The 115,343-nt window shown below is 57.9% G+C and carries 96 protein-coding genes, 5 tRNA genes and 9 pseudogenes (2 of these 110 cut by a window edge); 40 read left to right on the plus strand and 70 right to left on the minus strand.

The genetic code is table 11. From position 1 onward, the window contains the following. Together RHM55_RS03630 and RHM55_RS03635 are read right to left on the minus strand one after the other, a co-directional pair. Positions 1-314: the 5' portion of an electron transfer flavoprotein subunit alpha/FixB family protein gene (locus RHM55_RS03630; RefSeq protein WP_322179556.1), read on the minus strand. The gene continues 616 nt to the left of window position 1, outside the view; the window shows 314 of its 930 coding nt (coding positions 1-314); the start codon lies at positions 312-314; its stop codon lies off the left edge, out of view. After that, positions 315-1,064, minus strand: a complete 750-nt coding sequence (locus tag RHM55_RS03635) for an electron transfer flavoprotein subunit beta/FixA family protein (RefSeq protein WP_219060792.1) — start codon at positions 1,062-1,064, stop codon at positions 315-317. 402 nt (positions 1,065-1,466) lie between these two features. On the opposite strand from RHM55_RS03635, the gene RHM55_RS03640 reads away from it, so the two are divergent. Beyond that, a complete protein-coding gene (locus RHM55_RS03640; protein ID WP_322179557.1) occupies positions 1,467-3,131 on the plus strand; it encodes an electron transfer flavoprotein-ubiquinone oxidoreductase in 1,665 nt (554 codons plus the stop codon). Positions 3,132-3,212: 81 nt separating this feature from the next. Here the strand turns inward: RHM55_RS03640 and RHM55_RS03645 are convergent, their stop codons facing one another. Further along, the gene (locus RHM55_RS03645) at positions 3,213-4,112 is read right to left on the minus strand and encodes an AraC family transcriptional regulator (protein ID WP_322179558.1); all 900 of its coding nucleotides are present in this window, start codon (positions 4,110-4,112) and stop codon (positions 3,213-3,215) included. 182 nt (positions 4,113-4,294) lie between these two features. Between RHM55_RS03645 and RHM55_RS03650 the strand changes: the two genes are divergently transcribed. After that, positions 4,295-5,347, plus strand: a complete 1,053-nt coding sequence (locus RHM55_RS03650) for an NAD(P)-dependent alcohol dehydrogenase (protein WP_322179559.1) — start codon at positions 4,295-4,297, stop codon at positions 5,345-5,347. A 1-nt stretch (position 5,348) separates the two neighbouring features. On the opposite strand, the gene RHM55_RS03655 is transcribed toward RHM55_RS03650, so the two are convergent. The 5 genes from RHM55_RS03655 to RHM55_RS03675 are packed head-to-tail and all read right to left on the minus strand — an operon-like array spanning position 5,349 to position 10,398. After that, entirely contained in the window at positions 5,349-6,167 is an 819-nt protein-coding gene (locus RHM55_RS03655) for an IclR family transcriptional regulator (protein WP_322179560.1), read from the minus strand. 56 nt (positions 6,168-6,223) lie between these two features. Next, positions 6,224-7,534, minus strand: a complete 1,311-nt coding sequence (locus tag RHM55_RS03660) for an MFS transporter (protein ID WP_322179561.1) — start codon at positions 7,532-7,534, stop codon at positions 6,224-6,226. A 55-nt stretch (positions 7,535-7,589) separates the two neighbouring features. After that, a complete protein-coding gene (gene dgoD, locus RHM55_RS03665; RefSeq protein WP_219060786.1) occupies positions 7,590-8,738 on the minus strand; it encodes a galactonate dehydratase in 1,149 nt (382 codons plus the stop codon). A gap of 45 nt (positions 8,739-8,783) precedes the next feature. Next, positions 8,784-9,404, minus strand: coding sequence for a 2-dehydro-3-deoxy-6-phosphogalactonate aldolase (locus RHM55_RS03670; protein ID WP_322179562.1), 621 nt, complete (start codon positions 9,402-9,404; stop codon positions 8,784-8,786). Position 9,405: 1 nt separating this feature from the next. Then, positions 9,406-10,398: a 2-dehydro-3-deoxygalactonokinase gene (locus RHM55_RS03675; RefSeq protein WP_322179563.1), complete on the minus strand. Its 993-nt coding sequence runs from the start codon at positions 10,396-10,398 to the stop codon at positions 9,406-9,408. 430 nt (positions 10,399-10,828) lie between these two features. Between RHM55_RS03675 and RHM55_RS03680 the strand changes: the two genes are divergently transcribed. Further along, positions 10,829-11,986 (plus strand): acyltransferase, encoded by a 1,158-nt coding sequence (locus RHM55_RS03680; RefSeq protein WP_322179564.1) that lies wholly within the window; start codon positions 10,829-10,831, stop codon positions 11,984-11,986. A gap of 81 nt (positions 11,987-12,067) precedes the next feature. Here RHM55_RS03680 and asd read toward each other — a convergent pair whose 3' ends face one another. The 5 genes from asd to leuC all read right to left on the minus strand — a co-directional run bounded on the left by asd (position 12,068) and on the right by leuC (position 17,366). Continuing rightward, on the minus strand, positions 12,068-13,180 hold the full coding sequence (gene asd / locus RHM55_RS03685) for an aspartate-semialdehyde dehydrogenase (RefSeq protein ID WP_219060782.1): 1,113 nt from the start codon (positions 13,178-13,180) through the stop codon (positions 12,068-12,070). A gap of 57 nt (positions 13,181-13,237) precedes the next feature. Beyond that, positions 13,238-14,320, minus strand: a complete 1,083-nt coding sequence (gene leuB, locus RHM55_RS03690; protein WP_322179565.1) for a 3-isopropylmalate dehydrogenase — start codon at positions 14,318-14,320, stop codon at positions 13,238-13,240. Between the two features lie 81 nt (positions 14,321-14,401). Next, positions 14,402-15,166 carry a class I SAM-dependent methyltransferase gene (locus RHM55_RS03695; protein ID WP_322179566.1) on the minus strand — a complete coding sequence of 255 codons (765 nt, stop codon included), beginning with the start codon at positions 15,164-15,166 and terminating at the stop codon, positions 14,402-14,404. 123 nt (positions 15,167-15,289) lie between these two features. Continuing rightward, positions 15,290-15,931 carry a 3-isopropylmalate dehydratase small subunit gene (gene leuD / locus RHM55_RS03700; protein WP_322179567.1) on the minus strand — a complete coding sequence of 214 codons (642 nt, stop codon included), beginning with the start codon at positions 15,929-15,931 and terminating at the stop codon, positions 15,290-15,292. Between the two features lie 10 nt (positions 15,932-15,941). Continuing rightward, the gene (leuC, locus tag RHM55_RS03705) at positions 15,942-17,366 is read right to left on the minus strand and encodes a 3-isopropylmalate dehydratase large subunit (RefSeq protein WP_322179568.1); all 1,425 of its coding nucleotides are present in this window, start codon (positions 17,364-17,366) and stop codon (positions 15,942-15,944) included. 149 nt (positions 17,367-17,515) lie between these two features. Here leuC and RHM55_RS03710 point away from each other — a divergent pair, with 149 nt between their 5' ends. Both RHM55_RS03710 and RHM55_RS03715 read left to right on the plus strand, forming a co-directional pair. Next, positions 17,516-18,388 carry a LysR family transcriptional regulator gene (locus tag RHM55_RS03710; RefSeq protein WP_322179569.1) on the plus strand — a complete coding sequence of 291 codons (873 nt, stop codon included), beginning with the start codon at positions 17,516-17,518 and terminating at the stop codon, positions 18,386-18,388. Positions 18,389-18,517: 129 nt separating this feature from the next. Then, positions 18,518-21,346: pseudogene (locus tag RHM55_RS03715) on the plus strand (EAL domain-containing protein); the annotation flags it as partial. A gap of 69 nt (positions 21,347-21,415) precedes the next feature. Here the strand turns inward: RHM55_RS03715 and RHM55_RS03720 are convergent. From RHM55_RS03720 to gltX, 9 genes are all read right to left on the minus strand, one after another. Then, positions 21,416-22,375: a tRNA dihydrouridine synthase gene (locus RHM55_RS03720; RefSeq protein WP_322179570.1), complete on the minus strand. Its 960-nt coding sequence runs from the start codon at positions 22,373-22,375 to the stop codon at positions 21,416-21,418. A gap of 75 nt (positions 22,376-22,450) precedes the next feature. Next, the gene (locus RHM55_RS03725; protein WP_322179571.1) at positions 22,451-22,891 is read right to left on the minus strand and encodes a thioesterase family protein; all 441 of its coding nucleotides are present in this window, start codon (positions 22,889-22,891) and stop codon (positions 22,451-22,453) included. Between the two features lie 60 nt (positions 22,892-22,951). Beyond that, positions 22,952-23,785 (minus strand): alpha/beta fold hydrolase, encoded by an 834-nt coding sequence (locus RHM55_RS03730; RefSeq protein ID WP_322179572.1) that lies wholly within the window; start codon positions 23,783-23,785, stop codon positions 22,952-22,954. Positions 23,786-23,854: 69 nt separating this feature from the next. Then, positions 23,855-24,394, minus strand: coding sequence for a TetR/AcrR family transcriptional regulator (locus RHM55_RS03735; protein WP_322179573.1), 540 nt, complete (start codon positions 24,392-24,394; stop codon positions 23,855-23,857). A gap of 206 nt (positions 24,395-24,600) precedes the next feature. Then, positions 24,601-24,676: transfer RNA gene (locus tag RHM55_RS03740), tRNA-Glu, on the minus strand. Between the two features lie 80 nt (positions 24,677-24,756). Further along, positions 24,757-24,832: transfer RNA gene (locus RHM55_RS03745), tRNA-Ala, on the minus strand. A 52-nt stretch (positions 24,833-24,884) separates the two neighbouring features. Next, positions 24,885-24,960, minus strand: a tRNA-Glu gene (locus tag RHM55_RS03750). Between the two features lie 80 nt (positions 24,961-25,040). After that, a tRNA-Ala gene (locus tag RHM55_RS03755) sits at positions 25,041-25,116 on the minus strand. Positions 25,117-25,303: 187 nt separating this feature from the next. After that, positions 25,304-26,785 (minus strand): glutamate--tRNA ligase, encoded by a 1,482-nt coding sequence (gene gltX / locus RHM55_RS03760; protein WP_322179574.1) that lies wholly within the window; start codon positions 26,783-26,785, stop codon positions 25,304-25,306. A 242-nt stretch (positions 26,786-27,027) separates the two neighbouring features. Between gltX and RHM55_RS03765 the strand changes: the two genes are divergently transcribed. Continuing rightward, on the plus strand, positions 27,028-28,080 hold the full coding sequence (locus RHM55_RS03765) for an HlyD family secretion protein (protein ID WP_322179575.1): 1,053 nt from the start codon (positions 27,028-27,030) through the stop codon (positions 28,078-28,080). 52 nt (positions 28,081-28,132) lie between these two features. Then, positions 28,133-29,620, plus strand: a complete 1,488-nt coding sequence (locus RHM55_RS03770; RefSeq protein WP_322179576.1) for an MDR family MFS transporter — start codon at positions 28,133-28,135, stop codon at positions 29,618-29,620. A gap of 48 nt (positions 29,621-29,668) precedes the next feature. Here RHM55_RS03770 and uvrB read toward each other — a convergent pair whose 3' ends face one another. After that, a complete protein-coding gene (gene uvrB, locus RHM55_RS03775; protein WP_322179577.1) occupies positions 29,669-31,684 on the minus strand; it encodes an excinuclease ABC subunit UvrB in 2,016 nt (671 codons plus the stop codon). A gap of 341 nt (positions 31,685-32,025) precedes the next feature. On the opposite strand from uvrB, the gene RHM55_RS03780 reads away from it, so the two are divergent. Further along, positions 32,026-33,219 (plus strand): amino acid aminotransferase, encoded by a 1,194-nt coding sequence (locus RHM55_RS03780; RefSeq protein WP_322179578.1) that lies wholly within the window; start codon positions 32,026-32,028, stop codon positions 33,217-33,219. An 86-nt stretch (positions 33,220-33,305) separates the two neighbouring features. Here the strand turns inward: RHM55_RS03780 and RHM55_RS03785 are convergent, their stop codons facing one another. Next, positions 33,306-34,271: an isopenicillin N synthase family dioxygenase gene (locus RHM55_RS03785; protein ID WP_322179579.1), complete on the minus strand. Its 966-nt coding sequence runs from the start codon at positions 34,269-34,271 to the stop codon at positions 33,306-33,308. A 378-nt stretch (positions 34,272-34,649) separates the two neighbouring features. Here RHM55_RS03785 and RHM55_RS03790 point away from each other — a divergent pair, with 378 nt between their 5' ends. The 9 genes from RHM55_RS03790 to RHM55_RS03830 all read left to right on the plus strand — a co-directional run bounded on the left by RHM55_RS03790 (position 34,650) and on the right by RHM55_RS03830 (position 41,825). Then, entirely contained in the window at positions 34,650-34,859 is a 210-nt protein-coding gene (locus tag RHM55_RS03790) for an alpha-hydroxy-acid oxidizing protein (protein ID WP_322179580.1), read from the plus strand. 4 nt (positions 34,860-34,863) lie between these two features. After that, positions 34,864-36,240 (plus strand): FAD-binding oxidoreductase, encoded by a 1,377-nt coding sequence (locus RHM55_RS03795; RefSeq protein WP_322179581.1) that lies wholly within the window; start codon positions 34,864-34,866, stop codon positions 36,238-36,240. 164 nt (positions 36,241-36,404) lie between these two features. Further along, positions 36,405-37,241, plus strand: a complete 837-nt coding sequence (locus RHM55_RS03800) for a transporter substrate-binding domain-containing protein (protein ID WP_322179582.1) — start codon at positions 36,405-36,407, stop codon at positions 37,239-37,241. A 74-nt stretch (positions 37,242-37,315) separates the two neighbouring features. Beyond that, entirely contained in the window at positions 37,316-37,975 is a 660-nt protein-coding gene (locus RHM55_RS03805) for an amino acid ABC transporter permease (protein WP_322179583.1), read from the plus strand. Further along, positions 37,972-38,643, plus strand: a complete 672-nt coding sequence (locus tag RHM55_RS03810; RefSeq protein WP_322179584.1) for an amino acid ABC transporter permease — start codon at positions 37,972-37,974, stop codon at positions 38,641-38,643. Before RHM55_RS03805 ends, RHM55_RS03810 begins: the two co-directional genes overlap by 4 nt. Before the next feature lie 116 nt (positions 38,644-38,759). Continuing rightward, a complete protein-coding gene (locus RHM55_RS03815) occupies positions 38,760-39,560 on the plus strand; it encodes an amino acid ABC transporter ATP-binding protein (RefSeq protein WP_322182723.1) in 801 nt (266 codons plus the stop codon). Beyond that, a complete protein-coding gene (gene hisC / locus RHM55_RS03820) occupies positions 39,557-40,693 on the plus strand; it encodes a histidinol-phosphate transaminase (RefSeq protein WP_322179585.1) in 1,137 nt (378 codons plus the stop codon). Before RHM55_RS03815 ends, hisC begins: the two co-directional genes overlap by 4 nt. Continuing rightward, entirely contained in the window at positions 40,693-41,430 is a 738-nt protein-coding gene (gene hutC / locus RHM55_RS03825) for a histidine utilization repressor (RefSeq protein ID WP_322179586.1), read from the plus strand. The genes hisC and hutC overlap by 1 nt, the downstream gene beginning before the upstream one ends. A gap of 161 nt (positions 41,431-41,591) precedes the next feature. Continuing rightward, positions 41,592-41,825 (plus strand): hypothetical protein, encoded by a 234-nt coding sequence (locus RHM55_RS03830; RefSeq protein WP_322179587.1) that lies wholly within the window; start codon positions 41,592-41,594, stop codon positions 41,823-41,825. 112 nt (positions 41,826-41,937) lie between these two features. Here the strand turns inward: RHM55_RS03830 and RHM55_RS03835 are convergent, their stop codons facing one another. The 6 genes from RHM55_RS03835 to RHM55_RS03860 form a co-directional block, all read right to left on the minus strand. Further along, positions 41,938-42,204, minus strand: coding sequence for a DUF2790 domain-containing protein (locus RHM55_RS03835; RefSeq protein ID WP_322179588.1), 267 nt, complete (start codon positions 42,202-42,204; stop codon positions 41,938-41,940). A 420-nt stretch (positions 42,205-42,624) separates the two neighbouring features. Further along, the gene (locus tag RHM55_RS03840; RefSeq protein WP_322179589.1) at positions 42,625-43,383 is read right to left on the minus strand and encodes a slipin family protein; all 759 of its coding nucleotides are present in this window, start codon (positions 43,381-43,383) and stop codon (positions 42,625-42,627) included. 2 nt (positions 43,384-43,385) lie between these two features. Beyond that, positions 43,386-44,723, minus strand: a complete 1,338-nt coding sequence (locus tag RHM55_RS03845; protein ID WP_322179590.1) for a nodulation protein NfeD — start codon at positions 44,721-44,723, stop codon at positions 43,386-43,388. A 198-nt stretch (positions 44,724-44,921) separates the two neighbouring features. Next, the gene (locus RHM55_RS03850) at positions 44,922-47,813 is read right to left on the minus strand and encodes an EAL domain-containing protein (protein ID WP_322179591.1); all 2,892 of its coding nucleotides are present in this window, start codon (positions 47,811-47,813) and stop codon (positions 44,922-44,924) included. A gap of 144 nt (positions 47,814-47,957) precedes the next feature. Continuing rightward, entirely contained in the window at positions 47,958-48,431 is a 474-nt protein-coding gene (locus RHM55_RS03855; protein ID WP_322179592.1) for a DMT family transporter, read from the minus strand. 2 nt (positions 48,432-48,433) lie between these two features. Beyond that, positions 48,434-48,829 carry a DMT family transporter gene (locus tag RHM55_RS03860; protein ID WP_322182725.1) on the minus strand — a complete coding sequence of 132 codons (396 nt, stop codon included), beginning with the start codon at positions 48,827-48,829 and terminating at the stop codon, positions 48,434-48,436. A 235-nt stretch (positions 48,830-49,064) separates the two neighbouring features. Here RHM55_RS03860 and RHM55_RS03865 point away from each other — a divergent pair, with 235 nt between their 5' ends. Further along, the gene (locus RHM55_RS03865; protein WP_322179593.1) at positions 49,065-49,997 is read left to right on the plus strand and encodes a LysR family transcriptional regulator; all 933 of its coding nucleotides are present in this window, start codon (positions 49,065-49,067) and stop codon (positions 49,995-49,997) included. A 168-nt stretch (positions 49,998-50,165) separates the two neighbouring features. Beyond that, positions 50,166-50,747, plus strand: coding sequence for a hypothetical protein (locus RHM55_RS03870; RefSeq protein ID WP_322179594.1), 582 nt, complete (start codon positions 50,166-50,168; stop codon positions 50,745-50,747). A gap of 42 nt (positions 50,748-50,789) precedes the next feature. Here the strand turns inward: RHM55_RS03870 and RHM55_RS03875 are convergent, their stop codons facing one another. Then, entirely contained in the window at positions 50,790-51,509 is a 720-nt protein-coding gene (locus tag RHM55_RS03875; protein WP_322179595.1) for an alpha/beta hydrolase, read from the minus strand. A gap of 1 nt (position 51,510) precedes the next feature. Then, positions 51,511-53,187 (minus strand): thiamine pyrophosphate-binding protein, encoded by a 1,677-nt coding sequence (locus RHM55_RS03880; RefSeq protein WP_322179596.1) that lies wholly within the window; start codon positions 53,185-53,187, stop codon positions 51,511-51,513. Positions 53,188-53,315: 128 nt separating this feature from the next. Between RHM55_RS03880 and RHM55_RS03885 the strand changes: the two genes are divergently transcribed. The 8 genes from RHM55_RS03885 to RHM55_RS03920 all read left to right on the plus strand — a co-directional run bounded on the left by RHM55_RS03885 (position 53,316) and on the right by RHM55_RS03920 (position 64,221). After that, positions 53,316-54,098, plus strand: coding sequence for an alpha/beta hydrolase (locus tag RHM55_RS03885; protein WP_407074627.1), 783 nt, complete (start codon positions 53,316-53,318; stop codon positions 54,096-54,098). Positions 54,099-54,225: 127 nt separating this feature from the next. Then, positions 54,226-54,996 (plus strand): HpcH/HpaI aldolase family protein, encoded by a 771-nt coding sequence (locus RHM55_RS03890; protein ID WP_322179598.1) that lies wholly within the window; start codon positions 54,226-54,228, stop codon positions 54,994-54,996. A 17-nt stretch (positions 54,997-55,013) separates the two neighbouring features. Next, positions 55,014-57,098: a TonB-dependent siderophore receptor gene (locus RHM55_RS03895; protein ID WP_322179599.1), complete on the plus strand. Its 2,085-nt coding sequence runs from the start codon at positions 55,014-55,016 to the stop codon at positions 57,096-57,098. A 77-nt stretch (positions 57,099-57,175) separates the two neighbouring features. After that, positions 57,176-58,375 carry a siderophore biosynthesis protein PvsA gene (locus RHM55_RS03900; protein ID WP_322179600.1) on the plus strand — a complete coding sequence of 400 codons (1,200 nt, stop codon included), beginning with the start codon at positions 57,176-57,178 and terminating at the stop codon, positions 58,373-58,375. Beyond that, entirely contained in the window at positions 58,372-60,150 is a 1,779-nt protein-coding gene (locus RHM55_RS03905) for an IucA/IucC family protein (protein WP_322179601.1), read from the plus strand. The genes RHM55_RS03900 and RHM55_RS03905 overlap by 4 nt, the downstream gene beginning before the upstream one ends. Next, entirely contained in the window at positions 60,135-61,280 is a 1,146-nt protein-coding gene (locus RHM55_RS03910; RefSeq protein WP_322179602.1) for an MFS transporter, read from the plus strand. The genes RHM55_RS03905 and RHM55_RS03910 overlap by 16 nt, the downstream gene beginning before the upstream one ends. After that, the gene (locus tag RHM55_RS03915; protein ID WP_322179603.1) at positions 61,277-63,040 is read left to right on the plus strand and encodes an IucA/IucC family protein; all 1,764 of its coding nucleotides are present in this window, start codon (positions 61,277-61,279) and stop codon (positions 63,038-63,040) included. Before RHM55_RS03910 ends, RHM55_RS03915 begins: the two co-directional genes overlap by 4 nt. Beyond that, positions 63,037-64,221: a type III PLP-dependent enzyme gene (locus RHM55_RS03920; protein ID WP_322179604.1), complete on the plus strand. Its 1,185-nt coding sequence runs from the start codon at positions 63,037-63,039 to the stop codon at positions 64,219-64,221. Before RHM55_RS03915 ends, RHM55_RS03920 begins: the two co-directional genes overlap by 4 nt. Before the next feature lie 56 nt (positions 64,222-64,277). Here RHM55_RS03920 and RHM55_RS03925 read toward each other — a convergent pair whose 3' ends face one another. Then, a complete protein-coding gene (locus RHM55_RS03925; protein ID WP_322179605.1) occupies positions 64,278-65,654 on the minus strand; it encodes an HD domain-containing phosphohydrolase in 1,377 nt (458 codons plus the stop codon). A 263-nt stretch (positions 65,655-65,917) separates the two neighbouring features. On the opposite strand from RHM55_RS03925, the gene RHM55_RS03930 reads away from it, so the two are divergent. The 8 genes and pseudogenes from RHM55_RS03930 to RHM55_RS03960 form a co-directional block, all read left to right on the plus strand. Next, positions 65,918-67,792: a putative bifunctional diguanylate cyclase/phosphodiesterase gene (locus tag RHM55_RS03930; RefSeq protein WP_322179606.1), complete on the plus strand. Its 1,875-nt coding sequence runs from the start codon at positions 65,918-65,920 to the stop codon at positions 67,790-67,792. A 74-nt stretch (positions 67,793-67,866) separates the two neighbouring features. Further along, positions 67,867-68,826: a cytochrome-c peroxidase gene (locus RHM55_RS03935; RefSeq protein WP_322179607.1), complete on the plus strand. Its 960-nt coding sequence runs from the start codon at positions 67,867-67,869 to the stop codon at positions 68,824-68,826. Next, positions 68,823-70,631: a DAHL domain-containing protein gene (locus tag RHM55_RS03940; protein ID WP_322179608.1), complete on the plus strand. Its 1,809-nt coding sequence runs from the start codon at positions 68,823-68,825 to the stop codon at positions 70,629-70,631. Before RHM55_RS03935 ends, RHM55_RS03940 begins: the two co-directional genes overlap by 4 nt. Next, on the plus strand, positions 70,628-72,034 hold the full coding sequence (locus RHM55_RS03945; RefSeq protein WP_322179609.1) for an ATP-binding protein: 1,407 nt from the start codon (positions 70,628-70,630) through the stop codon (positions 72,032-72,034). The genes RHM55_RS03940 and RHM55_RS03945 overlap by 4 nt, the downstream gene beginning before the upstream one ends. A 249-nt stretch (positions 72,035-72,283) precedes the next feature. Beyond that, positions 72,284-73,657 carry an IS1182 family transposase gene (locus RHM55_RS03950; protein WP_322179610.1) on the plus strand — a complete coding sequence of 458 codons (1,374 nt, stop codon included), beginning with the start codon at positions 72,284-72,286 and terminating at the stop codon, positions 73,655-73,657. Positions 73,658-74,572: 915 nt separating this feature from the next. Next, entirely contained in the window at positions 74,573-75,265 is a 693-nt protein-coding gene (locus RHM55_RS03955) for a hypothetical protein (RefSeq protein ID WP_322179611.1), read from the plus strand. Positions 75,266-75,292: 27 nt separating this feature from the next. Then, positions 75,293-75,622: a DUF2845 domain-containing protein gene (locus RHM55_RS25795; RefSeq protein ID WP_369124884.1), complete on the plus strand. Its 330-nt coding sequence runs from the start codon at positions 75,293-75,295 to the stop codon at positions 75,620-75,622. A gap of 401 nt (positions 75,623-76,023) precedes the next feature. Continuing rightward, positions 76,024-76,438 (plus strand): annotated as a pseudogene (locus RHM55_RS03960) (transposase); the annotation flags it as partial. Here RHM55_RS03960 and RHM55_RS03965 read toward each other — a convergent pair. The 3 genes from RHM55_RS03965 to RHM55_RS03975 form a co-directional block, all read right to left on the minus strand. Then, positions 76,439-79,942 carry an AAA domain-containing protein gene (locus tag RHM55_RS03965; protein ID WP_322179612.1) on the minus strand — a complete coding sequence of 1,168 codons (3,504 nt, stop codon included), beginning with the start codon at positions 79,940-79,942 and terminating at the stop codon, positions 76,439-76,441. 755 nt (positions 79,943-80,697) lie between these two features. Further along, the gene (locus tag RHM55_RS03970) at positions 80,698-81,294 is read right to left on the minus strand and encodes an NADPH-dependent FMN reductase (protein WP_322179613.1); all 597 of its coding nucleotides are present in this window, start codon (positions 81,292-81,294) and stop codon (positions 80,698-80,700) included. Next, positions 81,291-82,145: a sterol desaturase family protein gene (locus RHM55_RS03975; protein ID WP_322179614.1), complete on the minus strand. Its 855-nt coding sequence runs from the start codon at positions 82,143-82,145 to the stop codon at positions 81,291-81,293. Before RHM55_RS03975 ends, RHM55_RS03970 begins: the two co-directional genes overlap by 4 nt. 67 nt (positions 82,146-82,212) lie before the next feature. Here RHM55_RS03975 and RHM55_RS03980 point away from each other — a divergent pair, with 67 nt between their 5' ends. After that, entirely contained in the window at positions 82,213-83,175 is a 963-nt protein-coding gene (locus RHM55_RS03980) for an AraC family transcriptional regulator ligand-binding domain-containing protein (RefSeq protein WP_322179615.1), read from the plus strand. Positions 83,176-83,343: 168 nt separating this feature from the next. Here RHM55_RS03980 and RHM55_RS03985 read toward each other — a convergent pair. Then, positions 83,344-83,466: pseudogene (locus RHM55_RS03985) on the minus strand (IS30 family transposase); the annotation flags it as partial. On the opposite strand from RHM55_RS03985, the pseudogene RHM55_RS25800 reads away from it, so the two are divergent. Beyond that, a pseudogene (locus RHM55_RS25800) lies at positions 83,456-83,659 on the plus strand (SGNH/GDSL hydrolase family protein); the annotation flags it as partial. The pseudogenes RHM55_RS03985 and RHM55_RS25800 overlap by 11 nt on opposite strands. Positions 83,660-83,698: 39 nt before the next feature. Here the strand turns inward: RHM55_RS25800 and RHM55_RS03990 are convergent. Next, positions 83,699-83,931 (minus strand): annotated as a pseudogene (locus RHM55_RS03990) (metal ABC transporter solute-binding protein, Zn/Mn family); the annotation flags it as partial. A 77-nt stretch (positions 83,932-84,008) separates the two neighbouring features. Between RHM55_RS03990 and RHM55_RS03995 the strand changes: the two are divergent. Next, a complete protein-coding gene (locus tag RHM55_RS03995; RefSeq protein WP_322182728.1) occupies positions 84,009-85,157 on the plus strand; it encodes a murein transglycosylase A in 1,149 nt (382 codons plus the stop codon). 134 nt (positions 85,158-85,291) lie between these two features. Here RHM55_RS03995 and RHM55_RS04000 read toward each other — a convergent pair whose 3' ends face one another. After that, positions 85,292-85,573, minus strand: coding sequence for a DUF3303 domain-containing protein (locus RHM55_RS04000; RefSeq protein ID WP_322179616.1), 282 nt, complete (start codon positions 85,571-85,573; stop codon positions 85,292-85,294). A gap of 290 nt (positions 85,574-85,863) precedes the next feature. On the opposite strand from RHM55_RS04000, the pseudogene RHM55_RS04005 reads away from it, so the two are divergent. After that, a pseudogene (locus tag RHM55_RS04005) lies at positions 85,864-86,013 on the plus strand (SAM-dependent methyltransferase); the annotation flags it as partial. A 55-nt stretch (positions 86,014-86,068) separates the two neighbouring features. Here RHM55_RS04005 and RHM55_RS04010 read toward each other — a convergent pair. Then, on the minus strand, positions 86,069-86,404 hold the full coding sequence (locus RHM55_RS04010; protein ID WP_322179617.1) for a hypothetical protein: 336 nt from the start codon (positions 86,402-86,404) through the stop codon (positions 86,069-86,071). Positions 86,405-86,633: 229 nt separating this feature from the next. Further along, positions 86,634-88,361 carry a gamma-glutamyltransferase gene (gene ggt / locus RHM55_RS04015; protein ID WP_322179618.1) on the minus strand — a complete coding sequence of 576 codons (1,728 nt, stop codon included), beginning with the start codon at positions 88,359-88,361 and terminating at the stop codon, positions 86,634-86,636. Positions 88,362-88,572: 211 nt separating this feature from the next. Between ggt and RHM55_RS04025 the strand changes: the two are divergent. Then, positions 88,573-89,366, plus strand: a pseudogene (locus tag RHM55_RS04025) (type VI secretion system contractile sheath domain-containing protein). A 156-nt stretch (positions 89,367-89,522) separates the two neighbouring features. Here the strand turns inward: RHM55_RS04025 and RHM55_RS04030 are convergent. The 29 genes and pseudogenes from RHM55_RS04030 to mrdA all read right to left on the minus strand — a co-directional run. Further along, positions 89,523-90,098: a DUF4174 domain-containing protein gene (locus RHM55_RS04030; RefSeq protein WP_322179619.1), complete on the minus strand. Its 576-nt coding sequence runs from the start codon at positions 90,096-90,098 to the stop codon at positions 89,523-89,525. Between the two features lie 379 nt (positions 90,099-90,477). Beyond that, positions 90,478-91,242, minus strand: a complete 765-nt coding sequence (locus RHM55_RS25805) for a methyl-accepting chemotaxis protein (RefSeq protein ID WP_407074629.1) — start codon at positions 91,240-91,242, stop codon at positions 90,478-90,480. A 141-nt stretch (positions 91,243-91,383) separates the two neighbouring features. After that, positions 91,384-92,367: pseudogene (locus RHM55_RS25810) on the minus strand (cache domain-containing protein); the annotation flags it as partial. A 501-nt stretch (positions 92,368-92,868) separates the two neighbouring features. Further along, a tRNA-Asn gene (locus RHM55_RS04040) sits at positions 92,869-92,944 on the minus strand. Between the two features lie 75 nt (positions 92,945-93,019). Then, positions 93,020-93,541 (minus strand): superoxide dismutase [Cu-Zn] SodC, encoded by a 522-nt coding sequence (gene sodC / locus RHM55_RS04045; RefSeq protein WP_322179621.1) that lies wholly within the window; start codon positions 93,539-93,541, stop codon positions 93,020-93,022. A gap of 89 nt (positions 93,542-93,630) precedes the next feature. After that, positions 93,631-94,047, minus strand: coding sequence for an SRPBCC family protein (locus RHM55_RS04050; protein ID WP_322179622.1), 417 nt, complete (start codon positions 94,045-94,047; stop codon positions 93,631-93,633). 131 nt (positions 94,048-94,178) lie between these two features. Continuing rightward, positions 94,179-94,928, minus strand: coding sequence for a phosphonate metabolism protein PhnP (gene phnP, locus RHM55_RS04055; protein ID WP_322179623.1), 750 nt, complete (start codon positions 94,926-94,928; stop codon positions 94,179-94,181). Then, complete coding sequence (phnN, locus tag RHM55_RS04060; protein ID WP_322179624.1) at positions 94,919-95,488, minus strand: phosphonate metabolism protein/1,5-bisphosphokinase (PRPP-forming) PhnN; 570 nt, start codon at positions 95,486-95,488, stop codon at positions 94,919-94,921. The genes phnP and phnN overlap by 10 nt, the downstream gene beginning before the upstream one ends. Continuing rightward, the gene (locus RHM55_RS04065; protein ID WP_322179625.1) at positions 95,488-96,648 is read right to left on the minus strand and encodes an alpha-D-ribose 1-methylphosphonate 5-triphosphate diphosphatase; all 1,161 of its coding nucleotides are present in this window, start codon (positions 96,646-96,648) and stop codon (positions 95,488-95,490) included. Before RHM55_RS04065 ends, phnN begins: the two co-directional genes overlap by 1 nt. Continuing rightward, positions 96,642-97,358 (minus strand): phosphonate C-P lyase system protein PhnL, encoded by a 717-nt coding sequence (gene phnL / locus RHM55_RS04070; RefSeq protein WP_322179626.1) that lies wholly within the window; start codon positions 97,356-97,358, stop codon positions 96,642-96,644. The genes RHM55_RS04065 and phnL overlap by 7 nt, the downstream gene beginning before the upstream one ends. A gap of 55 nt (positions 97,359-97,413) precedes the next feature. Next, positions 97,414-98,238 carry a phosphonate C-P lyase system protein PhnK gene (gene phnK / locus RHM55_RS04075; RefSeq protein WP_322179627.1) on the minus strand — a complete coding sequence of 275 codons (825 nt, stop codon included), beginning with the start codon at positions 98,236-98,238 and terminating at the stop codon, positions 97,414-97,416. Next, positions 98,235-99,110: an alpha-D-ribose 1-methylphosphonate 5-phosphate C-P-lyase PhnJ gene (locus RHM55_RS04080; protein ID WP_322179628.1), complete on the minus strand. Its 876-nt coding sequence runs from the start codon at positions 99,108-99,110 to the stop codon at positions 98,235-98,237. The genes phnK and RHM55_RS04080 overlap by 4 nt, the downstream gene beginning before the upstream one ends. Continuing rightward, positions 99,107-100,198 carry a carbon-phosphorus lyase complex subunit PhnI gene (locus tag RHM55_RS04085; protein WP_322179629.1) on the minus strand — a complete coding sequence of 364 codons (1,092 nt, stop codon included), beginning with the start codon at positions 100,196-100,198 and terminating at the stop codon, positions 99,107-99,109. Before RHM55_RS04085 ends, RHM55_RS04080 begins: the two co-directional genes overlap by 4 nt. Further along, positions 100,198-100,812, minus strand: coding sequence for a phosphonate C-P lyase system protein PhnH (gene phnH / locus RHM55_RS04090; RefSeq protein ID WP_322179630.1), 615 nt, complete (start codon positions 100,810-100,812; stop codon positions 100,198-100,200). The genes RHM55_RS04085 and phnH overlap by 1 nt, the downstream gene beginning before the upstream one ends. Next, complete coding sequence (gene phnG, locus RHM55_RS04095; protein WP_322179632.1) at positions 100,812-101,267, minus strand: phosphonate C-P lyase system protein PhnG; 456 nt, start codon at positions 101,265-101,267, stop codon at positions 100,812-100,814. Before phnG ends, phnH begins: the two co-directional genes overlap by 1 nt. A gap of 14 nt (positions 101,268-101,281) precedes the next feature. Beyond that, complete coding sequence (gene phnF, locus RHM55_RS04100; RefSeq protein ID WP_219060709.1) at positions 101,282-101,986, minus strand: phosphonate metabolism transcriptional regulator PhnF; 705 nt, start codon at positions 101,984-101,986, stop codon at positions 101,282-101,284. 34 nt (positions 101,987-102,020) lie between these two features. Then, positions 102,021-102,809, minus strand: coding sequence for a phosphonate ABC transporter, permease protein PhnE (gene phnE / locus RHM55_RS04105; protein WP_322179633.1), 789 nt, complete (start codon positions 102,807-102,809; stop codon positions 102,021-102,023). 73 nt (positions 102,810-102,882) lie between these two features. After that, positions 102,883-103,893, minus strand: a complete 1,011-nt coding sequence (phnD, locus tag RHM55_RS04110; protein ID WP_322179634.1) for a phosphonate ABC transporter substrate-binding protein — start codon at positions 103,891-103,893, stop codon at positions 102,883-102,885. Positions 103,894-103,950: 57 nt separating this feature from the next. Further along, complete coding sequence (phnC, locus tag RHM55_RS04115) at positions 103,951-104,784, minus strand: phosphonate ABC transporter ATP-binding protein (RefSeq protein ID WP_322179635.1); 834 nt, start codon at positions 104,782-104,784, stop codon at positions 103,951-103,953. Between the two features lie 173 nt (positions 104,785-104,957). Further along, a complete protein-coding gene (locus RHM55_RS25815; RefSeq protein WP_407074630.1) occupies positions 104,958-105,722 on the minus strand; it encodes a methyl-accepting chemotaxis protein in 765 nt (254 codons plus the stop codon). A gap of 138 nt (positions 105,723-105,860) precedes the next feature. Further along, a pseudogene (locus tag RHM55_RS25820) lies at positions 105,861-106,850 on the minus strand (cache and HAMP domain-containing protein); the annotation flags it as partial. A 171-nt stretch (positions 106,851-107,021) separates the two neighbouring features. Next, positions 107,022-108,014 (minus strand): oligopeptide/dipeptide ABC transporter ATP-binding protein, encoded by a 993-nt coding sequence (locus RHM55_RS04125; RefSeq protein WP_322179637.1) that lies wholly within the window; start codon positions 108,012-108,014, stop codon positions 107,022-107,024. Then, on the minus strand, positions 108,011-109,036 hold the full coding sequence (locus RHM55_RS04130; protein WP_322179638.1) for an ABC transporter ATP-binding protein: 1,026 nt from the start codon (positions 109,034-109,036) through the stop codon (positions 108,011-108,013). Before RHM55_RS04130 ends, RHM55_RS04125 begins: the two co-directional genes overlap by 4 nt. Before the next feature lie 2 nt (positions 109,037-109,038). Then, positions 109,039-109,938 (minus strand): D,D-dipeptide ABC transporter permease, encoded by a 900-nt coding sequence (gene ddpC / locus RHM55_RS04135; RefSeq protein WP_322179639.1) that lies wholly within the window; start codon positions 109,936-109,938, stop codon positions 109,039-109,041. A 1-nt stretch (position 109,939) separates the two neighbouring features. Beyond that, positions 109,940-110,956, minus strand: coding sequence for an ABC transporter permease (locus RHM55_RS04140; protein ID WP_322179640.1), 1,017 nt, complete (start codon positions 110,954-110,956; stop codon positions 109,940-109,942). A 108-nt stretch (positions 110,957-111,064) separates the two neighbouring features. Further along, the gene (locus RHM55_RS04145; RefSeq protein WP_322179641.1) at positions 111,065-112,621 is read right to left on the minus strand and encodes an ABC transporter substrate-binding protein; all 1,557 of its coding nucleotides are present in this window, start codon (positions 112,619-112,621) and stop codon (positions 111,065-111,067) included. Between the two features lie 223 nt (positions 112,622-112,844). Next, entirely contained in the window at positions 112,845-113,405 is a 561-nt protein-coding gene (ddpX, locus tag RHM55_RS04150) for a D-alanyl-D-alanine dipeptidase (RefSeq protein ID WP_322179642.1), read from the minus strand. 66 nt (positions 113,406-113,471) lie between these two features. Then, positions 113,472-114,332, minus strand: coding sequence for a MurR/RpiR family transcriptional regulator (locus RHM55_RS04155; RefSeq protein WP_322179643.1), 861 nt, complete (start codon positions 114,330-114,332; stop codon positions 113,472-113,474). 273 nt (positions 114,333-114,605) lie between these two features. Beyond that, a protein-coding gene (mrdA, locus tag RHM55_RS04160; protein WP_322179644.1) for a penicillin-binding protein 2 crosses the window boundary here: on the minus strand, positions 114,606-115,343 show its 3' end. The gene runs 1,152 nt beyond the window's last position; only the last 738 of its 1,890 coding nucleotides appear in the window; its start codon lies off the right edge, out of view; the stop codon is at positions 114,606-114,608.

The following is a 115,343-nucleotide window of genomic DNA, read 5'->3' on the forward strand; positions in this document are numbered from 1 at the left end:
TGCGCAGCAACACGCGGCAGGATGTTTTTGCCGTTGGACGTAGCAGCAGCCAGGATGTGGCTGTAAGCCTTGCCCAGCTCGGCAACCAGCGGCGCGACGTTTTCCGGCAACTGATGAGCGTAAGCCGCATTATCAGCGACCAGTACCTTCGAAACACCGGCGATTTTCGCTGCTGCTTCGGCGACTGCACCGACGTTGGCACCGGCCACCAGTACGTGAATATCACCACCGATTTTTACAGCGGCAGCCACGGTGTTCAGGGTTGCCGGGGCAACGACACCATTTTCATGTTCAGCAATAACCAAGATAGTCATTTAGATTACCTTCGCTTCGTTTTTCAGTTTCTCGACCAGTTCAGCCACCGACTTGACCTTGATGCCTGCGCTGCGGGTAGCCGGCGCTTCAACTTTCAGGGTTTTGGTCGTGGAGGCGGTAGAAACGCCCAAAGCGTCCGGAGTCAGCACTTCAAGAGGCTTCTTCTTGGCTTTCATGATGTTTGGCAAGGAGGCGTAACGTGGCTCGTTCAGACGCAGGTCTGTGGTCACGATCGCGGGCAGGCTCAGGGACACCGTCTGCAGGCCGGCGTCGACTTCACGCGTGACGCTGACTTTGTCGCCAGACACTTCGACTTTAGAGGCGAAGGTGCCCTGAGCGTAGCCGCTCAGTGCAGCCAGCATCTGGCCGGTCTGGTTGTTGTCGCTGTCGATGGCCTGTTTACCCAGGATCACCAGCTGCGGTTGTTCTTTGTCGACCACAGCCTTGAGCAACTTGGCCACGGCCAGGGAGTTCAGTTCGTCGGCGCACTCAACGAGGATGGCGCGATCAGCACCCAGAGCCAATGCGGTACGCAGTTGCTCCTGAGCGGTGGTCGGACCAATGGAAACGACGACGATCTCGGTCGCAACGCCTTTTTCTTTCAGGCGGACGGCTTCTTCTACAGCGATTTCGCAGAAGGGGTTCATCGACATTTTGACGTTAGCGAGATCGACGCCGGAGTTGTCCGCTTTGACGCGAACCTTGACGTTGTAGTCGACCACTCGTTTGACAGCTACAAGAACCTTCATGGATTCCTCGTTACTCTCCGGTGAAAAGAAAATCGCCCGGGCGGACCTGGCGATTGATACGCGTCGGTAAAAAGGACACCTCTAAAAACAACTGCACCGCGCTCCAACGCTTTTTAGAGGTGCCCTTTGAAACCAGCGGTCAGCCTACGGCGAGCGCAAAACCGCCCGTATCTTGACCGGAACGTCTTTTCTGGTCAATACGCTAAAACGGTCAGATATGAGCAGCGCGTCTTTGATTTATCTGGCCTGCAGCAAATTCAAACAAACGTTTGTATTGGACCTGAGCGATGGTCCAGATATAATGCGTGCCTTTGCGGCGCGCAGGTCGGTCAATGTTACTCGCGACCCGCGCTAGTTGCTTCATATAAAAAAAACTGTTGAGCCCTGAGTAGGAGATAGCCTGTGGAACGCGAATACATGGAATTCGACGTCGTCATCGTCGGCGCAGGCCCCGCGGGTCTTTCCGCCGCTTGCCGACTGAAGCAGAAGGCCGCCGAAGCCGGAAAGGAAATCAGCGTCTGCGTGGTGGAAAAAGGCTCTGAAGTGGGCGCGCACATTTTATCCGGTGCCGTGTTCGAACCTCGCGCCCTGAACGAATTGTTTCCGAACTGGAAAGAGCTCGGCGCGCCTCTGAACACCCCGGTCAAGCGCGACGATATCTTTGTACTCAAAAGTGCCGACAGCGCAACTAAAGTACCCAACCTCTTTGTGCCTAAAACCATGCACAACGAAGGTAACTACATCATTTCCCTGGGCAATCTGTGCCGCTGGCTGGCTCAGCAGGCTGAAAACCTGGGTGTCGAAATCTACCCGGGCTTTGCCGCCCAGGAAGCACTGTTCGACGAGAACGGCGTGGTACGCGGGATCGTTACCGGCGATCTGGGCGTTGACCGTGAAGGCCATCCTAAAGAGGGTTACTTCACCCCTGGCATGGAACTGCGCGGCAAGTACACGCTGTTCGCCGAAGGTTGCCGTGGCCACATCGGTAAACAATTGCTCAAGCGCTTCAACCTCGATACCGAAGCCGATGCGCAGCATTACGGTATTGGCCTCAAAGAAATCTGGGAAGTCGACCCGGCCAAGCACGAGCAAGGCCTGGTGGTCCACACCGCTGGCTGGCCATTGGACGTAATGGGCACCGAGAACACTGGCGGCTCTTTCCTTTATCACCTGGAAAACAATCAGGTGGTGGTCGGCCTGATCGTTGATCTGTCCTACTCCAATGCCTTTCTGTCACCGTTTGATGAATTCCAGCGCCTCAAGCACCACCCGGTGATCAAACAGTACCTCGAAGGCGGCAAGCGCATCAGCTACGGCGCGCGCGCCATCTGCAAGGGCGGCTTGAATTCGCTGCCGAAAATGGTCTTCCCGGGCGGCGCGCTGATCGGCTGCGACCTCGGCACCCTGAACTTCGCCAAGATCAAGGGCAGCCACACCGCCATGAAATCCGGCATGCTCGCGGCTGATTCGGTGGCTGATGCCCTCTTCGCTGGCAAGGAAGGCGGCGACGAACTGAACACCTACGTTGAGGCCTTCAAAGCCAGCTGGCTCTACGATGAACTGTTCGCCAGCCGTAACTTCGGCCCGGCGCTGCACAAGTTCGGTCCGATCCTCGGCGGTGCGTTCAACTTCATCGATCAGAACTTCTTCGGCGGCAAGATCCCGTTCACCCTGCACGACACCAAGCCGGATTATGCGTGCATGAAGCTCGCGGCCGACTCGAAAAAGATCGATTACCCACGCCCCGATGGCAAGCTCAGCTTCGACAAGCTCAGCTCGGTATTTCTCTCCAACACCAACCATGAAGAGGAACAACCCTGCCACCTGAAGCTGGCCGATCCAAGCATCCCGATTGGCACCAACTTGCCGCTGTACGACGAACCGGCGCAGCGCTACTGCCCTGCCGGCGTGTATGAAGTGGTGACGAAGGAAGACGGCGAGAAGCGCTTCCAGATCAACGCGCAGAACTGCGTGCACTGCAAAACCTGCGACATCAAAGACCCTTCCCAGAACATTACCTGGGTAGCGCCTGAAGGCAGTGGCGGTCCGACTTACCCGAACATGTAAGGCTGATCAAACATCAAGGCTCCTTCGGGAGCCTTTTTGTTGAGTCCGAAAAACCACCTGCCTGCACCTGAACGATCAGCATTATGGATGAGCACCCATCGCTTCATCCCCCGGGCTGTGCTCGAAGTAACGCTTATATTCCCGACTGAATTGCGACGTACTTTGATACCCCACGCGCAGGGCAACCTGCGCCACACCGATGCCTTCGGCGATCAACATCCGCTGCGCCTTGAGCAGTCGTAGACGCTTCAGATACTGCACCGGGGACAACAGGGTGCCGCGCTTGAAGTGCTCATGGAAGGTCGAGGCACTCATGTTTGCGCAGCGAGCCAGGGTCTCGACGCTGAGCGGTTCCGCATAATGCGCATGCAAATGGCTTAACGATGCAGCAACACGGGCAAACGGCCCTTGCTGCTCGACCAGCGCCCGCAACACACTCGCCTGAGGGCCACGCAGCGCGGCATACAGTACCTCTCGCAAACGCGTGCGGCCCATGATCTGACACTCCATCGGATCATGCAGGCAGCGCAACAAGCGCTCGACACTTTCGCGCATGCCCGCGTCAAGCGCGGCGGAGCTCATGGACTCCAGGGTCTGGGGTTGAGTGTCACGCCCCGGCATTAGCCCCATGGCCAGCACCAACTCCCCCAGCATGATCCGGTCAATGCCAATCGAGATGCCGAGCAACGGCACTTCGGGTGTGGCAAAGGTTTCGCACTCGAAGGGCATCGACAACGCCTGAACCAGATAGCGCCCCGCGCCATATTCCAGAGTGCGCGGCCCCAGGTAGGCCAGTTTGCTGCCTTGAGCAATGATCATCAGGCTTGGCTCGTAAATCTGCGGGCAACGCGCCACATTGCTGCGAGCCGAAACGATTTGCACCTCAGGCAATAGCGTCGGCAGAAACCCCGGACGAGTGGCGAGCGGCTGGATCAACGAGACCAGTGTTGCATTGGCATCAAGGTGGCGGGTCAACAACATGGGAATCCAGCTTCGCAAGAGGAATAGACAGCGCCATCATCGCAGATCCGCCCAAAAAAATAGCCAATCAGCGCTGATGCCGGAGGAATAGGCAAGATAGCCGGAGGAATGACCATGGCCGGTCATGCCTTGCACGGGGACAATAGCTCGCATCACCCAGTCATTGTTTTGCGAGGTTCACTATGTATAAAGCCATCGGTTACGCCGCCCAGTCGGCCACCGCCCCCCTCGCCCCCATGAACTTCGAACGCCGCAGCCCTCGGGCCGATGACGTGGCCATCGAGATTCTCTACTGCGGCGTCTGCCACTCCGATATCCACCAGGCACGCAACGAATGGGGGATCGCCGTCTATCCCTTGATGCCAGGCCACGAGATCGTTGGCAAGGTGACCGCTGTCGGCGCAGACGTCAGCCGCTACAAAGTCGGCGATAAGGTCGGGGTCGGTTGCATGGTCGATTCCTGCCGCCAATGCGAAGCCTGCAACGCTGACCTGGAGCAGTATTGCCTGGAAGGACCGACCCAGACTTACGCGTCGAAAGACCGCGTCGACGGCAGTATCACCATGGGTGGTTACTCTGACAGTATCGTGGTCAGCGAGCGTTTCGTCGTGCGCATCCCAGAGAAACTGGACTTGGCCAGCGCGGCGCCAATTCTCTGCGCAGGGATCACCACGTACTCGCCACTCAAGCACTACAACGTGAAACCGGGCGACAAGGTCGGCATCCTCGGCATGGGCGGTCTGGGTCACATGGGTATCAAATTCGCCAAAGCCATGGGCGCCGAAGTGACCCTGTTCACCCGCTCCGAGGCCAAGGCAGAGGAAGGCCGTCGTCAGGGCGCCGACCATGTAATCGTGTCAACCGATGCCAAACAGATGGCAGCCGCAGCCGGCCATTTCGACTTCCTGCTGGACACCATTCCGGTGCAACACGACCTCAACCCCTACCTGCAAACCCTGCGTTTCGATGGCGTGCATATTCTGGTGGGGCTGGTCGAGCCGGTGGAACCTCCAGTGCATTCGGCCAACCTGGTCACGAAACGTCGCGTGCTGGCAGGCTCGATGATCGGTGGCATGGCGGAAACCCAGGAAGTCCTGGACTTCTGCGCCGAGCATGGCATCACCTGCGACATCGAGATGCTCGACATCCGCAACATCAACGACGCCTTCACTCGAGTGGTCGCGGGCGACGTGAAGTACCGTTTCGTCATCGACATGGCGAGCTTGAAAGCCTGATTCAGGCTTTGGCCCCTAACTCGGCCGAGAGTCGCGCTGCGGTCTGTTTGATCAGCGGGATCAGCTCGGCCATTTTCTCCAGGGGCATATAAGGCACGGTACTGGCAATACTGATGCCAGCAACGATTCGGTTGCTGGCATCACGTACCGGCGCGGCGACACAGCGAATCGACGGTTCGTTGTCCTCCAGATCAAACGCATAGCCCCCCGCGACATAGTCCTGCATTCGCTGCTGGAACTGTTCCCAGGACTGTTCCTGATGCTGCGGCCACACCATGGATTTTCCGTCGACTGGCAAACTGACCTGATACAGACGCTGCCACTCGTCCTGCGTGCAATCAATCATCAACGCCTTGCCAATCCCGGTGCGCGCCAACGGCATGCGATGACCGACCCGCGAGCGCATTTCGGGACCATTGCGACCTGGATTTTTGTGCAGATACAGCACGTCATCACCCTCACGAATCGCCAAGTGCACGGTATCCCCGGTCAGCGCTGACAACTCGTCGAGGTATGGACGCGCCAAAATTGCCAGCGGCACTTCCTCACGGGCCTGAAAACCCAGCTCGATCAGCTTGGGCCCGAGCAGGTAACCCACCTGTGGCAAAACCCGCAGATAACGCTCCTCCACCAGACAACTGACCAGGCGATGGGTCGTGCTGCGCGTGGTGCCGATAACCCGGGCAATTTCCTTGAGGTCACGGGCACCGCTGGCCACGGCCTGAACCACACCAAGCCCACGCAACAGGGTTTGGGTACCGGTTGGCGAGACGTCCTTGGTGGCGTTGCTTATCGCAGGGTTGAGTGAATCGTGCTGCATATCACGCCTTATTCATTCAGAAAGCTGACGGCATTATTGTCGCCAGCTTGCCTCGGTTACAACTCGATGCGCTCGACCTTCCCCACCAACAGAATGTACGACAGCGCCCCTACCAGCGCCAACACGGCTACGTAGGTGATCGCGGGCGCAAAAGAATCCCCTGTTGCCAGAAAACCGATCACGATGGGTGTGGTGATCGCCGCCAGGTTGCCGATGAAATTAAAGGTGCCGCCGGTCAATCCCAGCAATCGGGCTGGCGCCAGAGTCGACACCAGCGACCAGGTGATCGACGCCAGCCCGTTACCGAAGAACGCTAGCGCGAGAAAGGCGATCACCAGCGGTGTCGACTCGACGTAGTTGGCGCCTATGATTGAGGTCGAAATCAGCAACCCGCCGATAATCGGCAACTTGCGGGCAAAACCCACGCTGCTGCCGCGACGGATCAGCCAATCGGAGAAGAAACCCGAACAGAGCACACCCACGAATGCCGCAAGAAACGGCAGTGAGGCCAGTAAACCGGACTTTATGAAGTCCATGCCACGGTACTTCACCAGGTAAGTCGGGAACCAGGTCAGGAAGAACCACAGCGTCGAGTTCAGACAGAACTGGCCCAAATAGATGCCCCAGAGCTTGCGCTTGCTCAGGACGATCCCCAGATCCGGCCAGCTGAAACCGCGTTTGTTTTTCTCGGTACTGGTCTGGATATCCACCAGCCCGCCCCCGTCGCGAATCAGCTCGATTTCCGCCTGATTGACGCCGTTGAAATCACGCGGCTCGCGATACACCAAAAACCACACCAGTGCCCAGATGACACCCACGGCACCAGTGCTGACGAAAACCATGTGCCAGCCATACTGCGCCTGCAACCAGGCCAGAACCGGCGTCAGAAACGCCAGCCCGACAAACTGCCCGGACGTATAAAACCCAATCGCCGTCGCCCGTTCACGCTCCGGGAACCAAGTGGTCACCACGCGGCTGTTGATTGGATAAGCCGGCGCTTCCAGGGCGCCCACTGCCATACGCAGAACAAACAGCGCGATAAAACTGGCCGCGAAGCCGAGCATGATGGTCGCCAGTGACCACAGCAACAGCGCGACGGCATAGAGAATCCGCGGCGGTACGCGGTCCACCAGCCAGCCGCCGGGGATCTGCATCGCGGCGTAGGTCCAGCCGAAAGCGGAAAAGATCAAACCGACATGAATCGGATCGATCCCCAGCTCCGTGGTCAGGGCCGGTGCAGCAATCGACAGGTTGGCGCGATCCAGGTAGTTGATCACTACCGTAATGAACAACAGCACCATGATGAAAAAACGCTTACGGCTCGGCGTCACTAATGACGTCTTTCCTGCGAAGGTCTGAGGTTGCATGGGGTGCCTCTTATTATGATTATTTGAGGACAACACGGAGCGGGGGATTACTGAATCACCACTCGGCAAAACTGCCATCGGCATGGCGCCAGATCGGGTTACGCCAGCGATGGCCGATGGCGGCGCGCTCCTTGACGTATTCTTCGTTGATTTCGATGCCCAGGCCCGGGCCGTTGGGGATCTTCACGAAGCCTTTGTCGTAGTCGAATACTTCCGGGTTTTTGATGTAATCGAGCAGGTCGTTACTTTCGTTGTAATGGATGCCCAGGCTCTGCTCCTGGATAAACGCGTTGTAGCAAACCGCATCCAGTTGCAAACAGGCAGCCAGGGCAATCGGCCCTAGCGGACAATGCAGCGCGAGGGCGACATCGTAAGCTTCAGCCATGTTGGCAATTTTGCGGGTTTCGGTGATCCCGCCTGCGTGCGAGGCATCGGGCTGAATGATGTCGACGTAGCCTTCGCTCAGGACTCGTTTGAAGTCCCAGCGCGAAAACAATCGCTCACCCAAGGCAATCGGGGTGCTGGTCAGGGGCGCCAGTTCCTTGAGTGCTTCGTAGTTCTCGCTGAGCACCGGTTCTTCGATGAACATCAACTTGTACGGATCGAGTTCCTTCATTAGCACCTTGGCCATGGGTTTGTGCACCCGGCCATGGAAGTCGACGCCAATGCCGACGTTAGGCCCGACGGCATCCCGCACGGCGGCGACGTTGGCCAGCGCCAGGTCGACTTTTTCGAAGGAGTCGAGGAACTGCAACTCCTCGGTGCCGTTCATCTTGATGGCGGTAAAACCACGGTCCACGGCCTCTTTGGCAGCGCGAGCGGTGTCGGCTGGGCGATCACCGCCGATCCAGGAATACACTCGGATTTTGTCGCGCACCTGACCGCCGAGCAAATCGCTGACCGACACACCCAGGGCCTTGCCCTTGATGTCCCACAACGCCTGATCAATCCCGGCCAGGGCGCTCATGTGCACCGCCCCACCCCGATAAAAACCGCCGCGATAGAGCACGGTCCAGATGTCCTCGATGTTGCGCGGGTCCTTGCCAATCAGGTAATCGGACAATTCATCCACCGCCGCAGCGACCGTGTGCGCACGGCCTTCGACCACCGGCTCGCCCCAACCGGTCACACCTTGGTCGGTCTCGATTTTCAGGAACAACCAGCGTGGCGGAACAATAAACGTCGTGAGTTTGGTGATTTTCATGTGTGCGCTCTCTTATTGGAGGCGACGCTCAGGGCGCCGATCAGCTCAGCTCAATTGATTCCATGCAGATACGTAGGCATCGGCGCGCTCGGCAACCTCAGCGGCGCTCATCCCCGGTTTGAACAACCCGGAGCCAAGTCCGAAACCGCACACACCGGCGTCGATAAAGACCTGCATGTTGTCCGGGGTAATGCCGCCCACCGGGATCAGTGCGGTACCGGCTGGCAATACAGCAAGGAAGGCCTTGACCACTGCGGGCCCCATTTGCTCGGCGGGAAACAGCTTGAGTACGTCCGCGCCCTCAGCCAGTGCGGCGAAGGCCTCGGTCGGCGTGGCAACACCCGGCGACAGGTACAAGCCCGCCGCTTTGGCTGCGCGCAGCACCTTTGGGTCGCTGTGCGGCATGACGATCACTTGACCGCCCGCCTCCTTGACCCGCCCCACTTGCTCAGGCGTCAACACCGTGCCAGCGCCGATAAGGCAATCGGCGGGCAACGTTGCGCGCAGAATACGGATGCTGTCGTAAGGCTCAGGTGAGTTAAGCGGCACTTCGATGACGCGAAAACCCGCTTGATACAGCACCTCACCGATGGACGCCGCCTCTTCAGGACGCAGACCACGGAGGATCGCGATCAAGCCGTTTTTAGCCAGTGTTTGTTTGAGCATGTCAGACCTCTACAAGAGTGGGCTTGAGCAAGTTGGCCTGTACCGCCAATTGCCATAAACCGCGTTCGGTAGCCTGTTCGGCCACGGTCACCTGAGCGAAACCGCAGGCGGCCAGCGCACGTGAATAACGCGCGCACAGCTGGCTATTGCCGATCAGGATGATGGGAGGGAGGTGTTCGCGGGCTCGCTGCTGCAAGGCGACAAGCGCGACCAATTCGTGACCGATCAACAGACCGGACAGATAGTCGGACTGCGCGGTGGCGCTGAGTTCACCGGTCAAGCCAAGGGTCCGACAGCTGAATATCGTCGACAGCAGCCCGGCTGCACCGTCGGCAGACCCTGCGACAGCGACACCGCGATCAAATGCCTCGGCGTCGAACGCCTCGCTGTGCTGCAGGGTTCGACCGAGGATGGTGTGTGCACTCAGGGCGGCATAGACCTCGCCCGTCATAAACGTGTCGAAATGCACGATGCAGCCATCGGTGACCTGCACCCATTTCGAGTGGCTGCCAGGCAGGCCGATCAACAATGGGTCGTGATTTTTTTCGGCGGGCAAGCTGGCGAGAATACCCATAACCTGGGTTTCTTCACCGCGCATCATATTGGGCAACACAGAACGCTGCAGCACGCCAGGAACGATGTGTACATCGACCCCACGGACACTGCGTACGGTTTGCAGGGCTGCGCTGAGACCCGCCACATCCGCAGGGGTTTCGCGGTACACCGCTTCACTCCATCCCTGGGCGCTGCCAACCATGCCGCAGGCGATGACAGGCGTCCCGGGCTCGGCGTCGAGCCAATCACCACACGCCTGATCGAACGCCAGCTCAAATCCATCGACACACATCACGCCGGCAATCAGCCGAGGGGCCGTCGGCAACTGCATGATGCCTGCGCTCAGTGAGCGCTGTTCCAGAACCTGACCCTGTTCCCCGAGCCGATAGGCACGCAGAGAGGTTGTCCCCCAATCGAGCGCGATCAATTGCGCGTGCATCGCTTCACCTGTTTTATTTTTTTGCGAGATAAGTGAGTGCGCGACGACTATAGACCCAAAGCCTGCATCGTCTCAATATGTAAATTCATATCCCATATATAGGGAATTACAAGCCATACATAAAGTGCCGACAAACGCGCCTGTACGCAGCACGTCAGCACTGGCATCATTTCTGCCAAATACGGCATACTGCCCAAGCATTCCCCAAGTTGATCCACCCTCCAATCGGCCCCTGCGCCGAGGGTGGTAACTATCCTTAAATTCTTCGCCCGTTCCCTCCCCGTGTGTTCTCTGTCTCTGGCCTGTTGACGCTTTGTCGCGCACAGGTTTCCAGGGTTGTGGTCATGCCGTGCGCATTGCGTTTGTGCGGCCATTGCCGCGTTGCCAAAAAAGTCGTCAGACCCACTTCTCATCTGCAAGGACAACTGCCATGAAGCGATTTCTGGTGCTCGATAGTTTTCGCGGTCTGTGTGCCTTGGCGGTGGTGATGCATCACTCCCACGCGCTGCGCAGCTTTACTGAACTGACGTTTTTCAAGAACGCTAACTACCTCGTCGAGTTCTTCTTCGTCCTCAGCGGCTTTGTGCTTTATCACACCTATGCGAACCGGTTGGGCTCGGTCGAGCAGTTGCGCCGTTTCGTGATCACTCGCACCTGCCGCCTGTACCCGCTGCACGTGGTGATGCTGGCGGTATTCATCGGCTTCGAAGTATTGAAAGTCGTGGTCGAGCGCTACGGGATGTCCTTCAACGCCCCGAGCTTCACCGGCGCCCGGGCGCCCGACGAGATTGTGCCGAACCTGCTGTTGATTCAGTCCTGGTGGCCGAGTTTCAACGCGCTGTCGTTCAACTATCCGTCGTGGAGCATCAGCGTCGAATACTACCTGTACCTGATCTTCGGCCTGATCGCCCTGGCCTTGCCGACGCAGGCGCGCAAGGTTTTCGTAGCCATCGCGGTACTCGCTTTCCTCGCGCTCTACTTCAAGAGCACGCTGGTAACGGACAATGCGCTGAAAGGTCTGGGCTGTTTTTTTGCGGGGGGCGTTACTTACCGGGTATACGCAAAACTGCCAAGCCTGCACCTGAGTCCACTGCTTGGCAGCGCGCTTGAGGTGCTGGTTCTAGGTGTGATCTACCTGATCATGATTTACAGCGATACGCCCCAGGATATTCTCCTGAGCCTGCTGTTCTGCGTGGCGATCTGGGTGTTTGCGTTCGAAGCCGGCTGGGTGTCGACGCTGCTGCGAAAATCTCTGTTCACCTGGCTTGGCATGCTGTCGTTTTCTATCTATATGACCCACGCAGCGGTGATTTTCGCGATGTCGATCGGGGTGATGATTGTCGCCAAGCTTACCCACCTGCCGCTGCTGATAGACCTACCCAGCGAAATCGTTGGCGTGGTTATCCGCTATATCGATACCGGCAGCATGGCACTCGACAATCTACTGATGGTCATTGAAGTGGCGGCGGTGCTGGCTGTTTCGGTGCTGAGCTATCGCCACATCGAACTGCGCGGCATCGCGCTTGGCAAGCGATGGAGCAAGGACCGCTTGACCGCGGCAAGCCTGGCACCACGCCTTCCCGAATGAATTCGCTCGCTACGCTTTCACACGCGCAATAAAAAACCGCTTCTCAAACGAGAAGCGGTTTTTTTTGAAACAGCTAACGCATTAACGTTCCAGCAGAATCCGCAACATACGACGCAGCGGTTCGGCGGCGCCCCAGAGCAACTGGTCGCCAACAGTGAACGCGCCCAAGTATTGCGAGCCCATGTTCAGCTTGCGCAGACGTCCCACCGGAATGCTCATTGTCCCGGTTACCGCCGTTGGGCTCAGCTCTTGAATGCTCGCTTCACGGTGGTTCGGTACCAGCTTCACCCATGGGTTGTGCTGGCTGATCATGCCTTCGATGTCGGCGATTGGCACATCCTTGTTCAGCTTGATGGTCAGCGCCTGGCTGTGGCAACGCATGGAGCCGATGCGCACGCAGATACCATCGACCGGGATCGGGTTCTTGAAGCGACCCAGGATCTTGTTGGTCTCGGCCTGGCCTTTCCACTCTTCACGGCTCTGACCGTTCGGCAACTCTTTGTCGATCCACGGAATCAAACTGCCGGCCAATGGCACGCCGAAGTTCTCAGTCGGGAAGGCTTCGCTGCGCATGGCTTCGGCAACCTTGCGGTCGATGTCGAGGATCGCGCTGGCCGGGTTGGCCAAGTCGTCGGCCACGGCAGCGTGAGTAGCACCCATCTGCTTGATCAGTTCACGCATGTTCTGCGCGCCGGCACCGGAGGCCGCCTGATACGTCATGACGTTCATCCACTCCACCAGACCGGCTTCGAACAAACCGCCCAGGCCCATCAGCATCAGGCTGACCGTGCAGTTGCCGCCAATGAAGTTTTTGGTCCCGGCATCGAGCTGCTGGTCGATCACCTTGCGGTTTACCGGGTCCAGCACGATTACCGCGTCATCCTGCATACGCAGGCTGGAAGCGGCATCGATCCAGTACCCCTGCCAGCCGGCTTCGCGCAGTTTCGGGAAGACCTCATTGGTGTAGTCGCCACCCTGACAGGTCAGAACCACGTCGAGGGTTTTGAGTTCTTCGATGCTGTAAGCGTCCTTCAGGGGCGCAATATCCTTGCCCACGGCCGGGCCTTGGCCACCGACGTTGGACGTGGTGAAGAACACCGGCTCGATCAGATCAAAATCCTGCTCTTCCAGCATCCGCTGCATGAGCACGGAACCGACCATACCGCGCCAACCGATCAGACCTACACGTTTCATCGCAACTGCACCTTTAACGAAAAAGTGGGCCGCTCCGATAAGAGCGGGCCCGAGATATTACAGATTGAGCAGCGCGGCGACTACGGCCTCGCCCATTTCCTGCGTACCTACTTTGGCGTTACCAATCGACCAGATGTCGCCGGTACGCAAACCTTGATCCAGTACCAGGCTCACAGCCCGTTCGATCGCCTCAGCAGCAGCCAGCTGATTGAAGCTGTAACGCAGCATCATCGCGACCGACAGAATCGTTGCCAGCGGGTTGGCAATGCCCTGCCCTGCGATGTCTGGAGCAGAGCCGTGGCAGGGTTCGTACATGCCCTTACTGTTGGCATCCAGCGACGCCGAAGGCAGCATGCCGATAGAACCGGTGAGCATCGAAGCCTCGTCTGACAGAATATCGCCGAACAGGTTATCGGTGACGATCACATCGAACTGCTTGGGTGCACGTACCAGTTGCATCGCCGCGTTGTCGACGTACATGTGGCTCAGCTCGACATCAGGATAATCCTTGGCGACCTGTTCGACCACTTCACGCCAGAGCTGGCTGGATTCCATGACGTTGGCTTTGTCCACCGAGCACAGTTTCTTGCTGCGAAGCCGGGCCATGTCAAAGCCTACACGGGCGATACGACGGATTTCGCTCTCGCTGTACGGGAGAGTGTTGTAACCCTCGCGCTCGCCGTTGTCGAGGGTACGAATACCCCGTGGCGTACCGAAGTAGATACCGCCGGTCAGCTCACGAACGATCAGGATGTCCAGGCCCGACACCACTTCCGGTTTCAAGGTGGACGCTTCAGCCAATTGCGGATACAGAATGGCTGGCCGCAGGTTGCCGAACAGTTTCAGCTCGGAGCGAATCTTCAGCAGGCCTTTTTCCGGACGAATTGCACGGTCCAGCGTGTCCCATTTCGGGCCACCGACGGCACCGAGCAGCACAGCATCGGCAGCGCGGGCGCGGGCCAGGGTTTCATCGGCCAAAGGCACGCCATACTTGTCGATGGCCGCGCCACCGATCAGGTCATGGCTGAGCACGAAGCCCAACTGAAACTTGTCATTGACCAACTCCAGCACCTTGACCGCTTCGGCCATGATTTCCGGACCGATACCATCACCTGGGAGAATCAGAATCTGCTTGCTCATACGTTCCTCAATCCATTTAAACGGCGCGTGATCGTGCGCCTGCAAAAAGAACCATCACTGCTTTTTATAGAAGCAACAAGACTAACGTTCTGCCCACAACACCAGCACATCGGTGCTGAAGGAGCCGTCGTCAGTGATCTCAAAATACTCGCGCACTTCTGCACCCATTGCCTCCTGCAACTCACGAATCGCGACACGCAACACCTGTGGCGTGCGCATACGCTCGACCCACGAACTGTACTCCAGGTGCAAGCGCTGACGGCTGTGACTGCGGGTGAATAACCCGGCCTCGCTGACATGGCGCAACCACTCACCCGCAGAATAGTCGCGGACGTGGCTGGTGTCGCGCAGCACTTCAACACTTTGCAGATACGTATCGAACAGCGGACTGCCTGGCGACATGACGTCGATAAACGCCGCAACGCCACCCGGTTTCAGCACGCGTCGCACTTCACGCAGGGCCAGGCCCAGATCGCTCCAGTGATGCGCCGAGTAACGGCTGAACACAAAATCGAACTCGCCGTCCTCGAACGGAAGGCGCTCGGCGGCCCCACAGACCGTTTGCACGTTGCTCAGTCCACGCTCTACCGCCGCGCTGGCGACCACATCGAGCATCTGCTGCGACAGGTCGTAAGCCACCACCTCGCCCACCGACGACGCCACATTAAAACTCACATGACCGGCGCCACAGCCCAGATCCAGCACTCGCGCATCGCCACGCCCGGCCACTTCGGCCTGTAGCAACGCGAACTCGGTGCCTTGAGCGTGCACAGCACTGCTCAGATAGGCCGCTGCCTGTTCACCGAATTGACGCTGGACGACTTGGGTGTGCGCGGTGTGGGTCATCATGGAGTTCCTTAATAGGCTTCGACTGTCGGGACGCTATCGCGGGCAAGCCCGCTCCTACAAGAACAGTACGCATTCTGCAGAAGCGGGCTTGCCCGCGGTCAGCTTGACGCGGTCTATCAATCAGTCGCGAAACAACCACGGCTGGCTGGCGCGATGCATGCTTTCGAAGCGGGCAATCGCCTCGCCATCCATCAGCGTCAGACCAATGTCGTCCAGGCCGTTGAGCAGGCAGTGCTTGCGGAACGCATCGATCTCGAAGCTCAAGACTTTGCCGTCAGGACGGGTCACGGTCTGCGCCACCAGATCAACGTTCAATTGATAACCCGGCGTGGCCTCGACCTGTTCGAACAACTCATCGACCTCCGCATCGCTGAGGATGATCGGCAGCAGACCGTTCTTGAAGCTGTTGTTGAAGAAGATGTCGGCATAGCTCGGCGCAATGATGCTGCGAAAGCCATATTCTTCCAGCGCCCAAGGCGCGTGTTCACGGCTGGAACCGCAGCCAAAATTCTCGCGAGCCAGTAATACGCTGGCACCTTGATAACGCGCGTTATTGAGCACGAAATCCTTGTTCAATGGACGCTTGGAGTTGTCCTGATAAGGTTGCCCCACATCCAGATAGCGCCACTCGTCAAACAGATTAGGACCAAAGCCCGTGCGTTTGATCGATTTGAGAAACTGTTTGGGAATGATCTGATCAGTGTCGACGTTGGCACGATCCAAAGGAGCGACGAGGCCGGTGTGCTGAGTAAATGCTTTCATGCTGGGCTCCTTAGTGTTGGATCAAGTCACGAACGTCGACGAATCGACCGTTGACCGCCGCCGCTGCCGCCATGGCAGGGCTGACCAGGTGAGTACGGCCACCGGCGCCTTGACGGCCTTCGAAGTTACGGTTGGATGTGGACGCGCAATGCTCGCCGGACTCCAAACGGTCCGGGTTCATCGCCAGGCACATCGAGCAGCCCGGTTCACGCCATTCAAAACCGGCCTCGATGAAAATCTTGTCCAGCCCTTCTTTTTCCGCCTGCGCCTTCACCAGACCCGAGCCTGGCACCACGATGGCCTGTTTGACGGTGGAAGCAACTTTGCGGCCTTTGGCGATCTCTGCCGCAGCACGCAAGTCTTCGATCCGCGAGTTGGTGCAGGAGCCGATAAACACACGATCCAGCTGAATGTCAGTGATCGCCTGATTGGCATGCAAGCCCATGTACTTCAACGCGCGCTCGATAGAACCCCGCTTGACCAGATCGGTTTCTTTGGCCGGGTCAGGCACGTTTTGATCGACGGCCAACACCATTTCCGGTGAAGTGCCCCAACTGACTTGCGGCTTGATCTGAGCGGCATCGAGCTTGATCACGGTATCGAAGGTGGCGTCGGCATCGGACACCAGGTCCTTCCAGGCTTCGACAGCCAAGTCCCACTCCGCACCTTTAGGGGCAAACGGACGACCCTTCACGTAAGCGACCGTTTTTTCATCAGTCGCCACCAGGCCCACGCGAGCGCCGGCTTCGATGGACATGTTGCAGATGGTCATACGCCCTTCGACGGACAGGTCGCGAATCGCGCTGCCTGCGAACTCGATAGCATGACCATTGCCGCCCGCCGTACCGATCTTGCCGATAACAGCAAGAACGATGTCTTTGGCCGTGACGCCAAACGGCAATGTGCCTTCGACCGACACCAACATGTTTTTCATTTTCTGGGCGACCAGGCACTGCGTAGCGAGCACATGCTCGACCTCGGAAGTGCCGATGCCATGGGCCAACGCGCCAAACGCACCGTGAGTCGAGGTGTGCGAATCGCCGCAGACCACGGTCATACCCGGCAACGTAGCGCCTTGCTCAGGGCCAATGACGTGAACGATGCCCTGACGTGGGTCATTCATCTTGAATTCGGTAATGCCATATTCATCGCAGTTGTCGTCAAGGGTCTGCACCTGCAGACGAGACACTTGATCGACGATGGCCTCAATCCCGCCTTTACGCTCCGGTGTCGTCGGCACGTTATGGTCTGGAGTGGCAATGTTGGCATCGATCCGCCATGGCTTGCGCCCGGCCAGACGCAGACCCTCGAAGGCTTGCGGCGAGGTCACTTCGTGAATGATGTGACGGTCGATATAAATCAGCGCCGAACCATCGTCGCGCTGTTTGACCAAATGCGAATCCCAGAGCTTGTCGTAGAGCGTTTTGCCGGCCATCAGACGTTTCCTCATCAGCTTGTTTCTATGCCGGTTATCGATGACGTGGCTCAATAACCCTTTGGCTTGTGAGGAAGATCCTATGGGGTATGATTAAATAACTCAAATTCATATTTTTTATGCTTTGGATAACCAATTGGAATCCTAAAATGGATCTAGCCAATCTCAACGCGTTTATTGCCATTGCCGAGACAGGAGGCTTCTCAGCGGCAGGGGAACGCTTGCATCTGACCCAGCCAGCGATCAGTAAACGAATTGCCGGTCTGGAGCAGCAACTCAAGGTTCGGCTGTTCGACCGACTGGGTCGTGAAGTCAGCCTGACCGAGGCTGGCCGGGCACTGCTGCCCAGAGCCTATCAAATCCTTAGCGTGCTGGACGACACTCGCCGCGCATTGACTAACCTCAGCGGCGAGATCAGCGGACGCCTGACCCTGGCAACCAGCCACCACATCGGCCTGCATCGCCTGCCTCCCTTATTGCGCGAGTTCACACGGCGATACCCCGAGGTCGCGCTGGACATCCAGTTTCTCGACTCGGAAGTGGCCTACGATGAAATCCTCCATGGGCGCGCCGAACTGGCGGTGATCACCCTCGCTCCGCAACCGCATACGCTGGTCAAGGCGGTAGTGGTCTGGGACGACCCACTGGATTTCGTCGCAGCCCCAGAACATCCCTTGGCCAACAGCGGCGCTGTAAGCCTGATGGATATAGCGCGCTATCCAGCGGTGTTTCCCGGAGAAAATACATTCACCCATCACATCGTCAGCCGCCTGTGCGAAGCTCAAGGCCTGAAACCGAACATCGCCATGAGCACCAACTATATGGAGACCATCAAAATGATGGTCTCCATTGGCCTGGCCTGGAGCGTCTTGCCACGCACCATGCTTGATGATCAAGTAGCGCGCATCCCTTTGCCGGGCATTCAGCTCACTCGCCAGCTAGGCTACATTGTGCACACTGAAAGGACACTCTCCAATGCCGCACGAGCATTCATGGCATTACTGGATGCGCAAATAACGTAGTCTCCGAGCATAAAAGCGCTTAAAACAATCAACGTCTTTGCCCACTTTCTCAAGGCTTGTTGACCGATGCCCAAAACAGCTGACGGCCTCCTACTCCCGGCGTTTCACCAGGTCACCGACTCCAGCGAGTCGGAAAAACGCTTTGAGACTCTGTATAACCTCAGTCCCAATGTAGTCCTTCTGACCCGGCTGGAAGACGGCCTTATCTGTGAGGCCAATCGACATTTCGAAAGCCTGCTGGGCTGGCCAATCAAAGATATTCTGGGCCGTACCAGCGTGGAAATCGGGCTGTGGGCTGTTCCGGCACAACGTCAACAGGTTCACGACATGGTCAAGGGCGAACCCAAACCCGTTACCCTTGAGGTGCAATTGCACGCCAGCAATGGCCGGGTTCACGATGGCACGCTCTGCGCACAGAAGATCGTGCTGGATAACTGCGCCTATCTTCTCAGCACTTTTCTGGACAACACCGAACACAAGCGTGCCGAACTGGCCCTCAAAGAAAGTCAGGAGCGTCTGGACCTGGCACTGGATTCGGCGCAACTGGGCACGTGGGACTGGCACATCCCCACCGGCATGTTGTATGGGTCAGCCCGAGCCGCGCAGTTGCACGGCCTGGCACCGGAGCCTTTTCACGAATCATTCGATGCTTTTTTCGAGGGTGTGCCCGGCAAAGACCGAGACCACATGCGTCAGGCCTATCGCAGCCTGCGCGAAGGTCCGGCGGGCAATTATCAGATCACCTACCGCATTCAGCTGGAGAACGGCACTTCGCGCTTTCTCGAAAGCCGCGCCCGGCTCTACCGTGATGCAAACGGCGAACCGCTGCGCATGGCCGGTACGTTGCTGGACATCAGCGACCAGGTCGAGCGCGAGCAACGCCTGAGCAGTTCAGAGGAGAAGTTCGCCAGCCTGTTTCAAGCCAGCCCTGACCCGGTATGTGTCACCCATTTCGAGACCGGCCAATTCGTCGAGATCAACCCCAGTTTCACCCAGACATTTGGCTGGAAAGCCGATGAAATCATCGGCCTGAACGTTACGGATATCAGTTTTTGGGCGGACCCGTTAAAACGCCAGCAACGCAACAAGCAAATCATCCGCGACAAGGGCCTGGACAACCTTGAGGTGCTGCTGAAGAACAAGGAAGGCGAACTGCTGACCTGCGTCATCTCCAGCCGCTTGATCGTGGTCGACGAACAACCGTGCATTGTTACCACCCTGCGCGACATCACCCAACAGCAACGTGCCGAAGCGGCGCTCAAGGCCAGCGAAGAGAAGTTTGCCAAAGCGTTCCACTCCAGCCCCGACGCCATCACCATCACCGAGCGCGATTCGGGTCGCTACCTTGAGGTCAACGACGGTTTCTGCCGGTTGACCGGCTACAGCTCCGAAGAGGTGATAGGACGCACTGCCTACGACGTGGGCATCTGGGCTGAACCGGCGCAGCGCAGCCTGATAATCAGTGATTTACAGGACCAAGGCCGCGTCCATCACCGGGAAATGCTGGCACGCAATAAAAATGGAGACATGCTGACGGTTGATGTGTCAGTGGAGCCCATCACCCTGAATGAAACGCCGTGCCTGCTGATGACTGCCCGCGACATCAGCCAATTGAAGAACGCTCAGGCGCAGATTCAGCACCTGGCCTACCACGACCCGCTGACCGACCTGCCCAATCGCGCGTTGCTGATGGATCGTCTAAGCCAGCAGATTGCCCTGCTCAAACGTCATAACCTGCGGGGCGCGCTATTGTTTCTCGACCTCGACCACTTCAAGCACATCAACGACTCTCTCGGTCACCCGGTCGGCGACAGCGTGTTGAAGGTCATCACCGCACGCCTGGAAGCCAGCGTGCGCACCGAGGATACGGTGGCGCGTCTGGGCGGCGATGAATTCGTGGTCCTGATCACCGGACTGGAAGGCACGCGGGCCGAAGTCACCCATCAGGTACGCGGCCTGGCTGACACCCTGCGTGAGTTACTGGCAGAGCCGATGTTCCTCGACGGTCAACGTCTGCAGGTGACACCGAGCATTGGCGTGGCCTTGATCCCCGATCATGGGTCAACCCCGGCTGACCTGCTCAAGCGTGCGGACATTGCCTTGTACCGGGCCAAGGATTCTGGGCGCAACACCACACAACTGTTCCACAGCACCATGCAGAAAGCCGCCAGTGAGCGCCTGAGTCTGGAAAACGATTTACGCCTGGCCCTGCCCCGCGGCGAGTTCAGCTTACACTACCAGCCTCAGGTGGACGCACGAGACAGCCGCATCGTCGGTGCCGAAGCGTTGCTGCGCTGGCAGCGTCCGCAATTGGGCGCGATGGCACCGAGTCACTTCATTCAGGTGCTGGAAGAAAGCGGAATGATTCTGGAAGTCGGTAGCTGGATTCTTGATGAAGCGTGCAAGGCAGGCGGACAGCTATTAAGGGAAGCGTTGATCGACGCGGATGATTTCAGCATGTGCGTCAACATCAGTCCCCGGCAGTTTCGCCAGAATGACTTCGTCGAGCGCGTCGAACGTAGCCTGCGCGTTCATCGCCTACCCAGCCGGCTTCTCAAGCTGGAGATCACCGAAGGCATCGTAATCCAGAACCTGGACGACACCATCGCCAAAATGCGTCGCTTGAAGAAAATGGGCGTCAGCTTCGCGATGGATGATTTTGGCACGGGTTACTCGTCGCTGACCTATCTCAAGCGCTTGCCGGTGGACGCGCTCAAAATCGATCAATCGTTCGTGCGCGATGCAACCACTGACCCCAACGACGCCGAAATCATCCGCGCCATCGTGGCCATGGCCCAGAGTCTGAACCTGGCAGTGATCGCCGAGGGCGTGGAAAAACCGGAACAACTGAGGTTTCTCGAACAATTGGGTTGCCATTTATATCAAGGGTATTTGTTCAGCGAGGCGCTGCCGCTGGAGGGGTTTATGGGGATGCTGAGTCAGGAACAAGAGCCATGAGTTTGGCCGCCATAAGCCCATAAACAAGAAAGGCGCCGATCAGGGCGCCTTTCTTGAGCCAGAATGATTTCAAGCCGCCTCGCTGTGAACAAATCCAATCAACTGTCCGATCCGCTCGCAATCGGTCTCACGCCGCAGGGTGTTAAACAGCGTTGTCGCCTCGGGATAGCTTTTGGTCAGCAGCGCCAGCCATTGCTTCAAACGGCCGGGGGCCTGAATCGGGGTCATTTTGTTCAACGCCTGTTGCCAGAAGTCTTGCAGGAAGGGCTGCAGTTGCGTCCAGGTCATCTCGATCACGTCTTCGCCCGCCTCGGCAGCCGCAATTTGCCGGGCCAGATCAGGGCGCGCGACCAACCCGCGACCGATCATGATGTCTCGGGCGCCACATATTTCCCGGCAGCGTCGCCAGTCGTCAACGGTCCAGATTTCGCCGTTGGCAACGACCGGGACCTTGACCACTTCCTGGATACGCGCGATCCATTCCCAGTGCGCTGGCGGTTTGTAGCCATCGACCTTGGTCCGAGCATGGACCACAATCTGCTCCGCACCACCATCGGCCAGTGCCCGGGCGCAATCGAGAGCGCCCTCCGGGCTTTCATAACCCAGACGCATTTTCGCCGTCACCGGGATATGCGCAGGCACAGCGCGCCGTACATGGTTGACGATGCTGTGCAGCAACTCCGGCTCTTTGAGCAGGATCGCGCCGCCACGGGAACGATTGACGGTCTTGGCCGGACAACCGAAGTTCAGGTCCAGCACGGGGGCACCCAGCTCACAGGCATAGGCTGCGTTTTCGGCCAGGCACACAGGATCGGAACCCAGCAATTGCAGGCGTAAGGGCACACCCGCATCGGTCTTCGCCCCCTGGTGCAACTCCGAGGCGTATTTGTAGAAGTAGTGGGCCGGCATCAGGCGCTCGGACACACGAATGAATTCGGTCACACACCAATCGATGCCGCCAACCTGAGTCAGCACATCGCGCAGGATGTCGTCGACCAACCCCTCCATGGGCGCCAAGGCAATTTGCATGGGTCACACTCGAAAAAAAGTCCGGCAGTTTACGGGGCGTCCACTGGATTGGAAACGCTTATACGCCGTTTGGCGTCAGGCTTGCGGGTTGACCAGCGCCGGACCATAGCCTTCGATGAACTCGGCAGGCATACGTTTGGGTTTACCGCTGGACAGTTCGATGCAGACGAAGGTGGTTTGCGCGCGCAGTAACGTCAGACCGTCACTTGGCCGCTTGAGCTGAAAACGGCGGGTCATCTTCAGGCGTTGATCCCAATCGACGATCCAGGTTGCCAATTGCAGCTCGTCGTCCTCGTAGGCGCTGGCCAGGTAGTCGATTTCATGCCGGACCACCGCCATCGCCCGATCGATTCGACGGTACTCGCTCAAATCCAGGCCAAGCCGTTGTGAATGTCGCCATGCGCAACGCTCCAGCCAAGTCACGTACACCGCATTATTGGCATGACCCAGCCCATCGATGTCTTCAGCCACCACACTCAGGTCAATGACGAATGGCGTTGCCAGATCCCAGCTCATGCTCGCTCCTTGATGTGTGCCCCAACGTGGAGAGCAACTCGCGAGCAGTGTAACGGAAGCTCAGGCAGATTGGCGCTGCGGGTGTGCGCTGCCGGCCAGCAACGCCAACACGCCCTCGATCACCTTCGGATCGGCCAGCACCCGCTGATGTCCGCCCTGCTTGAGGAGCAACAAGCGGCTGTCAAACCAGGCATCGTGGATCCGTTGCGCTTCGTCCACCGGCACCATGAGGTCATCCTCCGCATGCACGATCAAGCCTGGCACATTCAGCTCATAGCGGCTGACATCCAGCGCAGACGCCGCCATGCCCACCTCGCGTTCGAACTGCCTGATGAACGAAGAGCGCGCAACAGGTGGCAATCCAACCCGATGCGCAAAACCACGCAGCACCCCCAATACACGGCGCGGCGCGGCAATGCTCACCAGGGTTTCGCTGCGCAGGCCCATCTGAGTCGCCAGCAGCACGCTGGCGCCGCCCATGGAATGGCCAATTACGGCTTTGAGTGGCGGAAGCTCTGCCGAAGCTTCCAGCAGCGCCCTGGCAAACAACACCACATGAGCTTCATGACCGGGGGACTGTCCATGGACTGGACCGTCAAGCGCCACGACGGTATAACCCGCAGTGACCAAGGCCTCTATCAAACTGGCGAATTGGGTTGGGCGCCCTTCCCAGCCATGCATGAGCAACACCGTAGGACCCGCCCCCCAACGCAAGGCGGAAAGACCGAAGCGCAAGGTCACGCGCTCGGCACGGGCCAGGACTGGCAACTCCCAGTCAGACGGCAATCGATGCTGCGGGGTAGTGAACGCCAGATGCATTTTTGCTGCCACCAACCTGGGTGCCAGCCGACCCAAGGTGCCATTGACTCCGCGAATCCAGCCTAACCTGCTCATCGCTTCTCTCCTGCAAACCCACTGCGTTGCGTTGTGTGTTTTAAATTCTGGCACTGCAAACAGCGTTGATCACAGTACCGCCGACTTTGCGGCCCGGAGCACCCGGTCAGATAATTCGCAAGGGCCTAAAGCGCGCGCCAAGGCCAGACCACCGGTCATCAATGCCATGTCCGCCAGGACCTTGTCGGCGTCCTCAGGGCTGTCCGCCAATTGCGCCACCATCAACTCCACATGCTCGGCCAATACCGCACGAAAACCGTCAGGCAGACGCGACAGCTCACCCACGGTTGATGGCAACGGACAGGCATGCTCCGTAGCGTCCCGATGCTTACGCGACAAATAGAAGGCAGCGACCAGCGCTCGGCGCTCATCGCCAGCCAAGTGCTCGTCAATTTGCGCCATCAGCGCCCTGCGCTGGCCGAGCAATTGACTGAAGGCCTCGAGCATCAAGGCATCCTTACTTTCAAAGTGCGCGTAAAAACCACCCACCGTAAGGCCGGCAGCACCCATCACGTTGCTGACACTCGGCTCAACCGGACCCTGCTGGATCAGAGCAGAGCTGGCGGCCTGAAGAATACGCTCGCGGGTTTGCGCCTTTTTATCGTTCATGCTCGCCTCCAAATATTATGGATATAATATTATCTCCATAATATTTATTGGCAAGCAGATTGTCATGCCGCCGGTCGGCAGGACGAATGCGATACAGCGCAGGAAGGGGTTGACGGAAAATACGGCAGGAGGGGTAAAACGCAGCACAAAAACAAAAGGGCCATTCAATAATTGAATGACCCTTGGTCCCGTAGAACGGGCAATCGTGGCGTCCCCTAGGGGACTCGAACCCCTGTTACCGCCGTGAAAGGGCGGTGTCCTAGGCCACTAGACGAAGGGGACGCAAAACCTTCTATACAACGTGATCAGACTGAGCCTGATCGATTCAAGGCCTGCGTGGCCAAGCCTTGAACTGTACAATTTGGTGGAGCTAAACGGGATCGAACCGTTGACCTCTTGCATGCCATGCAAGCGCTCTCCCAGCTGAGCTATAGCCCCGGATTTTTCGCCTCACGGCGGAGCAATACCTCGCGGCACTGCTTCTTGATACTGGCGTCCCCTAGGGGACTCGAACCCCTGTTACCGCCGTGAAAGGGCGGTGTCCTAGGCCACTAGACGAAGGGGACGCAAAACCTTCTATACAACGTGATCAGACTGAGCCTGATCGATTCAAGGCCTGCGTGGCCAAGCCTTGAATTGTACAATTTGGTGGAGCTAAACGGGATCGAACCGTTGACCTCTTGCATGCCATGCAAGCGCTCTCCCAGCTGAGCTATAGCCCCACGTTGTGGACGGGGCGCATATTAAGCGCGACCTTGGAACCTGTCAAATATATTTTCAACAAATTTCAATATTTTTCGTCGGCATAACAATCACTTACCGTCCAACCCCCGTAAATCCGGGGGCGCAACGGCCACTGTGCGCCCTACTCCAGGCAGACACAATGACCCACAACGCCTGGTGAGCGTGTCAGGCAATGGCGCCCAACAGCTTTTCCCATTCCTTGTTTTCTTTCTTCGATACGCCGCCAAGCAAGTCGATGGCCTGACGCAGACGGAAGCGTGTCAGGTCCGGACCGAGGATTTCCATCGCGTCGAGGACCGAGACCGAGCTGGCCTGCCCCGTGATTGCAGCAAACATCAGCGGCATGGCGTCGCGCAGTTTGAGCTCCAAGTGCTCGACCACAGCCTGAATGCAGCCTGTAATCGGATCTTTTTCCCACTGGCGCAGAGTCTCCAGTTTCCACAGAATCAACTGCATCAACTGCCGGACCTGATCGGGCGACAGTTTTTTGTGTTCGAACAGTTTGGCATCCAGCTGCAAGCCACCGGCGAAGAAGAAACCGGCCAACGGCGCAATCTGACTGAAAGTTTCTACGCGCCCCTGAACGTGAGGAGCGATTTTCATCATGTACTCGGGGTTCAGCGCCCAATTCTGCACACGACGGGCAAACTCTTCGACCGGCAACTCGCGCAGCCATTGGCCGTTGAGCCAGGACAGCTTCTCGATATCGAAAATCGGCCCGCCCAGGGAAACCCGCGACAGGTCGAAATGCTCGACCATTTCTTCCAGCGAGAACTTCTCGCGCTCGTCCGGCATCGACCAGCCCATGCGACCCAGGTAGTTGAGCATGGCTTCAGGCATGAAACCCATACGCTCGTAGAACGTCACCGAAGTCGGGTTCTTGCGCTTGGACAGCTTGCTCTTGTCCGGGTTACGCAGCAGCGGCATGTAGCACAGCTCCGGCTGATCCCAACCGAAATACTCGTACAGCAGGATCAGTTTAGGTGCCGACGGCAGCCACTCTTCGCCGCGCAGGACATGGGTGATACCCATCAGATGGTCGTCGACGACGTTGGCCAGAAAATAGGTCGGCAACCCATCGGTCTTCATCAACACTTGCATGTCCATGCGATCCCACGGGATCTCGACGTCGCCACGCAGCATGTCCGGCACCACGCAAACGCCTTCGCTTGGCACTTTCATGCGGATTACATGCGGTTCGCCAGCGTCCAGTCGACGCTGAACCTCTTCCTTCGACAGCAACAGTGCACGGCCGTCGTAGCGCGGGGTTTCGCCCCGGGCCATCTGTTCGGCACGCATCTGATCGAGCTCTTCCGCGGTGCAGAAGCACGGGAACGCGTAGCCCATCTCGACCAGCTGCTTGGAATACTTCTGGTAAATGTCGCCCCGCTCGCTCTGCCGATACGGGCCGTGAGGACCACCGACATCCGGGCCTTCGCTCCACTCGATTCCCAACCAGCGCAACGCATCGAAAATCTGCTGTTCAGACTCACGTGTCGAGCGCACTTGGTCAGTGTCTTCGATGCGCAGGATGAACTCGCCACCGTGTTGCTTGGCAAAGCAATAATTGAACAATGCGATGTAGGCAGTGCCAACGTGGGGGTCGCCAGTGGGCGATGGCGCGATGCGGGTGCGGACGGTGGTCATGAAAGATCTCGAATAGGTCGAACAAGCGTCGAATCTTAACAGGCGCACCCCCCATGGCTCCAGCGCAGGGGCGTAATCAACGTACGGCCGAGCGCCTGCATACCTCATAGAAGGTAGATACAAGGCATAACGGACTAAATGAATACCCAAACATCACCTGCAGTCATTATTCTGGCGTATGGCTATATGCCAGAATTAAACACTGATAAGTTTGCTTACATTTCAAATAATTTAGAACGCCCATGCCCGCCCAACTTAAACGCCGCGTGTACATCTTCTTCACGATTGCCCTACTGATCGCCCTCGCCTTTTTTGCCCAGTGGTACTTCAAGGGCCGCTTCTATGAAACCACCGACAACGCCTATGTACAGGGCGAAATCACCCGAATTTCCAGCCAGCTCGCCGCGCGCGTCGACGAAGTTCTGGTCCAGGACAACCAGCACGTCGAAAAAGGTCAACTGTTGGTGAAGCTAGATGCCGCTGACTTCCATCTGGCCGTTGACCGGGCGAAGGCCATGCTCGATACCCGTGAAGCCGAGCGGATTCAGGCAAACAGCAAGTTGACCCAGCAAGCCAGCATGATTGCGTCCGCCGAAGCCCAAGTGGCAGCCAGTCAAGCAACCTTCGGACGCACACAAATCGATTTAAACCGCGCAGAGACTTTGCGCAAACCCGGCTACATTTCCGAAGAGCGCGTCACCACCCTGTCTGCCGACAGCCATATCGCACGTTCGCAGGTCACCAAGGCCCAGGCCGAAGTACAAGGCCAGCGGCAACAGGTGGTCGCCCTTTCGGCGGAAATCAAACGCCTCGACGCGCAGATCGCCAATGCCCGCACCGACCTTGCCCAAGCTGAACTCAACCTGCAACGCAGCGAGATTCGTGCGCCACTCAGCGGGATGATAGGCCAACGCGGGGCGCGCAACGGCCAATATGTACAGGTCGGCGCGTACCTGCTGTCTATCGTGCCGGATGAAGACATCTGGATTCAGGCCAACTTCAAGGAAACCCAGATCGGCCATATGGCGCCAGGGCAAGCAGCCGAACTGATTTTCGACGCCTATTCCGACACCCCCATCAACGCCAGGGTGGAAAGCCTGTTCGCCGCCTCCGGTGCGCAATTCAGCCTGCTGCCGCCGGACAACGCCACCGGCAACTTCACCAAGGTGGTACAGCGTATTCCAGTGAAGCTGACCTTTGCCGCCGATAACCCGTTGCACGGCAAAATCCGTCCCGGCATGTCGGTGACAGTCAAGGTCAACATCAAGGCAAACGGCGCTGACAGTGGCCGGTGATCAACTGATCCGCCCCGCTGGCGAGCCAAGCCGACGGGACTGGATCGCGGTCATGAGCGTGATGCTGGGCGCTTTTATGGCGGTGCTGGACATCCAGATCACCAACTCTTCGCTCAAGGACATTCAGGGCGCGCTGTCGGCGACCCTTGAAGAAGGCTCGTGGATTTCCACCTCGTACCTGGTGGCGGAAATTATTATGATTCCGCTCACCGCCTGGCTGGTGCAGTTGCTCTCAGCGCGACGCCTGGCGGTCTGGGTTTCGGGCGGGTTTCTGCTGTCCTCCATGCTCTGCTCCATGGCCTGGAGTCTGGACAGCATGATCGTGTTGCGCGCCTTGCAGGGCTTCACCGGTGGCGCGCTGATCCCGCTGGCGTTCACCATGACCCTGATCAAACTGCCCGAGCATCATCGTGCCAAAGGGATGGCCCTGTTTGCGATGACAGCGACATTCGCGCCCTCGATCGGCCCGACACTGGGCGGCTGGCTGACAGAGAACTATGGCTGGCAGTACATTTTCTACATCAACATACCGCCCGGCCTGCTGATGATCGCCGGCTTGCTCTACGGCCTGGAAAAGAAAGCTTCGCACTGGGAACTGCTGAAAAGCACCGACTACGCGGGCATCGTTACCCTGGGGGTCGGCCTAGGCTGCCTGCAGGTGTTTCTGGAGGAAGGTCATCGCAAGGACTGGCTCGAATCCCACCTGATTGTCAGCCTGGGCAGCATCGCCCTGGTCAGCCTGATCACCTTCGTGATTCTGCAACTGTCCAAACCCGAGCCACTGATCAACCTGCGTATTTTAGGAGAACGCAATTTTGGCCTGTCGAGTATCTCCAGCGTGGGGATGGGTGTGGGCTTGTACGGTTCGATCTATCTGTTGCCGCTGTACCTCGCGCAAATTCAAGGCTACAACGCGCAGCAGATCGGCGAAGTGATCATGTGGATGGGCATTCCTCAGTTGTTTTTGATCCCGCTGGTGCCACAACTGATGAAAGTGATACCGCCGAAGCTCCTGTGCGCCATCGGTTTCGGGCTGTTCGGGTTTGCCAGCTTCGCGTCCGGAGCACTCAACCTGGACTTCGCAGGACCGCAGCTCAATCAGATCCAGATCGTGCGCGCCCTCGGCCAACCGATGATCATGGTTACCATTTCGTTGATCGCCACCGTCTATATCCAGCCGAAGGACGCGGGCTCAGCCTCGAGCCTGTTCAACATCCTGCGAAACCTGGGAGGCGCCGTTGGTATCGCCCTGCTCTCCACCCTGCTTGATGCCAAGACCAAGACCTATTTCGACTATTTGCGCGAAGCCATTGTCCCGAGCAACCCGCAAGTCGCCGAGCGCATGGCCTTGCTCACCGACAAGCTGGGCAACGAACAAGCCGCCTTGGCCAGACTCAGTGAGATCACGCACCAGCAGGCATCCATCATGGCCTACAACGACGCCTTCCATTTCGTCGGTATCGCACTAGGGATAAGCATGATCGCCGTGCTGCTGACCAAAGCGCTGCCTGTTGGCGTCAAGGGCGGGGCGGCGCATTAAAGAGTGTCCGCGCCTGCACTGACCCTTTCGCGAATGAATGGGTCAACATCAAACCGTCAACAACCGCTCACGCAGCTTGCCGATCTCGTCGCGCATCTGTGCCGCAGCCTCGAACTCGAGGTCGCGGGCCAGTTGGTACATTTTCTCTTCCAACTGGCGAATGCGTTTGCCGATCTCGCCCGGCGTGCGCAATTCGGCTTCGTACTTGGCGTTCTCTTCGGCGGCCTTGGCCATGCCTTTGCGCTTCTTGCTGCGCGAACCCGGCACGACGGCGCCCTCCATGATGTCGGCAACGTCCTTGAACACGCCTTTAGGGGTGATGCCGTGTTCCAGGTTGTAGGCAATCTGCTTGTCACGCCGACGGTCGGTTTCGCCAATCGCCCGCTCCATGGAGCCGGTGATACGGTCGGCGTACAAAATCGCCCGTCCATTGAGGTTACGCGCGGCGCGGCCAATGGTCTGAATCAGCGAGCGTTCTGAACGCAGGAAGCCTTCCTTGTCAGCGTCGAGAATCGCCACCAGCGACACCTCAGGCATGTCCAGGCCTTCGCGCAGCAGGTTGATGCCCACGAGTACATCGAACGTACCCAAACGCAGATCGCGGATGATTTCGACCCGTTCCACGGTTTCGATATCCGAATGCAGGTAACGCACCCGAACACCATGGTCGGCCAGGTAATCGGTCAGGTCTTCGGACATGCGCTTGGTCAAGGTGGTCACCAATACCCGTTCCCCCACGGCCACACGCTTGCCGATCTCTGACAGCAGGTCATCGACCTGAGTCAGTGCCGGGCGAATCTCGATCTGCGGGTCGACCAGACCAGTAGGTCGCACCAACTGCTCAATCACTCGACCGGCATGCTCCGCCTCATAGTTGCCGGGGGTGGCCGAGACGAAAATCGTCTGCGGACTGACGCTTTCCCACTCATCGAAGCGCATCGGCCGGTTATCCAGAGCCGACGGCAGACGGAAGCCATACTCGACCAGGGTTTCCTTTCGTGAGCGGTCCCCCTTATACATCGCGCCCACCTGCGGCACGCTGACGTGGGATTCGTCGATCACCAGCAATGCATCGGCCGGCAAGTAGTCATACAACGTCGGCGGCGGCGCACCGGAAGGTCGTCCAGACAGGTAGCGTGAGTAGTTTTCGATACCGTTGCAGTAGCCCAGTTCCAGGATCATCTCCAGATCGAAGCGGGTGCGCTGCTCCAGCCGTTGCGCTTCCACCAGCTTGTTATTGCTGCGCAGGTACTCCAGCCGCTCCTGAAGCTCGACCTTGATCCCTTCCATCGCATCCAGCAGTGTTTCGCGCGGCGTTACGTAGTGACTCTTCGGATAGAACGTAAAGCGTGGCAGTTTGCGAATCACTGCGCCCGTCAGCGGGTCGAAGGCCGAAATGTTCTCGACCTCGTCGTCGAACAGCTCGATGCGGATCGCTTCGAAGTCCGATTCAGCCGGGTGGATGTCGATCACGTCCCCGCGCACGCGAAACGTCGCACGAGCAAAGTCCACGTCGTTGCGAGTGTATTGCAAGTCAGCCAGACGCCGAAGCAGCTCGCGCTGATCGAGTTTGTCACCACGATCGACGTGCAGCACCATCTTCAAATACGTCTCGGGGCTGCCCAAACCGTAGATGCACGACACCGTGGTGACGATGATCGCGTCCTTGCGCTCCAGCAACGCCTTGGTCGCCGACAACCGCATCTGCTCGATGTGGTCATTGATCGAAGCATCCTTCTCGATAAACGTATCCGACGACGGCACGTATGCTTCTGGCTGGTAGTAATCGTAGTAAGAAACGAAATACTCGACTGCGTTGTTCGGAAAGAACGCCTTGAACTCACCATACAACTGCGCTGCCAAGGTTTTGTTCGGCGCCAGCACCAGGGTCGGACGCTGCACTTGCGCGATCACGTTGGCGATGCTGAAGGTCTTGCCCGAACCGGTTACGCCGAGCAATGTCTGGTGCGCCAGCCCGGCCTCGATCCCTTCGACCATCAAGCGAATAGCTTCCGGCTGATCACCGGCCGGCTGGAAACGGGTTACGAGCTCAAACTCAGACATACGCTACCTCTGGGTTCATTCCGGCCTGCAAAACAGCGCTGAAACGAGAAAACCGCGAACGACCGATGCCGCCGGGAAAAGACATGAAGAGACTATAAATGGAGTCAAAGACATCACCTTTCAAGCGACCCATCCTACAAGCCCAAAACAATTGCGGTTGCAATTTGACTAACGGTCGAAAAATAAACGTGGAAAACCCTAAAAAACTCTGAAAAACGCGCTTCAGCCTGTCGCAGCGCTGAACGATGCTCTCTATACTAGGTCCCCGTTTGCGCACCGCTCTAGTGCACTCGGCCGGAGCGTTGTACCTCTTCAATCCTCCATTCAGAGCTGCCGTAAAAATGAGCCTGTTCTCCGCTGTCGAAATGGCACCACGCGATCCAATCCTGGGCCTCAACGAAGCATTCAATGCCGATACCCGTACCTTTAAGGTCAACCTGGGGGTCGGGGTGTACTGCAACGAAGAGGGGCGAATTCCACTCCTGCGTGCCGTCGCCGAAGCTGAGAGCATTCGCGTGGCTCAACACGTCGCACGCGGTTACTTGCCGATCGATGGCATCGCCGCTTACGACCTGGCCGTGCAGAAACTGTTGTTCGGTGCCGAGTCGCCGTTGCTGGATTCCGGGCGCGCCCTGACTGTTCAGGCCGTGGGCGGTACCGGTGCATTGAAAATCGGTGCCGACTTCCTCAAGCAACTCAAGCCCGACGCGATCGTGGCCATCAGCGATCCAAGCTGGGAAAACCACCGTGCGCTGTTCGAGACCGCTGGTTTCCCGGTTCAGAACTACCGTTATTACGATGCGACCAGCCATGACGTGAACCGTTCAGGCATGCTCGAAGATTTACAGAACCTGCCGTCAGGTTCGATCGTGGTCCTGCACGCCTGCTGCCATAACCCGACAGGTGTCGACCTGAGCCCTGAGGACTGGAAAAATGTCCTCGACGTGCTCAAAGCCAAAGGCCACGTGCCGTTCCTGGACATGGCGTATCAAGGCTTCGGCGACGGCATCGAAGAAGACGCCGCCGCAGTGCGCCTATTTGCCGAGTCGGGCCTGACCTTTTTCGCCTCCAGCTCGTTCTCCAAATCGTTCTCGCTGTATGGCGAACGCGTTGGCGCGTTGTCGATCGTCACTGAATCGAAAGACGAAACCGCACGGGTTCTGTCACAGGTCAAACGCGTAATCCGCACCAACTACTCCAACCCGCCAACCCACGGCGCAACCATCGTCGCTGCGGTGCTCAACAACCCTGAGCTGCGCGAGATGTGGGAGCAGGAACTGGGCGAAATGCGTCTGCGGATTCGTGGCATGCGCAAGGCCATGGTCGAGAAGCTGGCGGCCCAGACCGATCACGACTTCAGCTTCGTCGGTCGTCAACGCGGCATGTTCTCCTACTCCGGACTGACCACCGAACAGGTTCATCGCCTGCGCAATGAATTCGGCATCTACGCCCTCGACACCGGCCGGATCTGCGTTGCCGCACTGAACCAGAGCAACATCGACGTCGTGACCAAGGCGATTGTTCAGGTGATCTGACGGTCGTTGGCGGTAGACAAAGGGGAGTCAGCGTGAGCTGACTCCCCTTTTTTATGTAAGCCAGACACCCGTCAAAGGCACGTGATTTACTGCGCTTTTTTGCGATACGCCATCGAATCATCAATCCGCTTGAGGATGTAATCCCCCGCTGCGACGGGTGGGTACAGGCTCGATGCCGAATCGATACCTAAATCACAGGGATCGACCACCGCGCTGTAGGTCGGGTCGTAAAAGGTCGCGATGGAATAGCGTTCATGACCTGACTTATTGATCACTCGATGCAAGGTCGAGCGGAAACGGTTGTTGGACCAATGCGCCAGCAGGTCGCCGACGTTGACCACCAGACTGCCAGGGATCGGCGTGGCATCGATCCAGCGGTTAGAGCCCAGCTCACGCACCTGCAAGCCCCCGCTGTTGTCCTGATACAGCAACGTAATGCAGCCGTAATCCGTGTGCGGTGCAACCCCGAATTGATCGGCTTCGGCCATCGGCGGATGGGGTGGGTAATACACCATCTGAGTCCGTTGCAGCGGTGTGTGGTACTTGCTGTTGAAGAAATCCTGTTCTATGCCCAGACCCGCTGCCACCGCTTTCAACAGATCGGCCCCGGCCTTGCCGATTTCGACGTAATACTCAGCCAGCGCAGTGCGCAGCCCCGGCATAAATGCCGGCCATTGGTTCGGTCCGCGTAAAGCCTCTCCAGCTACCACACACGGATCGTCTTCAGGCAGTTCCAGCCCGATGCTGAAGAACTCCTTGAAATCAGGCTTGGTCGCCTCATACATGGTCGCCCCGCCCAACGCATGCCAGCCTCGGTGCCGCTTATTCACCGCCACCTGCCGCTTGACCTCGGCCGGGTAGGCAAAGAACTGCGCTGCCGCCGCCATCGCCCGATCAATCACCTCCTGCGGCACACCGTGATTGATGATGTAGAAGAAGCCGGTTTCGCTGCAGGCCACGCGAATGGCCTCACCGGCCCGGCGAATACTCGCCTGGTCACCTTCACGAACACCGGACATATCGATCAAGGGCAGATTAGCGCTAGAGGTCATGCTCGCTCCTGTTTACAGGGGTTATACCGGGCTGGAATGGAGGGATCAATCGAACAGCAGAATGCGCGGTATATACAGGTGTAAGCATTTACTGTGCCGCCGACATTGTCCTTTTCCGCAAACCCTCATGCTCACGCTGACCGCCTGTTTTTCTAACGACCAACGCCGCCTTGTCATCAGCAATTACCTGGTTTCCCTTTGCCTCATCAGTGGGCGGAACGACCTCAATGGGTGCAACTTTCGGTGACAGCAGCTGCCAGGAATACCCCGGCAATCCTGTTTGATTCTATAAACACAGGCGAAGGAACGACCCTCATGATTTGCAATCGACGCATTGGCCTGCATCTTGCCTTACCTGTATAGACAAGAGCATATGGCTTGCCAACGATTGCTGCGGATGCGGTTCTGCTGGGACGCGCTACCTTGTATGGAGTGGCCGTCGGCGGCCAGGCCGGTGCAGGGCATGCTCTTGATCTGCTGACACAAGAGTTACGTCTGGCCCTGTCGTTGCTCGGTCAACCGGACTTGAGCCAACTCGACAGTCGCGGGTTGCGCCTGAATCCTCTTTCTTCTCTTACCGTGAGCTAGGCCGATGCCTCATTTGCAACAGACCCTCGAGCAATTGCGCGCAGCATTGGGTGACGCGGCGGTAGTCACGGGCGCCGCGATCAATCAACGGCACTACAGCGACTGGACCGGCCACGCACCTGCCTGTCCGGCGGCGGTGTTGCTGCCAAGGAGAACTGAGGACGTCGCCGCCGCCTTGCGTATTTGCAACGCAGCGCGGCAAACGATCGTGCCTCAAGGGGGAATGACCGGGCTGGCCGGCGGCGCGGTGCCTCGGGAAACCGACATCGCCCTGTCCCTGGAGCGGATGCACGGCATCGAGGAAATCGACCCCGCCGCCGCCGCCATCAGTGTCTGGGCAGGCACCACCCTGCAAGAAATTCAACACGCGGCGCTCGACGCAGGCTTTCTATTTCCGCTGGACCTGGGTGCCCGAGGCTCATGCCAGATCGGCGGCAATATCGCGACCAACGCGGGTGGCAATGCCGTGATCCGCTATGGCATGACCCGAGACTTGGTGCTCGGCCTGGAAGTGGTTTTGGCCGATGGCCGCGTGCTCAATCTGCTGAACAAGATGATCAAGAACAACTGCGGTTATGACCTGAAACAGTGCTTCATCGGCAGCGAAGGCACCCTTGGGGTAATCACCCGCGCCATCTTGAAGCTCGCGCCATTACCCGGTGAAACCACGACCCTGCTGTGCGCCCTGCCCGACTACGCCAGCGCGGTGAGCCTGCTGCGGCGAGTGCAACGTAGCGTTGGCACACCGCAAGCCTATGAGCTGATGTGGCAGGACTTCTTCTGCTTGGGCGTTTCCTGGCTGGAAAGTCCGGTAGCGCCGATGTCGCTGGATTATCCACTGTACGTGCTGCTGGAATCCGCCGCCGCCCGCGAGCGGTTGGAACAGGCCCTGGAAGATGCCATCAACGCTGGCGAAGTGGTGGATGCAGTGCTGGCCAGCTCACAGGCCCAAGCCCACGCACTGTGGAAGATTCGCGAAGCGACCGGTGAATTTCCGTTGCGCATGACGCCGTTGAATTTCGACGTAAGCTTACCCATTGGCCAGATCGGCGACTTCGCCGAGCTGTGTCGGCAGCGCCTTGAGCAACGCTGGCCGGGTAACCGCAGCGTGTACTTCGGCCATATCGGCGATAGAAACCTGCACCTGACCGTGGACTGCGATTCATTGCCACAGCCAGCGCCTGTTTTCGAGATTGAAGAACTGGTCTATACCGCCGTCGGAGAGTTGGGCGGATCGGTGTCCGCTGAACATGGCATCGGCCTGCTCAAGCGTGATTTTCTTCATCACTCGGTCAGCCATGAAGCGCGTCAGGCGATGCAGCAGCTCAAGGATTGCTATGACCCCAACGGCATTCTCAATCCGGGGAAAATACTCGGCTGAAGCTCATCTCAGGTTGTACATACAGGTACGGCACGCTAACTGCACTGAGCAATAGGCAATAGGCAATAACCCTTACGCAACGATCATAAAAATCAACACCACAGCCAATACAAGAACCGACACAAACCACCAGCGTTCACTGCATCTGATGAAGGAGTTACCCCATGCAACTCGATTCTCTGTTCAGTAAGACATTCAACGGCCTGTGCGTCGCCATGGCCCTGGCCGTTGCTCCCCTGACGGCGCATGCCGATCAACTGGCCGATGTAAAAAAAGCCGGTGAGCTGGTGGTGGGCACCGAACTGCAATTTGCACCGTTCGACTTCACCGACAACGGTAAACAGAAAGGCCTGAACGCCGAACTGTTCGAACAACTGGGCAAAGAACTGGGGGTCAAAATCAAATTTCTCGACCTGCCGTGGCCGAGCGTATTGCCAGGGCTGGAAGCGAAGAAATTCGACGTGGTCGCTGGCCCCATTATCGTCACCAAGGCGCGCAAAGAGCGCTACCACTTCGTGATGCCGATTGCCGAAGCGACTGTAGCGCTAATGATTGGCGCCAAAGACGAGACCATCAAAAAGCCTGAAGACATCTCTGGTAAAACCGTCGGCGCAGGCAAAGGATCGGCACAGCTCGAAGAGCTCAAATCCTTCGCCGCGACCCTGCCGGAGAAAGTCACGATCCGCGAGTACGTCGATAACAACCAAGCCTATGCCGACCTGGCTGCCAAGCGCATCGTCGCAGTCGCCAACTCCCTGCCGAACATTTCCTACGTCGCGGCCGAGAAATCAAACTTGTACAAAGTGGTCATGCCACCGTTCGGCAAGAAATCTTACTTCGCCTATCTGGGACGCAAGGATGACGACGCCAACAGCCTGATCGCCGCCCTCAACGCCGCCATGCTGAAAATGCATGAAGACGGTCGCCTCGCCAGCCTGCAGAAAAAATGGCTGGGGGCCGAAATGGACGTGCCTAAAGCTGACTTCGACCCAACCTGGTAAACAGCTTTAGCGGGTTGAATCAACGGATCGCCGGCTCAACCGGGCCGGCGATCATCGAGGGTGGAGTCACGACGATGTTCGATTGGCCTTTACTGCTGCAAAACCTGCCGTTACTGCTGAACAGCTTGCTGGTGACCCTTGAGGTTTCGGTCGCGGCACTGGTTTTTGGTTTTGTCATCGGCGTGATCGTCGGCAGCTTGCGGCTGTCACCCGTGCCGCTGTTAAGACGCCTGGGTGGCGCCTATATATTCGTGTTCCGGGGCATTCCGCTGCTGGTGCAATTGCTGTTCATCTATTACTTCCTGCCGCGCATCGGCCTGCCGAACGTCTCGCCCATGGTGGCGGCAGTGATCGGCCTGTCGCTAGCGGCCGGGGCTTATATCGCCGAGATCATGCGCGGTGGTTTTCTCGCCATTCCCGGCGGGCAACTGGAAGCCGCCGGCCTGCTGGGCATGAGCGCAGGACAAATGCTGGTGCGCATTCGCGTGCCTCAAGCCGTACGCCTGACCCTGCCGGCGCTGGTCAATGAAATGATTCTGCTGATCAAGGCATCGTCGCTGGTATCCGTAGTGGGTCTGGCCGACCTGACCCGTACCGCACAGAACATAGCGGCCAGTGACTACATGTTCGTTCAGGATTACCTGATGCTGGCTGGCTTCTACTGCCTGATCAACATTCCGCTGGCATTTTGTGGTGGCCTGCTGGAACGCCATCTGAAGAAGCGAGCCCTATGATTTTCGACCCCAGGATCATCACCGAGCACCTCGGTGACATCGGCCAGGGTTTCATGGTCACCCTCGGCACCTGGTCTGCCGGTGTTGTCCTTGGATTAATGCTGGGCATGCTGATCGCCGTCGCGCAGCTGTTCGGCAACACCCTGGTTCGCACGCCGCTGCGCGTATTCATCGAGGTGATTCGAAGTACGCCGTTTCTGGTCCAGCTGTTTCTGGTGTATTACGGCGGGCCGTCTTTTGGTCTCAGCCTGGAGCCCATCCCGGCCGGCATCCTCGGCCTGGGCATCTATGGCAGTGTCTATTTCGCCGAGATTTTCCGTACCGGCTTTGAATCCGTGGCCCGCGGCCAACTGGAAGCCGCCGACTGCCTGGGCATCAGCCGCCTGCAATGCATCACGCGTATTCAGATTCCGCAAATGCTGGTGATCATCCTCCCGGCACTGGTCAATCTGGTGACCATCCTGTGCAAGGAAACCGCCGTGCTGTCGATCATCACCATCCCCGAACTGACCATGGTCCTGACCGGCATCGGCTCGGAAACCTTCGCCTTTGTCGAAACCCTGCTGGTGCTGTGCATTGGTTACCTGTTGCTGGTGGAAGCGTGCTCACGGTTGGGCATGCTGCTTGAAGTGCGGGTCGGGCGTTTCATGCAGAAGCAACCGCGATGAACAATGCCCTCCGCCCCGCCACAGACCCGCGCCTGGCACCCACGCGCTTATCAGCCTTGCAAGAATCAGGTGAAGCGATGAAAACTCCCGAAGCACTCTCCGACAACCGCGAGCCGATGCTGAAACTGCACTGCGTCGGTAAAAGTTTCGGTCCATTGCGCGTACTCAAGGGTATCGACTTGCAGGTCCGGCACTCTGAAGTGGTGTGTCTGATCGGCCCCTCAGGCTCGGGTAAAAGTACCCTGCTGCGCAGCATGGCGTTTCTCGAAGAGTACGACGAAGGCGAGATTTATATTGAGGGAAATCTGCTTGGCTGGGTGCCAGACAACGGCAAAGGCCGCAAGCGCGCTGCGCAATCCCAGATCAATCTGGTGCGGCGCAATGTCGGCATGGTCTTTCAGCAGTTCAACCTGTGGCCGCACATGACCGCACTGGGCAACGTCAGTGAAGCGTTGCTGCGCGTGCGTAAGCTGTCTGCCGCCGATGCGCGGCAGCGGGCCATGGCGATGCTCGATAAAGTTGGCCTCGCCCACAAGGCGGATGCTTATCCAGCCCAACTTTCCGGTGGTCAGCAACAGCGTGTGGCGATTGCCCGAGCCCTGGCCATGGAGCCGCACATCATGCTGTTCGATGAGCCGACCTCGGCCCTCGACCCGGAGCTGGTCGGCGAGGTGTTGCACGTCATGAAAACCCTGGCCAAAGAAGGCATGACCATGGTCGTGGTCACCCATGAAATGGGCTTCGCCGCGCAAGTGGCCGATTCGGTGGTGTTTCTCGATCAGGGGGAAGTCGTCGCGCGCGGCACGCCGCACGAGATATTTCATAACGCCGAACACCCGCGCCTACAGCAGTTTTTGCAGAACTACCTGGACCGCAATGCGTTCTGGCAGGACAGCAAAGAAGTGAGCCCGGCATGAGCACGACCGATTTGAACCTGCTGGCTCGCGCCGAAGTACGCGACCTTGCCAGCTACAACGCCGGCCTCAGCTCGGAGGCGGTGCGCAAACGCTTTGGCCTGACCCGCGTCGCCAAACTCGGCAGCAATGAAAATCCGCTCGGCCCGGCACCTGCCGTGGCCGCCGCCATGGCCCAGGCGTGCAGCGAAATTGCCCTATACCCGGACGCCAGCTCCCTGACGTTACGCACCGCCCTCTCGAAAAAGCTCGGGGTGCCGGGTAATCAATTGGTGTTCGGCAATGGCTCGGAGGATCTCCTGAGTATCGTCAGCCGAGTGTTTCTCGACCACGGCGATGAAGTGGTGACTGTGGTGCCGTCCTTCGGCCTGCACTTCATCTATCCGATAGCCGCAGGCGCCTGGGTTGTGGGCGTACCGATGACCGCCGACGGCGCCTTCGACGTAGCGGCAATGATTGCTGCACTGACGCCGCGTACGCGCTTGTTGATGTTTTCCTGCCCGTCCAACCCGGTCGGCAGCACCCTAAACGCCGATGAACTGCAGCAATTGCTCGCGGCATTGCCTGCGTACTGTTTGCTGGTGCTCGACGAAGCCTATTACGAATACGCGCAACATGAAGCCGGGTACCCGGACTGCCTGGGCCTGATCCAAGACAGCGCTAAACCTTTCATTTTGCTGCGCACCTTTTCCAAAGCCTACTCGCTGGCTGGTCTGCGCATCGGGTACGGTATCGTCAGTGATCCCGTGTTGGCAGACCTGATTGATCGCCTGCGCACGCCTTTCAATATCAACCGCGTGGCCCAGGCTGCGGCGGTTGCGGCATTGGCCGATGATGAGCACCTGCACGCGGCCCTCGAACATGTCGCCGGCGAACGTAGACGAATGGCCACTGCGCTGCAGGGTTTGGGCATCGTCAGTGTGCCGTCGATGGCCAACTTCCTGTTTTTCTCCACACCCCTTGCCGCCGAGACCGTCAACCAGGCGCTGTTACACCTGGGCGTGATCATCAAACCCTGGCGTGAGGCCGGGCATACCCGCTATTTGCGAGTATCCGTCGGCAGTCGTGAGGATAACGACCTGTTTCTTGAGGCCTTGGCAAGCGTCCTCACCCAACAACACGTGCGGAGCGCCTGATGATAAAAGCCGCACCGCAGGCCCTTTACCAGCGGGCGAAGGACTTTGTTCAAGGCAAACTTCGCTCCGGCGAATGGAAGCCCGGCGATTTGATTCCTTCGGAAAACCGTCTGGTGCAGGAACTGAGCATGTCGCGCATGACCGTCAATAGGGCACTGCGCGAACTGACCGAGGAAGGCCATCTGGTGAGGGTCTCAGGGGTCGGCACCTTTGTCGCCAAGAGCAAGCCGCAATCGAACCTGCTGCGCATCACCAACATCGCTGACGAAATCACCGCCCGTGGCCACCGGTACTCCTGCCATGTGTTGCATCTGGGGCGCGAAGCCGCCTCAATGGCCGTGGCCGCTGCCTTGGCGTTGTCCACCGGCACCTCGGTGTTTCACCTGTTGTGCGTGCACTGTGAAGACGGCGTGCCGGTGCAACTTGAGGACCGGTACGTCAACCCCGAGCTGGCGCCCGAGTTCATTCAGCAAACATTCGGCGAACACCTGCAAGCGTCCCGGTACCTGCTACAGGTGATCCACCCTGACGAAATGGAACACATCGTAGAAGCCAGTCACCCCAGCAACGACGAAAGCAAATACATGCAGATCGACGCCAACGAACCCTGCCTGGTGCTGATGCGTCGAACCTGGTGCGGCGGCAAGGTTGTCACTTACGTACGCCTGGTTCATCCCTCATCACGCTATCGACTCGGCAGCCGTCTGCACGTCAACGGTGCGTACCGCGACGGCTGACCCCGCTCAATCGCTCGCCATTAGCCGGGCGCTGGCCTACCATCGCCACGGCCTGTGGTTTCACGCAGGGCCCGATTACGCTAAGGAATCACCATGACCGACCAACACCGCATGCATTCAGGCCGACTTGATGGCCGGCATCCACAGCAAGGGGTCGAACAATGAGCCTCGACGGGATCGTGTTACCAAAAGGCGTGGGACCCGACGCCGAGAAGCTGCTGGACGCCATTACCCAAGCAGGTACGGCCGATGATTTGAATCGCGCTGGGGGCAAAGCTGAAGGATTCGTCCTGGGACTGGAGAGCGGCAAGTGCATTAAAAGTCAGATCGCGGAGCGTCTTTATGTGGCGTTTGATGACGCGTGCAGCCAACGACTGACAGAACTGTCCGCCTAACTATCAGCGACCTGAACACCAAAAAACATACCGATAAAAAAGGTTCTGTATCACAGAGCCTTTTTTATAAATCAGGTCATATAGCTTTTATCAAAGCGCACCCGACGATGGCCTATCCACCATTAGAGCAACCGGTACCCATCACCAAGTATTCAAGGATATGTGCCTTGCCAGCAGAGTCCAGGTAGTTCATTTGCACCGGAACCGCTTCACAGCCCCCTCGGGCATCGGAAATTGACAGGACCTTCGCAATGTCCGGTTTCATTGAATAGTCGTAGTGTTCAACGGCAGGCTGTTGCTGGGCAGTCCCTTCATGTTTTTCATCGGCCATGCTGACTGCAGACACACAGGCTAATAAAAACAGCAGTGACGCTTTCATCTTTACATCCCTCTCACTTTAGGTGCGACAGGCAGCCGAACTCACGACACGTCAATTTCATCTTGCAGGCGTGAGTGATCAACGTGTCTGTTCGGGTTTCAATAGTTAGTGAGGTGAAGGGTAGGCGGCAACGGTGCTTACTTACAGTGCCTATTCTGATAAAGACTATGTGCTGTTTTGGTAACAATAACCCCGCACTCCGTTAAACTCAGTGACTGCCCACAAAGACAATACGCAATACGGCGTAGCCCTCGAACACGTCCACACATCTTCGTCCCAATCGCCCTTCCCCCCCTTGTGCGGGTTCAAAGCGGAGGGCGCAACGGTGCCACTGATACACACGGTCGTGCCACCCGCCTCGCCATCACCTGATGCTCATTGAGGCCGTGTCGGAAGTTGCATCAGGTGTACATCTTGCCCTCACACCTTGGGCGACAGGTCGGCCATGCCCTTAAGCAACTCAATGGGCAATGGGAAGACAATCGTCGAGGTGCGGTCGTTGGCAATCACACTCAGGGTCTGCATGTAGCGCAGTTGCATGGCGCCAGGTTGTCGGCCCAGCACCTCAGCGGCTTCTGCCAACTTCTCCGAGGCTTGCAACTCGCCTTCGGCATGGATCACCTTGGCCCGACGCTCACGTTCAGCCTCTGCCTGTTTGGCGATGGCACGAATCATCGACTCGTTGAGGTCGACGTGTTTAATCTCGACGTTCGCCACCTTGATCCCCCAGGAATCGGTCTGTGCGTCGAGCACCTTCTGAACATCGACATTGAGCCGCTCACGCTCGGCCAGCAGCTCATCCAGCTCGTGCTTGCCCAGCACGGCCCGTAGCGTGGTCTGCGCCAGTTGGCTGGTGGCCATGAGAAAGTCTTCGACCTGGATGATCGCCCGTTGCGGATCAAGCACCCGAAAATACAGCACTGCGTTGACCTTCACCGAAACGTTGTCCCGGGTGATCACGTCCTGCGGCGGCACATCCAGCACCACCGTACGCAGATCGACCCGCACCATCTGCTGAACCATCGGAATCAGCAGGATCAAGCCCGGCCCCTTGACCTGCCAGAATCGCCCCAGCTGAAACACCACCCCTCGCTCATACTCACGCAGGATACGAAAGGTAGAAAGCGCCAGCAGTACCAACAGCAACACCAGCGCGCCAAAACCCAGTTGCACAAACATGATCAGTCTCCTTGTTGAGGCTTATCCGGCACCTCCGTGACCTCCAGCAGCAGGCCACGACGCGCCACTACCCGGACCCGTTGACCGGGCCGTAACGGTGTTTGACTCAACACCTGCCAGTTTTCACCTTGCAGTTGCACCCAACCGCCCAAGGGGTCATCCGCCTGCAATGCGGTTATCGTGACCATACTGCCGACCAGGCCCGCGTCACCGCTGACGACCTGGCGCTGCCGGGACTTGAGCGCCACCCCGACCAAACCGATGAGGCACAGGGCGCTGACCGCTGCCATCGCGATGATCAACGGCAACGCCACCGAGAATCCAGGGGCCTGGGTGTCCATCAACATCGTCGCGCCGCCGATGAAAGCAACAATGCCGCCAAAACCGATCACCCCGAAACTCGGCAGAAACGCCTCGGCCACCATCAGCGCCATCCCCAGCATGATCAGACCGACACCGGCATAACTCACTGGCAACAATTGCAAGGCATACATCGCCAGCAGCAAACAAATGCTACCGATGACACCTCCAGCTGCCGAGCCAGGGTTAAAAAACTCGAAAATCAGACCGAACACGCCGATCATCATCAGCACCAGCGCTACATTGGGATTGGTGATGATCGCCAAGGCGCGGATGCGCCAGCCCGGATCGTCGTGAATCACCGTCGCATTCGCGGTATGCAACTGCACATTCCGGCCTTCCACGTTCAGGAATTTGCCGTCCAGTTGCCCGAGCAGATCGCTCAAATCCTTGGCACGGTACTCAATGACATCAAGTTTCGCGGCTTCAGAATCAGTCAGGCTGACAGCGTCACGTACCGCCTGCTCGGCCCATTCGGCGTTACGCCCGCGCAATTGAGCCAGCCCACGTAAAAAAGCTGACGCATCGCTGATTTGCTTGCGCGTCTCGGTGTCGGTTGCGGGAGATTCTGACGGCGCAGGCTGAACGCCAAGCTGAATAGGTGTGGCGGCGCCCAGATGGGTGCCCGGTGCCATGGCCGCGATATGGCTGGCGTAGAGGATATACGTGCCGGCACTCGCCGCACGGGCACCGCTGGGCCACACATAACTGACCACCGGCACCGGGCTAGCGAGAATAGCTTGCACAATCACCCGCATCGAGCTTTGCAGCCCGCCAGGGGTATCGATGGTGAGCACCACTAACTGAGCCTGCTCGTCCGCAGCCCGGGCCAAACCATTAACCACGTACTCGGCGCTGGCCGGGCCGATCACATCATCCACCGCCAACACCCTGACCGAACCGTCTGCAGCAGTCGCCACCACGGGCACCCCGAGCAGCCACATCAACAGCACTGTATTGCGCCACCAACGACTGCTCACAGAAACCTCCCAAACATGTCTCGCCGACTGTCACCTGTCATTTTAGTTGACGCCAGCCCCGGACGGATGGGTTTAAGGGGGGACTCACCAGCGCATGCGCACGCCAAGGTTACCGATCAAGCTAAAGGCGTTCTCGGCAGAGGACTTTGTCCGACAAACAGGCCCGCGCGTGGGGTATCCCCGCGAGTGCTTTGCTCTTTACCCCAGCCGCCAGGTCCCTGGAGCCTTTGAGGTCTGGATCAATTCGTTCAGCGCCATGGGCTTGGCGAAGTAATAACCCTGAGCCTGACCAGCCCCCATTTCGCGCAGGAGGTCGAGGGTCTCGACGTCTTCCACGCCTTCGGCCACCACTGAGAGGCCGAGTGATTCGGCCATACGCACGATGGCCCTGACGATGGCGCGACTGCGCGGGCTGGCGGTGAGTTCGAGAATGAATGACTTGTCGATTTTCAGGCCGCTGAAGCGGTACTGGTGCACATAGCTCAGTGACGAAAACCCCGCGCCGAAGTCATCAAGCACCACCGACATACCATTGTCGGCCAGTTGCTGCATGGTCTGCCGCGCAATGTCCGGTTCGGCCACCAGCGCGCCCTCGGTCAGTTCCAGGCAGATCCGCGACGGTGCGACCCCGTGTCGGGCGAGCAGCGTCAGCACTTCACTGGCGAGCTCCGGCCGGGTCATGCTGTAACTGGAGCAGTTCACATGTACGGGCGGCCAGTGGGCGTGTTCGGGCTGCGCCAGAATGACGACGATACTGGTCAGCATGTACAGGTCGAGTCGTCCGATCAGGCGCAGGCCTTCTACAGCGGGTAGAAACTGGCCTGGGGCAATGACCCGGCCGTCAGGCTGGTGCCAGCGAATCAGCGCTTCTAACGCGACCAACTCGCCAGTTCTCACGCAGACGATAGGCTGGAAATAGGGCACCAGTTCGTCAGTGCGCTTAAGTGCATTACGCAGTGCGCCTTCCTGCTCGACCTGGTCCGACACCTCACGCCGCACCTCTTGATTGAACACGGCATAGCTGTCGCGACCGCCACTCTTGACCCGATACATCGCCATGTCCGCATCGCGCAACAGGTCGGCCGGCTCATGGTGAAATTGACTGTCAGCGCTGACAATACCGATGCTGCAGGAGGAAAACACTTCATGGCCATTGATAAAAAACGGCAGGTCGAACGCAGCAAGAATCCGCTCGGCTATATCGACCACCGCATCGAGTGGTGCATCGGGCGCAAGCACCGCAAACTCGTCGCCGCCGAGCCTCGCCAGCAGGTCGCTCTCACGCAGACAGCTGCGCAAACGATAAGCCGCCTGCATCAGTAACAGATCGCCAAAGTGATGGCCGAGACTGTCGTTGACCATCTTGAAGCGGTCAAGGTCGATGAACATCACGGCGAGCGGCAGGCCGTCGTTGCCAAACTGAATCCATGCCACATCAAGGCGCTGCTGCAAATAGCCGCGGTTTGGCAGACCGGTCAAGGCGTCGTGGGAGTTCTCGTGTTGCAACTTGGCATTGGCGTGGTCGAGTGCGCGGGTGCGATCCTGAACCCTCGCTTCGAGCTTGAGGTTGGCCGCGTGGATCGCTTCGGCAGCGCTACGACGCGACAACGCAGTGTCGATATGACGCGACACGAAGGACAGCAACTCTTGATCGCGCTGTGAATAGCTCACCTCAGGAGTATAGCTCTGCACCGCGAGCACGCCACGAACCACGTCACCATCGAACAGTGGGATGCCAAGCCAGGAATAAGATCGGGTGGACTCGTTGATAATTTCGATTTCGCCGAGTCTCTCCAGCCTCAAGGCTTCATCTCGATCAATCAGACGCGGCCGGCGCTGGCATATCACATATTCGGTATACCCACGCTGACCGCGTCGTGACGATGGTCGCGCCGTCTGTCGCTCATCGACATAGTAAGGAAACGTGACCTCTGCGGTCGTGTCGTCGAAGAACGCGATGTAGAAGTTTTTCGCAAACAACAGATCGCCCACGATCCCGTGCAGACGCTGAAAAAGCTCCTCCATGTCGCCGGATTGGCTCGAGAGTTCGGCAATCTGAAACAGCGCACTTTGGAGGTGTTCAGCACGCTCTCTGTCCGCCACTTCCTGACGCAGTGCATTGTTGAGCTCCGACAGTTCCAGCGTGCGTCGCAACACCGTTTCTTCTAGGTCGGCACGGTGCAGAATCCGGTCGAGCGCCATGGCCACGTGCCGCGCAACGACCAGGAACAGCGCCCGGTCCTCGGCACTGTAAACGCGCGAAACGTCATACACCTGCATCGCCAACATGCCGAACACATCATCCGATGCATTTTTAAGCGGCGCGCCCATCCAGAACTCGGGCCGATGGCCTACACAAAAAAATCGACCCTGCGCCTGGGCTGTACGGATACCGGCGGCGTCGATCAGTAATGGCTGGCCGCTGGTCAGTACCTGCCCGGTCAAGGACACGTGCGTGGGATCGAGAAATTCGTAGTTCTCGGCTTCCAGTGCATCAACATCAATGATGTCGACGTAATAGGGGTAGGTAATTTTGCCGCTGCGAGCATCGTAGAGCGCGAGGTAAAAATTCTCGGCGTCGATCAGCGTCGCGAGTAAACGGTGAACCCCGACCAGAAAGACCGAACGCTCACGTGTGGAGCTGGCCAGGTAGGTGATTTCATACAGCACACGTTGGGTAATTTGTGCCCGAGCCAGCGTATCGGTCTGCACCTGAAGGCCCAGACGCAGGGCAAAGTCGGCCAAAGCAGGATTTGCGGCGTCATCCAGTGGCGCCAATAGCCAACCCAGTGCGCTTTCGCCACTACCCGTTGGCCAACGGTGCAGTTTCCAGGCGACGCAAAAAGCATCGAACGCGTCATTGGCGATACTGGCAGGCCATTGCACCTGCGGATCGCCCTGCCCCACCCGGTGCATTTGCTCACCGGCTCTGTACACGACCCATGACGTTGTGTGGTTCCAGCTCTGAGCTGCCGCCAACAGCGTTTCAATCGCATCCCTGGCGCCGCCCGAGCTGCCGATAGTTTGAGAGGCGACATCGCCGCAATCATTTGATTGCCCCAAGGTGTCGGTCAAAGGACGGAAACTCATCTGCGCTCCATGAGCCAGAAACTGGCGGTACACATCTTATTTGTAGTAATCGATGTGCTAACAATCCTTTTTTTTAAAGCTTATCGCGCTGTATTTCAATTGTTTTATATGTTTTTGTACGGCCCCCTCCAATAACAACTTAGTTCATTGCGCTTTATCGGCGGATTCCGGCGCGGCCGCACTGCTGCGGTACATGAACACCAAGGCAAGCCCCAGGCAGACCATTGCCAGGATACGGCTGCCCGACAACTCGATGGCGGGATTGCCCAGCCAGCCAAAGTTATCAATCAACATGCCCATGCCCAGTTGACCGACGATCACCGCAACGGTCGCGACAGCCGTACCCACCCGTGGTACGGCACCGACCATCACCATCATGTAGATCACCCCGAAAAAGGCACCGCCCAGCTGCCATTTCGGCACATCCAGCACGCTGATGGAATGCGCGGGTTCGAAGAACAGGATAAGCAGTGCGGTGATCACCGCGCCCACTACGAAGGTCAGCAAACTGCTGCGCAATACACCCACAGCCTCTCCAAGACGACCATTGATGGCGGCCTGAATGCTTAGAACGGCGCCAGCAGCCACCACCAGAATCAACAATAGAGTCACGTTCATCATCAACCTCGCGCAATCAGAATAAGTGCCACCAGAATCAGTATCAGGGCCACCCAGCGTTCAACATTGACCCGCTTGCGGGCCGCACCGAACCAGCCGAAATGGTCGATCAACACGCTTTTACCCACCTGGCCGGACAGAATGGCAATCATGGTCATCGCGATGCCGATGTGGGGCGTCGCCACTGTCAGCACCACCACATACATCGGCCCAAGGAAGCCACCCAGCAATTGCCAGCGCGGCAACTCAGACAACGCGGGCCCCTGTTGCGGCCCACTGAGCAGCGTTAGCAAAAACAGCAGGGCGGCACCGACACCAAAGATACTCAGGGTTGCCCACAAGTGCCCGACCTGCACACCCAATGGGCCGAGCAATCCGGCTTCGACCGACAGGCCCATGCCCGCGAGAATCACCAGCGGCAGCAGCAGCAACTTTTTCAGCCGGGCGTGCCGGTCCTGATCTTCAAGTACAGCGTTTTCCAGCGGTGTGACGTGCATCAGGTGCGCCTTCTACAAAAATCGAGGTGCAAGACCAAGGCCTTGCCGAGGGCACGAAGTATGGGTTGATCGTCCTTTGCGTAAAATGGGACTATTCACAAAGTACTTTTGCGCAACCCGCACAGCAGGATTAATCATGCACGGCTTCAACGAGTTGGGATTCAAGGCGCTGCGCCTGTTCGTCGCCGTGCTTGATCGAGGGAGTTTTTCCGAAGTTGCGCGCCGTGAAGGTGTGGCGCCCTCCTCGATTTCGCGGCAAATCCAGGTGATGGAAAACGCGCTGCAACAACAACTGTTGTATCGCCATACGCGCGCCGTTACGCCGACCGAGGCGGGGCGATTGCTCGAACATCATGCCCGCCTGGTACTCGCGCAACTGGAGGAAGCCGAGCGGGCCTTGCAGGAGCAGGACAGTGAACCCAGCGGTCTCGTACGGATCAATGCACCGGTGGTCTTCGGCCAACGGCATCTGGCGCCCGGGCTGGCCGAGTTGTGCCGCCGCTATCCGAAGTTGCAACTCGACGTGCAGCAGACCGATACATTCGTTGACCCTTTGCAGGAAGGCGCGGACTTGCTGTTCCGCATCGGCGTCCTGAATGACTCGAGCATGCAGGCGCGCATCCTCGCCCCGCAACGCTATCGGCTTGCCGCCAGCCCGGCGTACCTGGCACGCCACGGTACACCGCAGCACCCGGATGAGCTGGCGGCGCATCAGTGCCTGGCCTACAAAGGCATGACCGGCCAGCAGCGCTGGTTCTTTCGCCTTGGCCAGGACAACTGGGTGCCTTACACCGTCAAAGGCCCACTGACCGGCAATCACGCCGAAACCCTGACCCAGGCCGCCGAACTCGGCATGGGCCTGGTCATGTTTCCCTCGTGGCTGATTGGCGAGGCACTGCACAAAGGGACGCTGCAAGCGGTACTGAGCGAGTTTCACGTATCGACCAGTCTCGAACCCCAACAGATCGCGGCCCTGTGGCCGACCAGCCGACGCCTCTCGGTCAAAGTCAGAACAGTGATCGATTTCTTTGTCGAGCGGTTTGGACCGACACCCTATTGGGATCGTTGAACGGTGTGTTCTTCGGATAGCCGTGTGCTTTTACTTCCTGGCAGCTTTTACTTCCCTGCAATAGTTCCGCAGGGTATTTTCGCACCTTCACCAGCCCATCAATGCGCGGTGGCGTCATTCATTTCGACGCCCACAAGGCGCTGCGCGCAATCAATCAGGAGAGATTAAATGTCTTTTTTCGTTAAAAAGGCCGCTGTTTTGATCCTGGCGATGGCGGCCAGTCTGGGCGGTATAAACAGCTATGCGGCGACTGCGCCGACCAAACAAAAACCGGCGATGCAGACAGTATCGACACTCAGCGGAAAATTCGAATTCAAACTTCCCGACAGCTATGTGGCCAACCCATTGCCCGCAGGCGATGAAGCCAGCGGCACTGCGGGTGAGACCGGAACGATGTACGTCAATAAAACGACGAAGAGCGTGGTCATCGCCGTCGAACACCCTCTGCAGGCTGGGGTGAACGCGAAAGACAATGACGCTGATTTTCTCGACGGCGCGGTTGCCGGCTTTCTCAAACAACAGAGTGCAGGACTGCCTGATTTCAAGAAGCTCAGCGAGAAGAAACTGACCCTCAAAGGTCTAGGCGTGCGCCAGATCGACAGCACCGCCACCATGGGCGGCGGCAGGACCCTCAGCACCACTTTCCTGGCCGGGTCGGGCACTCACATGTCGGTGGTTCAGGTCATATTCCGCGCGGACGACCAGGCTGGGCACGATAAACTGATCAAGCAAATCGTCGGTGGTCAATGAGGTGATGCGCCTGTGAAGCGAGTGAGGCTCCGCTTCCAGGCATCATTGATTGATCTGCTGCAACCAACTGTTCAGGTCCACTATTTCGGTCTGACTGATCGTGTGGCCAATGCCTGGATAGGCATGAAACTCCGGGGTCAGGGACAGGCTTTGCAGCAGCGTCTCTGCGTCGGTTGCACCCGCGTAAGGAAGCTTTCGGTCTGCGGTTCCATGACCGATAAAAATAGCCACCTGTTTGAGGTTGTCGGCAGGCTTCAATTCAGACTTCAACACCGGCAGAATCTTCCCGCTCAATGCCGCGATCCCGCGCACGACCTCGGGATCGCGCAGGGCAACTTCATAGCTCATGATCGCCCCTTGGCTAAAACCAACCAGAAACACCTTGTCAGGCTGGGTGTGGTATTTCCCGGTGGCTTTGGCGATGAAATCAACGATCTTCCCTGCGCTGCTCTTCAGCTCATCCGTCTCGCCATCGTAATCACCCTCGCCCGCCTTTTTGTTGAACCACTGATAGCTGTCTGACTCGACCTCAAACGGTGCCCGCACCGACAGATAGGTGTAGTCGGCGGGCAATTGATCTTTTATGTCGAACAGGTCCTCTTCATTGCTCCCAGAGCCATGAAGAAAAATAATAAGCGGTTTATTGTGTGAGTCGGGACCGGCCTGCTCGATGTAACTCAACGGTAGGTCGGTGTGCAGTGTTGTGTCGGCATGGGCAGCCGTCGATGCCAACATAAACAACACGGTCCAAAGCTTAATCATTTCAATGCTCTCGTGGCCCGTCAAAGAGGCGCACCTGGGGCGATATCTGCCGTGGGTCCGTACTTAATTCAATCAACGCAGGAACGCCCGCCAGCCGGGCACGCTGAAACGCATCGGCAAAATCTTCGGTGCGCTCGACTAATTCACCATAAGCACCAAAGGATCTGGCGAAGGCCACGAAGTCAGGGTTGACCAGGTCGGTCGCCAACACCCGGCCGGGGTACTCGCGTTCCTGGTGCATACGGATGGTCCCCAGCATGGCGTTGTTGACTACGATGACCACCAGCGGTGCACCGAACTGCATGGCGGTCGCCAACTCCTGCGGGTACATCATGAAGCAGCCGTCGCCGGCAAAGCAGACCACGGTGCGCTCGGGGTTGCGTAGCTTGGCGGCAATCGCGGCGGGAAAACCGTACCCCATCGCGCCGTTGGTAGGCGCCAACTGAGTGCCCGGTTGCCGATAGCGGTAGAAACGATGAACCCAGACGGTGTAGTTACCGGCGCCGTTGCTGATCACGGCGTCATCGGGCAGTACATCGTTCAAATGTGCAACCACGTGCGCCATGTCCACGCCGACCAGTTGCGGGTGAGCCTGGGGCGGCGTTGAATGCTCCACGTAATCAGCCCGCGCAGTTTCGGTCCAGGACGTCCACGGCTGCTCCGCAAGCGGCTCGAGTTGCGTCAGTGCAGCAGCAAAACCGCGCAGGGAAGACACAATCGGCAATCGGGCTTGATACACCCGCCCCAGCTCTTGCGGATCGGGGTGCACGTGGACCAATGGCTGCGTCGGCACCGGGCTTTTGATCAGCGTGTAGCCATTGGACACAGTTTCGCTGAGGCGCGAACCGATCACCAACAACAGGTCAGTGGTGCACAGGCGCTCGGCAAGCTTGGGCGAAATGCCCAGGCCCAACTGACCGACATAATGCGGATCACGGTTATCGAACAGGTCCTGGCGACGGAACGACGCCGCCACCGGCAGGTTGTTCACCGTAACGAAATGCTTGATCGCCCGGGAAGCCTCGGCATCCCAACCCGTGCCACCCAACACCACCAAGGGCTTGCGAGCGGCACGGAGCAGCTCGCGCAACTCAATCATCGCGGCCGGGTCCGGCGCTGCGCAGGCAACGCGGACCGGCGACGCGTCGAGACACAGACCGCTGCCGAACAGCACTTCTTCCGGCAGGCTGATCACCACCGGCCCCGGGCGCCCGGAGAGTGCAATGCTGAACGCCTTCGCAACGATTTCCGGAATACGCTCCAGACTATCGATCTCGGTCACCCATTTCGCCAGGCCGCCGAACATCTGGGTGTAATCGACTTCCTGAAAGGCCTCGCGGCCCTTGAAGCCACTTTCGATCTGGCCAATGAACAGAATCATCGGGGTCGAGTCCTGTTTGGCCGTGTGCACCCCATTGCTCGCATGGGTGGCGCCAGGGCCACGGGTCACAAAGCAGATGCCCGGCCGCCCCGTCAGCTTGCCGTAAGCGTCGGCCATGTTCGAGGCGGCGCCTTCATGGCGGGTGACGATGGTGCGGATGGCGTGTGCATCGTGCAGGGCGTCGAGCACCGGCAAATAGCTTTCGCCGGGCACGCAATAGACCGTGTCCACAGCATTGTGCAGCAGCGCATCGACCAGGATTTTCCCGCCGCTGCGGGGTTCGATGAGTTCAGGCATAGACTTCAAGCTCCTTGTTAAGGGTTTCCGGCAGGAACAGAGCGACGAAAAAAACATTCCAGGCATCCAAGTGCGGACACTCGACTAACCTCAGCAGAACGGTTGACTCTATAGGGTGATTGCCGCTCATGACAACGATTAGCCGCATCGCGCGAATCCTGATTTCACTGCTGGCATTAGCCGCTGTTTTGTACGTACTGGCCTGTGTGCTGCTGTTCGTGTTCCAGCGCTCGCTTATCTATTTCCCGCAACCTCGCGCCATGAGTAGCCCCTCGACTGTTCTTGAGCTCTCGCAACCGGATGCGAAGGTGTTGGTATCGGTCTGGCCACGCGCCAGCCCCAATGCGCTGATTTACTTCGGGGGCAATGCCGAGGATGTTTCCCTGAACCTGTTGCAGTTTTCGCAAGCGTTCCCGGACCAGGCCCTTTATCTGCTCCACTACCGCAGCTTCGGCGGCAGCACCGGTTCACCCTCCGAGGAGTCGATTAACCGTGACGCCCTCGCTTTGTTCGACAAGGTCCACGCTGTCCACCCTCACGTTACGATTGTGGGTCGCAGCCTGGGTTCGGGCGTCGCCATTCGCCTCGCCAGCGAACGCCCGGCATCGCGACTGATCCTGATTACCCCCTATAACAGCCTCTTGGAACTGGCCCAAAGCAGGATGCCCTTGTTCCCGGTGAAATGGGTTATGCGGGACACGTTTGAATCCTGGCGTTACGCGCCACTCATCACCGTGCCGACACTGCTGATCGCGGCCGGGCAAGACGAAATCATACCCCGCGCCAGCACGGAGCAACTCCGCACACACTTCGCCAACGGCGTGGCCACGCTGCAGGTAATCCCCGGCAAAGACCACAACTCTATCTCCGACAGCCCTCAGTATTTGCAAATGCTGCGAGACGGGCTATGAGGGCCTGGCTGGGCATTTCAGCCATCTAGAATCAGGCCTTGGGCATCCGCCTAGATAAATAAGAGCTTTACATACAAACGATAACGATTATCATTGGCGATATGTTTCACATTACGGAATATGCCCAGTGATCAGGAAGTCACCCGTTTTTTCTCGCCTCAATGGCGGCGAAAGCGTCTACGGTTTACTCAATTCAGTCCCCTCCCCCCTGCTGTGCGAAATGATTGCCAGCGCCGGCTATCACTTCGTCATTCTCGATATGGAACACCTGCTGCGGTCCGGCGATGAGCTGATGCATTGCATACGCGCTTGCGAAGCAACAGGGATTTCGGCCTGGCTGCGTATCCCGGAAGTCGACGTCAAACTGATTGGCCGTGCGCTGGACGCAGGCGCCGAAGCCATCGTTCTGCCGCGTGTCGAAAGCGCCGACGAAGTCGCCCGCGCCCTGGAAGCGGCGTATTTCCCACCGCTGGGCAAGCGCGGAATCAGCGGCGGTCGCATCACTGGTTTTGGCCATGTGTCATTGCCCGACTATATCGAACTGGCGAATCGCCAACGCCCCATCGTACCGATGATCGAAAGCGCCGCAGGGCTTCGAGCCCTGCCCGACATTCTCGCGCTGCCCGGCGTTGGCATGGTGCTCGAAGGCGCGCTCGATCTCGCCCTCGATTTGCAACTGGGTCCTGATCCATTGCACCCGCGTGTCTGGCAAGCCCTACAAGGCATGGCCGATGCCTGCGCCGCCGCTGAAGTTCCCTTTTGCGCAAATCCACGCTCGCCCGAACAACATGCCTGGTGGCGTGACCGGGGGATTCGCAGCTTTCTCGCTGGCGAAGACCGCGGCCTGCTGCACAACGCGTTGAAAGCGCGCTTGAACAGCCTTCAATTTCCCAACTGAGCCTGAACGAAGTCCAGATGAAAACAACAAACTATCTGTTTGCATTTCCCTTCAGCCTGCTCTCTCTGAGCATCTGCCAAACCGTACTGGCCAACGACCCGCCTGCCGATTACTCGCTCGCCCCTATGGTGATCAAGGGTGACGTGCTCGGTACCGCCAGCGATCCGGAAGTGCGGACCTACTCCGGTAGCCGCAGCGTGATCGACGCCGCCGACTTGAGGAAAGGCAGTGTCCGCGGGATTGACGATGCCTTGCAGCGCGTGCCCGGCGTCAAGATTTTCGATGAGACCGGCACCGGCGCCTTGCCGCAGATTTCCGTACGCGGTCTATACGAGAGCCGAAGCGGGCGCATTCAGGCCTTGTCCGATGGTATTCCTCTGGCCTTGGCGCCCTATGGCCAGACGGGGTTGTCGCTGTTTCCGATGACTCTGGCGACAATCGACCGCGTCGACATCGTGCGCGGCGGCGCGGCAGTGCAGTACGGCCCGAACAATGTCGGCGGCGTGATCAACTTCATCAGCGCGCCGATTCCCCATGAAATGCAGACCACTATTCAGGAGCGCACCACCTTCGCCGCCGGCGGGCGCCAACTGTTCGACACCTACCTGGGGACCGGTGGCTACCTGACCGACAACTTCGGCCTGCAACTGGACGTCAATACCATTCAGGGCGAATACGGCCGCGAGCACTCCGATACCGACATCCAGAACTACCGTCTGCGAGGTCAATGGAACATCGATGATGACCGCTCACTGAGTTTTGGCGTGCAGCACTACACGGCCGATATGGACCTGGCAGGCGCCCTGAGTGTCAAGGACTACAAGGACGATCCGCGCCAGTCGACCCGTCCCCTAGACCGCTTCGAAGGCGATACCGACCGGGTCTGGGGCACTTACACGCAACAGCTTGGCGCCATGGGCCCTTTCGATTCAGTCGAGTTCAGCTGGACCAACTTCGCCCACAAAAGCTACCGCAACTTCGTTGTTGGCCTGCCGTTCACCCCGGACGGTACCGCCGTGACCCAGCAGGACGGTCCGCGTGACTTCAAGGTCTGGGGCAGCGAACCGCGCCTGAGCATGAGCATCGACGGTGACAAGGTCGGTCAAACCTGGGTGCTGGGTGCCCGCTACGTCAAGGAAGACATCGATTACCGGGTTGATCGCGAAGCCCTCGGCACGGGCGTGACCAGCGTCTTCCGTGACTGGCATTTCAACGACGAAGCCAAAGCCGCCTACCTGAGCAACGCCATCAGCCTGTTCGACCGGCGCCTGACCATCACCCCGGGCATTCGCTACGAAAACGCGCGAATGGACTATAGCGACGGGATCACCGGTTTTCAGCACAGCAACCTGGCCGAAGAATGGTTGCCCGGCCTGACCGTGGGTTTCCAGGCCAACGACGATTGGTTCGTGTACGCCAACGCCCAGCGCTCATTGCGTCCACCGCAGATCACCCAAATCGTCAAGGAAGGCGACGTGGGCGCGGAAATCGCCTGGAACTACGAGACCGGCGTGCGCTACACGCCATGGCAAGGCTTGCGCGTCGATGTCGGTCTGTACCGCATCGATTTCGATAATCAGATCGAGTACAACGCCACCACCGACCGTTACGTGAACCTGGGCAGCACCCGCCATCAGGGTATCGAGACTGAACTGTTCTGGACCCCGTCGGTGACCCCGAACCTGGACCTGCATGTCAGCTACGCCTACCTCGATGCCAAGCAGCGAGCCGGTGACTTCAAAGACAACGAAGTGCCTTTCGCGTCCAGACACCAGTTCAACGCCGAAGGTCGTTATCACTTCTCCCAGCACTGGACCTACAGCCTTGATGGCCTCTACGTCAGCAGTGCCTACACCGATGCGGCCAACAGCGGCGCGGAAAACGCCAGTGCATCGGTTGGCAGGCTACCGGCCTATTGGGTCTTCAACACAGCGCTTGAGCGCGAATTCAAGCTTGACGACAAAAGCGTGCTGACCACATCCGTCGGCATCAGCAACCTGCTCAACCGCGAATACTACTTCCGTGGTATCGACACCAGCCCATGGGGTCGCCAGCCGGCCCCGGAGCGCGCCCTCACCCTCGGCGCAAATTACCGCTTCTAACTGCGCACCCGCGCCCCTGTAAAACCAGTCGCCCAACCTGCTTGGGACGGGCGACTGCTGCCCCCAGGAAACTCGTCATGCACCGTCCTCTCGTCATCCTCAGCCACGTCACCCACGCCGCCGTTACCGAAGGTTTTCTGCCCGCCGCCCGCAAGCGCGGACTGTCAGTGGTGCTGATCAGCGACCATGCCCATGAGCATCGGCGCCTGCTCGCCACGTCCGACTTTCCCGCGCAGGACTTACTGATCCTCGAGTGCGACGTGTTCAATCCCCTTGCGGTGATTGAACTGATCAACGCTCATGGCCTGCGCCCTGCAGCAGTGTTTTCCAACAGCGATCACCTGCAAACCGCCACTGCGTTAGTGGCGGAAACCTTCAACGTGCCCGGCAAGGACTGGCTGATGTGTCACTGGGCAAAAAACAAGGCGGTCATGCGTGAACGCATGCAGGATCTGGGCTTGCCCGGCCCCTGGTTTCATGTGCTGACCGCTGGCAGCGCGGTGCCCGACGATGCAGTATTTCCGCTAGTGGTGAAACCCACCCAAGGCGTGGCCAGCCTTGATGTGCGCTTGTGCCACAACGCCGACGAGCTGAGCGATTACTGCGCCCGGTTCTGGCAGCAACAACCCGGTCGTGCGTTGTTGCTGGAGGCCTACATGGAAGGCCCACTGTTTACCCTCGAGACTCTCGGCGACGGTCAGCGGTTGCAAGCCATCGGCGGCTTTGATGTCAGCCTGTCGCCACCCCCGCACTTCGTCGAACTCGCTGCGCGCTGGAACGGCTCATTGAGCGTTAACCATCGGGCGGGAGCGCTGGCTCAGGTCGCTGCTTTTGGCATCAACTTCGGCGTGTGCCACAGCGAATTCATCCTCACTGCCGAAGGACCGGTGCTGGTGGAAATCAACTACCGCAGTATCGGCGACGGCCGCGAGTTCCTTCTCGACCGCCTGCTGCCCCAAGGCTGGTTCAACCGCATCCTCGGCGTGCACCTTGACGAACCACTGGTAGATGCCCAGCCCGGCCTGGCGCAAGCGCTGGTGCATTATCTGGTCGCCGACACACCTGGCCGCTTGCAGCAGGCTTCCAGCAGTTTTCGTTACGAGCAGGACAATCACTGGAGCGACTACCGTGCGCTGCGCGAGATTGGCGACGACATTCACGTGAGTCACTCGAATAAGGATTATCTGGGCGTACTGCGCCTGATCGCCCCGGATACTGCCAGTCTGGACGCACGTTTCGCCGCCACATTGGCCGATCTGCGCTGGGTGATGGCATGAGCGTTGTGGCGCAGGATGCTGATCACGCAGCCATCAGCCAACGCATTATCGATTGCTGCCTGCGCGAAGATATTCGCGGGCTGCTCAGCCAAGGCATCGTCCAGCACCTGCCCACCGAACTGCACGAACACTGGACCGCAACCGTCAGTCCTTACTGGCTGCGCATCGCCCACCTGGACGCCGATGAACTCTGGCTGCCGGTTCACCCAGGCGGCCCGTTGCAGACCTGGAGCACGTCCAGCCATGCCTGGCTCTGCCAGCAAGACGGGCACGTCCGCATCGAGCACGGTTACGCACGCTGGCTCGAACAGTTGAGCAACGGCCTGGACGACGCCAGCCTTGAGCTGTTTGCCGCGTACCGCAAAGAAGCCGACTGCGCCGTGCACCATCGCGCGCTGTGTCATGCAGCCTATCAAGAACACGCGACCGAACTGAGCGACATCCTCGACAAGCCCGCCTGGGACCAACGCCTGATCGGTATCGACCGACTCGCCAGCTACCTGGACCATCCGTATTACCCTACCGCCCGCGCCAAAAGTGGCTTCGACAGCACAGCCCTCAAACGCTACGCCCCGGAGTTCGCCCCGCGCTTCAAACTCAATTGGCTGGCGCTGCCAAATGCGGCCCTGACGTTGAGCAGTTCGCCGCCCAAACATTGGCCGAGCTTTGTCGAGCTGGGTCTGAAACAGAGCCTCGAAACCAGCCATACCCTGCTACCGGTGCATCCGCTGACGTGGCTAGAGCTGGAAAAATACGGGTTACCCGAAGGCACGATCAAGGCACCGCACAGCGCTATGGACGTTGAGCCGACCCTGTCGGTGCGTACCGTAATGTGCGTCGAGCGACCGCACTGGCACATCAAACTACCGTTGCTAGTGACCACCCTGGGCGCCCGCAACCTGCGCCTGATCAAACCCAGCACGCTGTATGACGGCCATTGGTTTCAGACCACGCTGCAAGCACTGGCTAAACGCGATCCTCAGCTGGGCATGCGCTATCTGCACGTTGATGAGGAACATGGCGGGCATGCCGATGAAAGCCGCCACCTGGCCTATATTGCGCGTCACTACCCCGGCGAACTGGGCGTCGCCACACTGGTGCCGGTCGCCGGCCTCGCCAGCCCGTTGCCCGATGGTCGACTGTTCGTCGAGCAACTGGTCGAGCGCTTCTACCAGGGCTCACTGCAACGCTGGCTCGAAGATTATCTGGACCTGCTGCTGCACGTGCACCTGCGCTTGTGGCTGGGTTATGGCATCGCGCTGGAAGCCAATCAGCAGAACGCCGTGCTGATCTTCGAGGCTGATCGCCCACTGCGTTTGCTGATGAAAGACAACGACGCCGCACGCCTCTGGCCCGAGCGCTTCGCCGCAGCCTGCCCCGACCTTGCGCAGCGTCCTGCAGACTTGCGTGACGAGCGCATCCGCGTCAACGATGCCCAGCCACTGGCCGAGATGTTCTGCACCATCACCTTGCAACTGAACATCGTCGCGGTGCTGGAAGCGATCATTGCCGCCGACCTGGCACCCCGCGGGCCACTCTACGCCACCTTGCGCCAGCGCCTGATCGATTGCATCGGGCAACTAGAGGGCGAAGGCCTGGACTGCACTGAAGCCAAGCGCGTTTTGCTGGACAGCCCGAAACTACCGGTGAAATACCTGCTCAGTGCCGGCAGCTTGTTCAGCAAAGCATACTCAGGCGCCCAGGACATCAACAAGTTCTATGGCTACAGCGCGGCAAACTTCCTGCGGGAGGCGCACCCGTGCAACGCAGACTGATCGCCAGTGTATTGCTTGGCCACTATCTATCGGCCTTCACCGCCCTCGGCATTCCGTTGTACCTGCCACGCATCCTCGCCGACCTGGCGCCGGATGCGCCGGGCTGGAGCATCGGTGTGTTGTTTGTCCTGCCGACCCTGTGTACCGCTCTGACGGCGCCACTCTGGGGTCGCTGGGCGGATAGACGGGGCTGTCGCCTGTCCTTGCTGCGTGCCCATGCCGGACTGTTTACGGGCTTTCTCCTGGCCGGGTTCAGTACCAACCTGCCGATGTTCGTGCTGGCCTTGATCATTCAAGGCACCTTTGGCGGGGCGATGGCCGCATCCAATGCCTACCTGGCGACCCAGTTCAAGGACGGCGACCTGTCTCGGGCCCTGAACTGGACTCAATACTCGGCACGCCTGGCCATGATCAGCGGCCCCATTCTGCTCGGTCTTATGACGGCGCAAGGGTTGGGACTGGAGCTGTATCGCTACCTGGCCTGGTTACCGTTACTGGCGTTCGTGATGATCCTGCCGTTGCCCGCCGATACACCCCGTCATCAGGCGAATGCGACCACAGCCGCCGGCCCACTTAGCCAACTGCCGACGGACATGCCACGTCTGCTGCTGGTGCAATTCCTGTTCAGCTTCGCCATGGTCGTCACCTTCCCTTATTTCGTCCCTTACGGCGAAGCACTGGGCATTGGCAACGACGCGCTGATCGGCCTCCTCTACAGCCTGCCGCATCTGGTTTACCTCATCGCCCTGCCTTGGGTCCAACGGCATGCCAGCAACTTGCTGCTGCCCGGCCTCGGGCTGCTGGCCGTGAGCAATGCCCTGCAGTTCTGGAGCAGCCAGGCCGAGCCTTTATTTGCCCTGCGCCTGCTCAGCGGTGCAGGAATGTTGCTGGGCTTTGTCGGCTTGCATCGCTGCCTGAGCCAACGCAGCCGCCAAGGCAGTGCCGGGCGCATGTTTGGCTGGTTCGATGCCAGCGGTAAATGGGCCGGCACAGCTGCCGGTGTGACCGCCGGGCTGGTCAGTCAGACCTGCGGCATCACCTCACCTTTTCTCGTTGCCTGTCTGGCCGCCGTTGCTGCGATGGCCTTGGCACGCCCCCTACTCATGACCTCGCGGGAGATACCAGCATGACCCTTGCTCTGACCACCGCTTCCCTGCATGAACGCGCTCTCGATGGTGAAGCCCAACGGCACGCCATTGAATGCCTGCTCAATTGTTATCTGCGTGAATACGCCCTGCCACGCGACGAGGCGAGCCTGGACTATCGTGCTCAGGATCTGCCCATGAGCCTGCGTCAACTCAATGGCCAGTGCATCAGCATCCGGCTGCCCAGCGGGCGACTGGTGGTGCGAGTCGACCGCGCGAGTGTGCTCGGTCGTTGCCGCTTTGTCAGCGCCCCCTATTTCAAGGGCAATGGGCACAGCTGGCACCCGTTGAACGCGACCGAACTGGCGCGTCTGCTGTGCGTGCCGCTGAGCCAGCCGGACCGTGTGGGCGAGATGTTGCAGCAGGTCGATAACAGCCTGCAGATCACCCGGACCTTTCTCCGGCATACCCGCGCCGATCGCGATCAACCGACTGACAGCCTGCTGGCTTCAGAACAGCATCAGATTTGGGGGCACGCCCTGCATCCAACTCCCAAGAGCCGCGAAGGCATCTCGCAAAATGCCCTGTTGGCCTGCTCGCCGGAAGTCGGCGCGTGCTTCGAGCTGCACTGGTTTCGTGTTGATCCGGCGTTGATCCAGCATCAAGGTGACGATCCCCGAGAGACCCTGTATCAGCTGTGTGGTCGAAACGATCTGTACCCTTGCCACCCGTGGGAAGTCGAGCGGATTCTGGCCGACCCGCTGGTCCGTCGCGCACAACAGCGTGGCCTGCTGGAGTACCTCGGCCCTCAAGGCCTGGCGCTGTACCCGACCTCGTCGGTACGCACCCTCTATCACCCCGAGCTTGCCTATTTCCTGAAATTTTCGATGCATGTGCGGCTGACCAATTGCGTGCGCAAGAACGCCTGGTACGAACTGGACAGCGCGGTCGCCCTGACCCGCTTGCTCGCACCGGTGATGGCCGAGCTGGCCCACGCACTTCCGGATTTTCTGCTGATGCCGGAACCGGCCGCCAGCACCCTGGACCTGAGCAGTCTTGGCACCCAGGAGCAGGCCCGCGAAGTCACCGAATGCTTCGGCATCCTCTACCGCCAGAACCTGGATGAGGCCACCCGCGAGCGCTACCAACCGCAAGTGGCCATGGCGCTATTCACCTGGGATCTGCAAGGTCGTAGCGTTTGTCAAAGCCTGGTGCAGCAATGTGCCGAGCGTCTTCGTATCGACGTGGCCGAGGCGACCCTGCGCTGGCTCGACGGCTATGCCCGTCAACTGCTCGGCGGGGTAATGCATTGCCTGTTCCGTCAGGGCGTGGTGCTGGAGCCACACTTGCAGAACACCCTGCTGGGTTTCGACGCCGACGGCTTGCCTTGTCGGGTCTGGATTCGCGACCTGGAGGGCACCAAGCTGGTGGCCAGCCATTGGGCACCGGAACGACTCAGCGAACTCAACGAGCGCACCCGCGCCTCGCTGTACTACAACGAGGATAAGGCCTGGCAGCGCGTCGCCTACTGCGCGCTGGTGAACAACCTGGGCGAAGCGATCTTCCATTTGGCCAACGCCGATTCAGGGCTGGAAAACCAACTGTGGATGCATATCGGCACGCTGTTGCAGGCACAACGAGCGGTGCTGGATGACCCCGTGCAGCTGCGCGAGTTATGTGCAGGGGCACCGCTGCCCAGCAAGGAAAACTTCATGACCCGGCTGATGATGCGTGCCGACCGCGAAGCAGGCTACACCGCCCTCCCCAGCCCGCTGTTCACTGCTCGCGCGAGGGCCCGTTCATGAGTTTGCCGACACGCGTCACCCAGGCCATCGGCCAATTGCGCGAGCAACAGCAAACACCGCTCTGTGCTTACGTCTATGATCTGGTCGCGCTGGAGCAGCACGTTCGGAACATGCGTGAAACGCTGCCCGCCAACTGCGAGCTGTTCTATGCCGCCAAGGCCAACCCGGAAGCACCGATCCTGCGAACCCTGGCGCCGCTGGTAGACGGCTTCGAGGCCGCGTCCGGTGGTGAGTTGCGCTGGCTGTATGAGCAATGCCCAGGGCATTTGCTGATTTTCGGCGGCCCCGGCAAACTCGACAGTGAGCTGGAAATCGCCATGGACTACCGGATTTCGGCCTTTCACGTCGAGAGCCTGACAGAGTTACGCAGCCTGGCGCGCATCGCTGCCAGACGGCGCCAACGGACGCCGGTCCTGCTGCGCCTGAACCTGAAACTGGCTGAAGCACCCGATAGCCGTCTGGTGATGGGCGGTAAACCGACCCCCTTCGGCCTGGACGAAGACGCATTGGACGAAGCGCTGAAGCTGTTGCGTGATGAGCCCTGGCTGGAACTGCAGGGCCTGCATTTTCATGTGCTGTCTCATCAGCTTGATGTGGGCGCTCACCTGAGACTGATCCGCAGCTACTGTCGCACCTTCAGCCAGCTCTGCGCCGAACACGGTCTGCAGCTGCCCCTGCTCAACGTCGGAGGCGGCATGGGCATTAATTACCAGGACCCGCAGAACTCGTTCGACTGGACGACATTCTGCCAAGGGCTCAAGGCATTGATCGCGGAAGAAGGCATGGGCGATACGCGCATTCGCTTCGAGATCGGCCGTTTTATCAGCGCGGCCTGCGGCTACTACGTGATGCAAGTCCTGGACATCAAACGCAGCCATGGTCAGTACTTCGCCATTGGCCGGGGTAGCACCCACCACTTCCGGACACCGGCGGCCCAGGGGCATGACCATCCTTTTGTCGTGATACGGGGCCAGCAACCCGCGCAGTTGCAGAATCAGCAGGTTACCCTGGTCGGCCAGCTGTGTACGCCAAAAGATGTGCTGGCAAGCCAGCAAACAGTCACCGCCCTCGCGATTGATGACCTGCTGGTGTTCACCCTGGCAGGCGCCTATGCCTGGAACATTTCGCACCGGGACTTTCTGATGCATGAACCACCCCAGATGCTGTTTCTAACGACATAAAAAACTGACGACATAAACAGGGCAACCTGACCACACAGCCATGCCACCCCTGCGCATCACGTAGTGGCTGGCACAGGCTCATTCACGAGGCGGTTGGCGGCCAGCTCGTCCGGCACTTTGACGAAAATGCTGTACTTCGCGCCTTCCATGGCTTCAAAGGCGATCAACTTGTCGACCAACGCGATGCTGATTACCTTGCCAGCATTGAGCAGGAGCATGCCATTGTCGGCATTGAGGTTGCGTGCAAGCACCATCCCCCTCAACAGTTCACGGGTGCCAACCACCTTGACCGTTGGATCGTTCAGAGTGACATCGCTCAGGTAGGCGGCACAGACCTGAACGAAGTCTTCCACCAGCGCTGGGTCATAAAGACGGCCGGCGTACTTACGGATAAACACCAGGGCTTCATCACTGTTCATTTGCCGTTCGAGGATCAACCCGCGCTGCAACTCGATAAAGTCCACGGCCAGCTTCAGCAAGCGCGAACCAAACGGGATAGCCTCGCCTTTGAGGTGGTCGGGGAATCCCGTGCCATCCCAACGCTCTTGGTGGTGAAGAATCAACTGGGCCGCGTCCTGCATCGGCTCCAACGTCATCAACAGCGACTCGCTCTGTTTCGGATAACCGCGATAACGCTCACGATCCGTATGGTGCAACAGGTCGGCAGGCGCGCTCATCATGCTGTCGCTCCAGCTCAACTTGCCGATGTTGTAGAGCGCTGCCGCCATGGCCAGATCGCGGCTACTCGCCTCGTCCATGGGGTGGGATTTGCAGTAGGTGCGAATCAAATCGATGATTTGCCGGTTGGTCTGCTTGCTTTTAGGCAACCGTTGATTGACCAGCAGGGAGAACACCTCGGTACTGGTCGCGTAACTGTGCTTCAACTCGTCATAGGCCAGGTCGAGCATGTCCGCCGTCTGTTGCAGCTCGGACATGCGTGCGACAACCCGCTTTTCCAAGGTGGCATTAAGCGCCTGCAACGCCTCGTTCTGCTCATGGGCCAGACGCTCCAGGCGTTGCCGCTCGCGCTCGGAATGCTGATGTTCCAAGGCCTGCCGCAAGGTCAGCTGCAACTCCTCGTCGTTCCAGGGTTTGCTGATGTAGCGATGAATCTTTCCTTCATTGATCGCTTTGACGATGGTGTCCAGGTCGGCATATCCCGTCAACAGGATCCGTGTGGTACCTGGATAGCGCTGGTGAATCTCCGCCAACAAGGTAGCGCCATCCATATTTGGCATGCGGGCATCGGTCATCACCAGATCGATACGCTGGTGGGCCATCAACTCAAGTGCTTTTTCACCGCTTTCGGCAAAGAACAAATCATACGGCTGGCTGCGCAGCAGACGGCGCAAACTGTTAAGAATGAACTCTTCATCATCCACCAGCAGCACGCAGGGTTTATAAGCCGAAACAGAAGCGGATTGCTCATCCATAGCGTTACCTGACATCACTCATTTGAGGGCATTTTCGGGTTTTTCATGATAAAAACCTCGCTCCCTCGCTTTTTTGGCTAAGGGCTGAGGCATTTTTAACAAACTGATGGCACATTAGCTACGGTTTCCCAGCGAAGTGCCTCGTCGAGGGCTATGCTCCGAAAAATGGGATCCAATGTATACGTAACCGTTGTCGCGCCTTCAGGAAGGGAAATCCGTATGCTTATTTTTCATCTGATCGCAGACCTGCCGGGTAGCGTTGAATGAGCACCCCGACCACTCACGCCAATCGCCGCGTGCTTATCATTGATGACACGCCATCGATTCATCAGGACTTTCGTAAAATTCTCTGCCCGAAGCCGGACAGCGAAGAGTCCCTTGATGCAGCGGAGGAAGAGCTCTTCGGCACAGTACAGGTCACTCGGAAAAATTTCGAGCTTGATTCCGCCTATCAGGGGCAAGAAGCCCTTGAACGGGTCAAGCAAGCACTGGCAGAAGGTCGGCCCTACGCACTGGCCTTCATCGACATGCGCATGCCACCCGGCTGGGATGGTCTGGAGACTATTGAGCACCTGTGGAAAGCCGACCCGCAATTGCAAATCGCACTGTGCACTGCCTACTCCGATTACTCGTGGGAGGCGATGACCGAGCGCCTTGCGTTCAGCGACCAACTGCTGATTCTGAAAAAGCCGTTCGACAGCCTGGAAATCCGCCAGATGGCCAGTGCGCTGACGGTCAAATGGCAAATGACACAGGATGCCGCGGCAAAAATGCGCAACCTGGAGGAAACCATCGCCGAGCGCGTTCAGGAATTGCTGAAAGTATCCCATCTGCTCCAGTACGATGTGTTGACGGAGCTGCCCAACAGTACGCTGCTGGGTGATCGGTTGACTCAAGCGATTGCCCTGTCCCGCCGCCATGATACGCAATTGGCAGTGATGTTCATCGGCCTGGATCGTTTTGAGCGGATCAATAACGCGCTGGGGCATCCCATCGGCGATGAAGTGCTTAAACTTGTCGCTCAATGCCTCGCCCACACCGTACGCGAGTCCGACTCGGTGTTTCGCTATGGCTCGGATGAATTTGTCCTGGTGCTGTCCGATGTCCATCACCCCCAACAAACCAAAAGCATTGCGGAGAAGTTGTTGGCCACCATCAAGGTTCCTCGCTATGTCGCCGGGCATGACCTGAGTGTGACCGCGAGCCTGGGCATCAGCATCTTCCCCGGTGACGGTGAAGATGCCGTCACCCTGATCAAAAAAGCCGAAACCGCCATGCGCAACATCAAGGACAGCGGTCCGGACAACTTCTGCTTTTTTTCCAACACCATGAACCAGCGTGCCCGCGAGCAACACTCTATCGAGTCAGGCATTCGACTGGCGTTGGAGCGCAACGAGTTTGTCCTGCATTACCAACCAAAATTGAACCTGAAAACTGGAAAAGTAGTCGGCGCCGAGGCTCTGATCCGCTGGCTCAAACCGGGGCAAGGTTGGCTTTTCCCATCTGAGTTCATCCCGGTCGCCGAAGACAGCGGCCTGATCGTCCCGCTGAGCAAATGGGTATTGCGCGAGGCCTGCCGCCAGACCTGCGCGTGGCAAGCGGCCGGATTACCGCCGATTCGTATGTCGGTGAACATTTCTGCCACTGAGTTTCGCCAGAGGGGTTTTCTCGAGGGGATTCGAACCGTACTTGAAGAAACCGGAATGAACCCTGAGCTGCTGGAACTGGAAATCACCGAAAGCGTGCTCATGCAAAATGCCGAGTCGACGATCCAGATCCTGCAAGCGATCAAGCACATGGGCATCCGCTTGGCCATCGATGACTTCGGAACTGGCTACTCCAGCTTGAGTTACCTGCGTCGTTTCCCCATCGACGTATTAAAAATCGATCAGTCGTTTGTCCGCGACCTGAGCACCGACAGCAACGACGCGGCGTTGGTCAGCGCCATTATCAGCCTGGGGAGAAGCCTCAAGCTGAACATCATTGCCGAAGGTATCGAAACCCAGGATCAGCTTGATTTCCTGAAAACCAACCACTGCGAAGAAGGCCAGGGCTATTTCTTCAGCCGAGCGGTAGAGCCACGTGCATTCGCCAAAATATTGAGTGGTGAGCAATTGGAAGCGGCACGACTGGAATAAATCGGACAGGACGAGACCGCTGGCGTATTTCAGGCCGGGACACCATTAAATTTATCGGCAGCCGGGGATCATTGATGCAGTTACATGGATGGCCCACTGCTTTCGCGTTGCTGCTTGGTCTATGCCAATTGGCAGCTGCTACACCACTGGACGAGCCGCTGAAGCCATTACCTGACGTGGTGATAAACAATTCCGTACAGGTCGAACTAGGCCGTCAGTTATTCAACGATGCACGCCTGTCAGTCAATAACAGCGTGTCCTGCGCCAGTTGTCATCACCTGGAAAAAGGTGGGGCCGACGACAAGCCTTTCTCCACTGGTTTTAACGGCGCGCTGCTAGGCATCAACACACCCACCGTGCTCAATGCGAGCCTTAACTTCAAGCAGTTCTGGAATGGTCGGGCCGACTCACTGGAGGCACAGATCGAGGAGGTGGTCCAAAGTCCTGTCGAGATGGGCAACACCTGGAAAGCCTTGATCGACACGCTCTCCAGAGACCCTGACTATCGCGCGGCCTTCACCAGGTCGTACCCGGACGGGGTCACGGCAGCCAATGCGCAGAATGCGTTAGCAAGCTATGAACGCACCCTGCTGACGCCCGACTCGCGCTTCGACCTCTACCTCAAGGGCAATACCGACATCCTGACGCTTAACGAAAAATACGGGTATCAGCGCTTCAAGCAATATGGCTGTATCGCCTGCCATCAAGGCGTCAACATCGGTGGCAACATGTACCAGAAATTCGGTGTGATGAGCGACTATTTCAAGGCGCGGGGCAACCCGGCCGAGAGCGATCTGGGACGTTATCTGGTAACCAGGGATGAGGCCGACCGTAACGTCTTCAAAGTTCCTAGCCTTCGTAACGTAGCGCTCACTGCCCCGTACTTTCATGATGGGTCGGCCAAGACGCTGGATGAGGCCGTCAGCGTGATGTTCACGTATCAACTGGGCCGCACGCCTTCGGCACAGGACAAACTTCTGATCATTGAGTTTCTCAAGACATTGACCGGTGAACTCAGAGGCAAACCCCTATGAAACTGTCTCATCGATTCAGCTCACTGCTGTTGGGCGCGATGACGCTGGCACTCGCATCTATTCTGGTGTTCCTCTATATCAGGTCCAGTGCCGATAACACCTCTAACTACATCGCGTCACGGGATCTGATTGGTCAGATCAAACAGCAGGATGCACGTTGGGAAACAGAGATCCTCAAAGCAAGAGTTTCCGTCAGCCAAAACTACGACTTGCTGGTGGAGCCGCTGACCAAAATCAACACCCTCTGGAGGCAGTTCGATACGATACAGTCCGGGCATGTGCTACATGCCGATGCCCTCTGGCAAGACAGTCGTACTGCCTATCTGGCTGCCGTCGACGAAAAAACACGGCTGGTTGAAAAATTCAAATCGCATAACGCCGTATTGCGTAACTCACTGGCCTTTCTGCCCATCGCCGAAGACGATATCCAGAAGCAGTTCGGCACGCTCAACAGAAGCGACCCAGTGCTGCAAGCCGCCTCAATGGACATCTATGACCTGCTACTTGGCAGCCTGGAGTTCTCTCAAATCACCTCTGACGACAAAGCGGCCGAGATCCAAGTCGGCCTGAACCGGTTGGGTGTGGACAAAGGTCGTTTGCCGCAACCACTCCATCTTCCGCTGGAAATCCTGCTCAAACATGTGGAGCTGATTCTGCACGAGCAACCCGTGGTCAACGATCTGCTGGAGCATATCGGCGTCGTTCCCGTGGCCGCTCGACTGGAGGACATCAATAACATTCTCAATAACAACCAGGAGCAGGCCGTCAAAATTGGTCAGCAGTACCACCTGTATCTGCTGATTTTCTCGGCATTGATGGTCTTCCTGCTGTTATATCTGGCCATCCGATTGCTGCGCAGCTTTGCCGAAATCAACAGTGTCAACAAAGCACTGCATGCCGCCAACGAAGGCCTTGAGCAACGCGTGGAAGAGCGTACCCATGAACTGAAGGACACCCAGAGCGAATTGCTCGATACCGCGCGCCTGGCCGGGATGGCGGAAATTGCGACCAATGTGCTGCACAACGTCGGCAATGTGTTGAACAGCGTGAACATCTCTGCCGATCTGCTTACTCGAAAACTGCGCTCCAGCAAGTCAATCGGCCTCGGTAAAGCAGTGCAAATGATGAATGAGCACGAGCAGGATCTGGGCGATTTCATCACCCTCGACGAGAAAGGAAAACTGTTACCGGGTTACCTGAACCAACTGGTCAAAGCGCTGGGCGCCGAGCAGGAAAGCATGACCGACGAGCTGGCGCAGCTGACCAAAAGTGTTGATCACATCAAGGATATCGTCTCTACCCAGCAGTCCTACGCTGGGGCGTCCAACCTGATTGAATCCCTGAACATCAGCGACTTGCTTGAAGATGCTCTGCGCATGAACTCCGGCGCATTGACCCGCCACCACGTCACGGTGGTCAAGGACTTCATCGATGTACCTGCAGTGATGGCCGATAAACATCGGCTGCTGCTGATTCTGATCAACCTGATCAGCAACGCGAAATACGCGATGTCCAACATGGACGACCGCGCTCGAAAAATGACCCTGGGCGTAAAATTCATCGATAATTCCATCTTGCAGATCAGTGTCAAAGACGAAGGTGAGGGCATCGCACCAGAGAACATGACGCGAATCTTTGCCCACGGCTTTACCACCCGCAAAGAGGGTCACGGCTTTGGCCTACACAGTTGCGCGCTGGCCGCAATCGAGATGAATGGGCACTTGAGTGCCTACAGTGACGGCCCTGGTAAAGGTGCAGTGTTCACCCTTGAAATGCCCCTGACAATCGCGACGGATAAGCAATGAACAGTCTATCGAACCGCCGTATTCTGCTGATTGACGACACCCCTGCCATTCATGACGACTTTCGCAAAATCCTCCTGCCTCCCGTCGACGACAACTCCGACCTGTACCTGATGGAGGCAGCGCTGTTCGGACAAACGGCCAAGATCGAGATTCCATTGTTCGAACTCGACTCGGCCTACCAGGGCCAGGAGGGTCTGGCTAAGGTGTGCCAGTCACTCAAGGACAATCGCCCCTATGCCCTGGCGTTCGTCGACATGCGCATGCCCCAGGGCTGGGACGGCGTAGAAACCATCGAGCATCTCTGGGAGCAAGACCCGCGCCTGCAGGTGGTGGTCTGCACGGCTTACGCCGACTACTCCTGGGATGAATTACTGGAACGGCTGCATGGCCATGACCGGTTGTTGATTCTGAAAAAGCCTTTCGACAACATTGAAGTCCATCAGTTGGCCAACACCCTGACCGCCAAATGGGAAATGACCGAGCGCGCATCGGTGCAGATGAGCAAGCTTGAGCAATTGGTCGAGCAACGGACCCACGAGTTCAAACAGGCCAGCGAAGCCCTGCAGCGCGAAATCGACGAACGCGAACAGCTGGAAAGCCAACTGGTGCAATCCGAAAAGCTCGCGTCCCTGGGGCAACTGGCCGCTGGGGTTGCTCACGAAATCAACAACCCCATCGGTTTTATCTCGTCCAACCTCGGCACCCTTGAAGGTTACTTCAGCAAATTGCAGGACATGCTCGACGCCTACCAGCGCTCAGAAGAGGGCATCGCCTCGACCGAGATCCTCGAGCACTTGAAATCCATGCGCGAGCGTGTGGAACTGGACTTCCTGAGGGAAGATATCCCGCTGCTGATCAAGGAGTCCAAGGAAGGCATCAGCCGCGTCGGAAAAATCGTCAAAGACCTCAAAGATTTCTCCCGCGTCGACTCGAATCAGGAATGGCAATGGGCCAACCTGCAGCAAGGCATCGAATCGACCCTGAACATCGTCGCCAACGAACTCAAATACAAAGCCGACGTCATCAAGGAATACGTCGACCTTCCCGACATCGAATGCCTGCCCTCGCAAATCAATCAGGTAATCATGAACCTCGTGGTCAACGCCGCCCAGGCCATGGGTCCTCAGCGCGGGAAAATCACCCTTCGCAGCGGGATGGAAGCAGAGCACGTCTGGCTCGAAGTGGCCGACACTGGATCAGGAATGGCTTCCGACACTGTGCAGAAAATTTTCGACCCCTTCTTCACCACCAAACCCGTCGGCCAAGGGACAGGGTTGGGCCTGTCCCTCTCCTACGGGATTGTGAAAAAACACGGTGGCGACATTACGGTCAGCAGCGAGCTTGGCGTGGGGACTACGTTTCGGGTTACGTTGCCGATCAGGCAGCAGCACTCGAACACCTGACACACGGCCCTCGCCGCCAAGCCAGCCGGCGTCAGCATCAGAACCCGGGGGCGATCTGTCCTTTGTAGCGCGTCAGGATGAACTGACGAACCGCCGAAATTGCCGAGTGTTAGCAGTCCATGGGTAGCGGGCTATGGACTCGCTGACAGGCTGTTCAGTGACTGCTTTTGGCCGATTCTGTTGAAAAAGTAGATCTCCTGCCTGGCCTGCGGCAAAATAAGGTCATCGGCCAGCGGGAGGATTCGCAGCATGATGGGACAATTGTCGAGTGGACAGGAGCGGCTGTTTTACTCGTTCAACATTGAAGATCACATCCCATCAAATCACCTCCTGCGCAATATTGATCGATGCCTCGATCTGAGCGATCTACGCCACTACCTCGCCGACTTTTACAGCCCGATAGGGCGTCCCTCGATTGATCCTGAACTGATGATTCGCCTGCTGATCGTGGGCTACTGCTACGGTATTCGCTCCGAGCGCAGGTTGTGCGAAGAGGCTCATTTGAACCAGGCATATCGCTGGTTTTGCCGCTTGAGCCTCGAAGACGAAGTCCCAAATCACTCTACGTTTTCCAAGAATAGGCACGGTCGTTTCCGCGATAGCTCTCTGTTTCGCAGGCTGTTCAACGAGGTGCTGCGTCGCTGCATGGACGCAGGTCTGGTCAAGGGTGAAGGCTTTGCCGTGGACGCCAGCGTCATCAAGGCGGATGCCAGTCGGCAGCGCGGCGTACCAGGCGATGAAGAGGTCAACTGGAGTGACCCGTTGCTCAGCACTCGTGCCGTACGTGAGTACCTTGAAGCGCTTGATGCAGAGGCCCTTGCAGAAACACTGCCCAAGCGCCTATCGCTGACCGATCCACTATCTCGTTGGACAGCCGCTCCAGGAGGCCCGGCGTTCTTCGCGTACTCGACGAACTACCTGATTGATGTCGAGCACGGTGTGATCATGGATGTGGAGCCAACACCGGCTCATCGAACAGCTGAGGTTGAAAGCACCAAGATCATGATTGAGCGGGTCGAGGAACAGTTCGATATCAAGCCGGATCGCCTCATCGGCGATACCGCTTATGGAATCGCACCGATGTTGGCCTGGATGGTGGACGAAAAAGATATCGAGCCACATGTGCCGGTTTGGGATAAAACCGAGCGCAAGAACGGCAGCCTCTCAAGTAGCGATTTTCAATGGAATGAAGAAACGCAGGAGTATCGCTGCCCCACCGGACACGCCCTGCGCAGCGAGTGGCGAGCCTTCAAGAACCAGCGCTCACATGTCACGAAAGCCGACACCACCATCTTTCGATCACGACAAACCGACTGCGCGAAATGCTCGATGAAAGAGCGCTGCTGCCCGAACACTCCGGTTCGGAAAATTGCCCGTAGCATCCATGAAGCCGCGCGTGATGTTGCTCGGCGGATCGCCGCGACGCCTCAATACGTTTGTTCTCGCCATGAGCGCAAGAAAGTCGAAATGTTGTTCGCTCACCTCAAGCGAATCCTGAGACTGGATCGATTGCGGCTACGCGGCATGAGCGGTGCGAACGATGAATTTACATTGGCAGCAGCGGTACAGAATCTGCGGAGACTGGCCAAACTGACCTCTCAAGGGCCGCCAACCACGGGATAGGTGCGCCCGGAGTAAGTAAAAAACCTCAAATTAACCCACTAACGAAGCTGCAACGATCAACGCAGAACCGAAAAGCCACTCAACGTGGTGAATAGGTTCTGAAGTGACGGCCAACCTCGACTTCTTCCAGCCTGAAATTCCGACTTTTTCAACAGAATCGGCCGAATACAGCCAGTCGCGGTGAATAAAGTCCAAGCAAGCGCTTGAACTTTTTTTTCGATAAATTCTGAGGCGTTATAACCTTTTTGTCAGTTACCTGCCGCGTGAACTGGATTAATCATTAGCGATTAACCTCTTGGCAGCGTCTCTTCCAGGAGTGAAGGACAAATACAAATTCAATAAGAATCGAGAGGCATTAGGCATTGGACACAAGCCGTTATGGTTGGCGGCTGACCAATGAACCTAAAGCGTTTGCAATGGCACAGATGAGGGGCTAGTCTGATAACTGACAACTTGGAGGTAAGAAATGAAAGAGCTAAACATGATGTGCGTGGGAGATACAATCTCATTCAATAACTTCTTGTCTATTTTTTCCGCAGCTGGTACTAATACAAATATATCCTTGACTATGCCCCAGGCGCTCCCTCAGCTTGAGCTCCAGAACTTGTTGATGTCAGCCGGTTCCAAAAAGCTTTCCCTTCAAATTTCTGGTCTAAGCGCGAACACGGCTCAGCTAATCGCATTGCTAAGTGCTGCGGTTGCAGCCCTGCCACCAAGGCTGACATTAGTTCCATTAACAGCCTGCCTATTTCTACGCTTCCACAAGTTGCCGCCTTGTTGGCTGGCAAGGAAAGGTCTATTTCAATAGACTGCGCTACAGCCAGCTCCGCTAGTGCGGTTGCTATAATTAATATGTTTACGGATCCTAGCACGTCACGCACAGTTGTTGGACTTAATGCATTGACGGCCGGAGGAGTGAACGACGTAATAGCGGCTATCGGCAGTAAACCATATACCATTACTCTTGACGGAAAATTATCTACCCCAGCAGCGATTATCGATTGTGTGACTAAACTCACGGCTAGCAATTTCGAATTATCGATTACTAACGGGGGTTCTTTGTCAGTTTCAGCCCTTTCTCAAGTTTTGAGCACAGTAGGTAGCAGGAAAGCATCACTGGCACTTGACGTACTAGATCTTAACCCCACTGGCATCCTTGCAGCGCTTGGCGTCGCTGGGGTAAACACTGACGTCTCGATAGCTTCGGCCCATACGTTCACTACCGCCGAACTTACACAGGTTAGACAACTTACAACCGGAAAAAGGCTATCGCTAGAGTTTAATGGCCGACAACTGGGAGTCGATCCTGTCAACGGAGACAAGCTTCAGCAGGCAGTAGCAGCATCCGATATGCAAACCACAATCACTGTCAATACAGCCCAGTACCCTCCGCTCAGTTACTTGCTACCTATAATTCAGAACTCAAGCAATACTAATCTGGTTGTCTCATATAATGGCGGCCAGCTCTCTGATACAGAAGCGAATGGTAACGTTGTGGTGCGTGGAATTGAGGTCGCCGCTGCGACCACCACAATCACCGTTACATCTGTCGGGGATGGTAGCTACTCTATTGATAATTATCTCAAGATTCTAAGTGCGGCGGGATGATGCTCGCAGCTTTTCAAGAAGGTCTGTATGTTAGTCAAGCCATTAGCAGCAATTTTTCTGATATGTTCTATCTTAAATGAAGCGAGTGCGACTACTCGCTGCGGAACGAGGCTGGTTAATCCTGGTGACACGCTTGAAAATGTTCTACAGACGTGTGGCCAGCCTGTCGCACAGGATAGTGATGGGCCTGTTATGCGAAATAATGGAGTGCCACGAAAAGGGGCGCAGAAAACAGATGTTTTAGTTTACGGTCCGAACGGTGGGGCCTATCAGTATATGCTTTTTATCAACGACAAGTTGATACGAGTAGATACTCGACGCAACGAGCCCTCCGGCAATCTATTGAAATGGGATTAGACTGCTAGCTGTTAGGAGCCTATCACTCTAGTTTTTATTAGATGGTAGGCCTTATCATTTTACACTGCACTTTTCCTCTCAAGTATTCTTTCCCATCAAACAGCCATGGACATATCTTCTTAAGTTTCGGATCTGAGCGTGAAGGTGTCCCGAGACACAGGTATTAGTTTTTGCGGTTTCTTAAGCATTAGCGCCTCAGCCTGCCCTGGCCCATCTAGGAATATGTCATATGGAGTAAAGTGGCAGTCTGCTCTCCCACCTCCTTTTCCCTCCCAATGCGGGGAACATGCCGATTGCTTCCATGGATATTCCTAGAGTGGTGGCTGCTTCGGGTCCAGGCTGTGTGAAAACGCCAGTGATTGTCTAACCTTTTGATCGTCGAGATCTGATCGGGGTCGATCATGAAGCGATTCATTGAGGGCGAGACTCGGACGCAGGTGACGCTGCTGCCGGAGTGTCTCGACGATTACGTCACCGAGACCAATCCGGTGCGCGTAGTCGACGTTTTTGTCAACGAACTCACCTGGGCAGGTTTGGATTTAAAGGCGACATACCGGCAGACACTGGCCGACCTGCTTATCATCCTGCAATTCTGCTGAAGATCTACATCTACGGTTATCTCAACCGCATTCAGTCGAGCCAGCGGCTGGAACGAGAAGCCCAACGGCAGTCAGCAATCGCTGACCGCAATTTCACCAGCGCCAAATTGAAGCGAGAATGGAAGAAGTTGAATCGAGCATCAACCGTTACCTGACGACACTCGATGCTGCCGACCGGCAAGACCCGACACCCTCTGAGTCCAAGGCTGTACAGCTTTTACAGTCCGCTGGACGTCACCCGTTGCGCCAAGCTAGTGCGGTTGATTGCAAGTTCGTCGCTTACATCAGGGCCGCGATAGACCATGGAAGTTTCATGGTGCACATAATCGCCATAGCGCTGCGCACTCAGCCAATTGAACGAGCCGATACACAGCAATTCCTCATCGGCCATAACGATCTTGCTGTGCACCTTGTTGACCACGCACACCTGAACATCCCGCGTTTTCAGCGCGGCAATCGCGTCTTTGAATTCCGCAATTCTCTCGGGATCGCCCTCAGGCTTGGCGCGTTTGATACCCGTGTTGAATCGCAGGTCGGTATACACCACCACTTGGACGCCGCGCTGCACCGTATTGCCCATGATGTCCATCGCGCCGCTTTCCTGCATCCATCGCAATTTCACCCAGGGCGTTACGATCTGAACCTGCTGGCGAGCCGTTTCCAGCGTGTGCATCAGAAACCGATCATGCTCTTCAACTTCATGCAGGTGGCTCAATCCGGTATGCGCCGTTTGTAAATCATCCCGGGGTTGATAATCGAAAATCAGCTCGTTCGCCGAATCCGCCAACAGAAACTGGGTCAAACGCCCACGCGGCTTGCTTTTCGGCACTTGGCTGAACAGGTCCATGTCGCCAAACACCAGAAAACTGTCCTTGGCCCGAGAAACGGCAACGTTCAGCATGCTGTCCTTGCGGTCGATAAATTCGCCATCGGCATGTTTGGAATAGACCGCCGAGAAGATCACCACCGGCCGCTCGGCGCCTTGGAATGAGTGAACCGTGCCGACAGTCATCTCGCCATCGCCTTTACCGGTCTTGATGCCCCGTGCTGTGCAGGCCTGAACGATCGCCTGCGTCTGTGCGCCGAACGGCGTGATCACACCGAGGATTTCCCACAGATCCTTCTTGTAGCGCTTTGTCAGCTCGGCTCCATTTGCTTGAATCCACGCAGTGATCGTCTGCGCTTCCAAGAGGTTATGACGGCTACCGCCATTGCTCTGCTGGCACATTCCATCAATATGCAGGTAGCCCAGCCCCGGCAAGCCACCTTCCGGTTTTCGCCCTCGTCGCGGTTGCAGCTTGCCCCTGTAGCAAAGGGCATTGCAGTAATCGATTATCGAGTCGTAGCAGCGACGGTGCTCATACAGATACATGCCTCGGGCGAGGTCATGATCGTAGTGATACCGACTGGTCGCCTGGGCGATGGCCATGACGCTGCCATTGGCCGCGCTACGGCCGCTATCGCAGAAGGCGGCATAGTCGTCATCGACCTTGTCGCGCGATAGCAGACCGGCGCTTATCAGGTTGCCGATATCGACCGCAGCCGGAATCGACCAGATGGGTTCGATCTGCTGAGTGTCGCCTATCACCAACGCGTGCTTGGCGAGCGCGAACGACGGCGCGGCGACTTCAGGAAGAACTTGGCCGGCTTCGTCGACGATCAGAAGATCAATGAAGTTCAACGCATAGTCATCGACGAAGCCGTTACCGTCGTGCCGCCTGCAGCGCAGTTCCTTGGGCAGCCTGAAGAAGGTGGCCACCACACAGGGCGTGAGCTTCATCCACCGCCGCCAGTTTTTCTCAAGGGTCTTGCGACCATTTTTGCCGCGGCTCATGAGAATTTCTGGCAGGCTTTCGGCGACTTCCATCAGCCAACGGCCTTCCCAATAATGGGTAGTCAGCAGGAAGATTTCGAAACGCAGGGAAGTGTCCGCCCAGCTGTCGCAGTCGTTGAGAGTCACCTGGGCAGCAGGCCTGTCGGTAGGAATCGGCAGAACGGCAATCACTGCTTGCCAATTCAATACCTGACGTTGCTCGGCTTGCAGCAATTGTCGGGCCTGCTGCAGTTGGGCTTCGAGTACTTCCTGGGCCTTGCTGGCTTGAGCCACGGCGGCCGTCAACCGGGTTTCGATTTCGCAAACACTGGCGGCGTTTTGCAGTTCGGTGTTGGCCTCATCGAGGTGTAATTTCGCCAAGCGCAGACGTTTGCCAGCGACCGGGCCAAACCAGCCGAACAGCGTGTAGATCAGCGGCTCGTGTGCCAGATAGTGTTTGAAATCCTTCAGACGTGCTTTCGCGTTCGCAAGCTGTTCGGCCTGATTGAGGTGCTGCGCGTCAATACGCGCGATGCCTGCCTGTGGATCATCGCTCAGCAGTGCCTGGATGGCTTCGCGGGCGCCGACCAGTTTGGCCCAGGCCTGCTCAATATCAGTGAGTTGCTGCTGTCGCGAGCGGATCGCGGCCTGGAGCTGCTTGACCGCACCTTGGACGCTCGGGCTCAGATCATCGGGGAAGGCGATGACGGCTCGGGCCAGGTAGGCCTGTTGCGCCTTGTCCAGATAGGCCTGCGACTCAAGCTCGGTGAAAAAGCTTTTGGTCTGGTAGGTGCGGGCCATTTCTGCTTCGGCCGAAGACTTGGGAAAGTAAGCGCCGAAGCTTTTGATATCGGGCAGCCAGCGCCCCGCAAAGGGGCCGCTCCCTTCTGAGAAGTCCTTGCCGAACGCTTTGATGATGTTGGTCACGGCTTGGTTGTTGGTGGAACTGGCCACGATCACTGGCGGCTCGCCACCGGCCACTGCGGCCTTGGCCCAGAGCGAGGCGACGACCGAAAGCAGCAAGGTGGTTTTACCAGTACCCGGCGGCCCGTTGACGGCCAGCACATCCCCCGCATCAGCGACGAGGAGATGAGCCAAGCCATCACGTTGGGCGGGCGCCAAGGCATATTCGTTCCCGGCATGGCCAAGTCGCGCGGCAAACTGGCTATTGGCGGGCAAGCAAACTTCGTCAGGGCTAGAATCGCGCTGAGCGAAGCGGTCGAACAGGGGTGCGTCGGGCTTGCTGTCGCGCAAGTGGTCGTAGAGGCAGACGATATTGCGGCTGAAGCCGTCAGCTTTGTCTTCCTTGAACAAATAGCAGAAGTTGACCAGGTCGAAGCCATCCTCTGCCCCCTCCCAGCCGCTGGTGACCTTGCGGAACATTTTCATGCAGAACTGCAGATAGGCATTCCACTTGTCGCGGTGCTGGTCTGCGGTCAGTTCTTCACCCTCGGCGGATGGATCGAACTGCGGCACGTCTTCGGCGGACAAAAACGCGTCCAAATCGACTTGGGCACCGATGGCGAAATTGTCGCGGTCCAGCGGTTCGAGAATGTCGCGGGGCATCAGGGTTTGCGATGTCGGATAAAGACGACCATCGTGGGCGACTAACACTCGACATATAACCGGGGTGATGAACGCTGGCAGACCGTTGCGGGCTTTGCGGTGCTCCAGGCGTGACTTGTAAACCAAGGGCCGCAGGGTGATTTCTGCGCAGGGTAATTCGGCGGGTTCGTTGGCGAATAACAGGCTCACCTGCTCTGCCGGCACACACCCTGCGAATAAGGCCTCAATGGGTAAAGCGGTGAGTTTTTCGGCTTGGCTGGAGGACAAGGCGCCGTTGCCATTTTCGGCATCGGCCAAGGAATTGCGCCAGTAGTTCGCGAGTTTGAAGGAATAGTCGTTCATCGTCCTGATTCAATGCGGACCGTGACTCACTGTGACGGTCGATGGATGGTGATTGGGCCGAGGGTAGCGTGTTGGGTGGGGAATGGCCAATCAGGACATGCTGCGGAACGGGATACTCCAAGGCTCTAGCATCGGTGTCAGTGGGTTGTATTGATAAACAATCTCCCCGAGAATCGAAAACTTACTGAATAGCCCCTGGTTTCATAGACAGCTTGGAAGGCTGCTTGGGGGCTGCGGAGCTTCGGTTTCAAGCTCTACGGTTCCGATTTACCAAGCCCTGGGTTTTCGCGTATGTGGAATCCAGGTTGTTCAGGTTGCAATGCGCTGGGGCATTCCAAGGCCTCGGGGAATCATGCCGATGGTCAACGTGGAAGCTTTCGAGTCAGTGCAGATCGCAAGTGTCGCAACCAACAGAGTCGTCAAGCAAAAAGACGGGGACATACTTAATAAAGATCGAGAAAAACGCATTAGCGAGATAATGAATTTTCTTGGAAGCCAGCTACCCATTCAGCATATGACTATCAGTGATTAATCAATCAACCCATGCAGGTCAATCGAGCGGGTTAGTGTTTACGCCTTAAGCGACCACCCAGCGCCCCCCTCTTTGTTTCGCAAAGAGGGGGTATGTGACCTGAACGCCGGCAAAAAGTGCGAGCAGGTGAATTATTCAGTGTCTCCTCAGGGGCATAGTTTGAGTGCTACGCCCCATATAATTGATTGACTGCGCATTGTATTGGGGTGGAGGTTTTTATGAATTACATACCATTGGAGAAGTCCGGCTGATACATATCGATATCGTTACGCACTGTTTGCAACGTTTTATCGTAGCAACACAGCATATGCAAAGCCCAATCGGCACGCGCCCGAAGGCGAATGTCATTTTCGTCTTGAGGTTCTCCATTGTTCAGCATACTTTCAACTTGCCTGACGATCAGTTGTTCCGGGAGGTAGGTGATCCGGCAATTTTTATAACTGGACCCACGTAACTCAGCGATAGGATAGGCGCCCCCTAATCCGGCCGAAACCCCCACCAATAGCGCTGGCTTATGTCCCAATTCGGCGAGACCGGCGTAAAGGAAGAAATTTTTTAAGGCTGGGCAAGCCATGCCGTTCCACTCCGGACTGATGACGACCAGCGCTGTTGCTTTTTTAAGAATTGACTGCTGTTTGCTCCAGACGTTATCAGTGTCTTTCTCCGGCCAGGGTGGTAGCCGGCTTGATGCTAAGTCTATTAAGTTTATTGACTCGCAAAGTTCGAGTCTTTCTAATCGGTCGCGCAGATAGTTGGCGACCTTGACCGATTGACTGTCTGATCTATTCGATCCAGACAGCAGAACGATATGACTACTCATCGTGCCACCTTCTGCTCAGCAGTCACAGTCGGTGCCACGCAGCGGGATCGAACAACTGGCCAGAATAATTCCTCTTTCCAACTGATCGGCGACAAGTGCTCGATACCATAAGCCGGTGGACGACGGCGCGTAATCTTTGCCGTCCCGAACAGTACATCCCAAAGAAACAACATATTGCCAAAATTACCTTTGTAATGCGTGACGCCATCCTCAGCCGTCAAACCGTGATGTGCAGAATGAGTGGATGGCGTAGAGAAGGTGCGCTCCATTATCCAGACAAGAGGCCGCAAAGCAGGAATGCGGTAAAGTTTATCGTCCCAGGCGACACTGCTGTGCGCCGCAAAAATCACGGTCATTTTCAAGATCAAATAAACGTAATAAACCGGTGCGAGACCAAGATAAATTAGCATACCGGACAGCCAGATGCCCGGCATCAGTAGATAGTAAAAACTGTTATTACGATAGACGATGCGAATACTCATGTAAGGTGCTGAGTGGTGAGCGCGATGCAGGGCATATAGCGCGGGGACGCGGTGAGTCAGGCGGTGCCACCAATACTGGGTCATGTCATCCAGCAGCACAAACAACACAAATCCGGCAATCCACGGGATCCCGGCCAACGCGTCTTTCATATTTGGCAAAAGCTGATTTAAGATCAAACCGCTTAGCCACATCACCAAAGGGAACGTGATGGCTACCATTATGCTAGACCCGATGACCTCAATCAGCACGTCACGTTTGCTGCTTGACGATTGGCGAAACGATTCGCAGGCAAGCTCTATTAACACGAAGGCAAGGAAAATTCCGGCGACGATAAAGGTTGGGTTGCTGGCGAGCATTGTTGTATTCATGGCACTCTCGATTTAGGCCCTTGCGGGCAATGCCAAATAATTAGAAACCAGGAGTACGGCGCCTCCAATGCGTGAAACGGACAGAATTGAGCTAGAACCGGCCAATCGCTCGAACCAGCGTTTTCATCGCGGCAGGCTCGGCCAGGTGTTGGAGCGTTTTCTCGACAGCCACGCCCAGCATAAAGGTGCAGATTACAGCTTGGTGGAGCTGGATCAGCTATGGCGTGAGGCGGCGCGTATTGACCCCGCCATTGGCATGAAGCTGTTCACACTGTTCACACCTCAGGACTGGCACGTACTGGCTTATCTGTGCCTGTACAGTCCAGACGTTGCCTCTTCAATGCAGTACTGGGCTCGTTACGCACCGCTGGCATCGGACACAGACAGTGTCAGGTTAGTGAATGACGAAAACGGCTTCGGGTTAGAGCTGGGCATCGACGCACCGGGTGAACTGAGGCGCTATCTCACCGAGCACTACGGCGCCATGTATATAACCCTACTGCAACGCGGAACTGGCCAGGAAGTTTGTCCCGTGCTGGCAAAATTCACCCATTCGCGTCCGTCGTATTACAAGCAATACGCGCAATCGTTCGGAGAGCGTATTGAGTTTGACTGCCCGGCTAACTGTTTTTACTTTGATTCGCGTAGCCTGGGTCTTCCGATGCTGACTCGGCATAACGGTATGCTGGAACTGCTGACTCAGGAACTGGACCGGCGAATTGCAGTGTATCGAAATTTCAGCGGCTGGGCCGCCAAGGTGGCGGCTGGGGCGCGACGGGCAATGTCGCGAGGTGAACCCCCGACTCTGGAAAACCTGGCAGAGACCCTTCACCAGACACCGCGCACATTACGTAGACGCTTGGAAGAGCAAGGCACGACGTTCCGGCAGTTGCTTGATCAGGTTCGCGCAGAACTGGAATTGCATCTTGAATTGCAGGGAGAATCTCGAGCAGAGATTGCTGACCAGTTGGGCTATAACGATTTGACGGCCTATCTCCACGCCCGTAATAGATGGCGCGTAAAAGTGTAAAGGGGCGATTGAATAGCCGCGGGGTGTTTACCGCCCCTACCCGTTCGTCAAACGCCGAACGTCAGCCCCTTGGCAATTACAAGAAAATCAAAAAAACCTTATTCGGTTAAAACCACAAAAATTTGAAATATTCAATTACGGCGGTTGCAGGAGCTGAGTGCAACACGGTTATTGAATTGAAGACGGTGCAGCATGATACATACCCATCACCTCAGTAATCACTTCAATCGGGTATTTGAAGCCAAATCGCTTACGAGGGCGAATATTCATTTGATAAGAGATGGCGTCCAAGCCGATTCAAATCGTCGCGTTTGGAGCTAGCCAGACCGCAGGGAAAATTGTCAGTCGGGACCAAGCATACTCATCGCAACTGGAGCGGCGATTGAGAACAGAAGGTTTTAATGTAAATGTCGTAAATCAGGGTTCAAGTGGCGACACAACAGAAGATGAGCGCAATAGGCTGGAACGCGCAATTCCGATCGGCACAGACATTGTCCTCTTCCAACCGGGAACCAACGACTGCGGCCGCACTGTTCCAGGCATGAGGGTCGGTGACGTGCTTCCCATCCTCTTCCATGCTGCGGGTCTTGAGCTCGTGGACAGGACCACTGACTCGCCTTGATACTCGGAGGCGTTGATCAGGCGATCAAGCCACTCTTCGAGATGAAAACCACTGACGAACGCCACATCAGCCTTTTTCAAGGCCTGAGCGTCAGCCGGGGTCGGCTCGTAAACATGAGGATCACCATTGGGCCCGGCTACTGGATTTGACGCCAGTGGCAGGTTTCACCAAGCTACGGCCCTCGAATCGTCCATCTGGAACACATTTCGTGATTAACCACCGTTTTCACTGGCGCAGGCTTTTACTCTGCGCGGCTCCCCTCATCGCCCTGCTGGCGGGTTGCGATGGCGGCGCCCAAAAGACAGAACCACCTGCGGCAGCCACCTATGTCATCGGCAACTGGGACGATCTGCCCGCCGTCAGCGATAGCGACCTGCAGGCTGGTTTCAACGCCTGGTATTCAGCGTGCGCACGACTGGCCAGTGATCCCGTCTGGAAAGGCCCGTGCAGCGCAGCCACTCAGGTGCCACCCACCACCACCGCGATTCGCGATTTTCTCAAGACACAGCTGCAGGTGTACGCCCTGCGTTCGGCCGACCGCAGCAAGCACGGACTGATCACCGGGTATTACGAGCCTATCTATCGGGGCAGCCTCGAACGTACCGAGGAAACTGCAGTGCCGGTCCACGGCGTTCCCGACGATCTGGTGGTGGTGGCGCTGGACAGCCTTTACCCCGAACTCAAAGGCAAACGCCTGCGCGGTCGCCTCGAAGGCCGAACACTCAAGCCCTATGACGATGCAGCCACCATTGCACGCCAAGGTGTGAACGCCCCTGTGCTAGCGTGGCTGAGCGACCCAATGGACCTGCAGTTCCTGCAGATCCAGGGGTCTGGCCGCATCCAACTGGATAACGGTCAGCAATTGCGCATTGGTTACGCCGACCAGAACGGCCATCCCTACAAGCCGGTGGGCCGCTGGCTGGTCGAGCAGGGTCAACTCAAAAAAGAAGACGTGACCATGGGCCGGATCCACGACTGGGCCCGTGCCAACCCGGATCGGGTTCCGGAGTTACTGGCGAGCAACCCTAGCTACGTATTCTTCAGCCGACGACCTGACAGCAATGAAGGCCCGCGCGGTTCATTGAACGTGCCGCTGACGGCGGGTTACAGCGTGGCGATCGACCGCAAGGTCATCCCCTTGGGCAGCCTGCTCTGGCTCTCCACCACACGCCCTGATGGCAGCGCGGTGGTACGGCCCGTCGCCGCTCAGGACACGGGGGGCGCCATCGCTGGCGAAGTCCGCGCCGATCTGTTCTGGGGCACCGGCACCGAGGCCGGTGAGTTGGCAGGCAACATGAAACAGCAGGGCGAGATCTGGCTGCTGTGGCCAAAAGGGGTTGCGTTGCCTAACGCGCAATAACGGCCGGACCTGAGGCACTAATCAGCCCTGTTATCGCGTAAGCGCCTGGTGCCCTGAAACAGGGACACCCATTAGCCGGTCTCAACTCAAGGCTAATGGGTGTCCCTTTTTTATCAACGCTTTCTCGACGGAAACTAGTGCTTGCTGACCGCTGCTGCCAGTAGCGGAGCAGCCTGTTCATCGGTCAGTGCCGGGTGAATCTCCATACTCATGAGGTCACTCCACTCAAGCACCCATTTCTGCATCAGCGCAAGATCACTGGTTTCTGCGACGCCAACGCCCGTCATGCGACCTATGGCATGCCAGCGTCCCAGCATGGTCACGCCTGCGGGTGGAACGGCTCCTGTTTTGAGAAAACGCTCAATCGCGCTATTACGACGTTCGGGACTGATTGACCAACTGACAATGAATAGCATCTGCCACCTCCTGATAGGGATTGGCACCTGTTCTTCTCTTCACGCACCTGGCTGGCGCCGCGACCACGGCCACGCGTCTGTTCCCGGGCCACACCCTGGCAGGCCTGAAACGACTGCTCCCATGGGAAGGAATAGCAGCCTCCCGAGCCTTGCGTATGACCGCTGATCCTCTTTCCTTGAATCTACCTCACCCAGCGCAAGCGCCAGATCTGCCGAGGCAGCGACGAAGAGCAACTGCGTATTGCTTAGAGGCGGATGACACTTATTGATCGCGACCACCGCCGAACAGGTTTCAGTCACTCAAGCCTGACGGTACGATTCTGCGGGTGGAATCTTACGCCAACGACAAGCTCCGCGAGAACATGAGCCCCGTGGAACGGCGGTACTACGTCGCCTCAACCTTTATCTGCACACCGAACTCGCAGTATCAGGAGGTCGGTCACGCTCCAGTTCATCGATGGCAGGGGAATGCCTGCTTAGCTGACCCGTGAACGGCTAACCCAGCTGATCAACCATCACCGCGTTGGTATAGATTAAGCTGCCATCACTCGCCCGATGCCCGACCAAATGGAACTGACCGCGTTGGTCACTCAAATAGACGCGCAATTGGCAATCGGAGAGAGGGCCGTATCCCTCCGGGAGGATCAAGTCGATCGAGCTCATATCGACATCGACCATGACTTCAGGCTCGTGGGTCTTCTGTAAGTGTTCTTCGGCTTGCTCTAGAAGCAAATGGACGGGTCCACTGACGTAAAAATGGATCTCCCCCACAGGGGTGGACTTTTGCTCGCCGCTGATTTTGCACCAGCCTTCGATCGTCAGGGCATTCATGACTAAACCTCCTGATGTGAACCATTGGAAACTGTATGGACTCATTGAGTATTACGACAACATGCGGACGCTCAAGGTTTCAAAAAAACCTCAGGAAGAACCGCAGTGAGGGGGTCATGTTCGTACTCCTATGCCGGAAACCGCGCATCGTGATTGATTCGCGGCGTCGGATGCGGGCATGTACTTGCACCGGTCAGCGAAACCCTGAAACAGGGCTTCGCATCACTCATTAATAGCCCAGTGAAAGTCCCGAGCCCTGCCGCGGATCATTCGCGCCATAGAAACGGTTCTTGCCGACGGGTTTTCCGCCGAGCGAAGGCGCTCCGACTAAAATCGCCGCAACATGGTTGAACGGCTGTGGACCGGTGAACTGCTGCCCCCAACCTTCGAGAATTTTCTGGGTATCAGGGCTGACAGCGAACGCTTCAAGATTGGTCTCTTCCGGCAACCACTGCTGATGGAATCGTGGGGCATCGACCGCTTCCTGAATGTTCATGCCGTAGTCGATCACATTGAGCATTGTCAGCAATGTCGCCGTGATAATGCGGCTACCACCTGGGGTGCCGACGACCATCACGGTTTTTCCGTCCTTGGTGACGATCGTCGGACTCATTGAAGACAGGGGTGTTTTCCCTGGAGCGATAGCATTCGCCTCACCTTGTACAAGACCATACATATTGGGAACGCCCACCTTGGAGGTGAAGTCGTCCATCTCGTCGTTGAGGATGACCCCGGTCTTGCTGGCCATGACCCCCGCACCAAACCAATCGTTCAGTGTGTACGTCACCGAGACTGCGTTGCCCCACTTGTCTACGATCGAATAGTGCGTGGTGTTGTTGCCCTCGTGAGGAGCCACCCCCGGCTTGATATCGCGAGAAATACCGGCTTTTTGCGGATTGATAGAAGCACGGAGCTTCGCCGCATAATTTTTATCCAGCAGGTGAGTCAGCGGATTTTTGACAAAGTCGGGATCGCCCAGATAGCTGTTGCGGTCGACATAGGCGTGCCGCATGGCCTCAATCTGGTAGTGCAGCCCCTGAGCCGAATGGAAACCAAGGCTTTGCATTGGGTAGCCATCAAGGATATTCATGATCTCGCAAATAACGACACCGCCCGAACTCGGCGGCGGAGCCGAGACGACGTGATACCCACGGTAGTCGCACTCGATAGGCGCTAGTTCGCGGGTCTGATACTTATCAAGGTCGGCCTGGGTGATGATGCCCTTGCCCGCCTGGCTTGAAGCCACGATGGACTCGGCAACCCAGCCCTTGTAGAAGCCGTCGGTACCCTTGGCGGCAATTTCCCGTAGCGTCTTGGCCAAATCCTTTTGCACCAATTTCTGGCCAACCTGCATCGGCTCGCCTTTGCTCAGGAAGATCGAACCTGAGTCGTGCATATCTTTCTTGAACTCGTCGGTGGCGGTTTCAAGCAGGTCGACATCACCCTGCTCAAGCACGAAGCCGTCCTCGGCGTACTTGATTGCCGGCGCGATGACCGTGGCACGCTTCATCGTGCCGTATTTCTTTAACGCCAGCTCCATGCCTGACACGGTGCCCGGGATGCCGACTGCCAGGTATCCCTTTGTGCTCAGGTTCGGGATGACGTTGCCATCCTTATCGAGGTACATGTTCGCAGTGGCCGCCATGGATGCCTTCTCGCGAAAATCGAGGAAGGTCTTGCGGCCATCGGCCAACTGGATGGTCATGAAACCGCCGCCGCCAAGGTTGCCTGCCGCAGGATAGACCACCGCCAGCGCATAACCGACCGCCACCGCCGCATCGACCGCGTTGCCGCCGTCCTTGAGGACATCGACACCGACGTGGCTGGCCAGATGCTGGGCCGTGACTACCATGCCGTTCTCTGCGGCAACAGGGGCTTGCGAAGCCGCGTGTACACCGATGGAACCAATAACGAATGCCGTCGCAATGAGCGATCTGGCAAAGGGTTGGAACTTCATGGGCCAATTCTCTTGTTTTAAGGTAAGGGAAGGCTGCGTGGGCAGTTGCCAAAGTCCCGACTCTACAGCTCTCATCCAGTGCCAATGCCAAGAGACCTTGCAGCGCCACGTTCGATCAAATGGCAAGATGCCAACAGCCAAGAGACTGTAGGTCAGTTTTGACTCTCCCGCCCCGCTTTCCACAACGGCACAGGCAAGAGGAACCACACAAGTGTCTTGCTCGGCAGCCTCCAGCCTCCAGAAACGAATCACGTTCACCGTCCAAAGCGCGCTATCCGGACGTGTAGAACCCCTGAATATCGAGCTGACCTTCAACACGTTCAGCGATTTCAGCGATTTCAGCCCGGAGAAAATCCTGAGCCAGGTCCCTGAGTTGCAGGATCTTTCCAGTGACCAGGTCCATGCCCAGATCAATCTGATTCTTCACAGTAAACCGCTGCAAGCCCTTGAAGCATCATGGCGCGGACTGCACCAACGGATCATGAATACAGAGTCGGGGCCTTTGCTGACGTTGCGCCTGCTTGACGTGACCAAGGAAGAGCTGCGCCTTGACCTGGAAAGCGCCGTCGATTTCGACCAAAGCCTGTTGTTCCCGCGGGTGCCCAAGCATCGAGATAGCTCCTTGGGTGGCGGTCCGTTCGGTGTTTTGACGACCTGGACCGGCCACGCGAGTTATCAACGATATTCGAGAGCATCGAGTGCATGGACTGGCTGGCGTTCCGTGACAGCGAGAATTCGCGCTACGTCGCCATGGTGGTGCCGCGCTATCTGGCCCGCTCGCCTTACGATGCGCAGAACTGTCCGGTGCCGGAGATGCCGACCTTCACTGAAGACGTGCATTTGAACGACGTCAGTCAAGCCGATGATCCAAAAGCAGACCCCTGCACAGACCTGGACAAGTTTCTCTGGGGAAATGCCGCCTGGCTCCTGGCCCAGCGCATCACTGAAGCGTTCGCCCAGCACCACGAGTGCGCCGCCATTCAGGGCATTGAGAGAGGAGGGTGAGCGGTCTGCCGGTTTATGCCTTCAACACCCGCCTTGGCTCGCTGCTGCCTCACATCCTGGGGACCTCCCGCTTTGCCCACTACATTGAAGCGATCTGACCGTTTCGATCAGGGTGGAGGTTGAACTACCTGGATAAACGTCCACCCTCTCGCCCTTTCAATCATCCAGCGCCTTGGGTGGCACGCCGGGTTTACCGGGTTTACCCGGCTTATCAGGCTTGCCCGTCTTGCCCGTACGAGTTGACGTGGCCTCGGGCGCAGGTGGCGGTGGCGGTGGCGGTGGCGGTGGCGGTGCCGAGGTCTCTTTTTCTTGCGCGGGCAGCTGGTCGATAGTGCTGAAAATCTCCTTTGGATCGATGGGGCCGGAGTGTTCGATCTTCTTCTCGCCGTCCTTGCCCACCAGAATGACCTTGGCCTGGGCGCTGGCGCCCAGCTTCAGTTCGCGGATCAGCGCCATGGTAGTTTGCGCGTCCAGGTCCTTGCCGTTGCGCTGGCCGATGGTGTTGACCACGGTGTAGAGCACCATGTTGCGTTCGGCGAAGGCCGCGCGGTTGGCAGGCTCTTCCAGGGCTTTTTTCAGGTTAACCAGCGTTGGGTCCACGGCACTGGGGGCGATGATGATCAACGGACGGGATCGTCCGCGATCCTGAGTCAAGGGGGCATCGCTGTCGGCAGCCAGCACCGGACCGACGCTAGCGAATAGCATGGCAAGGATCAGTGACCGGATGAGCATACGCATCTCCTTTTTCGATACCACGCATCGTTCGTTGAGAATTGCATCCGTGCGGCCTCAAGCTCAAGGCGCATCCGGCTGCACTGACCTGAAGCTTAGGCCAGAGTGCCCATCACGCAACCACGCCCTGAAGATGCTTTGGTTTCAATGTCGCTCACGGCAGCACAAAGTCAACGATGCTCGGTAGCCCGCCATTGGGCAACCGTAGATTTTCCAGAGCCGGACGCTCCAGCGATGGCCAACCTGGCTTACACCCAGCCCATTGAGAATCCCTTCGTGAGTATACGGAGCTGATCCAACCCGGGTAGGTGGTTAAATGGGTCATCAGAGGCCCGCTGCCAGCGGTCACTCTGATGACAATCAGCATCAGGACTAAAGCCTATATCCGGAAACTGCCCACCAACTGTTTAAGGCGACCCGCCTGTTGCTCCAGATCAGAGCAGGCGCGCAACGTTGTCTGAAGGTTTTCCACCCCCTCCTGATTGAGCGTGTTGATCTCGGTGATATCCATGTTGATCGCCTCGACAACGGCGGTCTGTTCTTCGGTAGCGGTAGCGACCGACTGGTTCATACCGTCGATTTCGCCGATGCGTTGGTTCACGCTGCTCAAACGCTCCCCCGCAAGGTTGGCAACGACGACGCTGTCCTGACTATGGCGCTGGCTTTCAGCCATCGTGCTGACCGATTCACGGGCACCGACTTGCAGCTCGTCGATCATTTTCTGCACCTGTTGGGCCGATTCCTGAGTGCGATGAGCCAGGTTGCGGACCTCGTCAGCCACCACCGCAAATCCACGTCCGGCTTCCCCTGCCCGCGCGGCTTCAATGGCCGCATTGAGCGCCAGCAGGTTGGTTTGTTGAGAAATGCTGGTGATCACTTCGAGAATCTGCCCGATGTTCACGGTTTTGCTGTTGAGCGACTCGATATTACTGCTGGAGGCGCTGAGCATCTCGGACAACTGATTCATCGACTGAATGCTTTTATCGACCACTTGCTGACCTTCCCCGGCCAACTGCCGCGCATCGCTGGCCTGGCGGGAAGCTTGCGCCGCATTGCGCGCGATCTCCTGCGCCGCCGCGCCCAATTCGTTGATCGCAGCTGCGACGCTGTGGGTACGATTGGCTTGTTCGTCCGAGTTGAGCATTGATGAGTTGGAGGCGCAGACCACGCGCGTTGCCACCTCGTTGAGGTGTTCAGTGGCGGAGGACACTTCGCGGATAGAGCCGTGAATTCGCTCGACGAAACGGTTAAATGCGGTACCCAGAATGCCAAACTCATCCTGAGTCTGGATGGTCAGGCGCTTGGTCAGGTCACCCTCACCATCGGCGATGTCCTGCAGGGTGCGGGTCATGACATACAGGGGCTGCATCAGAAAACGGATCAGCATGCCAAGCAACGCAATGATGATGACGACCGCGATGATGGTCGCGACAATCGCAGAGGCCCGGAACTCGCTCAACATTGCGTAGGCTTTATCCTTATCCACGGACAGGCCGATGTACCAGCTAACCGAGGACAGGCCTTTGATAGGACTGAAGGTGACGATACGGGTTTTACCGTCGACCTGGACTTCACTGATATTGCCGCTGATCGGTGGCGTGTCTTTCGGGTAAATGTCTTTGAGGGTTTTCATCACAAAGGCTTTGTCTGGATGAACCAGAACTTTGCCGTCGGAGCTGACCAGAAAGGCATAACCCATGCCGTCGAAGTCCAGCGCGTTAATACTGTCGGCAATGGTTTTCAGACTCAAATCACCACCCACTACTCCAAGGTTTTGACCGGCCTTTTGCACGGCATCAACAATGGAAATCACCAACTCGCCAGTTGCCAGATCAATATAGGGTTCAGTCAGTGCCGAAACGTTGCTGCCTTGCGCACCTTTATACCAAGGCCGTATGCGTGGGTCGTAGCCGTCCGGCATCTTGCTGTCTGGCCGTATAGTAAAACTGCCATCCGAACCGCCGAGGTAAACGCTCATAAAGCTGGAAGTGAGGGCTTTCTGGTTGAGCACATTGCCCACGTTCGTTGCGTCGGGATTAAGCGCAACAGATTGCGAGAGGTTTTCAATGAGCAGGGTCCGCCCGTTCAGCCAGGTCTGAATGTTGCCTGCAGTGGCGCTACCCATTTCTTGCAGGTAGTTCTTCAGATCGGTGCGAATCGCATTGCGCTGCAAGTAATCGTTGTACAGGGTAAAGAGTGCGAAGGTTGTAATCACGATCAGCGAAGCGGCCAGCAGAATTTTATGGCTGAAGCGCAAATTGTTATTCATGGCGTCTAGTGTCCGCTCGGGTCTTCATGACCAAGGGCTCCCTTTCTCCGAAAGAGCGCGAAATGGCCATTATTTTTTGGAGGGCAAACCGGTTATTCCTCCGTTCCCTTGAGGAGCATCCGCGTTCTTCAGTCTTTTCTGGGCTATCGCTTCTGTATCGACAGCAACGAACTAAAGATTAACCAGAAATGTAAAAAATAATGCACAGCCATCGCGCGTGCTGACACTTGGCTTTTTTCAGACGAAAACGCACACAAACAACGTGCAGAAACAGGTTGCAAAGGGTGCTGGAGGGATAGCTGGAGGGGATGAAAAAGATTGGGTAAGGTACTGGGAGGACCAGCTTTGCCCACGTAGCGCTTTTGGGCAATGAGCTGAAAATCTAGCGAACCGCATGATGATCGCGGCACCGGAGCAGCGACAATGCCAGCTGCGTGCCTTGATTAATCAGAAGCGTGCAAGCCAGCGCTTAACGGCCTGAAACTTGCACCTTGAAGGAAGTGGCTCCACGACCTGGACTCGAACCAGGGACCCAATGATTAACAGTCATTTGCTCTACCAACTGAGCTATCGCGGAATGTGGTCTATGTTACTGATTGAAAAGGGCAAGTCAAGCCTTCGGTAAAAATTTCCTTGCCCTGTCTGGCCAAAATCAGATGACCCCACAGGCCATGCGACCACCGCCACCACCCAGCGGTTTTGGCGTGTCGGCATGGTTGTCGCCCCCGGCATGGACCATCAACGCATGGCCATCAATGTCGGAAATCTTTTTGATCCGCGGCGCGAGCACCGGATAGGTCGCGGTGCCATCGGTATTTACGTAGATCGCAGGCAGATCACCCAAGTGACCTTTACCGTATGGCCCAAGGTGTTTGTTGGTGCCCTGCGGATCGAAATGACCTCCGGCCGCCTCTGCCGCAGACTTTTTACCGTCTTTCAATGCGGCCTCACAGCTGCTGTTCTGATGCACATGAAAACCATGTACCCCAACAGGCAAGGATTTCAGGTTGGGCGTGAACAGTACCCCATATTCTGTTTCGCTAAGCGTAACCGAGCCAATGGCCTGAGGCAGACCGTCAGCGCTCACCAGATTCATCGAGACTTCTTTCGACGCGGCTTGGGCAACGCCGCACGACATTGCCCCCATCAATACCAACCAGCCATACAACTTCATGGTGCCTCCAGGGTTTATCGAAAAGAGCCTGGAGTATAAGAAGGAACACTTGTCAGCGGCCCATCTTACACATGACGACACGATGAACTTCAGCCTGGAAAGTTAGCCTTGAGTGCCTCAAGACCACCGTTATAGACACCGCTGAACAGCTCGACGGCTTCTGCATCGGTCACGCCGGCCGGGGTGAAGCTGCCCGACCATTCGACCTGAGTCACCTGTTTGCCCGCCACTTCCCGGACCTGCACCTTCGCCAGATAATCTGTAACCGGAAATGGCCCCTGATCAATGGAGTAAGTGTAGGTGCGCGCCTTGTTATCGAAAGTCTGGAGTCGTTCGACAATCACCGCGCCGTCGTCAGTCTCCAGGTGACGCACGCGCCCACCCTCGCTCGCTTCGCTTTTGGCAATGAACGGCAACCAGTCGGGCAATGAGTTGAACCCCCCTATCAGCTGCCAGACTTGATCGGCAGTTGCTGGAATTTCGATCGTTGCAGACGCTTTAGCCACGGTATTTCTCCAAGCAGGATTCGATGGATTGGGAAAGGCTCAATTGAACAGGCGGCTAATATCATCAATTTCAGCCGCACGCTGAATCACAACGCTCAGCAACACAGCGCCGGGTGAAATCCACTGCCTTGTCACAGCACCATACCATCATGCGCAACGATCACCCGTGCCGGCAGTTGATGCGCCTCATCCAGCAACCAGGCATCCAGCGTGTGGCCAATATGGGTCAACACCGCTTGATGCGGCTGCAGGTCGGCGATGCAAGCCAGCGCCAGGTTGAGATCGTTGTGGTTGCGGGGTGTCTGGGCTTGGGGGGGCATGGAGCAGTCCAGCACCAATACATCGAGGGGCTGGCATTGCAGAAAATCGCGAGTCGACTCTGGCAGGCCGACGGTGTCGGTGAGGTAAGCGATGCGTCGCCCCTCACCTTCAAGCAGGTAGCCCAGCGTGGGCTTTGAATGCATCAACGGCACCGCGGTCACGCTCAGGGCACCGAACTGCCGCGTTTCAAAGGCAGCAAAGGGCCGACTGAAGTCGAGAATACCCGGGTGTTTGTACAGGTCGGAAAAGCCTTCTGGATCGACCGGCCCATGTACCGGAATGACCCATCCCTGGCCCCAACGCAAATGCAGCAGGCCTTGTGCGTGGTCCGCGTGGTAATGGGTTTGCAGGATGCCGTCAAAGCTGCGCGGCGGGAAACGCTCGGTAATGTCGGTCAGGCCCGTGTCGATCAGCCAGCGTTGGCCGGCGCATTCAATCAGAGCGCTACACGGTAGACGGCGCAAACGCTGGTCCGAGCGTGCAGCGGCGCACGCCGGGCAGTCGCAACCGTAGACCGGTACCTGACGCGCATCGCCGGTGCCCAGCAAAGTCAGGTGCATGCGGGCTCTTTACCTATCAGTTGCAGCAGCCGCTCAAGGGTCTGTTCGATGGGGCCGGAGTTATCCAGCAGCCACAACGCCTTATCCTCAGCTGCCATCAAGGCCGCAGCGAAATCGGCATTGCGCGCCAATCGTGCTTCGATCTCCGGCAGTGATTCACGACCACGGGCCTGCAAACGCTGACGTAACACAGCCTGATCCACCGTTAACAGCAGCGCGAGCAACCTCGGATAGCGTTGATGCACTTGAGGCAGATAAGCACGCGAGCCGTTGACCAAAACATCCAGCCCGGCCTCCAGCCATTCGTCGATTTCCTTTGGGATCCCGTAGTGCAAGCCATTGGCTTGCCAGCTCAAGGCGAACGCTCCCTCGTCTTGCATCGCCATGAACTGCTCGATGCTGACCGCTTGCGCCGCCTCACCGACCGCTTCAGCCGAACGGGTGATGACCCGCCGCACGATCCGGCAGCCCTGATCGGCTAACGGCTCACGTGCAGCGTCGAGCAGGCTGTCCTTGCCCGAACCTGAAGGTCCGATGAGATAGATCAACCTGCCCGCCATCAAAACACCCTCTTCGCTTGTCGCCAAACCTGTTGAATCACCGGTAATCCGTCCTGACGTCTAGCGTGAATCAGGTCGGCACGCAGCCCGACCCGGATCTCACCCCGGTCATTGAGCCCGGCGGCCTGGGCCGGGGCGCGACTGACCATGCCGACGGCTTGAGGCAGATCACAATCGCTATGCCGCTGGTCTTCGTGCCGGGCAGCCAACATAAATGCCGCCTGCAACAGACTGGCCGGATAATAATCGCTGGAGAGGATATCCAGTAGTCCTTCTTTAGCAAGGTCGGCCGCCGCCACATTGCCCGAGTGCGAACCGCCACGCACGATGTTCGGTGCGCCCATCAACACCCCCATGCCCAGACGATGGGAGCCCCGTGCTGCTTCCAGGGTGGTCGGGAACTCAGCGATGGTCATCCCGTAGCTGGCCGATTCTTCGACGTGCGCCAGGGTCGCATCATCGTGGCTGGCCACCGACAGACCGCGTGCCAGGCAATCCTCGACAATGGCGCGCCGGTAACGGCTACTGAACTCACGGGAGTTAGCCATCTGGGTGACGATGAACGCGTCCATCTCGACCGTCGTCAGGTGGTACTTACCCATGTAGTACTCGCGGTACTTGGACTCCAGAGCGAACTGACGCTGACCTGGCGAATGGTCCATAACCGACACCAGTTGCACCAGCGGATTCTCCACCAGGTCGCGAAACACGCTCAGGGTATCCGGGTGACACAGTTCACAACGCAGGTGCAAACGGTGTTCGGCGCGGGTCAGACCGGCGGCATTGGCCGTAGCGATAGCGTCGAGCATCGCGGGCAATTTCTGCATGCGATTGCCCTTGGGGTTTACGTCACCGATGGACAGCGCGTCGAACACCGTTGTGATGCCCGCAGCCACGATCTGCGCGTCATGGCTGAGTACAGCCGAGGTCGATGGCCAGTCAACACCGGGGCGCGGCGTCATGTGTTTTTCCAGGTTATCGGTGTGCAGCTCGATCAAACCCGGCAGCAGGTAATCACCTTGCAGGTCGTGTGCTTGAGGCAGCCTGCTTCGGCCCTCGTCCACCTCGACGATCAGGCCGTTGCGCAGCACCACCGTGCCGTTGAAAACCTGATCGGCGGTGACCAGTTGCGCGTTGCTAAGGATCTGTTCAGTCAGCATGGCAGTGATTCCTTTGCCGTCGGGGCATTCGGGGTCATGTCGAGATGGCGGTCGGCGACCGCTTCACGGGCAGCACGGTCGTGAAAAATACCGATCAAGGCAGCCCCTCCCGCTTTGGCTTCGTTCATCAGTTCGAGTACAACCTGACGATTGGTGTCATCCAGTGACGCCGTGGGTTCGTCCAGCAGCATCACGGGCCAGGCAACCATGAAGCCCCGAGCTATGTTCACCCGCTGCTGCTCGCCGCCAGAGAAGGTGCCGGGCGCCAGCTGCCACAGGCGCTGCGGAATATTCAGTCGTGCCAGCAGGTTTTCTGCGCGGGCCTTGGCCAACGTCTTCGACCAGCCTCGCGCCAGTGCCGGCTCCATGACCACGTCCAGACTGGCGACACGCGGGATCACCCGCAGAAACTGGCTGACATAGCCAAGGGTTTGCTGGCGTACGGCCAACACATCACGCGGTTGGGCCCCGACCAGTTCCAGCCAGCCACCTTCATGTTGCACCCGAATGCTGCCACCCGCCGGTAGATAGTTGCCGTACAGCGTGCGCAGCAAGGTGCTTTTACCCGCACCGGACTGCCCATGCAGCACCAGGCATTCGCCTGCATTGACGGTAAAGCTCAGGCCGTCCAGTACGTTGAGCACCACACCGTTCTGCTGATGTAGCGTAAAGGTTTTCGAGAGGTCGCGGACCTCGATCAGCCTGTTCATCAAGCACACCCCAAAAAGACGACGGCGGCCGGGGATCGCCCGGCGGATGGACGGATCACGGTTGCAGCACCGAAGACACCAGCAGCTGCGAATACGGATGCTGCGGGTCATCAAGGATCTGATCGGTCAGCCCGGCTTCCACTACGTTGGAGCGCCGCATGACCATCAGCCGGTCGGCCAACAACCGCGCCACGGCAAGGTCATGGGTGACAATCACCACCGCCAGGTCCAGCTCCCGTACCAGACCACGCAACAGGTCAAGCAAGCGCGCCTGGACCGAGACGTCGAGCCCCCCTGTCGGCTCGTCCATGAACACCAGGCGCGGACCGGAAACCAGGTTGCGGGCGATCTGCAAGCGTTGTTGCATGCCGCCAGAAAACGTACGCGGCAGGTCGTCAATGCGCAGCGGGTCAATTTCCACCTGGGTCAGCCAGTCGATTCCGGCGGCCCGCAATTGCCCATAGTGACGTACGCCTTGAGCCATCAGTCGCTCACCGATGTTGGCGCCAGCCGACACGCCCATGCGCAGGCCATCGCGCGGACTCTGTTCCACAAACCCCCATTCGGTGCGCAGCAAAGTGCGGCGTTCGGCTTCGCTGGCGCTGTAGAGGTCGAGCCAGTCGCCCTCTTTACGTCGATACGCGACGGCACCGCTGTCGGGCGGGCAACGGCCGCTGAGCAAGGACAACAAGGTCGATTTGCCCGAGCCGGACTCGCCGACGATGCCCAACACTTCGCCGGGGTACAGGTCGAAGCTCACGTCCTGACAGCCTTTCTCCGGCCCGTATAAACGCGACAGACCCCGTACTTCGAGCAGCGGCTGCGCACGGTCGGCTTGCCGGTCCCGCAACCGCTGGGAGTGATGCACTGGGTTGTTCATTGACCGGCCTCCTGTTCGCTGCTGCGCTGGGCGCAATAGTCGGTGTCCGAGCAGACGAAGCTCTGGGTGCCGGCGTCGTCGAGGATCAGTTCATCCAGATAAGAGTCGCGGCTGCCGCAGATCGCGCAGCACTCTTCCCACGCCTGGATTGCAAACGGGTGATCTTCAAAATCCAGACTCACCACCCGGGTGTAAGGCGGCACGGCGTACAGGCGCTTTTCACGACCGGCGCCGAACAGCATCAACGCTGGGCTCATGTCGAGCTTCGGGTTGTCGAATTTGGGAATCGGCGACGGGTCCATCACATAGCGATCATCGACCATCACCGGGTAGGCGTAGCTGGTGGCGATGTGGCCGAAGGTGGCGATGTCCTCGTAGAGTTTCACGTGCATCACCCCATAGTCGTTCAGCGCGTGCATGGTCCGGGTCTCGGTTTCCGACGGTTCGATAAAGCGCAGCGGATCCGGGATTGGCACCTGATAGACCATGATCTGATCCGCGTGCAGCGGGGTTTCCGGGATCCGGTGACGGGTCTGGATCACTGTTGCTTCCGGCGTGCGCTCGGTGGTCGCAATGCCAGCGGTGCGGGCAAAAAATCGCCGAATCGAGACCGCATTCGTGGTGTCGTCCGCGCCCTGATCGATGACCTTGAGCACGTCATCAGCCCCAAGAATGGCTGCGGTCATTTGCATGCCACCCGTGCCCCAGCCATACGGCAGCGGCATTTCGCGGCCGCCGAAGGGCACCTGATAACCGGGAATCGCCACGGCCTTGAGCAGGCCGCGCCGAATCATGCGTTTGGTTTGCTCATCGAGATAAGCGAAGTTGTAGGCCTCGTCGCGCACAGGACGGTCATGCGTCACGCTGTTCATTGCTGACTCTCCTGCACAGTGGCCTGCACGGCTGCGGGCTTGCGCAGCTTGCGGATCAGTTCCAGCTCGGACTGGAAGTCGACGTAGTGCGGCAGCTTGAGGTGCGATACGAAACCGGCCGCCTCGACGTTGTCGCAATGGCTGAGGACAAACTCCTCCTGCTGCGCCGGCGACTGGATTTCTTCGTTGAACTCCTCAGCCCGCAGTGAGCGGTCCACCAAAGCCATGCCCATGGCTTTACGCTCGGCATGCCCAAACGCCAGACCGTAGCCTCGGGTGAACTGAGCGAGTTCCGCGCCAGAGCCAACGAACTGATTAACCATTTCGCACTCGGTCACTTCGAGGGTGCCGATGGCGATAGGAAAGCCGAGCTCTTCCGGTTCGATCCAGACCTCCACTTCACCGATGCGGATTTCCCCGGCGAACGGGTGATTGCGTCCATAACCGCGCTGGGTGGAATAGCCCAGCGCCAGCAGAAATCCTTCATCGCCACGGGCCAGGGCCTGCAAGCGCTGGGCACGGCTGGAAGGGAACTCCAGAGGATCACGTGTGATGTCGGCAACGGCTTCGCCACTGTCACTCTCGGTTTTGATCAAGCCTTCCTTGGCCAACAAACCGAGGACACGCGGGCAAGGTTCGAGTGTCGCGCCCTCCTCTACGTGCGGTCCCGGATGTTCGCCTTCAGCCAGCAATGTGAAGTCCAGCAAGCGATGGGTGTAGTCGAAGGTCGGGCCCAACAGCTGCCCACCCGGCACATCCTTGAAGGTTGCGGATAAGCGTCGGCTCAGTTGCATGACCGAGGTATCAATCGGCAGGCTGGCGCTGAAACGTGGGAGCGTGGTGCGATAGGCGCGCAGCAGGAAGATCGCCTCGATCAAATCCCCGGCGGCCTGCTTGATCGCCAGGGCGGCCAACTGCTCGTCGTACAGCGATCCCTCGCTCATCACTCGGGCCACGGCCAATGGCAGTTGCTGACGAATCTGCTCGACTGCCAACTCCGCAATCGTGGTGTCACCACGGCGCTTTTTCGCCAACAAACGGTGGGCATTGTCGATGGCCTGCTCGCCACCTTTTACGGCTACGTACATCAGGCAAACTCCTCAGCCAGGGTTGTTGGATTCACGTGGCTGATGCGGGTACTGCGCGGCAGACCGATGACGCTGTGCCCGGCGAGAAAAAACGCATCCAGCCCTCGGGGGAAATTGTTGTGTGCGTCGCGCTCGCTCCAGAACCCGTCAGACAGTGGCAAGGCGACCCGATTTTCGTGCTGGATGCCGGGGCCGCGCCACGCCAGAGGATGCCCGCCATCGAGCTGAGCCAACTGGATCAACAAGGTGCAGGACTGATCGGGGTAACGGTCATTGCCCGGATCGAAGCCCTGTAAATCACCAAGCTCGCTGCCATCAAGCAACGCAAAACGTGCCTGTTCACGACGGCTGACCATCGTGCAGCCACAGTGAAAGGCCAGATTGGCGCGAATCATCGGCGTATCGAATGCTGGCGCCAGCCACAGCGGCGTGTCGACATCGAGCAGCGCCAGACACAGCGCGTAGCTCGCTGGCGCCAGCCCTTCCAGCGGCGGAGCTTGTTCCAGCGGTTGGGCCACACCCGGCCCGGCCAGGGCCTTGAGCGCCGCACGGAAGCTGCGCTGAGCGTCCAGCACCGGGTCGGCAAATGCCGGTTGCAAAAGGGTTGTACTCATCAGTCTTCTCCTCGGACCAAGGTAAAGAACTCGACCTTGGTCGCTGCGGTTTCAGCGTCTTTTTCGGCGCGGCGTGCGGCGTGGGCGCAGGCCAGGGGTTCGATCAACTCACTCAACCAGCGCGCCTGTTGCGGGCCTTGCAGATGCGCGTCGGCCAACGCGGCCAGTTCGGCATGAGCCTTGTCGCGCCCGGCCAGATAGCTGTAACCGGTGCGCCCATCCGCCAGGCGCACTACACAGCGGGTCACGCTCATCTCACCGACGTTGAACGGCGCACCGGTGCCGCCCATGCGCCCACGGACCAGGGTCATGCCGATTTCCGGAGCGCGAATCAGTTGATATTCGGTGTCACGCAGGGCCGCTTCATGGCCACTCAATTCGCCACGGTGGGCACGGGCGAGTACGCCGATCCACTGTTGTCGGGCTGCGTGCGGGGCTACAGGAGCGGAACTCATCGTCGGCATCTCCATCATGTGATGACCTGATATTGGAAACGGTCCGAGCGGCTGGTGGACTGCGCAAGCTCCACCGGCTGGCCGGACGAATCACGGGAAAGGGTAAAAACGCTGAGCGCGGGCAAATGACGGGGCATGAGCAACAGACCCGCCTCCTCACGACTCGGCAGGCGCGCGCCAATCAGGCTGAATGTGCGGGTCAACGGCAGGTCGCGCTCAGCGAAAAACTGGCGCAGCGAGCCCCCGGTATAAGGCGCCAGCAGCTCGGTTCGGCTGGCGCAGTAACGGTGGCGGATCAAGCTCACGGGCTGACCGTCGACCATGCGCAATGTTTGCAGCTCAATCAGCGGTGCCTGATCGGCCAGTCCCAGGTGCCTCGCCTCATCGCGGTTGGCCAGGCAACTACGCCGCTGCAGCAGCCGGGCTTCAACCCCATGCCCGAGCGCCGATAACGACTGGCTATACGCGCTTTCTGCAACCAGCGGATAGATCAGCGGACGCTCCAGCACCTGGGTGCCACGGCCCTGGCGACGCAACACGCTGCCATCGAGCACCAACTCATCAATGGCGCGGCGCACGGTATGCCGGTTGACGGAAAATCGCGCGGCCAGGCGGATCTCCGCTGGCAGGTAATCCCCGGCCCGATAATCGCCGAGCTCCCGGCGCAAAGTGTCCGCCAGTTCGCGGTAAACGGGTTCAATTTGTCTAGACAACTGCATGGTTTAAAAAAAGCGCCGTTTGGCACCCTCTCCGTTAAATGAACTGTTTACGCAGGCGTTGCGACAGGATGTCGATCACGCTCACCACGACGATAATCACCAGCAATACGGCGCAGGTCTGGACGAACTGGAAAGACCGGATGTTCTCCCAAAGGATCACGCCAATCCCCCCGGCACCGACCATTCCGACCACCGTGGCCGAGCGTACGTTGGACTCGAAGCGATACAGGGCGTAGGAAATCCATAGCGGCATGACTTGCGGGATGACCCCGTAGATGACTTCTTGCAGAGCACTGGCGCCGGTAGCGCGCACGCCTTCGACGGGGCCCGGATCAATGGCCTCGACCGCTTCAGCAAACAGCTTGGCGAGGACCCCCGTGGTGCTGATCCACAACGCCAGAACGCCAGCGAACGGGCCCAGACCGACCGCGACCACAAACAGCATCGCGAACACCATTTCGTTGATCGAACGGAACGAGTCCATGACTCGGCGCAATGGCTGATGAATCCACCACGGGGTGATGTTCTCGGCGCACAGAATCCCCAACGGCACCGAGCAGACAATCGCCAGCACCGTGCCCCACAGTGCGATCTGCACCGTGACAATCATTTCTTTGAGGTACGAGCGCCATTCGCGGAAATCTGGCGGGAAGAAGTCACCTGCGAAGGTCGCCATGTTCCCTGCATCGCGGTACAGCGCCAGCGGGTTCATCTCAGCGCCATGCCAGGCCCAGGCCAGCATGGCGAGGAACAGGCCCCAGCCCACATATTGCGGCCAGGTACGTTTGCCGACGGCTTCAGCATGTGCAGCATTGGAAGTCATAAACGGCTCTCAAATAGGGCAGCCATAAAAGGCTGCGATGACGCGACGCGCGGGGGCGTCGCGTCGGCAGGCGTCAACCGGCGCTGGCGCTGGAGGTGCTCTTCTTTTCCAGCTTGGTGATTCGTTCTTGCAGCTTGGCCAGACCCGCATCAAGCTCTTTCAGTCGCTCGGCTTTTTCTTTGGCGTCGAGGGTGGTGCTGGCATTGACCTCGGTGCGCTGCTTGAACAGATCAAGCTGGCGGATCGGCAGTAATTGATCGTCGGAGGACGGCAGGAACTTGCCCAACTGCATCTCTTTGAGTACAGCCTTCTCGTGATCGGTATCGCCGTAGGTGGCGAAGAACTCGCGAATTTTTCCCTTGTCGACATCCGACAGACCTTTGTTCCAGACCATCGGATCGGCAGGGATCAATGGCGACTTCCAGATGACCTTGAGCATGGCGGCCTGGTCCGGTTGGGTGACGACCAGACGGTCCCAGCTTTCAGTGTTAAAAGTGGCAACGTCGAGTTGACCTTTGGCCACGCTCAAGGCGTTCACTTCATGGCTGGAGTTGAGCGTACGTTTGAAGGCGGTGGCGGCATTCACATTGTTCTTGGCGAAGACGTAGTAGCCCGGCACCAGGTAACCGGAGGTGGAGTTTGGATCACCGTTGCCGAAGGTCAGGTCCTTGGCGTTTTTGAGCATGTCTTCGACCGAGTTGATCGGACTGTCCTTGCGCACGATCAACAGGCTCCAGTAACCGGCGGCCCCATTGGCGGCGGCAGTCTGGGCAAAGATTTCACCGTTGGAACGGTCCACGGCTTCCATCGCGCCCTTGTTGCCCAACCAGGCGATATCGACCTTATTGAAGCGCATACCCTGAATCAATCCGGCATAGTCGGAGGCGAAGGTCGCGTTGACTTTAAGACCGGTTTTTTTCGACATATCGTCGAGGAACGGCTGCCAGACGCTTCGCAGATTGGTCGAAGACTCGGTGGACATAAGGCCGAAGTTGATGACTTTTTCTTCAGCCTGAGCGGTGCTCAGGAAACAGGTGGCCAGTAAGGCGGCAGACGCGAAAACACGACCCATACGATTCAACATGGAAGGATTCCTGAAGGTGGCGTTGGTTGTTTGTTTTTTAGAGCAACTGCAACGAAATCAGGCCTGCGCAAGCGCCAGTTTTAACGGTCTTTCGGCGCTACGCGTTTTGTCGGAGAACAGAAGACTGCTATCCAGATCCGCACCGTACAGGTCGTTGAGAAGTTGAGTGCTGAGTGCTTCAGCGGCGCCATCAAAATGAATGCGCCCGGCTTTAAGGGCCACGGCGCGTTGGCAATAACGCACGGCGTAATCCACTTGATGCAGGGTGACGACAACGGTCTTGCCGTCACGGCGATTGATATCGGCGAGGATTTCCATGACCTTGCGTGCGGACTCAGGGTCCAGTGACGCAATAGGTTCATCGGCCAGAATAACGTCGGCCCGCTGGGTCAACGCACGAGCAATCGCCACGCGCTGTTGTTGACCGCCTGAAAGGGTCGAGGCGCGCTGAGTGGCGAGATCGGCCAGACCCACGCGGTCCAGGGACTCCATCGCCCACTGTTTTTCCTGAGTATTGAACAGGCCCAGATTGCCGCGCCAGCCGGGCATGCGCCCCAGACAACCGAGTAACACGTTGTCCAGCACACTGAGGCGATTGACCAGATTGAACTGTTGGAAGATGTAGCCGATATCGGCCCGCAGCTGGCGGACGTTGCCATTGAGGCGGCCTGAGGCCTGCACTTCGCGGCCCAGCACCTGCACCCGGCCGCCGTTGGTGCGATCACAACGCGCGAGCCCCGCCATATGGCGCAACAGCGTGGATTTTCCCGAACCTGAAGCGCCGATCAGCGCGACCATTTCACCGGGTTGTATAGACAACGCAAGATCAATCAAAGCAGCCTTGCGAGCAAAAGTCTTGTTCAGACGGTCGACATGGATAGCTGTGTTCATGGGCTTCTCTGTCTGGTTGAACAGCCTTTGCACGGCTGCGTTTGTGTGCAACTGACAGTAAAGAGAAGGTGTTTCAGGCCCATGAACCGGGGATGACAGTAAGGTAACGATTGGTTGACGGTTTGTAGACGCCTCGGCCCTCTCTGCGAAGGCCGGGGACGTCTAACGCAGACTCAGATGCGGAACGTCCCCACCAGATGCTGCAACGTAGCGGCTTGGTGCTCCAGGTCGGCACAGGCTTCAAGGGTCGATTTCAGGTTGCCTACACCATCCTGATTCAAGGTGTTGATTTGAGTGATATCAACATTGATCGACTCGACGACGGCCGTTTGCTCCTCGGTCGCGGTAGCAACCGACTGGTTCATACCGTCGATTTCGCCTATGCGGCCAGTCACGCTACTCAGTCGATCTCCGGCCTGATTGGCGATGGTGACGCTGGTTTCGCTCTGGCGCTGGCTTTCGGTCATGGTCACTACCGCTTCCCGTGCGCCAACCTGCAACTCTTCGATCATTTTCTGCACTTGCTGAGCCGAATCCTGGGTGCGATGCGCAAGGTTGCGCACTTCATCGGCCACCACGGCGAAGCCTCGGCCTGCCTCGCCCGCCCTTGCCGCTTCAATGGCGGCATTGAGCGCGAGCAAATTGGTCTGCTGCGAAATGCTGGTGATCACCTCAAGAATCTGGCCAATGTTGACGGTCTTGCTGTTGAGGCTCTCAATGTTGACGCAAGACGAGCTGATTTTTTCCGACAATAGATTCATCGCCTGGATAGTCTGCTGCACGACCTTCTGACCATCGCTGGCAAGGTGGCTGGCAGCGCTGGAATGCTGCGAGGCCAAGGATGCGTTTTGCGCGATTTCCTGGGCCGCCGCACCCAGTTCGTTGATAGCCGCAGCAACACTGCTGGTCCGGTTGGCTTGCTCGTCGGAGTTGAGCATGGACGAGTTTGAAGCACACACGACCCGCGCAGCCACCTCGCTGAGATGAGCGGCGGTGTTGGCCACTTCTCGAATCGACGCATGGATACGTTCAACGAAACGGTTGAATGACTGCGCCAACGCGCCGAACTCATCCTGAGAATGGATGGACAGACGCTTGGTCAAATCACCCTCACCGTCGGCGATGTCCTGCATCGCTCGGCTCATCAGGTGCAACGGCTGCATGAGCACACGAATCAGCAGGCCCAACAGCACGATGATAAAGACCACGACCACCACCATGGTGGTCAGCGCCGAAGTGCGGAACTCACTGAGCATCGAATAGGCCGCGTCTTGATCAAGTACCAGCGCCACGTACCAATTCGCCGAAGCAAGGCCGTCGACATGGGTGAAGGAGATGAATTCCGACTTGCCGGGCAAGTCGACTTCAGTAACCCCGGGAGCAATTTTTGGCGTACCGGTCGGGTAGGCATCGCTCAGGTTTTTCAGGACCAGCTTGCTGTCCGGGTGAACCAGAATTTTGCCGTCACCGCTGACGATGAATGCATAGCCGTGACCACCAAAATTCAGAGCGTTGATGGTATTGCTGATGCTGTCCAGCGCGATATCGGCGCCCGCCACCCCGACAAACTGATTGTCATGTTTGACGGGAGTGGCCAGGGTGACCACCAGTTTGCCCGAAGACGCAGCAATATACGGTTCCGTCACGATGGTCGTCCGGGCGCTTTCAGCCGCCTTGTACCAGCCGCGAAGGCGTGGGTCGTAATCCGCAGCGCGGTTGCCCGCTGGGACGGAAAACATCACGCCATCATTAACGCCAAAATAGCTCAGCTGAAAATTATCGACGTAAGCTGGCAGCCCGACCACCCGTTGCAGCGTACTCGGGGATGTGCCGTCAACGGCAATTTGCTGGGCCATCGATTGCAGCAACTGAGTGCGGCTTTCCAGCCAGGTCTGGATGTTATGCGTAGTGAGACTGGCTAACTGTTGCAGTTCAAGAAAAACATTGGCACGCACGGTTTGACGTTGCCGATAGTCATTCACGGCAATAAAACTCGTAAATGCGACAACAATAATTAACGTGGCGGCGAGCAGAATCTTCCTACTGAAACCCAGACTTTTGATCATGCGAGCAAATCCACTACAAGGAATGACAACCGCATATTCGCAACGCAAGTGCGAACAGGGGAATGGCGATGCAGCGTTGTACGGACTTACGCCTTGAAAAGGAAGCCGTTGCTTGAAGAAGACCCGTTTTTTCGACCCGCCGCGTACCCAACCTCCCTCCTGATCACAACATCACAACATCACAGACTCCAAGTGACAGCGCACCAGGCGGTCCCTTGCCTCACCCTTCGTCGCCACCAACGCCTGCGGTTTGTCACAGCCAGCAGTGGCACGCGGGCAGCGGTCGCGGAAGAAACAGCCGGTGGGCAGGTTGCGGTTGCCGGGCAGTTCAGTGGGGGCGGCGACCTGGGCATTATCAATCGGCGCGCCAAGACGTGGCACCGCGTCCAGCAACAATTGCGTGTAAGGGTGCCTCGGGTGATCAAGCACTTCGGCGGCGCTGCCCAGTTCGACTATCTGCCCCAGGTACATCACGGCCACACGGTCGGCCATGTGCCGGACGACGGAAACGTTGTGCGAGATCAGGATGTAGGTCAGGTCGCGACTGCGTTGCAGTTCACTCAGCAAGTTGAGGATCTGCGCTTGCACCGAAATGTCCAGTGCCGAGGTCGGCTCGTCGAGGACGATGATGTCCGGGTTGGACGACAGTGCTCGGGCGATGGCAATGCGTTGCCGCTGCCCACCGGAAAATTGGTGGGCAAAGCGGTCCATGTACTCGGTGCGAATGCCCACTTGAGCTGCAACTTTGGCTGCGATATCGCGCATCTCTCGACGCGGGACGGCGCGCTGGACGAACAGCGGCTCGGTGATGATTTTCCAGATCGGCAGACGCGGATCGAGAGACGACTGCGGGTCCTGGAATACGATCTGCACATTACTGCTGCGCTCGCGGGCGTCGTTATAGATCCAGTCCAGCGTCCCGCTGGTGGGTTTGATCAGCCCCATCAACAGTTGCGCCAACGTACTTTTGCCACAACCGGACTCACCGACCACGCCGAGAGTTTCACCAGCACGAACGTCCAGATCAATACCGTTCAAGGCATGAGCCATGCCCTTGGGACGCCCCAGCCAATCGCTGCCCACCGGGAAATGCACCCGCACATCGCTCAGGCCGAGAATCGCCGCATTGTCGCTGGGCAGTCGTTTACGTGCAGTGCTGATCATGATGTTTGCTCCTGTACAGTCAGCCAGCAAGCGCTCTTGCGCAGACCTTCGGCGTCAATGGCTTGCAAGGGCGGGCGTTTGCTGCAGACCGGCATCGCGTACTGACAGCGGTCGCGGAACGTACAACCTGCGGGCAACGCGGCAAGATTCGGAACCTGGCCAGGAATAGTCATCAGGTCTTCACCCGGCTGCACTTGCTCCGGCAGGCCGCTGAGCAAACCGCGAGTATAGGGATGGCGCGGATCGACCATGACCTCGCCAGTCGCCCCCTGCTCCACCACGGCGCCGGTGTACATCACGTAGACCCGATCGCAGAACTGCGACACCAGCGCCATATCATGGGTGATCAACAGGATTGCAGTGCCACGCTCTCGGGCTTTTTCCCGCAACAGCAGCAGCACCTGACGCTGCACAGTGACGTCCAGCGCAGTGGTCGGTTCGTCGGCAATCAGCAGCTGTGGATCGCAGGAAAAAGCCAACGCGATCATCACCCGCTGACGCATGCCGCCCGACAGCTCGAAGGGGTAGCTTTCCAACACCTGCTCAGGGTCGGCAATGTGCATGTCACGCAATAGAGCAATGGCCTTGGCCCGTGCATCGGCCTTGCTCAAGTGCTGGTGATGAATGATCACATCAAGCATCTGTCGACCGATACGGCGGGTCGGGTTAAGCGCAGTCATCGGCTCCTGGAAAATCATCGCGACGTCACGGCCACGGACTTTAAGCAGGTCTTTTTCTTTGGCCGCGAGCATGTCGCGACCCAGAATGTGCAGGCTGCCGCCACTGACGTGGTAACTGCGTTCGGGCAACAGGCGCAGACTGAGCATGGCGGTGACGGATTTACCTGAACCGGACTCGCCGATCACTCCGACGATTTCGCCAGGATTGACGTGCAGCGAAACGCCGTTGAGGGCCTTGACCGTACTGCGGTAAGCGGGAAACTCCACGCTCAGATTGTCGATGGTCAGGACCGGAGTATTCGCGTTCGGCACGTGTGCGCTCACTTCTGGAGAGGTCTGCATGGTCATTTCCCCTGTTGACGCGGATCGAGCAAGTCCCGTACGCCGTCGCCCAGCAGATTGAATCCGGTCGCCGTGACCAAAATCGCCAGGCCGGGGAACGTCGAATACCACCATTGGTCGAGGATGTAGTTACGCCCCGTGGCAACCATTGCCCCCCACTCCGCCGTCGGTTGTTGCGCGCCGAGTCCGATGAAACCCAGGGCCGAAGCCATGAGGATCGCGCTGCCAATATCCAGGCTCAGTTGCACCAACAACGGCGGCATCGCATTGCGCGCCACGTGCCAGAGCACGATGTGCCAGCGCCCGGCACCGAAGGTCTGCGCGGCCTTGACGTAACCCATCTGACGGATGCTCAACGCTTGCCCTCGGGCCAGTCGCACATAGAACGGAATCCGCACCAGAGTGATCGCCAACATGGCGTTGAACAGGCTCGGGCCCAACGCGGCGGCCAGGGCCATGATCAACACCAGCGACGGCACCGAAAGCATGATGTCCATCAGGCGCATGGTCAGGCTGTCAAAACGCCCACCAATGACCCCGGACATGCAGCCCAGCAACCCGCCGATCAGACACGAGGAAAAGGCCACGAACAGGCCGACACCGACCGATTGCTGACTGCCGTATAACACTCGACTGAACAGGTCACGGCCGACTTCATCGGTGCCGAACCAGTGCGCGGCGGAAGGCGGTGCCAGGCGATGCACCAGGTCCAGTGCGTTGGGGTCATGGGGCGCCAGCCACGGCGCGAACGCCATGCACAGCAGGACGACCAGGGAGATCGCCAGGCCCGCCATGGTCAGCGGGCTGCGACGAATCTGGTAGGCCAGGTAGGCGAACCTTTCCCTCCAGCGCGGGGGGTGGGCAAGCGGCGCGACGGTCAGCGGGTTAACGGGAATAGACATGTCAGTTGACCTCGCCAATGCGGGGGTCGATCACGCGGTAGAGCAGATCGATGGCCATGTTGAGCAGTACATAAATGAAGGACACCCAAATCGCGAAGCCCATCACTGCCGGAAAATCCAGGGACTGAATCGACTTGACCACATAAGCGCCCATGCCTGGCCAGGCGAAGACCGTTTCGGTGAGCACCGCACCATAGAGCAGGTCGCCCAGCGTCAGACCCAATACCGTCACCGACGGGATCAACGCATTCGGCAGCGCATGGCGCAGAATTACCGCCCAACGCGACAAGCCGTAGGCGCGCGCAGTGCGGATGTAGTCCTCACCAAGCTGGTCGAGCATCGCCGAGCGTATCTGCCGCGCCACCACCCCCAGGTTGACAAACCCCAGGGTTACAGCTGGCAGGATCAAATGCTGCAGAGCATTGGAGAACAGCGCTCCATCGCCTGCCAGCAGTGAATCGATCAAGTAGAAACCGGTAAAGGTCGGTGGCGGCTCAAGCCCTTCATCGAGACGACCGCTGCCGGGCAGCCAGCCCAAATGTCCGTAAAACAGCACGATCAAGCCCAGTCCAAGCCAGAACGCGGGCGTTGAAATACCGGTGACGGCCAGGGTCCGTGCAATCTGATCAATGGCCCGGTTGTGGTATACCGCAGACAACACGCCCAATGGCACTCCGATCAGTATCGACAGGGTCAGGGCCGCCAACGCCAGCTCCAGAGTCGCCGGAAAATACGCCTGCAAATCTTCGAGCACCGGTCGACTGGTGCGGATCGAAGTGCCGAGGTCGCCCTGCAACAGGTCAAGCATGTAGCGGCCATATTGCTGATACAGCGGCAGGTCCAGCCCCAATTGATGACGGATGTTGGCGACGATGGCATCGCTGGCACGGTCGCCAGCAATCAGTCGGGCCGGATCGCCGGGGATCAGATGGGAAATCGCAAAGGTGATCAACGAAACGCCCACAACGACCAGCAACAGGCCGAACAGGCGTTTGCGCAACATATTCAGGAAGGCCATCAGGCACCTCGGTAACGCTTCGGATCGGCAGCGATAAACGTCTGCCGTGGGCACAACGCTGCAACGACCCACCTTTTACAGGTGGGTCGCTGGAGCGATAACGACGACTTACTTGGTGATGGTGTCGATGTTGAATACTTGCTCAAGCATCGGGTTGAACACGTAACCTTTGACTGCGTCACGCATCGGCAGCGTGTAGCTCTTCTGGTACAGGTAGGCGTAGACACTGTCGTTAAGGACAATTTTCTGCGCTTGCTGATACAACTCGGTGCGCTTGGCGGTGTCGTTGTTCGACGCGGCCTCTCGGATCAGTTTATCGACGACCGGGTTGTCATAGAACGAGCGATTGCCCGCCAGGCCTTGCAGCTTGGAGTCGAACCAAAAGTTCATGAACATGTAGGGATCAGCGAAGTCCGGGCTCCAGGAGCCGATGGCAATATCGAAATCACCCGTGCCCAGGCGCTCACGCAGGGTCGCGTTGGCCAGCTTCTCCAACTTGAGATTGACCCCCAGCGGTGCCAGGCCAGCCTGCAAGGTCAAACCGATAGGCTCCCAGTTAGGGTCCTTGTCCGAATACATGAAGTTTAGGCTGCTGATTTTCTCCGGGACTTTCGCCAGGTCGGCCTTGGCCTTGGCTACGTCCTGCTTCATCGGCGGCAACGCCGGATCGTACGCCCACATGCCCTGTGGGATCGGCCCGTTCATGGGTTTGGCTTTGCCCTTGAGAATGCCGTTAATGATGCCGTCATAATCCAGCGCATCGACGATAGCCCGGCGTGCATCCGGGTTGCTCATCGGTGCTTTTTTGTTGTTAAGGTACAGGTACGTGACCCGCAGCGACGGATAGTCGCGAACCACTACGCCGGCTTTTTTGCCCAGCGCATCAAGCTGGTCTTCGGGCATGTCTTCAATGATGTCGAGGTCACCACGCTCCAGTTGCAATCGGCGTACCGACGCCTCACCAATGATTTTGATCACGACTTTTTTCAGCGTTGGCTTGGGGCCAGAAAAGTAGGTGTTCTGCTCCATGGTCAAGGACTGGCCTTTCTGCCATGAGGTCAGTCGGAAGGCACCAGAACCCGCGGTATGGGTCGACAGGTATGCGTTGACGTCGTCGGTCTTCTTGGCGACATCCGGGTTGATGATCGCCCCGCCGTTATGCGCAAGGGTATAGAGGAACGGCGCATACGGTGCTTTCAGGGTAAAGCGCACGGTCATCGGGTCGACCACCGCCACCACCATGTCGTCGGGGAACGCACCGGACGGGCCTTGCTTGAGTTTCATCAACCGGTCGAAAGAAAACTTTACCGCGTTGGCGTCCACTTCGGCGCCATCATCAAACAGGTTTCCGGTTTTGATCTTGAATTCCCAGATCAAGCTGTCGGCTGATGTGGTCCAGCTGGCGGCCAGATCACCTTGCACCTCGGTGCTGCCCTTGCCGTTCTCGACCTTGTAGGCCACCAGTTTCTGGTACGCCGGATAGGTCACGGTCCAGTCGTTGTTATCAATGGTCACGGCCGGGTCGAGGGTCTGCGGGTCGGCGGGTTTGCCGATCATCAGCGTGTCTTGCGGCACGGCGGCGCTGGCCGACTGCCAGGCACCGAGACCCAGAGCCGAACACAGCAAGGCCATGGCCAATTTGCGCGGGGTGAAGATTAGATTCATGCCGGTTCCTTGATCATTCGATATGTGGAAGTTCGTCAGGTTTTTTATTAAAGCTATACCGGGCAGTTAAAGCTCGACCACTCGCAATGAGTGTTCGAAAACGGCCAATCCTTGCCTGTTCTGGAAAAGGATTGCACCGAATTTACGCCGGGATTCATTGTCGTCCCGGTCATGTCAGGCTGTGTCACAGTCAAGCAGGTGTCATCTATTCAGTGGTTATCCGTCAGTGGTTGGCCGGACGGATCGAACCGTCGTCAATCAACGGATAGCTCTCGGCGTCGGGCAATTCGTAATGCCACCATTCGCTGGCAATCGGCTGGAACCCGGCGCTCAGCATGATCCCCAGCAGCAACAAACGGTTGCGCTGCACGGCGGTAGGCAGGTCGGCGAAAAACTGGTGAGACTGCTCACGCATGTCATCGAAACCGGTGCCCATGTCCAGCGGCTGGCCGTCGGCGTCGATCAACGTTAAATCGACAGCCACGCCACGGCTATGGTGCGAACCGAGTGTTGGATCACGCACGTATTCCGGGTTAGGCAGCGCCTGCCACAACAACAGTTGGGCATACGGCGGGCGGTAGGCATCGAGGATGCGCAGGCTCAACCCTGCCTGGCGCGCCAGACGGCTGGCCATGCGCAGGCAGCGTTCGGCGTCGCGGTGCAACAAGCAGCGTGGATCTTGATAAATCGGCGTGCCAGCCAGGTTATCGGCGCCAGCGTAGATCAGATCGATTTCGACCTGCAGCGCGTGGGCATCGACTTCGACAAGTAGGCTGCTGTTCACGTAAACACTCCAATCAAAAGTAAGACGCTGGTCATCATGTTGCCGGTTTGATAGCCCTGAGCAGCGCTATTCAAACTGGCCAAAAAGCTCTTGCAGGTGCCGATTTTTCGCCAGACGCTCGTCCAGACGGTCACCGTATTTTTCCGCCACGGCCGACACCATCAGGTTGAAAAGGCATGTCAGCGGTGCCAGGGAATCCCAAAACTGACCCACGTCGGTCTTCAGTTGCAACAGGTCCATGGGGTAATCCCTGGCCCACGGACAGTGGAAATCGGTGACCAATGCCAAGGGCAGATTGTTGCTGCTGGCAACCTCGCAGAATGTGCGGGCCACGCTGGAATAGGTACGGAAATCGGAAATGATCGCGTAGGGATTCTCGAAACTTGAGTTCAGGGACTCCGCATAAGTCCCGGACAGGCCATCGACGTAGTAGACCTTTGGCCGGATGTATTCGAGGTGGCTATGAAACGCGTTGAGAATGCCGCGAGTGGTCTGAATACCGACAATGAATACCGCATCGGCGGCGTACAGACGCTCGACGATGTGGGCAAACTGTTCGCTCCGGGCCAGGCCGTACACGTGCTGAATAGCGTCCAGTTCTCGGCTCAACGAGCGATCCAGCGCATCGCCGTGAGTGGCTTCTTCACGGAAGGCGCCAAGCCGGTCGGTGATCAGCCAGGTATTACCCGAGTCACCGCGCAAGCTTTGTTTGACGTCGTCCAGATTACGGTAGCCCAGCGAACGCAAGAAGCGTCCGACCGAAATGCCCGTGGTTCCGGTTTGCTGCGCGATGCTGTCCGCTGTTTCGAAGGGCAACTTCTGAGGGTTGGCCAACAGGTAACCGGCGATACGCTTCCCTGTAGGCGTCAGGCCAGTGAAGCGCTGTTCCAGCGTCACCAGAAAACTGCTTTTTTCAGTGGAGTTCATGCCGGATTCAACGCCTTGGCGCAGCCATAAATGTTAGAAGACGGTCATTAATCTTCAATATGTTATCAACATAATATTCAAATTCAGACGGATACAACGACTTTTTTGCAGAAATTTTCAGGAAGATTTTTATTGATTCACAGTGGTGCACGATGAAGCTTGAACGCCCGGTTTACGGGCATAAACCGGGATCTGACCAGCCTGCTTCGCGGGCAAATGCGCGTCCTGTTGGAGCGCATTTGTTCGCGCATAACGTGAGCTTGATGCGGCGTATCAGACGTGCGGCTCACCCGGCGCTTTGACCGGCGTCGCATATTGCGGCTTCAAGTGGCCTTCTTTGTCGAGCAACCAGGCGTCCATCACCTGGCGCACGACAGGACCCGCCACGCGACCGCCCGCTTCACCGTTCTCGATCATGACCGAGACCGCGATTTTCGGATGTGCCGCCGGGGCGAAACCAACGAACAAGGCGTTGTCGCGGTTGCGCTCCAGGGTTTTCAAACGGTTGTAGCGCTCACCCTGCTTGATCGCAACCACCTGGGCCGTGCCGCTTTTACCGGCAATCCGGTATTGCGCGCCGAGGGCAGAAGCCCGAGCAATGCCACGCGGGTCATGCATCACCATCTGCATACCGTGATTGACCTGATCCCACTCACTGGAGTCATGCAACACGATGTTAGGCATCGGGTGTTCATCGACCGGTGACACACCATCGATAGTTTTCGCCAGATGAGGCCGATTCCACACGCCTTTGTTGGCAATCAACGCGGTGGCCTGGGCCAGTTGCAGCGGTGTCACCTGCATATACCCCTGCCCGATACCCAAGATGACGGTTTCACCCGGGAACCAGACCTGACGTCGCGTGGCCCGCTTCCACTCACGGGAAGGCATTAGCCCCGCCGACTCCTCAAACATGTCCAGCGACACTTTTTGTCCCAGGCCAAACATGGTCATGTAGTCATGCATGCGATCAATGCCGAGCTTGTGCGCCAGCGTATAGAAATAGGTGTC

This window comes from Pseudomonas sp. MH9.2 (assembly GCF_034353875.1).
Classification (GTDB): Bacteria; Pseudomonadota; Gammaproteobacteria; order Pseudomonadales; family Pseudomonadaceae; genus Aquipseudomonas.

Coding starts and splice junctions, on each gene's coding strand:
- RHM55_RS03635 (WP_219060792.1), bottom strand. CDS start 1,064: ATGAAGGTTCTTGTAGCTGTCAAACGAGTGGTCGACTACAACGTCAAG.
- RHM55_RS03645 (WP_322179558.1), bottom strand. CDS start 4,112: ATGTTGTTGACCCGCCACCTTGATGCCAATGCAACACTGGTCTCGTTG.
- RHM55_RS03650 (WP_322179559.1), top strand. CDS start 4,295: ATGTATAAAGCCATCGGTTACGCCGCCCAGTCGGCCACCGCCCCCCTC.
- RHM55_RS03655 (WP_322179560.1), bottom strand. CDS start 6,167: ATGCAGCACGATTCACTCAACCCTGCGATAAGCAACGCCACCAAGGAC.
- RHM55_RS03660 (WP_322179561.1), bottom strand. CDS start 7,534: ATGCAACCTCAGACCTTCGCAGGAAAGACGTCATTAGTGACGCCGAGC.
- dgoD (WP_219060786.1), bottom strand. CDS start 8,738: ATGAAAATCACCAAACTCACGACGTTTATTGTTCCGCCACGCTGGTTG.
- RHM55_RS03670 (WP_322179562.1), bottom strand. CDS start 9,404: ATGCTCAAACAAACACTGGCTAAAAACGGCTTGATCGCGATCCTCCGT.
- RHM55_RS03675 (WP_322179563.1), bottom strand. CDS start 10,398: ATGCACGCGCAATTGATCGCGCTCGATTGGGGGACAACCTCTCTGCGT.
- RHM55_RS03680 (WP_322179564.1), top strand. CDS start 10,829: ATGAAGCGATTTCTGGTGCTCGATAGTTTTCGCGGTCTGTGTGCCTTG.
- asd (WP_219060782.1), bottom strand. CDS start 13,180: ATGAAACGTGTAGGTCTGATCGGTTGGCGCGGTATGGTCGGTTCCGTG.
- leuB (WP_322179565.1), bottom strand. CDS start 14,320: ATGAGCAAGCAGATTCTGATTCTCCCAGGTGATGGTATCGGTCCGGAA.
- RHM55_RS03695 (WP_322179566.1), bottom strand. CDS start 15,166: ATGACCCACACCGCGCACACCCAAGTCGTCCAGCGTCAATTCGGTGAA.
- leuD (WP_322179567.1), bottom strand. CDS start 15,931: ATGAAAGCATTTACTCAGCACACCGGCCTCGTCGCTCCTTTGGATCGT.
- leuC (WP_322179568.1), bottom strand. CDS start 17,366: ATGGCCGGCAAAACGCTCTACGACAAGCTCTGGGATTCGCATTTGGTC.
- RHM55_RS03710 (WP_322179569.1), top strand. CDS start 17,516: ATGGATCTAGCCAATCTCAACGCGTTTATTGCCATTGCCGAGACAGGA.
- RHM55_RS03720 (WP_322179570.1), bottom strand. CDS start 22,375: ATGCAAATTGCCTTGGCGCCCATGGAGGGGTTGGTCGACGACATCCTG.
- RHM55_RS03725 (WP_322179571.1), bottom strand. CDS start 22,891: ATGAGCTGGGATCTGGCAACGCCATTCGTCATTGACCTGAGTGTGGTG.
- RHM55_RS03730 (WP_322179572.1), bottom strand. CDS start 23,785: ATGAGCAGGTTAGGCTGGATTCGCGGAGTCAATGGCACCTTGGGTCGG.
- RHM55_RS03735 (WP_322179573.1), bottom strand. CDS start 24,394: ATGAACGATAAAAAGGCGCAAACCCGCGAGCGTATTCTTCAGGCCGCC.
- gltX (WP_322179574.1), bottom strand. CDS start 26,785: ATGACCACCGTCCGCACCCGCATCGCGCCATCGCCCACTGGCGACCCC.
- RHM55_RS03765 (WP_322179575.1), top strand. CDS start 27,028: ATGCCCGCCCAACTTAAACGCCGCGTGTACATCTTCTTCACGATTGCC.
- RHM55_RS03770 (WP_322179576.1), top strand. CDS start 28,133: ATGAGCGTGATGCTGGGCGCTTTTATGGCGGTGCTGGACATCCAGATC.
- uvrB (WP_322179577.1), bottom strand. CDS start 31,684: ATGTCTGAGTTTGAGCTCGTAACCCGTTTCCAGCCGGCCGGTGATCAG.
- RHM55_RS03780 (WP_322179578.1), top strand. CDS start 32,026: ATGAGCCTGTTCTCCGCTGTCGAAATGGCACCACGCGATCCAATCCTG.
- RHM55_RS03785 (WP_322179579.1), bottom strand. CDS start 34,271: ATGACCTCTAGCGCTAATCTGCCCTTGATCGATATGTCCGGTGTTCGT.
- RHM55_RS03795 (WP_322179581.1), top strand. CDS start 34,864: ATGCCTCATTTGCAACAGACCCTCGAGCAATTGCGCGCAGCATTGGGT.
- RHM55_RS03800 (WP_322179582.1), top strand. CDS start 36,405: ATGCAACTCGATTCTCTGTTCAGTAAGACATTCAACGGCCTGTGCGTC.
- RHM55_RS03805 (WP_322179583.1), top strand. CDS start 37,316: ATGTTCGATTGGCCTTTACTGCTGCAAAACCTGCCGTTACTGCTGAAC.
- RHM55_RS03810 (WP_322179584.1), top strand. CDS start 37,972: ATGATTTTCGACCCCAGGATCATCACCGAGCACCTCGGTGACATCGGC.
- RHM55_RS03815 (WP_322182723.1), top strand. CDS start 38,760: ATGCTGAAACTGCACTGCGTCGGTAAAAGTTTCGGTCCATTGCGCGTA.
- hisC (WP_322179585.1), top strand. CDS start 39,557: ATGAGCACGACCGATTTGAACCTGCTGGCTCGCGCCGAAGTACGCGAC.
- hutC (WP_322179586.1), top strand. CDS start 40,693: ATGATAAAAGCCGCACCGCAGGCCCTTTACCAGCGGGCGAAGGACTTT.
- RHM55_RS03830 (WP_322179587.1), top strand. CDS start 41,592: ATGAGCCTCGACGGGATCGTGTTACCAAAAGGCGTGGGACCCGACGCC.
- RHM55_RS03835 (WP_322179588.1), bottom strand. CDS start 42,204: ATGAAAGCGTCACTGCTGTTTTTATTAGCCTGTGTGTCTGCAGTCAGC.
- RHM55_RS03840 (WP_322179589.1), bottom strand. CDS start 43,383: ATGTTTGTGCAACTGGGTTTTGGCGCGCTGGTGTTGCTGTTGGTACTG.
- RHM55_RS03850 (WP_322179591.1), bottom strand. CDS start 47,813: ATGAGTTTCCGTCCTTTGACCGACACCTTGGGGCAATCAAATGATTGC.
- RHM55_RS03855 (WP_322179592.1), bottom strand. CDS start 48,431: ATGAACGTGACTCTATTGTTGATTCTGGTGGTGGCTGCTGGCGCCGTT.
- RHM55_RS03860 (WP_322182725.1), bottom strand. CDS start 48,829: ATGGGCCTGTCGGTCGAAGCCGGATTGCTCGGCCCATTGGGTGTGCAG.
- RHM55_RS03865 (WP_322179593.1), top strand. CDS start 49,065: ATGCACGGCTTCAACGAGTTGGGATTCAAGGCGCTGCGCCTGTTCGTC.
- RHM55_RS03870 (WP_322179594.1), top strand. CDS start 50,166: ATGTCTTTTTTCGTTAAAAAGGCCGCTGTTTTGATCCTGGCGATGGCG.
- RHM55_RS03875 (WP_322179595.1), bottom strand. CDS start 51,509: ATGATTAAGCTTTGGACCGTGTTGTTTATGTTGGCATCGACGGCTGCC.
- RHM55_RS03880 (WP_322179596.1), bottom strand. CDS start 53,187: ATGCCTGAACTCATCGAACCCCGCAGCGGCGGGAAAATCCTGGTCGAT.
- RHM55_RS03885 (WP_407074627.1), top strand. CDS start 53,316: ATGACAACGATTAGCCGCATCGCGCGAATCCTGATTTCACTGCTGGCA.
- RHM55_RS03895 (WP_322179599.1), top strand. CDS start 55,014: ATGAAAACAACAAACTATCTGTTTGCATTTCCCTTCAGCCTGCTCTCT.
- RHM55_RS03900 (WP_322179600.1), top strand. CDS start 57,176: ATGCACCGTCCTCTCGTCATCCTCAGCCACGTCACCCACGCCGCCGTT.
- RHM55_RS03905 (WP_322179601.1), top strand. CDS start 58,372: ATGAGCGTTGTGGCGCAGGATGCTGATCACGCAGCCATCAGCCAACGC.
- RHM55_RS03915 (WP_322179603.1), top strand. CDS start 61,277: ATGACCCTTGCTCTGACCACCGCTTCCCTGCATGAACGCGCTCTCGAT.
- RHM55_RS03920 (WP_322179604.1), top strand. CDS start 63,037: ATGAGTTTGCCGACACGCGTCACCCAGGCCATCGGCCAATTGCGCGAG.
- RHM55_RS03925 (WP_322179605.1), bottom strand. CDS start 65,654: ATGGATGAGCAATCCGCTTCTGTTTCGGCTTATAAACCCTGCGTGCTG.
- RHM55_RS03930 (WP_322179606.1), top strand. CDS start 65,918: ATGAGCACCCCGACCACTCACGCCAATCGCCGCGTGCTTATCATTGAT.
- RHM55_RS03935 (WP_322179607.1), top strand. CDS start 67,867: ATGCAGTTACATGGATGGCCCACTGCTTTCGCGTTGCTGCTTGGTCTA.
- RHM55_RS03940 (WP_322179608.1), top strand. CDS start 68,823: ATGAAACTGTCTCATCGATTCAGCTCACTGCTGTTGGGCGCGATGACG.
- RHM55_RS03945 (WP_322179609.1), top strand. CDS start 70,628: ATGAACAGTCTATCGAACCGCCGTATTCTGCTGATTGACGACACCCCT.
- RHM55_RS03950 (WP_322179610.1), top strand. CDS start 72,284: ATGATGGGACAATTGTCGAGTGGACAGGAGCGGCTGTTTTACTCGTTC.
- RHM55_RS25795 (WP_369124884.1), top strand. CDS start 75,293: ATGTTAGTCAAGCCATTAGCAGCAATTTTTCTGATATGTTCTATCTTA.
- RHM55_RS03965 (WP_322179612.1), bottom strand. CDS start 79,942: ATGAACGACTATTCCTTCAAACTCGCGAACTACTGGCGCAATTCCTTG.
- RHM55_RS03970 (WP_322179613.1), bottom strand. CDS start 81,294: ATGAGTAGTCATATCGTTCTGCTGTCTGGATCGAATAGATCAGACAGT.
- RHM55_RS03975 (WP_322179614.1), bottom strand. CDS start 82,145: ATGAATACAACAATGCTCGCCAGCAACCCAACCTTTATCGTCGCCGGA.
- RHM55_RS03980 (WP_322179615.1), top strand. CDS start 82,213: ATGCGTGAAACGGACAGAATTGAGCTAGAACCGGCCAATCGCTCGAAC.
- RHM55_RS04000 (WP_322179616.1), bottom strand. CDS start 85,573: ATGCTATTCATTGTCAGTTGGTCAATCAGTCCCGAACGTCGTAATAGC.
- RHM55_RS04010 (WP_322179617.1), bottom strand. CDS start 86,404: ATGAATGCCCTGACGATCGAAGGCTGGTGCAAAATCAGCGGCGAGCAA.
- ggt (WP_322179618.1), bottom strand. CDS start 88,361: ATGAAGTTCCAACCCTTTGCCAGATCGCTCATTGCGACGGCATTCGTT.
- RHM55_RS04030 (WP_322179619.1), bottom strand. CDS start 90,098: ATGCTCATCCGGTCACTGATCCTTGCCATGCTATTCGCTAGCGTCGGT.
- RHM55_RS25805 (WP_407074629.1), bottom strand. CDS start 91,242: ATGCTCAACTCGGACGAACAAGCCAATCGTACCCACAGCGTCGCAGCT.
- sodC (WP_322179621.1), bottom strand. CDS start 93,541: ATGAAGTTGTATGGCTGGTTGGTATTGATGGGGGCAATGTCGTGCGGC.
- phnP (WP_322179623.1), bottom strand. CDS start 94,928: ATGCACCTGACTTTGCTGGGCACCGGCGATGCGCGTCAGGTACCGGTC.
- phnN (WP_322179624.1), bottom strand. CDS start 95,488: ATGGCGGGCAGGTTGATCTATCTCATCGGACCTTCAGGTTCGGGCAAG.
- RHM55_RS04065 (WP_322179625.1), bottom strand. CDS start 96,648: ATGCTGACTGAACAGATCCTTAGCAACGCGCAACTGGTCACCGCCGAT.
- phnL (WP_322179626.1), bottom strand. CDS start 97,358: ATGAACAGGCTGATCGAGGTCCGCGACCTCTCGAAAACCTTTACGCTA.
- phnK (WP_322179627.1), bottom strand. CDS start 98,238: ATGAACAACCCAGTGCATCACTCCCAGCGGTTGCGGGACCGGCAAGCC.
- RHM55_RS04080 (WP_322179628.1), bottom strand. CDS start 99,110: ATGAACAGCGTGACGCATGACCGTCCTGTGCGCGACGAGGCCTACAAC.
- RHM55_RS04085 (WP_322179629.1), bottom strand. CDS start 100,198: ATGTACGTAGCCGTAAAAGGTGGCGAGCAGGCCATCGACAATGCCCAC.
- phnH (WP_322179630.1), bottom strand. CDS start 100,812: ATGAGTACAACCCTTTTGCAACCGGCATTTGCCGACCCGGTGCTGGAC.
- phnG (WP_322179632.1), bottom strand. CDS start 101,267: ATGAGTTCCGCTCCTGTAGCCCCGCACGCAGCCCGACAACAGTGGATC.
- phnF (WP_219060709.1), bottom strand. CDS start 101,986: ATGCAGTTGTCTAGACAAATTGAACCCGTTTACCGCGAACTGGCGGAC.
- phnE (WP_322179633.1), bottom strand. CDS start 102,809: ATGACTTCCAATGCTGCACATGCTGAAGCCGTCGGCAAACGTACCTGG.
- phnD (WP_322179634.1), bottom strand. CDS start 103,893: ATGTTGAATCGTATGGGTCGTGTTTTCGCGTCTGCCGCCTTACTGGCC.
- phnC (WP_322179635.1), bottom strand. CDS start 104,784: ATGAACACAGCTATCCATGTCGACCGTCTGAACAAGACTTTTGCTCGC.
- RHM55_RS25815 (WP_407074630.1), bottom strand. CDS start 105,722: ATGCTCAACTCCGACGAGCAAGCCAACCGGACCAGCAGTGTTGCTGCG.
- RHM55_RS04125 (WP_322179637.1), bottom strand. CDS start 108,014: ATGATCAGCACTGCACGTAAACGACTGCCCAGCGACAATGCGGCGATT.
- RHM55_RS04130 (WP_322179638.1), bottom strand. CDS start 109,036: ATGCAGACCTCTCCAGAAGTGAGCGCACACGTGCCGAACGCGAATACT.
- ddpC (WP_322179639.1), bottom strand. CDS start 109,938: ATGTCTATTCCCGTTAACCCGCTGACCGTCGCGCCGCTTGCCCACCCC.
- RHM55_RS04140 (WP_322179640.1), bottom strand. CDS start 110,956: ATGGCCTTCCTGAATATGTTGCGCAAACGCCTGTTCGGCCTGTTGCTG.
- RHM55_RS04145 (WP_322179641.1), bottom strand. CDS start 112,621: ATGAATCTAATCTTCACCCCGCGCAAATTGGCCATGGCCTTGCTGTGT.
- RHM55_RS04155 (WP_322179643.1), bottom strand. CDS start 114,332: ATGAACTCCACTGAAAAAAGCAGTTTTCTGGTGACGCTGGAACAGCGC.